110 protein-coding genes and 1 riboswitch (2 of these 111 running past the window's edge) are annotated in these 114,013 nt (G+C 71.8%); of the genes, 71 read left to right on the top strand and 39 right to left on the bottom strand.

All coding sequences use genetic code 11. From position 1 onward, the window contains the following. Positions 1-578, bottom strand: partial view of a 4-hydroxybenzoate 3-monooxygenase gene (locus B0I31_RS28705; RefSeq protein WP_245950519.1) — the beginning only. It extends 580 nt beyond the left edge of the window; only the first 578 of its 1,158 coding nucleotides appear in the window; it begins with the start codon at positions 576-578; the stop codon falls past the left edge of the window. Between the two features lie 278 nt (positions 579-856). On the opposite strand from B0I31_RS28705, the gene B0I31_RS28700 reads away from it, so the two are divergent. From B0I31_RS28700 to B0I31_RS28680, 5 genes are all read left to right on the top strand, one after another. Then, positions 857-1,834 (top strand): ABC transporter substrate-binding protein, encoded by a 978-nt coding sequence (locus B0I31_RS28700; protein WP_245950508.1) that lies wholly within the window; start codon positions 857-859, stop codon positions 1,832-1,834. A gap of 359 nt (positions 1,835-2,193) precedes the next feature. Further along, positions 2,194-5,289, top strand: a complete 3,096-nt coding sequence (locus B0I31_RS28695) for a sensor histidine kinase (protein WP_245950507.1) — start codon at positions 2,194-2,196, stop codon at positions 5,287-5,289. Continuing rightward, positions 5,286-5,708 carry a roadblock/LC7 domain-containing protein gene (locus tag B0I31_RS28690; RefSeq protein WP_073890506.1) on the top strand — a complete coding sequence of 141 codons (423 nt, stop codon included), beginning with the start codon at positions 5,286-5,288 and terminating at the stop codon, positions 5,706-5,708. The genes B0I31_RS28695 and B0I31_RS28690 overlap by 4 nt, the downstream gene beginning before the upstream one ends. Positions 5,709-5,755: 47 nt before the next feature. After that, positions 5,756-6,352 (top strand): GTP-binding protein, encoded by a 597-nt coding sequence (locus B0I31_RS28685; protein WP_073890503.1) that lies wholly within the window; start codon positions 5,756-5,758, stop codon positions 6,350-6,352. A 75-nt stretch (positions 6,353-6,427) separates the two neighbouring features. Continuing rightward, positions 6,428-7,180 carry a class I SAM-dependent methyltransferase gene (locus B0I31_RS28680; RefSeq protein ID WP_219910836.1) on the top strand — a complete coding sequence of 251 codons (753 nt, stop codon included), beginning with the start codon at positions 6,428-6,430 and terminating at the stop codon, positions 7,178-7,180. Here the strand turns inward: B0I31_RS28680 and B0I31_RS28675 are convergent. The 4 genes from B0I31_RS28675 to B0I31_RS28660 all read right to left on the bottom strand — a co-directional run bounded on the left by B0I31_RS28675 (position 7,134) and on the right by B0I31_RS28660 (position 11,202). After that, entirely contained in the window at positions 7,134-8,672 is a 1,539-nt protein-coding gene (locus B0I31_RS28675) for a diguanylate cyclase domain-containing protein (protein WP_106618491.1), read from the bottom strand. The genes B0I31_RS28680 and B0I31_RS28675 overlap by 47 nt on opposite strands. Before the next feature lie 86 nt (positions 8,673-8,758). Then, the gene (locus B0I31_RS28670) at positions 8,759-9,223 is read right to left on the bottom strand and encodes a hypothetical protein (RefSeq protein ID WP_245950506.1); all 465 of its coding nucleotides are present in this window, start codon (positions 9,221-9,223) and stop codon (positions 8,759-8,761) included. After that, positions 9,189-9,821 (bottom strand): RNA polymerase sigma factor, encoded by a 633-nt coding sequence (locus B0I31_RS28665; protein ID WP_106618489.1) that lies wholly within the window; start codon positions 9,819-9,821, stop codon positions 9,189-9,191. Before B0I31_RS28665 ends, B0I31_RS28670 begins: the two co-directional genes overlap by 35 nt. 178 nt (positions 9,822-9,999) lie before the next feature. Beyond that, complete coding sequence (locus tag B0I31_RS28660; protein WP_106618488.1) at positions 10,000-11,202, bottom strand: S8 family peptidase; 1,203 nt, start codon at positions 11,200-11,202, stop codon at positions 10,000-10,002. A gap of 85 nt (positions 11,203-11,287) precedes the next feature. Between B0I31_RS28660 and B0I31_RS28655 the strand changes: the two genes are divergently transcribed. The 3 genes from B0I31_RS28655 (at position 11,288) to B0I31_RS28645 (ending at position 14,808) form a co-directional block, all read left to right on the top strand. Further along, a complete protein-coding gene (locus tag B0I31_RS28655; RefSeq protein ID WP_181320482.1) occupies positions 11,288-13,903 on the top strand; it encodes a CHAT domain-containing protein in 2,616 nt (871 codons plus the stop codon). A 67-nt stretch (positions 13,904-13,970) separates the two neighbouring features. Beyond that, a complete protein-coding gene (locus B0I31_RS28650) occupies positions 13,971-14,399 on the top strand; it encodes a nucleoside deaminase (protein ID WP_106618540.1) in 429 nt (142 codons plus the stop codon). A 58-nt stretch (positions 14,400-14,457) separates the two neighbouring features. Continuing rightward, positions 14,458-14,808 (top strand): hypothetical protein, encoded by a 351-nt coding sequence (locus B0I31_RS28645; RefSeq protein WP_106618486.1) that lies wholly within the window; start codon positions 14,458-14,460, stop codon positions 14,806-14,808. A gap of 6 nt (positions 14,809-14,814) precedes the next feature. Here B0I31_RS28645 and B0I31_RS28640 read toward each other — a convergent pair whose 3' ends face one another. Together B0I31_RS28640 and B0I31_RS28635 are read right to left on the bottom strand one after the other, a co-directional pair. Further along, positions 14,815-15,174 (bottom strand): STAS domain-containing protein, encoded by a 360-nt coding sequence (locus B0I31_RS28640; RefSeq protein WP_181320480.1) that lies wholly within the window; start codon positions 15,172-15,174, stop codon positions 14,815-14,817. 58 nt (positions 15,175-15,232) lie between these two features. After that, positions 15,233-16,321 carry a carboxylate-amine ligase gene (locus B0I31_RS28635; RefSeq protein WP_106618484.1) on the bottom strand — a complete coding sequence of 363 codons (1,089 nt, stop codon included), beginning with the start codon at positions 16,319-16,321 and terminating at the stop codon, positions 15,233-15,235. Between the two features lie 139 nt (positions 16,322-16,460). Here B0I31_RS28635 and B0I31_RS28630 point away from each other — a divergent pair, with 139 nt between their 5' ends. Next, positions 16,461-17,423 carry a DNA topoisomerase IB gene (locus B0I31_RS28630; RefSeq protein WP_106618483.1) on the top strand — a complete coding sequence of 321 codons (963 nt, stop codon included), beginning with the start codon at positions 16,461-16,463 and terminating at the stop codon, positions 17,421-17,423. Positions 17,424-18,048: 625 nt separating this feature from the next. Here the strand turns inward: B0I31_RS28630 and B0I31_RS28625 are convergent. The 4 genes from B0I31_RS28625 to B0I31_RS28610 all read right to left on the bottom strand — a co-directional run bounded on the left by B0I31_RS28625 (position 18,049) and on the right by B0I31_RS28610 (position 20,668). Beyond that, complete coding sequence (locus B0I31_RS28625; protein ID WP_106618482.1) at positions 18,049-18,972, bottom strand: baeRF2 domain-containing protein; 924 nt, start codon at positions 18,970-18,972, stop codon at positions 18,049-18,051. Positions 18,973-19,127: 155 nt separating this feature from the next. Beyond that, complete coding sequence (locus B0I31_RS28620; RefSeq protein WP_146173976.1) at positions 19,128-19,496, bottom strand: hypothetical protein; 369 nt, start codon at positions 19,494-19,496, stop codon at positions 19,128-19,130. A gap of 54 nt (positions 19,497-19,550) precedes the next feature. Continuing rightward, positions 19,551-20,297: a SigB/SigF/SigG family RNA polymerase sigma factor gene (locus tag B0I31_RS28615; RefSeq protein ID WP_106618480.1), complete on the bottom strand. Its 747-nt coding sequence runs from the start codon at positions 20,295-20,297 to the stop codon at positions 19,551-19,553. Next, positions 20,294-20,668 carry an ATP-binding protein gene (locus B0I31_RS28610; RefSeq protein ID WP_106618479.1) on the bottom strand — a complete coding sequence of 125 codons (375 nt, stop codon included), beginning with the start codon at positions 20,666-20,668 and terminating at the stop codon, positions 20,294-20,296. Before B0I31_RS28610 ends, B0I31_RS28615 begins: the two co-directional genes overlap by 4 nt. A 211-nt stretch (positions 20,669-20,879) precedes the next feature. On the opposite strand from B0I31_RS28610, the gene B0I31_RS28605 reads away from it, so the two are divergent. The 7 genes from B0I31_RS28605 to B0I31_RS28575 all read left to right on the top strand — a co-directional run bounded on the left by B0I31_RS28605 (position 20,880) and on the right by B0I31_RS28575 (position 28,446). Next, positions 20,880-21,665, top strand: coding sequence for an ABC transporter ATP-binding protein (locus B0I31_RS28605; RefSeq protein WP_106618478.1), 786 nt, complete (start codon positions 20,880-20,882; stop codon positions 21,663-21,665). After that, positions 21,662-22,465 (top strand): ABC transporter ATP-binding protein, encoded by an 804-nt coding sequence (locus B0I31_RS28600; protein WP_181320478.1) that lies wholly within the window; start codon positions 21,662-21,664, stop codon positions 22,463-22,465. The genes B0I31_RS28605 and B0I31_RS28600 overlap by 4 nt, the downstream gene beginning before the upstream one ends. Beyond that, positions 22,462-24,315 carry an AMP-dependent synthetase/ligase gene (locus B0I31_RS28595; RefSeq protein ID WP_106618476.1) on the top strand — a complete coding sequence of 618 codons (1,854 nt, stop codon included), beginning with the start codon at positions 22,462-22,464 and terminating at the stop codon, positions 24,313-24,315. Before B0I31_RS28600 ends, B0I31_RS28595 begins: the two co-directional genes overlap by 4 nt. Further along, positions 24,312-25,199 (top strand): branched-chain amino acid ABC transporter permease, encoded by an 888-nt coding sequence (locus B0I31_RS28590; protein WP_106618475.1) that lies wholly within the window; start codon positions 24,312-24,314, stop codon positions 25,197-25,199. The genes B0I31_RS28595 and B0I31_RS28590 overlap by 4 nt, the downstream gene beginning before the upstream one ends. Next, entirely contained in the window at positions 25,196-26,296 is a 1,101-nt protein-coding gene (locus B0I31_RS28585; protein WP_106618474.1) for a branched-chain amino acid ABC transporter permease, read from the top strand. The genes B0I31_RS28590 and B0I31_RS28585 overlap by 4 nt, the downstream gene beginning before the upstream one ends. Positions 26,297-26,309: 13 nt before the next feature. Beyond that, on the top strand, positions 26,310-27,602 hold the full coding sequence (locus tag B0I31_RS28580; RefSeq protein WP_181320476.1) for an ABC transporter substrate-binding protein: 1,293 nt from the start codon (positions 26,310-26,312) through the stop codon (positions 27,600-27,602). Between the two features lie 91 nt (positions 27,603-27,693). Beyond that, entirely contained in the window at positions 27,694-28,446 is a 753-nt protein-coding gene (locus B0I31_RS28575) for a caspase family protein (protein ID WP_146173975.1), read from the top strand. Positions 28,447-28,454: 8 nt separating this feature from the next. Here the strand turns inward: B0I31_RS28575 and B0I31_RS28570 are convergent, their stop codons facing one another. The 3 genes from B0I31_RS28570 to B0I31_RS28560 all read right to left on the bottom strand — a co-directional run bounded on the left by B0I31_RS28570 (position 28,455) and on the right by B0I31_RS28560 (position 30,381). After that, entirely contained in the window at positions 28,455-29,108 is a 654-nt protein-coding gene (locus tag B0I31_RS28570) for an NPCBM/NEW2 domain-containing protein (protein ID WP_181320474.1), read from the bottom strand. Between the two features lie 208 nt (positions 29,109-29,316). Next, positions 29,317-29,550 (bottom strand): DUF397 domain-containing protein, encoded by a 234-nt coding sequence (locus B0I31_RS42710; RefSeq protein WP_106618470.1) that lies wholly within the window; start codon positions 29,548-29,550, stop codon positions 29,317-29,319. A 3-nt stretch (positions 29,551-29,553) separates the two neighbouring features. After that, on the bottom strand, positions 29,554-30,381 hold the full coding sequence (locus B0I31_RS28560; RefSeq protein ID WP_106618469.1) for a helix-turn-helix domain-containing protein: 828 nt from the start codon (positions 30,379-30,381) through the stop codon (positions 29,554-29,556). 159 nt (positions 30,382-30,540) lie between these two features. Here B0I31_RS28560 and B0I31_RS28555 point away from each other — a divergent pair, with 159 nt between their 5' ends. The 19 genes from B0I31_RS28555 (at position 30,541) to B0I31_RS28465 (ending at position 51,517) form a co-directional block, all read left to right on the top strand. Continuing rightward, the gene (locus B0I31_RS28555; protein WP_146173974.1) at positions 30,541-31,026 is read left to right on the top strand and encodes a hypothetical protein; all 486 of its coding nucleotides are present in this window, start codon (positions 30,541-30,543) and stop codon (positions 31,024-31,026) included. 96 nt (positions 31,027-31,122) lie between these two features. Beyond that, positions 31,123-31,731, top strand: a complete 609-nt coding sequence (locus B0I31_RS28550) for a Pvc16 family protein (RefSeq protein WP_106618467.1) — start codon at positions 31,123-31,125, stop codon at positions 31,729-31,731. Beyond that, positions 31,728-33,728, top strand: a complete 2,001-nt coding sequence (locus B0I31_RS28545) for an ATP-binding protein (RefSeq protein WP_106618466.1) — start codon at positions 31,728-31,730, stop codon at positions 33,726-33,728. The genes B0I31_RS28550 and B0I31_RS28545 overlap by 4 nt, the downstream gene beginning before the upstream one ends. A gap of 98 nt (positions 33,729-33,826) precedes the next feature. After that, positions 33,827-34,516 carry an eCIS core domain-containing protein gene (locus B0I31_RS28540; protein ID WP_106618465.1) on the top strand — a complete coding sequence of 230 codons (690 nt, stop codon included), beginning with the start codon at positions 33,827-33,829 and terminating at the stop codon, positions 34,514-34,516. Between the two features lie 192 nt (positions 34,517-34,708). After that, entirely contained in the window at positions 34,709-36,238 is a 1,530-nt protein-coding gene (locus B0I31_RS28535) for a phage tail sheath family protein (protein WP_106618464.1), read from the top strand. Between the two features lie 27 nt (positions 36,239-36,265). Beyond that, the gene (locus B0I31_RS28530) at positions 36,266-36,709 is read left to right on the top strand and encodes a phage tail protein (protein WP_106618463.1); all 444 of its coding nucleotides are present in this window, start codon (positions 36,266-36,268) and stop codon (positions 36,707-36,709) included. Between the two features lie 4 nt (positions 36,710-36,713). After that, a complete protein-coding gene (locus B0I31_RS28525) occupies positions 36,714-37,148 on the top strand; it encodes a hypothetical protein (protein WP_106618462.1) in 435 nt (144 codons plus the stop codon). Beyond that, positions 37,145-37,303, top strand: a complete 159-nt coding sequence (locus B0I31_RS28520; protein ID WP_106618461.1) for a DUF6760 family protein — start codon at positions 37,145-37,147, stop codon at positions 37,301-37,303. The genes B0I31_RS28525 and B0I31_RS28520 overlap by 4 nt, the downstream gene beginning before the upstream one ends. A 1,576-nt stretch (positions 37,304-38,879) precedes the next feature. Next, positions 38,880-39,632: a hypothetical protein gene (locus B0I31_RS40830; protein WP_181320471.1), complete on the top strand. Its 753-nt coding sequence runs from the start codon at positions 38,880-38,882 to the stop codon at positions 39,630-39,632. Positions 39,633-39,637: 5 nt separating this feature from the next. Then, positions 39,638-40,069, top strand: coding sequence for a phage tail protein (locus B0I31_RS28510; protein ID WP_106618460.1), 432 nt, complete (start codon positions 39,638-39,640; stop codon positions 40,067-40,069). 4 nt (positions 40,070-40,073) lie between these two features. Continuing rightward, on the top strand, positions 40,074-40,835 hold the full coding sequence (locus B0I31_RS28505; protein ID WP_106618459.1) for a CIS tube protein: 762 nt from the start codon (positions 40,074-40,076) through the stop codon (positions 40,833-40,835). Beyond that, entirely contained in the window at positions 40,825-42,639 is a 1,815-nt protein-coding gene (locus B0I31_RS28500; RefSeq protein ID WP_106618458.1) for a VgrG-related protein, read from the top strand. Before B0I31_RS28505 ends, B0I31_RS28500 begins: the two co-directional genes overlap by 11 nt. Positions 42,640-42,653: 14 nt before the next feature. Continuing rightward, positions 42,654-42,935, top strand: coding sequence for a PAAR domain-containing protein (locus tag B0I31_RS28495; protein ID WP_073890403.1), 282 nt, complete (start codon positions 42,654-42,656; stop codon positions 42,933-42,935). Between the two features lies 1 nt (position 42,936). Further along, entirely contained in the window at positions 42,937-43,350 is a 414-nt protein-coding gene (locus tag B0I31_RS28490) for a GPW/gp25 family protein (protein WP_073890400.1), read from the top strand. After that, entirely contained in the window at positions 43,347-45,290 is a 1,944-nt protein-coding gene (locus tag B0I31_RS28485) for a putative baseplate assembly protein (RefSeq protein ID WP_106618457.1), read from the top strand. The genes B0I31_RS28490 and B0I31_RS28485 overlap by 4 nt, the downstream gene beginning before the upstream one ends. Then, positions 45,287-45,802: a phage tail protein gene (locus tag B0I31_RS28480; RefSeq protein WP_106618456.1), complete on the top strand. Its 516-nt coding sequence runs from the start codon at positions 45,287-45,289 to the stop codon at positions 45,800-45,802. Before B0I31_RS28485 ends, B0I31_RS28480 begins: the two co-directional genes overlap by 4 nt. After that, positions 45,799-46,950, top strand: coding sequence for an NADase-type glycan-binding domain-containing protein (locus B0I31_RS28475; RefSeq protein WP_146173972.1), 1,152 nt, complete (start codon positions 45,799-45,801; stop codon positions 46,948-46,950). The genes B0I31_RS28480 and B0I31_RS28475 overlap by 4 nt, the downstream gene beginning before the upstream one ends. A gap of 3 nt (positions 46,951-46,953) precedes the next feature. Further along, a complete protein-coding gene (locus B0I31_RS28470) occupies positions 46,954-50,118 on the top strand; it encodes a DUF11 domain-containing protein (protein WP_106618454.1) in 3,165 nt (1,054 codons plus the stop codon). 94 nt (positions 50,119-50,212) lie between these two features. After that, positions 50,213-51,517 (top strand): hypothetical protein, encoded by a 1,305-nt coding sequence (locus tag B0I31_RS28465; RefSeq protein ID WP_106618453.1) that lies wholly within the window; start codon positions 50,213-50,215, stop codon positions 51,515-51,517. Positions 51,518-51,521: 4 nt separating this feature from the next. Here B0I31_RS28465 and B0I31_RS28460 read toward each other — a convergent pair whose 3' ends face one another. The 3 genes from B0I31_RS28460 to B0I31_RS28450 all read right to left on the bottom strand — a co-directional run bounded on the left by B0I31_RS28460 (position 51,522) and on the right by B0I31_RS28450 (position 53,669). Then, complete coding sequence (locus B0I31_RS28460; protein WP_106618452.1) at positions 51,522-52,148, bottom strand: helix-turn-helix transcriptional regulator; 627 nt, start codon at positions 52,146-52,148, stop codon at positions 51,522-51,524. Between the two features lie 84 nt (positions 52,149-52,232). Continuing rightward, complete coding sequence (locus B0I31_RS28455; RefSeq protein ID WP_106618451.1) at positions 52,233-52,907, bottom strand: response regulator; 675 nt, start codon at positions 52,905-52,907, stop codon at positions 52,233-52,235. A gap of 6 nt (positions 52,908-52,913) precedes the next feature. Further along, on the bottom strand, positions 52,914-53,669 hold the full coding sequence (locus tag B0I31_RS28450) for a sensor histidine kinase (protein ID WP_106618450.1): 756 nt from the start codon (positions 53,667-53,669) through the stop codon (positions 52,914-52,916). Positions 53,670-53,881: 212 nt separating this feature from the next. On the opposite strand from B0I31_RS28450, the gene B0I31_RS28445 reads away from it, so the two are divergent. Further along, positions 53,882-54,886 (top strand): radical SAM protein, encoded by a 1,005-nt coding sequence (locus tag B0I31_RS28445; protein ID WP_106618449.1) that lies wholly within the window; start codon positions 53,882-53,884, stop codon positions 54,884-54,886. Positions 54,887-54,925: 39 nt separating this feature from the next. Here the strand turns inward: B0I31_RS28445 and B0I31_RS28440 are convergent, their stop codons facing one another. Then, positions 54,926-55,909 carry a PHP domain-containing protein gene (locus B0I31_RS28440; protein WP_106618448.1) on the bottom strand — a complete coding sequence of 328 codons (984 nt, stop codon included), beginning with the start codon at positions 55,907-55,909 and terminating at the stop codon, positions 54,926-54,928. A gap of 171 nt (positions 55,910-56,080) precedes the next feature. Here B0I31_RS28440 and B0I31_RS28435 point away from each other — a divergent pair, with 171 nt between their 5' ends. Continuing rightward, a complete protein-coding gene (locus tag B0I31_RS28435; RefSeq protein ID WP_181320470.1) occupies positions 56,081-56,713 on the top strand; it encodes a TetR/AcrR family transcriptional regulator in 633 nt (210 codons plus the stop codon). A 10-nt stretch (positions 56,714-56,723) separates the two neighbouring features. Here B0I31_RS28435 and B0I31_RS28430 read toward each other — a convergent pair whose 3' ends face one another. Beyond that, positions 56,724-57,917 carry a serine hydrolase domain-containing protein gene (locus tag B0I31_RS28430; RefSeq protein WP_106618446.1) on the bottom strand — a complete coding sequence of 398 codons (1,194 nt, stop codon included), beginning with the start codon at positions 57,915-57,917 and terminating at the stop codon, positions 56,724-56,726. A 155-nt stretch (positions 57,918-58,072) separates the two neighbouring features. Here B0I31_RS28430 and B0I31_RS28425 point away from each other — a divergent pair, with 155 nt between their 5' ends. The 6 genes from B0I31_RS28425 to B0I31_RS28400 all read left to right on the top strand — a co-directional run bounded on the left by B0I31_RS28425 (position 58,073) and on the right by B0I31_RS28400 (position 67,273). Beyond that, positions 58,073-58,807, top strand: a complete 735-nt coding sequence (locus tag B0I31_RS28425; RefSeq protein ID WP_181320468.1) for a helix-turn-helix domain-containing protein — start codon at positions 58,073-58,075, stop codon at positions 58,805-58,807. Between the two features lie 25 nt (positions 58,808-58,832). Continuing rightward, positions 58,833-59,870, top strand: a complete 1,038-nt coding sequence (locus B0I31_RS28420) for a hypothetical protein (protein ID WP_106618444.1) — start codon at positions 58,833-58,835, stop codon at positions 59,868-59,870. A 70-nt stretch (positions 59,871-59,940) separates the two neighbouring features. Then, positions 59,941-62,706, top strand: coding sequence for an ATP-binding protein (locus B0I31_RS42705; RefSeq protein WP_181320466.1), 2,766 nt, complete (start codon positions 59,941-59,943; stop codon positions 62,704-62,706). 87 nt (positions 62,707-62,793) lie between these two features. After that, positions 62,794-64,914, top strand: coding sequence for a molybdopterin oxidoreductase family protein (locus B0I31_RS28410; protein ID WP_106618442.1), 2,121 nt, complete (start codon positions 62,794-62,796; stop codon positions 64,912-64,914). A gap of 11 nt (positions 64,915-64,925) precedes the next feature. Continuing rightward, positions 64,926-66,671: an AMP-dependent synthetase/ligase gene (locus B0I31_RS28405; RefSeq protein ID WP_106618441.1), complete on the top strand. Its 1,746-nt coding sequence runs from the start codon at positions 64,926-64,928 to the stop codon at positions 66,669-66,671. A gap of 104 nt (positions 66,672-66,775) precedes the next feature. After that, positions 66,776-67,273, top strand: a complete 498-nt coding sequence (locus B0I31_RS28400; protein WP_106618440.1) for an SMI1/KNR4 family protein — start codon at positions 66,776-66,778, stop codon at positions 67,271-67,273. Between the two features lie 87 nt (positions 67,274-67,360). Here B0I31_RS28400 and B0I31_RS28395 read toward each other — a convergent pair whose 3' ends face one another. Next, entirely contained in the window at positions 67,361-68,257 is an 897-nt protein-coding gene (locus B0I31_RS28395; RefSeq protein WP_106618439.1) for an RNA polymerase sigma-70 factor, read from the bottom strand. A 124-nt stretch (positions 68,258-68,381) separates the two neighbouring features. On the opposite strand from B0I31_RS28395, the gene B0I31_RS28390 reads away from it, so the two are divergent. The 6 genes from B0I31_RS28390 (at position 68,382) to B0I31_RS28365 (ending at position 73,132) form a co-directional block, all read left to right on the top strand. Then, positions 68,382-68,768, top strand: coding sequence for a DoxX family protein (locus B0I31_RS28390; protein WP_106618438.1), 387 nt, complete (start codon positions 68,382-68,384; stop codon positions 68,766-68,768). 210 nt (positions 68,769-68,978) lie between these two features. Next, positions 68,979-70,106 (top strand): PQQ-dependent sugar dehydrogenase, encoded by a 1,128-nt coding sequence (locus B0I31_RS28385; protein WP_245950505.1) that lies wholly within the window; start codon positions 68,979-68,981, stop codon positions 70,104-70,106. A gap of 262 nt (positions 70,107-70,368) precedes the next feature. Next, positions 70,369-70,836: a hypothetical protein gene (locus B0I31_RS28380; protein WP_106618436.1), complete on the top strand. Its 468-nt coding sequence runs from the start codon at positions 70,369-70,371 to the stop codon at positions 70,834-70,836. A gap of 31 nt (positions 70,837-70,867) precedes the next feature. After that, positions 70,868-71,776 carry a DUF1996 domain-containing protein gene (locus B0I31_RS28375; protein ID WP_219910835.1) on the top strand — a complete coding sequence of 303 codons (909 nt, stop codon included), beginning with the start codon at positions 70,868-70,870 and terminating at the stop codon, positions 71,774-71,776. A gap of 79 nt (positions 71,777-71,855) precedes the next feature. Further along, the gene (locus B0I31_RS28370) at positions 71,856-72,434 is read left to right on the top strand and encodes a sigma-70 family RNA polymerase sigma factor (RefSeq protein ID WP_106618435.1); all 579 of its coding nucleotides are present in this window, start codon (positions 71,856-71,858) and stop codon (positions 72,432-72,434) included. Continuing rightward, a complete protein-coding gene (locus B0I31_RS28365; RefSeq protein ID WP_106618434.1) occupies positions 72,431-73,132 on the top strand; it encodes an anti-sigma factor family protein in 702 nt (233 codons plus the stop codon). Before B0I31_RS28370 ends, B0I31_RS28365 begins: the two co-directional genes overlap by 4 nt. A gap of 130 nt (positions 73,133-73,262) precedes the next feature. Here B0I31_RS28365 and B0I31_RS28360 read toward each other — a convergent pair whose 3' ends face one another. Continuing rightward, the gene (locus B0I31_RS28360) at positions 73,263-74,219 is read right to left on the bottom strand and encodes a zinc-binding dehydrogenase (protein ID WP_106618433.1); all 957 of its coding nucleotides are present in this window, start codon (positions 74,217-74,219) and stop codon (positions 73,263-73,265) included. Between the two features lie 618 nt (positions 74,220-74,837). Here B0I31_RS28360 and B0I31_RS28355 point away from each other — a divergent pair. Beyond that, entirely contained in the window at positions 74,838-75,611 is a 774-nt protein-coding gene (locus B0I31_RS28355) for a DUF4383 domain-containing protein (RefSeq protein WP_106618538.1), read from the top strand. Positions 75,612-75,725: 114 nt separating this feature from the next. Here the strand turns inward: B0I31_RS28355 and B0I31_RS28350 are convergent, their stop codons facing one another. Continuing rightward, positions 75,726-76,670: an aldo/keto reductase gene (locus B0I31_RS28350; RefSeq protein ID WP_106618432.1), complete on the bottom strand. Its 945-nt coding sequence runs from the start codon at positions 76,668-76,670 to the stop codon at positions 75,726-75,728. Between the two features lie 60 nt (positions 76,671-76,730). Here B0I31_RS28350 and B0I31_RS28345 point away from each other — a divergent pair, with 60 nt between their 5' ends. Then, entirely contained in the window at positions 76,731-77,387 is a 657-nt protein-coding gene (locus B0I31_RS28345) for a M50 family metallopeptidase (protein WP_106618431.1), read from the top strand. A 337-nt stretch (positions 77,388-77,724) separates the two neighbouring features. On the opposite strand, the gene rph is transcribed toward B0I31_RS28345, so the two are convergent. Further along, complete coding sequence (rph, locus tag B0I31_RS28340) at positions 77,725-80,181, bottom strand: rifamycin-inactivating phosphotransferase (protein ID WP_106618430.1); 2,457 nt, start codon at positions 80,179-80,181, stop codon at positions 77,725-77,727. Between the two features lie 159 nt (positions 80,182-80,340). Between rph and B0I31_RS28335 the strand changes: the two genes are divergently transcribed. From B0I31_RS28335 to B0I31_RS28325, 3 genes are all read left to right on the top strand, one after another. Further along, positions 80,341-82,125 carry a thiamine pyrophosphate-requiring protein gene (locus B0I31_RS28335; protein WP_106618429.1) on the top strand — a complete coding sequence of 595 codons (1,785 nt, stop codon included), beginning with the start codon at positions 80,341-80,343 and terminating at the stop codon, positions 82,123-82,125. A 9-nt stretch (positions 82,126-82,134) separates the two neighbouring features. Beyond that, positions 82,135-83,118, top strand: coding sequence for a TIGR03557 family F420-dependent LLM class oxidoreductase (locus B0I31_RS28330; protein ID WP_106618428.1), 984 nt, complete (start codon positions 82,135-82,137; stop codon positions 83,116-83,118). A 120-nt stretch (positions 83,119-83,238) separates the two neighbouring features. Then, entirely contained in the window at positions 83,239-83,529 is a 291-nt protein-coding gene (locus tag B0I31_RS28325) for a WhiB family transcriptional regulator (RefSeq protein ID WP_106618427.1), read from the top strand. 187 nt (positions 83,530-83,716) lie between these two features. Here B0I31_RS28325 and B0I31_RS28320 read toward each other — a convergent pair whose 3' ends face one another. Together B0I31_RS28320 and B0I31_RS28315 are read right to left on the bottom strand one after the other, a co-directional pair. Continuing rightward, positions 83,717-84,508, bottom strand: coding sequence for a SigB/SigF/SigG family RNA polymerase sigma factor (locus tag B0I31_RS28320; protein WP_106618426.1), 792 nt, complete (start codon positions 84,506-84,508; stop codon positions 83,717-83,719). Further along, a complete protein-coding gene (locus B0I31_RS28315; RefSeq protein ID WP_245950504.1) occupies positions 84,505-84,936 on the bottom strand; it encodes an ATP-binding protein in 432 nt (143 codons plus the stop codon). Before B0I31_RS28315 ends, B0I31_RS28320 begins: the two co-directional genes overlap by 4 nt. Positions 84,937-85,061: 125 nt before the next feature. Here B0I31_RS28315 and B0I31_RS28310 point away from each other — a divergent pair, with 125 nt between their 5' ends. After that, positions 85,062-85,817, top strand: a complete 756-nt coding sequence (locus B0I31_RS28310) for an ATP-binding protein (RefSeq protein ID WP_106618424.1) — start codon at positions 85,062-85,064, stop codon at positions 85,815-85,817. A gap of 23 nt (positions 85,818-85,840) precedes the next feature. Here the strand turns inward: B0I31_RS28310 and B0I31_RS28305 are convergent, their stop codons facing one another. After that, complete coding sequence (locus B0I31_RS28305) at positions 85,841-86,260, bottom strand: STAS domain-containing protein (RefSeq protein WP_106618423.1); 420 nt, start codon at positions 86,258-86,260, stop codon at positions 85,841-85,843. 445 nt (positions 86,261-86,705) lie between these two features. On the opposite strand from B0I31_RS28305, the gene B0I31_RS28300 reads away from it, so the two are divergent. The 8 genes from B0I31_RS28300 to gcvP all read left to right on the top strand — a co-directional run bounded on the left by B0I31_RS28300 (position 86,706) and on the right by gcvP (position 94,796). Further along, entirely contained in the window at positions 86,706-86,948 is a 243-nt protein-coding gene (locus B0I31_RS28300; protein ID WP_073890279.1) for a hypothetical protein, read from the top strand. Between the two features lie 82 nt (positions 86,949-87,030). After that, complete coding sequence (gene clsA, locus B0I31_RS28295) at positions 87,031-87,618, top strand: cardiolipin synthase ClsA (protein ID WP_106618422.1); 588 nt, start codon at positions 87,031-87,033, stop codon at positions 87,616-87,618. Between the two features lie 61 nt (positions 87,619-87,679). Then, positions 87,680-88,063 (top strand): glycine cleavage system protein GcvH, encoded by a 384-nt coding sequence (gcvH, locus tag B0I31_RS28290; RefSeq protein ID WP_106618537.1) that lies wholly within the window; start codon positions 87,680-87,682, stop codon positions 88,061-88,063. A gap of 113 nt (positions 88,064-88,176) precedes the next feature. Beyond that, a complete protein-coding gene (gene garA, locus B0I31_RS28285; protein WP_033427969.1) occupies positions 88,177-88,638 on the top strand; it encodes a glycogen accumulation regulator GarA in 462 nt (153 codons plus the stop codon). Between the two features lie 14 nt (positions 88,639-88,652). Continuing rightward, positions 88,653-89,327 carry a transcriptional regulator FtsR gene (gene ftsR / locus B0I31_RS28280; protein WP_106618421.1) on the top strand — a complete coding sequence of 225 codons (675 nt, stop codon included), beginning with the start codon at positions 88,653-88,655 and terminating at the stop codon, positions 89,325-89,327. A gap of 144 nt (positions 89,328-89,471) precedes the next feature. Next, positions 89,472-89,945, top strand: a complete 474-nt coding sequence (locus B0I31_RS28275; RefSeq protein ID WP_053720858.1) for a bifunctional nuclease family protein — start codon at positions 89,472-89,474, stop codon at positions 89,943-89,945. 1,052 nt (positions 89,946-90,997) lie between these two features. After that, positions 90,998-91,564 (top strand): MerR family transcriptional regulator, encoded by a 567-nt coding sequence (locus B0I31_RS28270; protein WP_106618420.1) that lies wholly within the window; start codon positions 90,998-91,000, stop codon positions 91,562-91,564. 96 nt (positions 91,565-91,660) lie between these two features. Further along, positions 91,661-91,751, top strand: a riboswitch (glycine riboswitch). A gap of 156 nt (positions 91,752-91,907) precedes the next feature. Next, positions 91,908-94,796 carry an aminomethyl-transferring glycine dehydrogenase gene (gene gcvP, locus B0I31_RS28265; RefSeq protein ID WP_106618419.1) on the top strand — a complete coding sequence of 963 codons (2,889 nt, stop codon included), beginning with the start codon at positions 91,908-91,910 and terminating at the stop codon, positions 94,794-94,796. Positions 94,797-94,850: 54 nt separating this feature from the next. Here gcvP and B0I31_RS28260 read toward each other — a convergent pair whose 3' ends face one another. Beyond that, positions 94,851-95,252 (bottom strand): DUF3224 domain-containing protein, encoded by a 402-nt coding sequence (locus B0I31_RS28260; RefSeq protein ID WP_219910834.1) that lies wholly within the window; start codon positions 95,250-95,252, stop codon positions 94,851-94,853. Positions 95,253-95,301: 49 nt separating this feature from the next. Here B0I31_RS28260 and B0I31_RS28255 point away from each other — a divergent pair, with 49 nt between their 5' ends. Further along, complete coding sequence (locus B0I31_RS28255) at positions 95,302-96,261, top strand: helix-turn-helix transcriptional regulator (protein WP_106618418.1); 960 nt, start codon at positions 95,302-95,304, stop codon at positions 96,259-96,261. Positions 96,262-96,308: 47 nt separating this feature from the next. Here the strand turns inward: B0I31_RS28255 and B0I31_RS28250 are convergent, their stop codons facing one another. From B0I31_RS28250 to B0I31_RS28235, 4 genes are all read right to left on the bottom strand, one after another. Continuing rightward, positions 96,309-96,839, bottom strand: a complete 531-nt coding sequence (locus tag B0I31_RS28250; protein ID WP_106618417.1) for a hypothetical protein — start codon at positions 96,837-96,839, stop codon at positions 96,309-96,311. A 229-nt stretch (positions 96,840-97,068) separates the two neighbouring features. Continuing rightward, positions 97,069-98,850, bottom strand: a complete 1,782-nt coding sequence (locus tag B0I31_RS28245; protein ID WP_106618416.1) for a substrate-binding domain-containing protein — start codon at positions 98,848-98,850, stop codon at positions 97,069-97,071. Positions 98,851-98,947: 97 nt separating this feature from the next. After that, positions 98,948-99,832, bottom strand: a complete 885-nt coding sequence (locus B0I31_RS28240; protein ID WP_106618415.1) for a 3-methyladenine DNA glycosylase — start codon at positions 99,830-99,832, stop codon at positions 98,948-98,950. Positions 99,833-99,836: 4 nt separating this feature from the next. Further along, entirely contained in the window at positions 99,837-100,193 is a 357-nt protein-coding gene (locus B0I31_RS28235; protein WP_245950502.1) for an ArsR/SmtB family transcription factor, read from the bottom strand. Positions 100,194-100,244: 51 nt separating this feature from the next. Here B0I31_RS28235 and B0I31_RS28230 point away from each other — a divergent pair, with 51 nt between their 5' ends. After that, entirely contained in the window at positions 100,245-101,450 is a 1,206-nt protein-coding gene (locus tag B0I31_RS28230) for an MFS transporter (RefSeq protein ID WP_106618535.1), read from the top strand. 27 nt (positions 101,451-101,477) lie between these two features. Here B0I31_RS28230 and B0I31_RS28225 read toward each other — a convergent pair whose 3' ends face one another. From B0I31_RS28225 to B0I31_RS28215, 3 genes are all read right to left on the bottom strand, one after another. Beyond that, on the bottom strand, positions 101,478-101,765 hold the full coding sequence (locus tag B0I31_RS28225; RefSeq protein ID WP_106618414.1) for a hypothetical protein: 288 nt from the start codon (positions 101,763-101,765) through the stop codon (positions 101,478-101,480). A 62-nt stretch (positions 101,766-101,827) separates the two neighbouring features. Beyond that, positions 101,828-102,757: a CU044_5270 family protein gene (locus tag B0I31_RS28220; RefSeq protein ID WP_106618413.1), complete on the bottom strand. Its 930-nt coding sequence runs from the start codon at positions 102,755-102,757 to the stop codon at positions 101,828-101,830. After that, complete coding sequence (locus tag B0I31_RS28215; protein WP_106618412.1) at positions 102,750-103,328, bottom strand: RNA polymerase sigma factor; 579 nt, start codon at positions 103,326-103,328, stop codon at positions 102,750-102,752. The genes B0I31_RS28220 and B0I31_RS28215 overlap by 8 nt, the downstream gene beginning before the upstream one ends. A gap of 181 nt (positions 103,329-103,509) precedes the next feature. Here B0I31_RS28215 and B0I31_RS28210 point away from each other — a divergent pair, with 181 nt between their 5' ends. Next, complete coding sequence (locus tag B0I31_RS28210; protein WP_245950500.1) at positions 103,510-104,160, top strand: LmbU family transcriptional regulator; 651 nt, start codon at positions 103,510-103,512, stop codon at positions 104,158-104,160. Positions 104,161-104,208: 48 nt separating this feature from the next. On the opposite strand, the gene B0I31_RS28205 is transcribed toward B0I31_RS28210, so the two are convergent. The 3 genes from B0I31_RS28205 to B0I31_RS28195 form a co-directional block, all read right to left on the bottom strand. After that, positions 104,209-105,243 (bottom strand): hemolysin family protein, encoded by a 1,035-nt coding sequence (locus B0I31_RS28205; RefSeq protein ID WP_106618411.1) that lies wholly within the window; start codon positions 105,241-105,243, stop codon positions 104,209-104,211. After that, positions 105,240-106,565 (bottom strand): hemolysin family protein, encoded by a 1,326-nt coding sequence (locus tag B0I31_RS28200; protein WP_106618410.1) that lies wholly within the window; start codon positions 106,563-106,565, stop codon positions 105,240-105,242. Before B0I31_RS28200 ends, B0I31_RS28205 begins: the two co-directional genes overlap by 4 nt. Before the next feature lie 152 nt (positions 106,566-106,717). Then, positions 106,718-107,758 (bottom strand): LacI family DNA-binding transcriptional regulator, encoded by a 1,041-nt coding sequence (locus B0I31_RS28195; RefSeq protein ID WP_106618409.1) that lies wholly within the window; start codon positions 107,756-107,758, stop codon positions 106,718-106,720. Between the two features lie 118 nt (positions 107,759-107,876). Here B0I31_RS28195 and B0I31_RS28190 point away from each other — a divergent pair, with 118 nt between their 5' ends. From B0I31_RS28190 to B0I31_RS28180, 3 genes are read left to right on the top strand one after another with little or no spacing between them, the layout of a single operon-like run. Continuing rightward, positions 107,877-109,016 (top strand): Gfo/Idh/MocA family protein, encoded by a 1,140-nt coding sequence (locus B0I31_RS28190; protein WP_106618408.1) that lies wholly within the window; start codon positions 107,877-107,879, stop codon positions 109,014-109,016. Then, complete coding sequence (locus B0I31_RS28185) at positions 109,013-110,131, top strand: dihydrodipicolinate synthase family protein (protein WP_106618407.1); 1,119 nt, start codon at positions 109,013-109,015, stop codon at positions 110,129-110,131. The genes B0I31_RS28190 and B0I31_RS28185 overlap by 4 nt, the downstream gene beginning before the upstream one ends. Then, positions 110,128-110,961 (top strand): sugar phosphate isomerase/epimerase family protein, encoded by an 834-nt coding sequence (locus tag B0I31_RS28180; RefSeq protein ID WP_245950498.1) that lies wholly within the window; start codon positions 110,128-110,130, stop codon positions 110,959-110,961. Before B0I31_RS28185 ends, B0I31_RS28180 begins: the two co-directional genes overlap by 4 nt. Here B0I31_RS28180 and B0I31_RS28175 read toward each other — a convergent pair. Then, positions 110,958-112,259, bottom strand: coding sequence for a Dyp-type peroxidase (locus tag B0I31_RS28175; RefSeq protein WP_106618405.1), 1,302 nt, complete (start codon positions 112,257-112,259; stop codon positions 110,958-110,960). The two genes, B0I31_RS28180 and B0I31_RS28175, sit on opposite strands and share 4 nt — an antisense overlap. Before the next feature lie 124 nt (positions 112,260-112,383). Between B0I31_RS28175 and B0I31_RS28170 the strand changes: the two genes are divergently transcribed. Next, positions 112,384-113,229 carry a PP2C family protein-serine/threonine phosphatase gene (locus tag B0I31_RS28170; protein WP_106618404.1) on the top strand — a complete coding sequence of 282 codons (846 nt, stop codon included), beginning with the start codon at positions 112,384-112,386 and terminating at the stop codon, positions 113,227-113,229. A gap of 33 nt (positions 113,230-113,262) precedes the next feature. On the opposite strand, the gene B0I31_RS28165 is transcribed toward B0I31_RS28170, so the two are convergent. Beyond that, positions 113,263-113,529 (bottom strand): hypothetical protein, encoded by a 267-nt coding sequence (locus B0I31_RS28165; protein ID WP_106618403.1) that lies wholly within the window; start codon positions 113,527-113,529, stop codon positions 113,263-113,265. Between the two features lie 155 nt (positions 113,530-113,684). On the opposite strand from B0I31_RS28165, the gene B0I31_RS28160 reads away from it, so the two are divergent. Further along, positions 113,685-114,013: the 5' portion of a helix-turn-helix domain-containing protein gene (locus B0I31_RS28160; protein ID WP_219910833.1), read on the top strand. Its footprint extends 547 nt past the window's final position; only the first 329 of its 876 coding nucleotides appear in the window; its start codon is at positions 113,685-113,687; its stop codon lies beyond the right edge, outside the window.

Genomic DNA, 114,013 nt, shown 5'->3' with positions numbered 1-114,013 from the left:
GACGGCGGCGCCTCGGCCAGGACGCTCAGCCACTCGATGCCGTGCTGGTGGCTGAACTCCTGCACCGCGCCCGGCGGGATGCTGCGCCGCGTCACGCCGTGGAACCCGTCCGCGCCCGCGATGAACGAGCAGTCGAGCCGCTCCCGCGTGCCGTCGGCGTTCGTCCAGGTCAGGGCCGGTTCCGGCGACTCGATGTCGTGCAGTTCGACGTCCGCGACGGACCACCGCACGTCACCGCCGCGCTCGTCGACGTAGTGCCGCACGAGGTCCTGGACGACCTCCTGCTGCGGGTAGATGTAGTGCGTCTGGCCGTCGTACAGGGTGGCGTAGTCCACCTCGTACGCCTCGCCGTTCACCCGGAATTCGCACGCGCCATGCCTGTCCGCCTCTCGGAGCAACCGGTCCGCGAGCCCGTGCTCTGTCAACATTTGCACCGCGCGGTGCTCCAGCACCCCGGCGCGCGGCCGGGTCTCGATGTACTCGCGAGTGCCTTTTTCCAGCACCACGCAGGGGATTCCGGCCTCGCGGAGCAGGTTCCCCAAGGTCAATCCCGCGGGGCCCGCTCCGACGATGCCCACCGGGCGCCGGTTGCTCTGTACGGCCCATTCCGCGTCAAGATCGCTCACCGCATACCCCAACCTCTGGACAGCCTGTGCAAAGATGCTCACCGAAGGTAGTGGATCAGCCTTCGAGTGTCGGTCGACTGGGGTCTTGCCGAACCACTCGGGTCACTTTGAGTGGTTCTGCAGTGCCTCTGTCGCCCGTGCATCCTGCCCCCGCAAAGTCGTCACTCCAACAGGAGATGCCCCCCATGACTCGAAGAGTCGGCCTCTCGGCTCGAAGGATCTTCGGCGTAGTGTCCGCGGTCGCGATGCTCGCCGTGGTCTCCGGCTGCGGTCTCCTCGGTGGTTCCGAGGAGAAGCCCACCGAAGCAGCCGCTCCGGGCAAGGTCGAAAAGGCCAAGATCAAGCTTGGCCTGCTGCCCATCCTCGACGTCGCGTCGGTCCACGTCGCGATCAAGAAGGAGTACTTCAAGCAGGAGGGCCTCGAGGTCGAGGTCCAGTACCTCCAGGGTGGCGCGGCGGCCATCCCCGGCCTGATCAACGGCGAGCTCGACATCGCGTTCGGCAACTACGTGTCGTTCTTCACCGCCGAGTCGAAGGAGGCCGCGAAGGCCGCTGACGGCTTGAAGCTGGTCAGCGACGGGTACCAGGCCAAGGCCGAGATGTTCCTGATCCTGGCCAAGGCGAACTCCCCGATCAAGTCGCCCAAGGACCTCGAGGGCAAGACGATCGCGATCAACACGTTCAAGAACATCGCCGAGCTGACCGCGAAGGCCACGCTGGAAGCCAACGACGTCGACCCGTCCAAGGTCACGTTCAAGGAGTTCCCGTTCCCCGACATGGAGGCGGCGGTCGAGAACGGCCTGGTCGACGCGGCGTTCATGGTCGAGCCGTTCATCAGCCGGGCGCAGCGCAACAGCGGCCAGATCACCGTCATGGACGCGGCCTCCGGTCCGACCGCGGACATCCCGATCGCGGGCTACGCCTCCAGCGGCAAGTTCGTGAAGGACAACCCCAACACCGTCGCCGCGTTCCAGCGCGCGATGGCGAAGGGCCAGCGCGACGCGGCGGACCGCCCCACGGTCGAGCCGCTGCTGGTCGAGTACGCGAAGGTCGACAAGGAAACCGCCAGCCTCGTGCACTTCGGCGAGTTCCCGACCACGTTGGACGCCACCCGCCTGCAGCGCGTGGCCGGTCTGATGCGAACCTACGGCTTGCTGGAGAAGGACTTCGACGTCAAGCCGATGTTGGCCACCCAGTCGGGTAGCTGAGCTCCGGCGGGGGAGCTCGTCGCCGGGCTCCCCCGCCGGGTGTTTCCCGTTCGGGTCGAGGGCGTGAAAAAGTCATGAACGCCGGTTAGCGATCGTTTAGCACGTCCACGTGTGGTGCGCGCGACAATGGTTGATTTGCAAAGTACCGGCTACCTCGTCCGAACGGCGGTATGACTCGGCGGATTTTTCCACCAAGATCCACCGGGTTTGTAGGGATGTGTCGTTTCTCCGGGCTGGGGAGTGTGCTGACGGTGCGCGGTCACGACGACCACGCCTCCGGGAGAGATCCGGAGCGGATTCAACTCGACACGGGTGCCGCGGGAAGCGGTCCACCCGACTCGGGTCCCAGCACAGGCGCCGTGCCCGCCGACCGGGGAGTTTCCCGGTGGCGACTGCGGAACTGGCGCCTGCGCAGCAAGCTGGCCGTGGTGCTCCTGGTGCCCGCGCTGAGCACGCTCACCCTCGCCGGGCTGAGGTTGAACACCCAGCTGGACGACGTGGAGCTGTTCGGGCAGGTCCAACGGGAGCTCCAGCTGTCCGCGCAGGTGGCGGCGGTCTCCGACGCCCTGCAACTGGAGCGCGACGCCGCGGTCTGGTTCGTCGCGGGCGGACGCGTGGAGAACGCCGGCGAGTTCCAGACCCGCGCCAGCAAGGTCGACGCCGAGGTCGGCAGGCTGCGTGACGTCGCGGCCTCCACGACCGGTGTCGACGACGCGGTGCGCGAGTCGTTCCAGAAGTCGCTGCAGTCGCTCGACGGGCTCAACGCGCTGCGGAACACGGTGACCACCACGAAGTACCCGGACATCTCGGTGCACAGCGCCTACGGCCAGGTGCTGGCCGCGCTGGCGCAGGTGCACCGCGCGACCGCGAGCAGCCTGAGCAACGAGACGATCACCCCGCTGGCGGGTGCCAACCTCGCGCTGTACTCCGCGAAGGAGCAGCTGACGCAGCAGAACTCGATCCTGCTGTCCACGGCCAAGCGCGGCGAGTTCGCGCCCGGCCAGGCCAACGCGCTGCGCGCGGCGCAGTCCAGGCTGGACGCCGCGCTCACCGACTTCGCCGTCACCGCGAGCCAGGAGAACCGCCAGCTGCTGTCGGACACCGTGTCCGGCACGGCGGTGGACGCCCGCAACAGCCTGGTGCAGCTGGCGCTGGTGCAGCAGGCCGACGCAGGCAAGGTGTCCATTTCGGACGGTGACGTGCTGGCGGTCGGCGAGCAGACCGCGGTGCTGCTGCGGGAGGTCTCGCAGGACATCGAGCGGCAGTCCGACCGGGCGGCGATCGAGCTGACCGAGGCGGCCCGCGCGTCCGCGTGGCGTGACGCGGCGCTGGTCGCCGTGGCGCTGGTGATCGCGTTCGCCCTCATGGCCTTCGTCGCCCGCTCGATGCTGACGCCGCTGCGCGTGCTGCGCCGCACCGCGTTGGACGTGGCCCGCAACCGCCTGCCGGACGCGATCAAGCGGATCCGGACGCACCGCGACCCGGCGCGTGCCGCGGAAGAGGCGCTGGTGCCGGTGCCGATCAACACGACCGAAGAGGTCGGCCAGGTGGCCCGCGCGTTCGACGCCGTGCAGCGCGAGGCCGTGCGCCTGGCGGTCGAGCAGGTGGCGCTGCGCGCGAACGTCAACGACATGTTCATCAACCTGTCCCGGCGCTCGCAGGCGCTGGTCGAGCGGCAGATCACCGTCATCGACCGGCTGGAGCAGGACGAGCAGGACCCCGACCAGCTGGCCAGCCTGTTCGAGCTGGACCACCTGGCCACCCAGATGCGCCGCAACAGCGAGAACCTGCTGGTGCTCTCCGGCACCACGGTCAACCGCCGCGTCACCCGGCCGGTGCCGATCTCCGAGGTGCTCGGCGCCGCGGTGTCCGAGGTCGAGAAGTACGCCCGGATCCAGATCGCGCCCGCGCCGGAGCTGCGCGTGCAGGGCCGCGTGGTCAACGACCTCGCGCACCTCATCGCCGAGCTGCTGGACAACGCGACCGCGTTCTCCAAGCCCACCACCAAGGTGACCGTGCGGGCGATCGAGACCCGGCGCGGCGAGGTGTCCATCCGCATCCACGACCGCGGTGTCGGCATGCAGGAGCAGGACGTCGTCGAGGCCAACACCAAGCTCGCCGACCCGCCCGAGGTCGACGTGTCGGTGGCCCGCGAGATGGGCCTGTACGTGGTCGGCCAGCTCGCCAAGCGGCACAACATCCGGGTCACGTTGAGCAACAACGACGACATAGAGGGTGGCGTCACGGCCCAGGTCGTGCTCCCGGTCGACCTGCTGCACCGCGGCCCCGAGCCGTTGCAGCCCCGGCCGGTGCCCGCCGCGCTGCCCCAGCGGCAGGCCGTGCCGCAGCTGGAGGACAGCGGTGTCGGCGTGCTGGCCGGCGTGCCCAAGTGGACGCCGGAGATCGCGCCCGGCGGCTACGCGCCGCTGGAGATGCCCGCCTCGACCGGACCGCAGGTCGTGCACACGCACGAGGCGGAGCCGGGCGGGTACTTCCAGGTGGAGCAGACCCCGGTGGACGACCTGTTCACCGCCACCGTGACCGAGACCGTGCCGCCGCCCGGCGACGAGGTGCCGGACTACTCCTACCCGCCGTCGATGGGTGAGTCCTACCCGTCGTCGATGGGCGAGCAGGCGCCGGCCGCGGTCGAGGTAGAGGAGGACGACGCCTCCACGCAGCGGCTGCCGATCTACGAGGACGTGCTGTCGCGCTGGTTCCAGGGCGGCGAGGCGGAGGCCGAGGGCGCGGTGCGCGGCGAGGTCGCCGACCAGCGGCCCGCGGTCGCGCCGCCGGAGACCGCGTCCGAGCGGACGATGTTCGCCGACCGCGCCGAGCTCATGGGCACGGACGGCACGAGTGGCCACGACGGCACCGCGTCGGAGCAGACGGCGTACACCGACCGGTCCGACCTGATCACCACGCCGCCCGCGCCGGTGGCCAAGCCGACGCCGCCGAAGCCGCGCGGCGCCACCCCGGCCGGTCTGCCCAAGCGCGAGCCGGCGCCGTCGGCGATCCCGTCGTCCGGCGCCACGTCGACGCCCGGCTGGGGCGCGGCGGCGGACGACAGCTGGACGGCGGCGACCAGCGCGCTCAAGGCTCCCGTGGACGACACGACCACCGCGGGCCTGCCCAAGCGCGTGCCCAAGGCGCGCCTGATGCCGGGTTCGCTGTCCGCGCCCGCGTCGCGGGCGTCCGCACCGGCGGCCCAGCCGTCCGGCAACGGCGCCACGTCGGCGGGGGTGGTGACCGCGGCGCCGCCGCGCCGGTCGGCCGACCGGTTGCGCCAGCGCTTCGCCACCTACCAGCGGGGTGTTCAGCTCGGCCGCCAGGCGGGCGACGACGCCGGCCTGCCGTGGGAAGGTCCGACGTTCGGCAACGGGGAAGGCACCGCCAACGGAGGCGGTAACCAGACGGCCGCCTCCAGGGGCGGCAATCAGACCAAGGAGCAGAAGTGACCACCGCAACCGAGGAACTCGACAACTTCAGTTGGCTGGTCGATGACTTCGTCGCCCGGGTCGCGGGCGTCGCGCACGCGATCGTGGTCTCCGCGGACGGCCTGTTGCTCGCGTCCTCGGAGCGGTTGCCGATCGACCGCGCCGAGCAGCTCGCGGCCGTCGCGTCGGGCCTGGTCAGCCTGAACCTCGGCGCGGCGCGCTGCTTCGAGGCGGGTGACGTCAAGCAGACCGTGGTCGAGATGGAGCGGGGCTACCTGTTCCTGATGTCCATCAGCGACGGCTCGTGCCTGGCCGTGCTCGCGGCGCCCAACTGCGACATCGGCCTCATCGGCTACGCGATGACGCGGCTGGTCGAGCGGGTCGGCGTGCAGCTCACCCCGGAGATCCGCTCGCAGCTGCACGTCGCCATGCGCGGCTGAGGTCCCACCACCCGGCGAGGTCCTACTACTAGGGAAAGCAGAGCAACATGAGCGGTGGCGCTCCCGGACGGCCGGGGTCACCCGCGGCGAGCCTGACCGTCACGTCGACGAAGATCGTGGTGGCCGGCGGGTTCGGTGTCGGCAAGACGACCTTCGTCGGGTCGGTGTCGGAAATCGTGCCGCTGACCACCGAGGCGGTCATGACCGAGGCCAGCGTCGGCGTGGACGACCTGTCGGCCACGCCGAACAAGATGACCACCACGGTCGCCATGGACTTCGGCCGGGTGTCGCTGGACAGCGACCTGATCCTGTACCTGTTCGGCACACCCGGTCAGCACCGGTTCTGGTTCATGTGGGACGACCTGGTGCGCGGCGCGATCGGCGCGGTCGTGCTGGTCGACACCCGCCGGCTGTCGGACGCGTTCGCCTCGATCGACTTCTTCGAGGACCGCGAGCTGCCGTACGTGGTGGGCGTGAACTGCTTCGACGGCCTGCTGCACCACCGCATCGAGGACATCCGGGAGGCGCTGACGATCGACGAGTCGGTGCCGATCGTGCCCTGCGACGCGCGCAACCGGCAGTCGACCAAGCAGACGCTGATCACGCTGGTGCAGCACGCGATGCGACTGCCGACGTTCGCCTGATCCACCGGCACCTCGACGGGCCGCGACCGGAAATCCGGTCGCGGCCCGTCGCCGTGCCAGGGCACACTCGGCCGGGTGGCTGACTCTTTCCAGGACGCGGACCTGGCCGCCTACTACGACCTGATCAACGGCTTCGGCGAGGACGATCACTTCTACCTGGCGCTGGTGATGGCCGCGGACGCGGTGCTCGACGTCGGCTGCGGCACGGGCACGCTGCTCAAGGCCGCCCGCGCCGGCGGGCACGCCGGTCGGCTGGTCGGGCTCGACCCGGCCGAGGGCATGTTGCTCCAAGCCCGGCGCGCCGCGGACGTCGACTGGGTGCGCGGCGACCTCGACAAGGTCTCGTTCGACGGCGAGTTCGACCTGGTCGTGATGACCGGTCACGTGTTCCAGGTCTTCCTGACCGACGACGAGGTGCGCGCGCAGTTCACCGCCGTTCGCCGGGCGCTCAAGCCGGACGGCCGGTTCGCGTTCGAGACCCGCAACCCCGGCGCGCGGGCGTGGGAGCGGTGGACGCCCGAGAACGGCACCGACATCGTCGGCGACGACGGCGAACGGGTGCGCGTCGAGCACCGGGTGGAGAGCGTGGTCGACGGCGTGGTGTGGATGACGGAGACGTTCAGCAGCCCGGGGTGGCCGGAACCCCGCGTCGACCGGGGCGCCCTGCGGTTCATGGAGGCGGACGCGATCGACGGGCTGCTGCGCGAAACCGGGTTCGAGGTGGCCGAGCGCTACGGCTTCTGGGACCGCGCACCGCTGACCGGGACCAGCCGCGAGATCATCACGATCGCACGACCAGGTCCGCCTCCGGCAGCCGACCGTCGCTGACGACCAGCGCCCCGGACGACCGCACCAGCGGCAGCACGGCGGTCAACGCCTTGTGCGCCAGCGCTTCCCGCGGCGGCACGCAGGGCTCGACGCCGTGCAGGCCGTGACGCTCCACAGCGGACAGTTCCGGCAGGGCGAACGTGACGTCGTGCAGCAACCGGCGGACACCCATGTCCCCCAACGCGGTCAGGTTGTCCTCCACCGCGTCGAGGTCCTCGCCCAGGGCGCGCGCGGACAGGCTCAACCACAGCCGCTCCGGCGGCAGGCCCGAGGAGCGCAACGCCTCGGCGACCGGCGCGGTCAGGTCCGGGTCGCGCGACTGGCCCGCCGACAGCTGCACCAGCACCGGCAGCCGCTCGGCCGCGGCGAAGCCGCACGCCTCCTCCAGCACCCACTCGGCCAGCGGGCCGCCGAGCCCGAGCTCGTCGGCGAACCGCAGGCACTCACCGTGCGACACCGGGCCGTACTCCGCCTCGTGCCACCGCAGCCGTGCCGCCACCGCGACCTGGTCGCCGTCCCGGTCGACCGGCACGTAGTCCAGCGCGATCTCGCCGTTCTGCAAAGCACCCGGCATGGTCGCGAGCAGCGACAGCCGGGTGCGGTCGCGCGCGTCCTGCCCCTCGTCGTAGATGCCCCACTGGCCCTTGCCGCCGCTCTCCGCGCGGCGCAGCGTGCTGTGCGCCTGGCGCAGCAACGCCATCGCGTCCGACCCGCGGGCCGACGTGCGCACGAAACCCATGCCCGCGGACACGCCGACGCCGTGCCCGCCCAGCCGCACCGGCGCGACCAGCGCGGCCTCGATCGCCTCGGCCAGCGCGGAGATCCCCGGCGTGGAGGGCGAGTCCTCGATCAGCACGACGAACTCGTCGCCGCCCAGGCGCGCGACGGTGGCGTTCTCGCCGGCGACCACCTCGGTCAGCCGCCGGGCCACGACCTTCAGCAGCTCGTCGCCGGCCTCGTAGCCCAGGCCGTCGTTGACGATGGCGACGCTGTCCACGTCCAGGTAGCACAGCGTGATCGAGCCCGGCCGGCTCAGCACCTGCTCCAGCTTCGGCAGGAAGCTCTGCCGGTTGGGCAGGCCGGTCAGCACGTCGTGCAGCGACTGGTGGCGCAGGTAGTCCTGGAGCACCCGCTGCTCTGTGGTGTCCTCGACCACGGCGACGTGCCAGTGCGGCCTGCCTTCGGCGTCGCGCACCGCCGAGAGCGCCACGGTCGTCCACCGCTGGTCGCCCTCGGCGTCGGTGAACTGGCGCTGCACCTTGACCTCGTCGCCCGCGAGCGGCGTGCCGCTGAACAGGGTCGCCAGGTCGGCCGGGGACAGCATCGCCTCCAGTGCCGGGTTGGCGCCGACCAGCGCCCCGTGCGCGTCGAAGATCGCGATTCCCGCCGTGGAGCCGACGAAGACCTGCCGGAACAGCTCCGGCAGCGCCCACGCCTCGACCGCCGTGGGAGCGCTTCCCCCGGCGTGGGTGACTCGGGCGGGCTCGGTCATGTGTGGGTGCGCGGCGGTGGGTGAAGATCAGGTCAGTGCATCTTCCGGACCACCGGCCACCGTCGTCAAGGTTTCACCCGAACGGATTACACGCACACCCACTCGGTCAGCACCGTCGTGCCGCCGACGTCGCAGCGGAAGCGGACCGGGCCGGACGGCGGCGGGCCGAGCAGGAACAGGCCGAGCTCGTCCAGCTCCGCCTCCTCCACCGGCCCCGTCGCGGTGACCAGCGCGACCCGGCCCGGCCCCGCCGGCAGCACCTGGCCCGCGACACCCGCCTCGGTCACCTCGACCTGCACGGAGACGCCCTCGGCGTCGAACACGAGCTGCCGCGCGGTCTGCGTGGCACGCGCCCGCACCGCCAGCTCCTCGTCCAGGACGGAGTCGTAGCTGGTCAGCGCCAGCAGCTCGGCGTCGACCGTGCGCCACGTGAACGCCGCGCGCGCGGCTTCGAGCAGGTGCTCGGGCACGTCGCGCTCCTCGGCGAGCGCCGCGCCCAGCTCACGCAGCAGCACCTCATCGCTTTCCCACCCCGGATCGCCCTTCAACACCGACCACACCTCCTCCGCCCACCGGCCGCGGCTCGACCAGCTTCAGCACCGCGGGAGTCTTGCGCAACTTCTCCAGGCACCGGATCCGGGTGGGCCCGATGCTGCCCACCGGCATCGCCAGCTCCTCGCCGACCGCCGCGTAGCTCGGCGGCGGGTCGGCCATCAGCTTGGCCAGCAGCACCCGGCACTGCTCGGACAGCGAGCGGAAGCCCTCGCGCAGCGCCTGCCGCCGCTGGGCGGCCTCCAGCTCCTCGTCCAGGTCCGCGACCGCGTCGTCCGGGCTCGCCGGCTCGTCCTCGGACCGCGGGTCGAACGGCAGGGTGCGCTGCTGCATCCGCAGCATCCGCAGGCACTCGTTGCGGGTGGTCGTGGCGATCCACCCCGGCAGCGCGTCCGCCTCGCGGAGCCTGCCGAGCTGCTCGACCAGCCGCAACCACACCGTCTGGTGCACGTCCGCCGCATCCGCGTGGCGCAACCGGTGCCGGTGGACCACCGCCAGCACCAAGGGCGTGAACCGCGCGACGATCTCGTTCCACGCGCGCTGGTCGCCCTCCGCCGCCGCGCTCACGAGCTCGGCGATCGGGGATGCAGGGGTCACGTCCCCTCCTCTGGTCCAGGGGATGCCGCGCCTCCGCCCCGGTCTGCCCCGGCGCGGACCCCGGCCGGGTCAAGGATGTCGGATTTTTCGCTGCCACACACTACGGAGGCACTACCCGCCCCACAGATACATGCGAATCCACGCCGACGCGACTTCGCCGCGACGCGGACGAACACACCTACTCGACGAAGACGCCGTAGCCGGGGAAGAACTCGGGCTTGCCGTTGAGCAGCTGGTCGCGCGCGTCGACCGCCGACAGCCCGCGCTCGGTCATCGTCGCGGCGATCCGCCCGGCCACGTGCGGCGCGGCGAACGACGTGCCCAGCCAGTAGGCGAACCGGTCGTAGACGTCCACCGGCAGGCCCGGCAGCTCCCACCGGCCCTTCAGGAACGTGCTGGTCCGGTTGCCGACCGCGCACGCGTCCACCCAGTGCCCGTGGTTGGCGTAGCAGGCCGGGGCACGGCTGCCGTCGCGCTCCTCGGCGACCGCGGACACGGCGACCACGCCGTACAGCGCGGCGGGCCAGCTCGGGCGGGTGGTGCCCTGGTTGCCCGCGGACGCGACCACCACGACGTCGTCGGGCAGGGCGGCGAGCGCGCGGCGCAGCGGTTCGGAGGCGGTGTCGTCCTGGGTGAAGCAGCCCATCGAGATGTTGATGATCCGCACCTTCTCGTCGAACGACGACAGCGCGCGGACGAAGTCCTCCTCGGTGCCGAGCCCGTTCGGGTCCAGCGCCTTCTCCGGGTCGAACCGCACACCCGGCGCGGCCTGCCGGACCACGCCCGCGACGAACGTGCCGTGCCCGCCTTCGAGGGCGAACAGGTCGGACTCCCGGTAGGCGGCGTCCACCTCGTCGGTCTTCGGGGTGAACGCGGTACCCAGCCACAGCGGGTGGTCGGTCCCGGCGGTCCGGGAGATGCCCGTGTCCACGATGCCGACGACGACGTCCTTGCCCAGGTGGGTGGTGCTCTGGTCCGGGTCAGCCAGCGGCGAGCCGACGCGCGGCGGCTGGCCCGGGTTGCCGTGCATGTTGCCGCCGTGGCCGACCAGCACGTGGTGCGGCTGCACGAACGGCACCCGCTCGCCCGGCCACTGCGCCGGGTCGCGCAGCAGGCGCACGACCTCCGGGATGTCGTCGGCGTTGCGCGACAACATCAACCTGCTCATCCCGGCGAAGTCCCGGCCCCGGTCGTTGCCGATGTTGTTCTGGGCGAGCTTGCGGCTGACCCGCGCGACGTCCTCGGGGATGGTCAGCAGCTCACCGGCGACGAAGACGAACTCCCGTCCGCGCTCGGGGTGGAGGCGGTAGCTCTTGTGGGCGCTGATCACCCGGCTGAAGGCTTCCTGGTACAGCTCGGAGCGATTCGACGGTTCGGACACCGAGGCCTCACAGCAGCGTCGACGGGTGCTGGGCGTGAGCAAGCTACCACAGCGATCAGCGCCCGACCTGGTAATAAGGTGAGTTGTGGCAGGGGTTTCCGCCGCCGCAGCGCTGGAAGCCCGGCAACGGGATCCGCGCGCGGCCATCGAGATGGGCCGGTCCGCGCTGCGGGCGGCGCGGGCGTCGGGCGACGACGAAGAGGCGTCCGCCGCCGAACGCGCGATCGGTCTCGCGTGGCGCGAGTTGCACGACTTCGACGCGGCGCTGCGCCACCTGCGGCGCTCGGTGCGGCTCGCCGAACGGGCCGGTTCGGCGCGGGCGGCGGCACTGGCCCGGATGAGCATGGCGTTCGTGCTGTCCAACACCGGGCGGCACGCGCAGGCGTTGCGGGCGATCAACGAAGCCCTGCCGCACCTGCGCGGCGTGGACGCGGGCAGCGGCCGGATGCAGCGGGGCCTGGTGCTGCACTACCTGTGCCGGTACGACGAGGCGTTGCGCGAGTACAACGGCGCGATCGAGGTGGTGCGCCGGTTCGGCGAGCGGCTGGTGGAGGCGCGGGCGCTGAACAACCGCGGCCTGCTGCGCGCCTACACCGGCGGCCTGCGCGCGGCGGACGAGGACTTCGACCGCGCCGCCGTGCTCTACCGGGACCTGGACCAGGCGCTGGCCGTGGCGGACGTGCGGTGGAACGCGGGCATCTCCGCGTCACGCGCGGGTGACGTGCCGCGGGCGTTGACCATGTTCGCCGAGGCCGAGCGCGAGTACCGGCGGCTGGCGGTGCCGCGGCCCGCGCTGCTGATCAACCGGCTGGAACTGCTGGTGTCCGTGCCGCTGCTGGAGGAGGCGCGGGCGGCGGCCGACCGGGCGCTGGAGGAACTGGGCGGCGACCTCGTGCTGGCCCGTTCGGAGGCGTTGTTCTACCGGGCGCGGATCGCGTTGCTGGAAGGCGACCTGGACCTGGCCGTGCGGATGGCGGCGGCGGCGCGCAAGGGTTTCCGCCGGGAGAAGCGCGACGTGTGGGCGGAGGGCGCGCGGCACGTGGAGCTGCGCGCCGCGTACCTGAGCGGGCAGCGCACCAGGGCGCTGGTGACCGCGTTGACCGGGGTGGCGTCCCGGCTCGACGCGCTGGGGTGGCGGATGGCCGGCCTGGAGGCGCGGGTCGACGCCGCGCTGGTGGCCCGCGACCTCGGCGACCGGTCGCGCGCGGTGGCGGAGCTGACCACGGCGGGCGCCGCCCGGCGCGGCGGACCGGCGGCGCACCGGGTGCAGGGCTGGTACGCCGAGGCGTTGCGGCGCGACCTGCTCGGCAACGCCCGCGGCGCGCAGATCGCGTTGCGGCGCGGGCTGGCGCTGCTGGACGAGTACCGGGTGTCGCTCGGCGCCACGGAACTGCGGGCGTTGAGCGGTGCGCAGGGAGCGGCACTGGCGTCGGAAGGCCTGCGCACGGCGGTCGCCGGCGGCCGGGCCGGACGGGTGCTGAGCTGGGCGGAGGCGTGGCGGGCGGGCGCGCTGCGGATGACACCGGCCCGGCCGCCGGAGGACTCCGGGCTGGCCGACGCGTTGGCCGAGCTGCGGGCGGTCACGGCGGACCTGGAGGTGGCGCCCACCGCCGGACGGCCCACGGCGGTGTTGCGGCAGCGGCAGGTGCGCGGCGAGCAGCGGGTGCGCGAGCTGACCCGTCAGGCCGGTGGCGGTGGCGCGGTGTTCAAGCCGCCCGCGGTCGGCGAGCTGGCCCGGGCGCTGGGCACGTCGGCGTTGGTGGAGTACGTCGACCACGAGGGCGAGTTGCTGGCCGTGGTGGTGGCGGGCGGACGGGCGTCGCTGCACCGGCTCGGCCCGCTGGACGGCGCGCTGCGCGAGCTGCGGCTGCTGCGGTTCGCCCTGCACCGGCTGGTGACGTTGCCCGAGCACGTCGACCGCACGGCGGTGCGCGCGGGCGCCGAGCACGCGGCCCGGCTGCTGCAGAACCGGCTGCTCGGCCCGCTGCGGCGGCGGCTCGACGACCGGCCGCTCGTGCTGGCGCCGACCGGCCGGCTGGGTGGCCTGCCGTGGTCGGCGCTGCCCGCGTGCCGCGGCCGTGCGGTGACGGTGGTGCCCTCGGCCACGGTGTGGCTGCGTGCGGCCACCTCCACCCTGGTGTCACACGATCGGGCGGTTCTGGCGGCGGGTCCGCGGCTGCCCGCCGCACCGACCGAGATCACGGCCATCTCGTCGCTCGGCTCGGTGCCCGCCTCGGTGCTGGTGGGCGGTGCGGCGACGGTGGACGCGGTGGCGTCCGCGATGGACGGCGCACCGCTGGCGCACGTGGCCGCCCACGGCTCGTTCCGCGCGGACAACCCGCTGTTCTCCGCGCTCGAACTGGCGGACGGGCCGCTGACCGTCTACGACCTGGAACGGCTGCGCACACCACCCGCCCTGGTGGTGCTGTCGGCGTGCGACTCGGGGCTGTCGGCGGTGCGGCCCGGCGACGAGGTCATGGGGTTCACCGCGGCGCTGCTCGGGCTCGGCACGCGCACGCTCGTCGCGCCGGTCATCCCCGTGCCGGCCGAGGTGACCACACCGCTGATGGTCGACCTGCACCGGCGGTTGGGGCAGGGCCAGGCGCCCGCGGTGGCGCTGGCCGGCGCGCAGGAAGCACACCGGGGTGACGGTGATGCCGCGTTCGCCGCCAGCGCGGGCTTCCTCTGCTTCGGCGCCTGAGTTTCCGGCTTCGACCTTCTCCTCGACACCGCGTCGTGGAAGGGTTGGCGCCGTGGACCCGAAGGACATGCTGGCGGTGGCGGTGGCCGAAGCACGTGCCGGGCTCGCCGAGGGCGGCATCCCCATCGGCGCGGCGCTGTTCACGGCCGGCGGCACCCTGCTCGGCAGCGGCCACAACCGGCGGGTGCAGGACGACGACGCCTCCGTCCACGCCGAGACCGCCGCGTTCCGCGCGGCGGGCCGCCGCAGGACCTACCGCGACACCGTCATGGTCACCACGCTGTCACCGTGCTGGTACTGCAGCGGTCTCGTTCGCCAGTTCGGGATACCCCACGTGGTGATCGGCGAGGCCCGGACGTTCCACGGCGGTCACGACTGGCTCGCCGAACACGGTGTCGAAATCACCCTGCTGGATGACGACGACTGCGTCCGGCTGATGACGGACTTCATCGCCGCCAAGCCGGAACTGTGGTTCGAGGACATCGGCCAGGATTAACGCGCCGCGCCGCGCACCGACACAATCCCGACACGGGCCGACGCCACCATCAGCGGGCATGGAACCGTGGCACGTCGACGAAACGCTCGACTCGCTGGTGCTCGCCGAAGGCGCGGTGGCGGTGGAAATCCCCGCCAGCTGGGGCGCCGAGGTCAGCACCCAGCTCCGCTCGGCCGGACCGCTCGGACCGATCCTCGCCATCCCCGGACCCCGCCTGCGGTGGCTGTTCCTGGCCAGACCCGACCCCGGACCCGAACCGCGGCACGTGCCGCCGCCCGACGTCCGCTACTGGCACGGGCCGCGCCGCATCCCGGCGACCGCGTCGCGGTGGGTGGTGCCCCCGGCGGGCGCACTGCCCCCGGTGGGGGCGGTGCGCTGCGCCATCAGGACGGTTCGCAGGTTCCTGTAGACCTGCTCAGAACCGGCTCAACGCCTCGTCGACCGAACCGACGACGGTGAACACCGAACTCAGGCCCGTCGCCTCGATCGGCCTCTGCGTCGCCCGGCTCGTCGCCACCAGCACCAGCGGGATGCCGAGCGTGCTCGCCCGCTGATTGCCGACGACCAGCGACTCCAACCCGGCCGAGCCGAGGAAGCGCACCCCACCGAGGTCCACCACCACACCCCGCACGTTCTCGACCAGGTGCTCGGTGAGCGGCCTGGTCAACTCGTCCGCGCTGCTCGTGTCCAACTCGCCCGACACGTGCAGCACCACCACGCCGTCCGCGGGTCTGTCGACCCGAACGGAAGCGAGCGTCGCCGCGGGTTCTGGCACGCCGGTACTCCTCTCACTCAGCGACGCCGGCGCGGCGTCGAAATCTTCACGGTAGACCTCAACCGGCTTCGCTGACCGTTTCGGCCAGGACCAAGTCCACCAGGCCGCGGGCGTCGGGCGAACCACCGAGCGCCCGCCGTTGGCGCGCGGCGCCGCTGCCGTGCGCGCCGAGCCACGTCAAGTGATCCTCCACAGTGGACAAGGCGGAGGCGTCGGCGAGCGCCGGCTCGCACCACGACACCAGTTCGGCGAGCCGATCGCGGGCCGGCACCAGGTTGCCCGTGCGCGGATCGACGGCCAGGCCGTCCACGCCGTCGCGCGCGGCACGCCAGTAGGCGGCGCGCAGCATCATGTCGTCCACTCGTTCGGGGTCGCCCGATTCGGCGGCCGTGCGGGCGAAGGCCCGGATGATCTCGGCGATGACGACCGCCTCGTGCGCCGTCATCGGGATGTCCGAGACCCGCACCTCGACCGTGGGGTGCTGGACGGACGGCCGCACGTCCCAGTAGACCATCCCGCTGTCGAGCAGCACCTCGGTCGATTCGAGCGCGCCCACCAGCCGGTCGTACTCGTCGGCGGAGCCCAGGTGCGGCGGCGGCCCGCTGATCGGCCACCGCGACCACACGATCGTGCGCCAACTGGCGTACCCCGTGTCCTCGGCGTGCTCGATGGGCGAGTTCGCGCTCAACCCGAGCAGCGTCGGCAACCACGGCCGCAGGGCGTTCGACACCCGGATGGCGACGTCGCGGTCCGGCACGCCGACGTGGACGTGCATCCCGCACACGCCCTGTCCGCCGATGATCTTGCGGTGCGAGTGCTCCATCATCCGGTAGCGGCGGTCGTCCGTGCCCGGCGGCGGTCCCAGCGTGCCGATCGGCGGAATCGCCGAGGCCAGCAGCCGGCCGCCCGCCGCGTGCGCGGCCTTCGCCAGGTGGAGCCGCCCGGCCAGGACGTGCTCGGCCAGCTCCTCGGCGGTCGCGCACACCGGCGTGGCCACCTCGATCTGGAACGGGGTGAGCTCTCGCTGCACGTCATGGCCTGCGCCCGAGTGCTGGGCGACCGACTCGGCGAGGGGCACGGGTCGGCGCGATTCGGGGTCGACGAGGAGGAACTCCTGCTCCACGCCCACGGTCCACGGCTCGGTCATGCCGGTCCCATACCCACTCGGCCGCTACTTCAACCACGGTGTTGCAATTCTTCGCCGAACGGCGTTCCGCTCTGGCGCACGTGCTCGTCGGTGTGCACCCGTGGTGTTTCACCCGCGGACCGCCGGGAACCTGCCCGCTGTGAGATTGCGCCGCAGTGACCCGTCCGCGCCCGGCTGGCACCGCCGCGCCCGGGGCCGCGGTTTCAGCTACACCGACGCCGGCGGCGAGCCGCTCGACGCCGAGTCCGTGACGCGGATCAAGTCCCTGGTCATCCCGCCCGCGTGGCGCGACGTGTGGGTGTGCCCCCACCCGAACGGTCACATCCAGGCGGTCGGCACCGACGCCGCCGGGCGCCGCCAGTACCTGTACCACGAGCGGTGGCGGCAGGACCGGGACGAGGAGAAGCACGACCGGGTGCTGACCCTGGCGCCGCTGCTGCCGGGGTTCCGGGCGGAGCTGGGGCGGGAGCTGCGGGGGCGGGGCCGGTCGCGCGAGCGCGTGCTGGCGGTGGCGTTGGCGGTGCTGGAGCGCGGCGTGTTCCGGGTCGGTGGTGAGACGTACGCGGCGGATAACGGGACGCACGGCGTGGCCACGTTGCTGTGCTCGCACGTGACCGTGCGGGGGTCCACTGTGGACTTCCGCTACCCGGCGAAGGGCGGCATCGAGTTCACCACCGCGGTGGAGGACGAGGTGCTGGCGCGGGCCGTTCGGGGCCTGCTCCGAGGCCGTGCCGGTGAGGAGCGCCTGCTGGTCGACGCGCGGGGGTGCGCGGTGGGGTCGGATGACGTGAACGAGCGGTTCAAGGAGATGGTCGGGTCGGAGTTCTCGGTGAAGGACTTGCGGACTTGGCACGCGACCGTGTTGGCGGCTGCGGCGTTCGCCCGGGAAGGCCGGCCGGAGTCCAAGCGCGGGCAGAAGCGGGTGGAGGTCGAGGTGATGCGGGAGGTCGCGGAACACCTGGGCAACACCCCGGCGGTGGCCAGGAAGTCCTACGTCGACCCACGCATCGTCCACCTGTTCCACGAGGGTGTGATGATCAAGCCGAAATCGGCCGACCGTGAGACAGTGGAACGCGCCGTCCTGCGAATGCTACGGAAGTGAACCAGTTTCACTTCCTCCATTTCCCCAGCTCGGCCACTGGCCCCGGTCACACTTTCGAGTGATCAACGGCCAAAAATGTACGGAAACACTGTTCCCGATCCTCGGTTAAAACCATGAGGAGCCCTCGCCAACCACACCCCCACCCACACACCACCCACCCATTCCACGCCCCCCACCGCCACCCAGCCCTCACGACCACCAACCCGGCCCCCACGCCCACTCACCCGCCGCGGCCCACCGAAGTCACCGGACCGCCCGGCCGCGAACCACCGAACCACCTGACCCCACCGAACCACCTGACCCCGCCTGGCCGCCGGATCGCCTGGCCGCCGGATCGCCTGGCCGCTGGACCGCCTGGCCGCTGGACCGCCGGACCGGGCTGGCCATCGGGCGGCTTGGCTAGCGGGCCGCTTGGCCACCGGACCGCCGGACGCCTTGGCCACCGGATCGCTGGCTCCACCAGGCCGCCGGCTGCCCACCGCCTGGCCGCGTCCACGGCCTGGCCCTGTGGCCATCGGGCTGCCGGCGCCGGGTCGCCGACCCTTCGGCCCGTGGCTGCCATCGTGATCGGTGGGTGATCAGGGGAGGTGCCGGGGAGCACCGGGCAGGCAGACAGGGGCGGGAGTCACTCGCGGAGGAGGGCGCCGACGTCTTCGTGTAGGCGGACTGCGCCGCCGACGAGGGCGATTTCGGCGCCGCACTCGACGGCGCGCAAGGGCAGCAGTTCGTCGGCGCGTTTGCCGTCGAGTTCGCGGGAGCCCACGAGGGTGTCGGTGAGCAGCAGGGTCTCGACCCGTCCATCGGCCAGGGCTCGGCTGACCGCGTCGAGGCCGTGTGCGGCGCGGCCGGTCAGGCGGGTGGATTCGTCGCGGAAGCGTTCGACGACTGCGCGGCGGGCGTCCTGGTTCGCCCGGCCGGCCAGGTGCAGCACCGCCCGGTCCGGAGGTCCCTCGACCTCGACCACGAGGTGGTGGTAGCGGGTGGGGAGGGCGACTCGCAGGGAGCGTCGGCCGGCCAGCGGGCCGGCGAGCACGAGCAGCGGCGCGCCCAGGCGGTCCACCAGGGTGGTCGCTTCCTGGGCGACGTCGGCCAGTTCGTCGGCGTCCAGGCGGCGGCCCGGGCGTCGGGCGCCCACGGTGGCCACGGCCACCGGGCGGCCGGTCGGGTCGACGCCGCGCAGGTCCGCGCCGTGCTCACCGACCTGCACGACCACGTGCGGCAGGAGGGGTTCGGACAGGTCGACCAGCGGCAGGACGTAGGGGAGCGGGCCGGTGCGGGCCGTGTAGCCGGTCGGTGGGACGGGGACGTACTGGTCGACCAGGACGCGTCCGCCGCCGACGACCAGGCCGCGGCCGGCGAGGCCGCGAGGCGTCACGCCCGACATGATCGCGTTGTGCGCCAGCGCCACGAGGTACGGGTCGGCGGACATGGCTTGGAGTTGGTCGCGCATCGCCCGCCACCGCAGGTCCACGTGATCGCCGACGTCGAGGAACACGGAAACGAATGGCCCTTCGACGTTGACCAGGTTCTGCAGACTTGCCGTGTGCATCGGTCCTCCCCGTTCGGGTCACTCGGGTGATACCCGAAAGGGGGGTGGTGCAACCCCACGGCAACCATCGCGCAGCGGGGAGAAGGGAAAGCGGATTCCGTGAAAGTGGCCAGGAGTCCGCCGAAAGTGTGTAACCCGTTCAGACGAAGTGAATGTCAGCTGGAGCCGGCGGCACGGCGGGCGCGTTGTTCGCACCACGCGCAGCTCTCGGCGACGGCCACGGACGCGAAGCCGATCAGCAGGTGCACGGCATTGCCGACCGCACCGGCGTCCATCGCCCCACCCGACTCGCTGACGCCGAACGCGAACACGACCAGGAACACCACGCCCATCAGCGAGCCGACCAGCCGGGCCACCCGCGTCCGCACCGCCGCCGCCCCGATGACGACACCGGTCACCAGGTGCAGCACCCCCAACCGCGGCTCGCCGCGCACGAGGTCCAGCACGCCCCACGCGACCAGCAGCACGCCCAGGATGAGGGCCGCCCGCTGCGGCCACGCCAGCTTCGCCTGAGCTGTCACCACGGCGACCACCCCTTCCGTCCCGCCCGCTCCCGGTGGACCCCGGTCACCCGGTCGCTACTCATCATCGAGCAGCGACCGCAACCGGGCCAGCGATCGGCTCAGCAGCCGCGACACGTGCATCTGCGACACGCCGACCGAGTCCGCGATCTGGCTCTGCGTCATGCCGCGGAAGAAGCGCAGCACGACGATCCGCCTCTCCCTCTTGGGCAGCCCGCGCAGCATGGGGTCCAACGCGTGGTGCAGCTCGACGACCTCCAACGCCGGATCGTCGCTGATCAGGCGGTCGGCGTGGTTGAGCTCCTCGCTGATCGACTGCTCGTCCAGCGACAGCAGGTGGTACGCCGACATCGCGTGCAGCCCCTCGTACACCTCGTCCACCTCGATGCCGAGGTGCCGGGCGACCTCGCTGGGCGTCGGCGTGCGCCCGGACACCCGGGACAGCTCCACCCGGGCGGTGTCGATGGCGACGCACAGCTCTTTCAACCGCCGCGGCACGCGCACCGCCCACCCCTGGTCGCGCAGGTACCGCCGCACCTCGCCGGTGATGGTGGGCACGGCGAACGCCAGGAAGTCGATGCCGCGGGTCACGTCGAACCGGTCCACGGCGTTGATCAGCCCGACCGCCGCCACCTGCCGCAGGTCCTCCACGGACTCGCCGCGCTCGGCGAACCGGTCGGCGATGTGCCTGGCCATGGGCAGGTGCTCGGTGACCAAGCGGTCACGCAGCCGCTGGTAGTGCTCGCCGTCCCGCTCGGCCTCCGCCAGCTCGTAAAACAGCGGCTGGTAGTCCACCGCGTTCATGCCCGACACCTCAGCTCCACCTGCAACCGGCCCTCCCCGTCAACCCAGGTGGCCACCGCATCGGTCACGGAACTGACAACCCGCCAGTACAACGAGTCATGATCGGGGACGGTGACGGCCGATGACCGGACCTCGGCCCGGAACCGCACGGAATCACCTTCCCGGGCGAACCGGCACAGCAGGACGGCCGAGGGGTCGAGGGTCCGGGCGATCAGTGCGCCGCACGCCTCGTCCACGGCGATGACCAGGTCGATCGCCAGGTCGAGGGCCAGTGCGGGAGCCCGTCGCGCGATCGCCCCGGCGACTGCGCGAACGGTCGAGAGGTGGGCCGGCCTGGCCGCCACCCTGAGCTCCACCTCCGAGTGGTCCATGCGCGGTGAACGCTCCTCACAACCCTCGTTCCAGTAGCCGGGGGCATACCCACGGTCCTGGGTCGCTACACCAGTCCACACAGGACTGAGCAACAGAATCGTGAAAGCCGAACATGCGGTGGGCTGGTTCATCACGGTTTGCGAACAGCGGTAGGTAACCCTGTGATCGGAGTCATACTGATCGCCTCCCCGACATCCCCGGAGGCGCCTGGTGCTGGAGGCGAACAACCTTGAGGTGGTCTACGACGACGTGATGCTGGTCCTGCGCGGCGTGAGCCTGAGGGTTCCCGAGGGGCGGATCGTCGCCCTTCTCGGCGCGAACGGGGCCGGCAAGACGACGTTGCTGCGAGCGCTGTCCGGCTTGCTCGACGTCCACGACGGCAAGATCACCCGCGGTCGGATCACCCTCGACGGCGAACCGATCCACCGCGCGTCACCGACGCGCATCGCGACGCTGGGCGTGAAGCAGGCGCTGGAGGGCAGGCGCATCCTGGCCGAGTTGACGGTCGAGGAGAACCTGCGCATCGGCGGGCACTCCAGGCCGCGCGGCATCAAGCAGAACCTGGACCGGATGTACGAGTTGTTCCCCCGGCTCCGGGAACGGCGGCGGCAGAGCGCCGGCTACCTGTCCGGCGGCGAGCAGCAGATGCTGTCCATCGGCCGGGCGCTGATGTCCGAGCCGCGCTACCTGCTGCTGGACGAGCCGAGCCTCGGCTTGGCGCCGCTCATGGTCCAGCAGATCCGCGACCTCATCGTCAAGATCAACGCGGCGGGCACGACCGTGCTGCTGGTCGAGCAGAACGCGACCATGGCGCTGTCCATCGCCGACCACGGCTACGTGCTGGAGACGGGCAAGGTCGTGATGGACAAGCCCGCCGCGGCGCTGCTGGCCGACGAGGACGTGCGGGAGTTCTACCTGGGCCTGCGCGGTGAGGCCACCGCGCAGTCGTTCCGCGACGTGAAGCACTACAAGCGGCGGAAGCGGTGGTTGTCGTGAGCCAGGAAGCGCAGGGCAACGTGCTGGAAGTGCGGGACGTGACGCTGGCGTTCGACGGCGTCACGGCCGTGGACGGCGTGTCGTTCCACGTCGCCGCGGGCGAGCTGTTCGCGATCATCGGCCCCAACGGCGCGGGCAAGACGTCGATCTTCAACGTGCTGTCGGGCGTGTACCGGCCGCAGCAGGGCTCGGTGAAGTTCCAGGGCGAGGAGGTGCTGGGCAGGCGCCCGCACAAGATCGCCGCCATGGGCATCGCGCGGACGTTCCAGAACATCGAGCTGTTCGCGCACCTCACCGTGGTGGAGAACCTGATGCTGGGCCGCCACAACCACATGCGGTACGGGGCGCTGGCCGCGTTCGCGTGGGTCGGCCGGGCGCGGCGCGAGGAGCTGGCCAACCGGGAGGCCGTCGAGGAGGTCATCGACTTCCTCGAACTGGAGCAGTGGCGTCGCCTGCCGGTGGGCCTGCTGCCGTACGGCGTGCAGAAGCGGGTGGAGCTCGGGCGCGCGCTGGCCATGGAGCCGAAGGTGCTGCTGCTGGACGAGCCGGTCGCGGGCATGAACGTCGAGGAGACCGAGGACATGGCGCGGTTCGTGCTCGACGTCCGCGACGAGCTGGGCATCGCGATGGTCATGGTCGAGCACGACATGGGCCTGGTGATGGACCTGGCGGACCGGGTGATGGTGCTGGACTTCGGCAAGCCGATCCGCACCGGCACGCCCGCCGAGGTGCAGCAGGACCCGGACGTCGTGCGGGCCTACCTCGGCGAGGCGCACCAGAGCGTGGGAGGTGCGGCATGACCACGGCGACCACCACCGGTCTCACCACTGTGGTGACCCGCGTGCGCGACCGGGCGGCCCGGACGCCGGACGCGGTCGCGCTGCGGGCCAAGGACTTCGGCATCTGGCGCGAGGTCACCTGGTCGCAGTACTGGGCGCAGGCCGAGCTGGTCGGGCACGCGTTGCTGGCACTGGGCGTCGACCCCGGCGACCGGGTCGCGATCCACTCGGAGAACCGCCGCGAGTGGCTCTACGCCGACATCGGCGCGGTGGCCGTGCGCGCGATCACCGTGGGCCTGTACCCGACCAACCCGGCCAGCGAGGTCGCCTACCTGCTGTCGCACTCCGGGGCGCGGGTGCTCATCGCCGAGGACCAGGAGCAGGTCGACAAGGCGCTGGCCGTGCTGGACGCCCTGCCCGAGCTGGAACGCATCGTCTACCTCGAACCGCGCGGCATCCGGCACCGCTACGACAACCCGAAGCTGCTGTCGTGGGACGACTTCCTGGCGCTGGGCGCGGAACACCGGGACCAGCACCCGGACGCCGTCGCGCGGCGGATGCGCGAGGTCGAGCCGGACGACGTGATGACGTTGATCTACACCTCGGGCACGACCGGGCCGCCCAAGGGCGCGATGCTGACCGTGCGCAACGTCGAGTTCGCCGTCCAGTCGCTGGTCGAAGGCGGCGGGTTCACCGACCCGCCGCCGTCGCCCGCGGACATCACGCTGTCCTACCTGCCGCTGTGCCACGTCGCCGAGCGCATCTTCACCACGTGGTTCAGCGCGTCGGCCGGGGTGCAGGTGCACTTCGCCGAGTCCATCGAGACCGTGCAGGCCAACCTGCGCGAGGTGCAGCCGACGATCCTGTTCGGCGTGCCGCGCATCTGGGAGAAGGTGTTGGCGGCCATCACGATCAGCTCGTCCAGCGCCACCTGGCTCAAGCGGGCGACCACCCGGTTCTGGCTGCGGGTGGCGGACGGGCTCGGCGAGCAGCTGGTGCGCAACGGCGGCAGGCACACGTTCGCCACGCGGCTCAAGTACGGCGTGGGCTGGCTGTTCTGCTTCCGCGCGCTCAAGGCGCGGATCGGGATGCGGCACGTCCGGTACGCGTCGTCGGGCGCCGCGCCGATCTCGCCGCAGGTGCTGCGGTTCTTCATGGGCATCGGCGTGCCGATGCACGAGGTGTACGGGATGACCGAGAACAGCGCCGTCGCCACCGGCAACCGGCCCGGCCGGGTGAAGGTCGGCACGGTCGGCGAGCCGCACCCCGGCGTGGAGCTGCGCATCGCCGACGACGGCGAGATCCAGACCAGGCACGCGGGCGTGTTCGCGGGCTACTGGCGCGACGACGACGCCACCCGGCGGGCGATGACCCCGGACGGCTGGCTGCGCACCGGTGACGTCGGCGAGTGGGTCGACGGCACGCACGTGCGGATCACCGACCGGATGAAGGACATCATCATCACCGCGGGCGGCAAGAACGTGGCGCCGTCCGAGGTCGAGAACGCGCTGAAGACCTCGCCGTACATCAAGGAAGCGATCGTGCTCGGTGACCAGCGCCCGTACCTCGTGGCGCTGATCGGCATCGAGTACGACACCGTGGGCCACTGGGCCAGGCAGCGCAGGATCACCTACACCACCTACCGCGACCTCGCGGAGAAGGACGAGGTGCGCGAGTTGGTGCAGGGCATCGTGACGAAGGTCAACGAGCAGTTCGCCAGCGTGGAGCAGGTCAAGAAGTTCCGCATGCTGCCCAAGGAACTCGACCACGAGGACGGCGAGCTGACCGCGACGCAGAAGGTGAAGCGGTCGGCGCTGGCCAAGGTGTTCGGCGAGCTCGTGGACGACATGTACCTCGGGGGGCGCGGATGACCGAGTTCCTGCAATCGCTGATCCGCGGCCTGGGCTCCGGGTCGATCTACGCGCTGCTGGCGCTGGGTTTCGTCATCATCTACAAGTCCACCCGGGTGATCAGCTTCGCCCAGCCGGCGTTCATGCTGGCGGGCGCGGTGCTGGTCAGCTACCTGGCCGCGGACATCGGGTTCTTCGCCGCCGTGCCGGTCGCGGCGGTGCTGATCGCGGTGCTGGCGCTGGGCGTGGAGCGGACCGTGCTGCGGCCGATGATCGGCAAGCCGGTGTTCGTGGTCGCGATCATCACCATCGGCGTGGACGTGGTGGTGCGCGTGGTGACCAACGCGTTCATCGGGCTGGACGTGCGGCAGGTCGGCGACCCGTGGGGCTTGTCCACGGTGACGCTGCTCGGCGTCGAGGTGCAGCAGCGGTACCTGGTCATGTTCGGCACGACGGTGGCCGTGGTCGCGGTGCTGTTCGCGTTCTTCCGGTTCTCCCGGGTGGGGCTGGCGATGCGCGCGGTGGCCTACGACCAGGAGGTGGCGTTGGCCCAGGGCATCTCGGTCGGGTCGGTGTTCGCGCTGTCGTGGGCGATCGCGGGCGGGCTGGCGGCGTTGGCCGGGGTGTTCGTGGCCACCGGCGCGGGCGTGGACCAGCAGCTGTGGGTGATCGCGCTGAAGGCGTTGCCGGCGATCATCCTCGGTGGCCTGGACTCGTTGGGCGGCGCGGTGGTCGGCGGGCTGGCGGTCGGGGTCGTGGAGTCGCTGGTCGGCACCTACCAGGGTGACGTGGCGCCGTGGCTCGGGCCGAACTTCGCGCTGGTCGCGCCGTATGTGCTGATGCTGGTCGTGCTACTCGTGCGGCCCTATGGGCTGTTCGGCAGCAAGGAGGTCGAACGCCTGTGAAGGGTCGTCCGGAGCTTTACACGTCCTATGCGCAGGACATGGCGTTCCTCAACACGCGCCCCAAGCGGACGTGGACGGGGGCGTTGGTGGTGGTGGCGCTGCTCGTGCCGTTCGCCATCACCGACGACCTGCTCATGCTGCTGGCCACGGGGTTCGTGGCGGCCATCGGCGCGATCGGGCTCAACATCGTGACCGGGTACGCGGGGCAGGTGTCGTTGGGGCACGCGTTCTTCCTCGCCATCGGCGCCTACACGGGCGCGGCGCTGTCCGGTGACCCGGACGGGCGGGTGCTCGGGTTCGGCGTGACGTCGCTGCCGGTGTGGCTGCTGGCGTCCGGGCTGGTGGCGGGGCTGGCAGGGCTGGTCGTGGCGCCGATCGCGGCCCGGCTGCGCGGGCTGTACCTGGCGATCGTGACGCTCGGGTTGGTGTTCCTCGGCGAGCACGTCTTCCGCGAGTGGACGTCGTTGACCGGTGGTCCCGGTGTGGGGCGGCCGGCGGCGGTGCCCGAGCTGTTCGGCGTGCGGCTGGACCGGCCCTCGGAGTTCTTCAGCGGGCCGCAGCAGCTGTACCTGCTGATGTTCGTGCTGCTGGTGATCTTCGCGGTGCTGGCGCGCAACCTGGTGCGGTCGCGGATCGGGCGGGCGTTCGCCGCGGTGCGGGACCGGGACTTGGCGGCGGCCGTGATCGGCGTGGACCTCACCCGGTACAAGGCGCTGGCGTTCGCCGTGTCGTCGTTCTACGCCGGTGTGGCGGGCTCGTTGTTGTTCGTGGTCAACGGGTTCTTCGACCCCGGGTCGTTCGGCCTGCTGCTGTCGGTGCAGTACATCGCCATGGTGCTCATCGGCGGTGCGGGCACCATCTCCGGCGCGATCATGGGCGCGCTGTTCATCACGCTGCTGCCGCGCATCACCCGGGAACTCCCGACGGTGCTGCCGTTCATCAGCGCAGACGCGACCGGTGCGGTCACGGTGTTCCAGGTCGAGGCGGTCCTCTACGGGCTGCTGATCGTGGTGTTCCTGATCGTGGAGCCACGTGGCCTGTTCGGTATCTGGGTGCGCGTCCGCAACTACTGGCGCACCTGGCCTTTCTCGTACTGAAAGGGTGGATGGGATGGCAAGTCACAGAGCGGTGCTCGCGGTGCTCTCCGTGGTGGCGCTGGTATCCGTCGCCTGTCGCGGTGGCGACGGCGCGGCCCCGCAGGAGGGCAAGGGCGGTATCAAGGTCGACTTCGGCGTGACCAGCGAGCCGTGCCCGGACACCGGTCACAGTGACCGGGGCTGCATCTACCTCGGGTCGATCTCCGACCTGACCGAAGGGCCGTTCAAGACGCTCGCGGTGCCGATCACGGAATCGCAGAAGGCGTTCTGGAAGCGCGTCAACGACCAGGGCGGCATCGGCGGCTACGACGTCGACGTCACCACCCACGTCAAGGACAACAAGTACAACCCGCAGATCCACAACCAGGTCTACCAGGAGATGAAGGGCAAGGTCCTGGCCCTGGCCCAGACCCTGGGCTCGCCGACGACCGCGGCGATCCTGCCCGACCTGGAGAGCACGCAGATGGTCAGCGTGCCCGCGTCGTGGACGTCGCTGTGGGGCGTGGAGGAGGTCGTGCTGGAGTCCGGCGCGAACTACTGCGTCGAGTCGATGAACTCGGTCGACTACGCGGTGGACGAGCTCGGCGCGAAGAGCGTGATGGCCGTGCACCTGCCCGGTGACTACGGCGACGACGCGGCAGCCGGTGCGAAGATCGCGGCGGAGAAGCGCGGCGTGACGTTCACCAACGCGGTCACCCAGACGGGTCAGGACAACCAGGGCGGCGTGATCGACGCGGTGCTGGCGAACAAGCCGGACGTGGTCATCCTGACCACCGGGCCGACCGACGCGGCGGTGATCATCGGCCAGACGGCGGCGCGCGGGTTCAAGGGCAAGTTCATCGGCACCTCGCCGACGTGGAACCAGGGCCTGATGCAGAGCCCGGCGGCGCCCGCGATCAAGGCCCTGTACCTGCAGTCGGCGCCGTGGAAGTCGTGGGCGACCGATTCGCCGGGGCACAAGGCGTTGCGTGACGCCCTGCCGACCGTGACGCCGAACGACGGTTACACGGCCGGGTGGGTGTGGTCGTACCCGTTGAAGGCGGCGCTGGCGAAGGCGGCCGAGAACAAGGACCTGACCAGGGCCGGTGTGCTGGCGGCGGTGCGGCAGTTGGACAAGGTCGACTACGAGGGCATGCTGCCCGAGGGCGCGGGTAACTTCGCGGGCAACTCCAACGACGCCGCGTTCCGGCAGACGCTGATCTACAAGCCGGACGAGCAGGCGGCGACCGGGGTGGGCCTGGTGGAGGACTTCTTCACCGGACCGACCGCGAAGGACTTCAAGTTCGAGAAGCCCTGCTACACCTGATCCACGCGGCCGGCCCGGCGCCCCACCGCCGGGCCGGCCGCCGCGTGCCGTCCAGCGGGTGGTGAGCGCGGGAATGGTGTTCGATGCTCCCGTGTCCACACCGACCGCCGGGTTACCGGATCCCGCCACGTCGCGGGCAGTGCTGATCACCGCCCAGTACCGGCTCCAACGGGGTCGGCCCAAGGTCGCGGCGGGCGCCCGTGACCTGGCTCGGCTCCTGCGCGACGAGCGGCTGTGGGGACTTCCCGCGGAGAACTGCACGGTGCTGGAGGACCCCGGCACCGCCGGCGAGGTCGTCCGGGCGATCAGGTCGGCCGCGGGTGCCGTGGGGACCGAGGGCCGCCTGCTCGTCTACTTCGCCGGTCACGGTTACCAAGATGACCACGGTGGGCTCTACCTGGGGGTGCGGGACACCGACCCCGGGAACTTCCGCTCATCGGCTCTGCGCTTCGACTCGATCGGGCTACCGATGTCCGAAGACGACGTCGTGATGCTGGACTGCTCCTACGCGGGCAACGCGGGCTGGTCCGCGGTCTCCGGTCGCGGGGTGATCCTCGGCGCGACCGACGCGGACCGTCGCGTGGCCACCTTCTCGGACGGCTCACACCACACGGCCTTCACCGACGCCTTGATCGACGTGCTGCGCCTCGGCGTCGTCAACGGCGCCGACTACCTCGACGCCCCGACGATCCACGAGGCGATCCGGGCGAAGCTGGTGAACCGCCCGGTGCCCCAGCCGGTCTGCCACGTGATGGGCGACGGCGGCCTGCGTCCGGTCGTGCGCAACGCGAACTCCTGCTCCGGTACGACGGCGCCAAGGTCGCCGATCTCGCCGCCGAGCTGACGTAGACCTCAGGACGTGGTCAGGGCGGGGTCGGTCCAGACGCCGACGCGTTCCGGGCCGGGGCAGCCGCTGGGCTCCTCCGGCGGGGGTTCGACGCCGATGGTCAGCAGGCGTGCGCCGGCGACGGGGACGTCGACCGGTTGGGGTGTGGTGCCCGTGTTCGGGACCTCGGCGACGCGTTGGTCGTCCACCAGGACGTAGAAGTCGAGTTCTTTGGTCGCCAATGAATTGTCCGCGATCGCGACCTGGGCGGTGAACCGGGCGTATTTGCCGTCCAGCGCGAAGGTGAGCCGGGCGGACGAGCACCAGGCGCCGGTGGCGGAAACGGATTTCGTGTACTGGACCTTCCGCACCTTTGCGGACGCGGCGGTCCAGGGGCTCTCGACGTACATGTCGTCGATCGAACTGCTGTCGACCGGCGGGAGATCGGCCAGGTAGGTGACGCCCGGTCTCAGCGGTGCGGTGCTCTCCGGGGGTGCCGTGGCGGGTTGGACCTGCGGTGATGTTGGGGGACGGTCGGCGAGGGGCGTGGCCGGTTCGGCGTCGAGCGAGCTGCCGATGATCATTCCCACGACCAGTACGGCCACCCCGGCGGCGGACAGCCACGCCACTGATAAGTATTTCCGGCGAACGCGTGCGTCGTTCAAGTCCTGGTCATCCATGTCGGCGACCCCTTCAGGTCCAAGACGTGAGCCGAACTCGGGATAATGTCGGGTAATGTCTCGACTGGCGCAGCACGTTAGCAGCATTTGCCCGGATGGAGGCGAAAAGCGTCAATCCGAGTAGTTGTGCGAGTTGTCCGCACGATTGCGGCGGCGGGTGGCACCCCGACCACGTCCGTTGGCCGGGGTGCTCTGAGGTCGACCGCGCTCAGGCGTCGAACTTCCCGGCCTTGATCGCAGCCAGCAGGGCGGTGAGGTCGACGCGCAGGACCGGCCCGGTCGGGTTCTTGCTGTCACGCACCACGCCAACGCCGATGTGTGCGACTTCAACGCAGTTGGACTGCGACTCCGAACGGGACGACTTGCGCCATGCGACTTCGACGCAGTTGGACTGCGACTGCGACCGGGACGACTTACGCCACGTCGGCGCTGGTTGCTGCATGGTTCACACGTCCATTTCGTCTCGCAGGGTGATGATGCGGCGCATGGACATTGTCGCACTGAGCGCGACTTCGCTGAGCCGTGCGGCCCGACGCAGGTAGGGCGTGGTGAACGGCTCTTCGTCAAGGAACGCACCGGATCGCGCCATCTCGATGTGGACGACGACGCGCGGCACTTCTAGGATCATGAACGCGCCGACCCGGCCAAGGCGTGGCATCGCCGCGATCGGTACGACGCGGATGGTCACGTTCGGTCGTTCCGCAGCCTTGGCCAGCGCCGTCAGTTGGTTGCGGTGGATGTCGTCGTTGCCGATCAACGCGGGCTCGCCGATCAGGGCGGTGTAGTGGACGTCGTTCCGGTTCAGTCGCTCTTGGCGGCGAAGTCGTCCGGCCAGTCGCGCTTCCACCTCGCTGGGTGTGAGGCCGTCGTCGAGCATGAACGAACCGGCGTACTCGGGGGTCTGCAACAGGCCGGGCACCAGCAGCGGTGACCAGTCGGTGATCTTCCTGGCGCTGTCCTCGTAGTCGGCCAGGGTCACCGACTCCTGGGTCATTCCCGGCGCGTTCAACTCCCACCAGCCGGGGTCGTTGAGCGAGCGCGCCATGGTCAGCAACTTGTCGCGTTGGCCGCCGGTCACGCCGTAGAGCGCGAGGAGGCCGGCGACCTCGTCGGGCGAGATGTTGCGCTGGCCGGTCTCCAGGCGGGACAGCACCTGCTTCGACAGCCCGATCGCCGCCGAGGCCTGTTCCAGCGTGATCTTGGCGAGCTTGCGCAGGATGCGCAGCTCGGCACCAAGGCCCTTGGCCTTCGGGCCAGGCGACTTCCTCGGCATGGGAACTCCGTTCGGGTGACTCAGGTTGCCGGACTTCCCGGGAACATGGGAACTTTCCCGGGAACGCAACCAGCTTCACATCGAAGTTTTCCACACGCTGTAATCAATCGATCACCAGGGTCCACGGGCCGTGATCGGTGATCAAGAAAGGGCGGGAGCATGACCTTGGGATCGAGCGGCGACCGGATGAGCCTCACCGTGAGCGTCGGCGAAGGGGAAGGGCTGTACCTGCGTGGCGCGATGGACGGCCAGGCGATCCTGACGATCGGCGACGGGATCGAGATCGTCCTCGGTCGCTCGCACGTGGCGGCCCTGCGCGACCAGGCGGGTGCGACGCTGCGCGACGTAAGGCTCGTGCTGGCCGCCGAGGAGCGCCTGGACGATGTGCACGACGCCGCCGCTCAGGCGCGCACGGCCGCCAGTCACGCGTTGGCGCAGGCCGAGGCGGCGGCCCGGGTCGGCGCCGACGAAGCGGCCGAGCGGGCCCGCGCGGCGGCACGGGCGGCGATCGAGGTGGCGGACATCGCCGACGCGGCGGTGCTGGCGGCGGTCGAGGCGATGGTGACCGTGGAGGACGCCACGGACAAGGTGACGGCCGCGGCGGTCGTCGCGGCGCAGGTCGGGTCCGTGTCGGAGCCGGTCTGAGAGTGCCGGCGCTGCCCGGAGGGGCAACGCGCGCTGCCCCAAGGTTCGTCGGGTGGCCGCTGTCCGCGGGCACGGCGACGGGGTGAGAGTGGGTGCGTGATCCACGAGGTTGACGAGGCGCTGAGGCGGTTGGTCCGGGACGACGCGTTGCGCGGCACGGAGGTCGAGGTCGCGTTCGACGCGCCCACGAAGGACTGGGCCGCGCGGCGGAACGCGCCCACCGTCGACGTCTACCTCTACGACATCCGCGAAGACCTCCGCCGCCGCCAGCGGGGCCTGCTGAACTCCTACGAGAACGGCCAGGTCACCGCCCGCCGCCTGCCGCCGCGGCACATCAAGCTGTCCTACCTGGTCACGGCGTGGACCCAACGGTCGGAGGACGAGCACCGGCTGCTGTCCGAGCTGCTGGTGGGCTTCCTGCGGCACGAGTCCGTGCCGGTCGGGCTGCTCACCGGGTCGCTGGCCGAGCTGGGGCTGCCGGTGCCGATGACGGTCGCCCTGCCGCCGCCGGAGGACCGGGCGTTCGCGGACGTCTGGACCGCGCTGGGTGGTGAGCTGAAACCGTCGCTGGATGTGGTGGTGTCCGCGCCGATCGACTCCGGCCGGGTGTTCGCGGCCGGGCCGCCGGTGGAGGAGGGCATGAGGCTGGCCATGGGCGGCGACTCGGTCGGCCACCGCGTGGCGATGAGCCGCAGGCGACCATGAACACCGGCAGCCTGCCCCACCTGTTCACCCGGCTCGCCGCGCTGGAGCGGCGCATCCGGACGGCGGTGGCGGCCCGGCGCGGCGCCGACCACAACCCGGACGACCCGTTCCGCGGTCTGTACCTGTCCGACGAGGCGATCGACGCCCTGCTGGCCACCCGGCGCGAGCCGTTCGTGCCGTTCCAGGCTTCGGTGGCGTCCGGCAGGCTGGGCGGCCTCGCCGAGACCGCCGGGCTGACCGGGCTGGACGTCGAGCTGCTGCTGGTCGCGCTCGCGCCGGACGTCGACAGCCGGTTCGAGCAGTTCTACGGCTACCTGAACGACGACGTGACACGCCGCCGCGCGACCGCGGGCCTGGCGCTGCGGCTGTGCGGGCTGCCCGAGGCGTCGGCGGCGGGCCGGGCCCGGCTCGACCCGGCGTCACCGCTGCGGTCGGCGGGCCTGCTCGTGGTGGACGACCGGGAGCGGCCGTTCCTGTCCCGTTCCCTGCGCGTGCCCGACCGGGTGGTGAGCCACCTGCTGGGCGACGACCTGCTGGACGCCGCGCTGGCGGGCGTCGCCCGGGTCGTGGACGACGTCGCGGCGGCCGACGTCGGCAGGCTGGGCCGTGCACTGCGTGCCCGGGTGAAGCTGCTCTACCTGCGGGAACGGCCGGGTGGTGGTGCGGCGGAGATGGCCGCCGCGGCGTTGCGCGACGCCGGTTTCGCCGTCCTCGAAGTCGACGCGGCCCGCCTGCGCGCCGAACCCGACCAGCAGGCGTTGACGGCCGCCGTGCGGCGCGAGGCCGTGCTGCGGCACGCCGGGGTGGTGCTAGGCCCGGTCGAGGAGGAGCCGCCGCTGGCCGCGTTGACGCATCCCACGATCCCGCTGGTGGTGTTCGGCCCGAACGTGTGGGACCCGCGCTGGAGCACCGACCCGCCGTTGCCGCACGACGCCTCGCCGCTGCCCGTCGCCGACCGCGCCGAGCTGTGGCGGGCCGGTCTGGACGGCAGCCTCGCGCCGGAGGTCGACCCGGCCGCCGCCACCGCGCACTTCGTCCTCGGGCCGGGCCAGATCGCCCGCGCGGCCCGTGCCGCCTCGGTGTCCGCGCTGGTCGACGGCGGTGTCGTCACCACCGAGCACCTGCGTGCGGGCGCGCGCAGCCAGAACGCGGCCGGCCTGCACCGCCTGGCCCGCCGCATCGAGCCCGCCGTCGACTGGCACGACCTGGTGCTGCCCGCGGGCGTGGTGGGCCTGCTGCACGAGCTGGCCTCGCGGGCACGCCACCGCGACCGGGTCATCGACGAGTGGCGGATGCGGCCGGGCGGCGGCCGGGGACGGGGCGTCACCGGGCTGTTCGCGGGCGACTCCGGCACCGGCAAGACGATGTCCGCCGAGGTCATCGCCGCGTCGCTGGGCCTGGACCTGTACACGGTGAACCTGGCGACCGTGGTGGACAAGTACATCGGCGAGACCGAGAAGAACCTGGAGCGGATCTTCACCGAAGCGGCGGGCGTGAACGGCGTGCTGCTGTTCGACGAGGCCGATGCGATCTTCGGCAAGCGGTCCGAGGTCCGTGACGCGCACGACCGCTACGCCAACATCGAGAGCGCGTACCTGTTGCAGCGCATGGAGACCTTCGACGGCATCGCGGTGCTGGCCACGAACCTGCGCGCGAACCTGGACGAGGCGTTCACCCGCAGGCTGGACGTGGTGGTGGACTTCCCGGTGCCCGACGAGCCGTTGCGCCGCCTGCTGTGGGACCGCTGCCTCGGCGTGACGGCGCCGCGCGTCGAGGTGGACCTCGACTTCCTCGCCTCGGCGTTCGAGCTGGCCGGCGGGCACATCCGGTCGGCCGCGGTGACCGCCGCGTACCTGGCGGCCGAGGCGGGCGGCCCGGTGGGGATGGCGGAGGTGGTCGGCGCGGTGGCGCGCGAGTACCGCAAGCTCGGCCGGTTGGTCGGCGAGCGGGAGTTCGGGCGGTACCTGGAGCTGGCGATGACGAGCACGACCCGGTGAACTGCCCTTTCGGGCAGTGAGAGCCGCCCCGCCGGTCCTGGTTCGGCGGTGCGGCCAGGTTGCACGATGGACCTGTACTGGCGTTCGAGGGAGCGACCATGCGCGAGCACGACCACGAGGCTGACAGCGGGCTGCGGCCCAAAGGCGACCGCGTCGAGCACGCCGACCACGACCTGCTGGGACGTGCCGCCGCCGCCGGGCGGCCGGACGTCCTCGGCGCCGCCGGGCTGCTCGACCTGCAACGGGCGGTCGGCAACGCGGGCGCGAGCACGGTGGTGGAGGAGGCCGGGGAGTCGCCGGTGCACGGCGTGGTGGGTTCCGGCGGATCGCCGCTGGACGTCGACGTGCGCGCCGACATGGAGTCCCGCTTCGGGCAGGACTTCGGCGACGTGCGCGTGCACACCGACGGCGCGGCGCACGAGTCGGCGAAGTCGGTCAACGCGCAGGCGTACACGGTCGGCTCGGACATCGTGTTCCAGCAGGACAAGTACGACCCGTCGTCCGACTCGGGCAAGCACATGCTGGCGCACGAGCTGACGCACGTCGTGCAGCAGCGCAACGGTCCCGTGGACGGCACCGACGCGGGCGGCGGGGTGAAGGTCAGCGACCCGTCCGACCGGTTCGAGCGCGAGGCGAGCGGCACCGCCGACCGGATCATGGCCGAGCCCGCTCCCGCCGCCGCTCCCGCCGTTCAACGGGAGGAAGAGAAGGTCGAGGACGAGGAGACGGCGCAGACCTACGTCGCGCCGTCCGTGCAGCGGGAAGAGGACGACGAGGAAGCGGTCTGACCCGACCGAAGCTCGCCCCGCCGCGCCTCCCGCGCGGCGGGGTTTTCTCTTGTGCGTCAACGGCCGGCTGCACCTTTGGGCAGCCAACGGCGCACACCGGCACAGCCCCCGCGGTCGTTTCGCCCGTCGCCGAAGCGCAGCAGCATCGACGGCACAGCGGCAGAACCGTCCGCACGACTTGGGAGGCAACGGATGCCCACCTATCTCTCCCCGGGGGTGTACGTCGAGGAGGTGGAGGCTGGTGCGCGGCCCATCGAGGGCGTGGGCACCGCCGTCGCCGCCTTCGTCGGCTTCGCGGCCCGAGGCCCGTTCAACACGCCGACGCTGGTGTCCAACTGGGCCCAGTTCACGCAGGTCTTCGGCGACTTCGTGCCGGACTGCTACCTGGCCCAGTCGGTGTACGGGTACTTCCTCAACGGCGGCTCGAACTGCTACGTCGTGCGGATCGGCGGCGAGCGCGCCAAGGGCAACGGCCAACTGCCCGCCGGTGGCGCCCAGGCGGCACTCGGCGGCTACAAGATCACCGCGCGGGAGCTCGGCGCGCCCGAGATCACCGTCGAGGTCGCCGACGTGCCGGGTGACAACCAGCCGGACGACCGGTTCACGTTGCTGGTCAAGCAGAACGGCAAGGTGGTCGAGACGCACACCGTGTCCACCAAGCGCACCAAGGAGCACATCGTCGCGGTCGTGCAGGAGAAGTCGAGCCTGATCACGGTCGAGGAGACGGCGGGCGCGGGCGTGGCCAAGGTGGAGAAGGGCAGCGTCACGCTCAAGGAGGTCGTCGCGGCCGACCCGTCGCCCGTGCCGCGCAAGATCGCGGCCGACGACTACGTCGGCGACGTCTCCGACCGCACCGGGTTCGGCGGCCTGGAGGCGATCGACGAGATCACCATGGTCGCGGTGCCCGACCTGATGAGCAGCTACCAGCGCGGCGCGATCACGTTGGAGTCGGTGAAGGCCGTGCAGCTCGCGATGATCGCCCACTGCGAGCTCATGGGCGACCGGATCGCCGTGCTCGACACACCGCCCTCGCTCAACCCGCAGCAGGTCAAGGACTGGCGGCTGAACGGCGCGGGCTACGACTCGAAGTACGCGGCGCTGTACTACCCGTGGATCAAGGTGTTCGACCCGGCGAGCAACGACCACGCGTTCATCCCGCCGAGCGGCCACATGTCCGGGGTGTGGGCCCGCACGGACGCGACGCGCGGCGTGCACAAGGCGCCCGCGAACGAGGTCGTGCGCGGCGCGGTGGCGTTGGAGACGCAGCTGACCAAGGCCGAGCAGGAGCTGCTGAACCCGATCGGGGTCAACTGCGTGCGGTCGTTCCCCGGTCGTGGCATTCGGGTGTGGGGCGCGCGCACGCTGTCGTCCGACCCGGCGTGGCGGTACCTGAACGTGCGACGGCTGTTCAACTACCTGGAGGAGTCGATCCTCGACGGCACGCAGTGGGTCGTGTTCGAGCCGAACGACGACGCGCTGTGGGCCCGGATCCGCCGCACCATCAGCGCTTTCCTGGTCACGGAGTGGCGCAAGGGCGCGTTGTTCGGGCTCACCCCGGACGAGGCGTTCTACGTCAAGTGCGACCGCGAGACCAACCCGGCCGAGAGCATCGACCTCGGCCAGGTGATCTGCGAGGTCGGCATCGCACCGGTCAAGCCCGCGGAGTTCGTGGTGTTCCGGCTGGCGCAGATCTCCGGCGGCACCAGCCTCGTCAACGAGTAGTCGAGTCCTAGTTTAAGGCGGTCGGTCATGGCTCTTCCCGAACTCGACACCTCGGTCGGCCACTCGTTCGGCCTGGAGGTCGACGGCGTCGCGATCAAGCAGATCTCCGAGGTCTCCGGGCTGAAGATGGAGCAGGACGTCATCGAGCTGAAGACGAACACGGCGGACGGCAAGTACGTCATCAAGAAGCTGCCCGGCAAGCCGAAGGCGGGCGAGGTCACCCTGACCCGCGGGCTCACCGACGACCAGAGCTTCGAGAAGTGGGTCAAGGACGCGCACTTCGGCCGGATGGGCAACGCGCGCAAGGGCGGGGCGATCATCGTCTACGACTACGAGGGCCAGCCGATCAAGCGGTACAAGCTGACCAACGCGTGGCCGAAGTCGCTGGAGATCGGCACGTTGAAGGCGGGCGACACCAGCGTGCTCACGGAGAAGCTCGTCGTCACCTACGAGATGATGGAAGTCGAGTGACGCCATGCGCAGGATGATGGCGGCGGTACCCGTTTCGTCCGATGTGCCGGCTCCGGCCGTGGCCGAGCCGATGCGCACCGAGTTCGCCTTCGAGCTGCCGCGAGGGTACGTCGACGACAGCGGTGCGGTGCACCGTTCCGGCGTGATGCGCCTGGCGACCGCGCGGGACGAGCTGGTGCCGCTGCGGGACGACCGGGTGCGGGAGAACTCGGCGTACCTGACCGTGGTGCTGCTGGCGCGGGTGATCGTGCGGATCGGCTCGGTGACCGACGTGCACGCCGGTGTGGTGGAGAACCTGTTCGCGTCGGACCTGGCGTTCCTGCAGGACACGTACCGGCGGATCAACAGCGAGGGGCACACCCGCGCGGCGGTGGCCTGTCCCGAGTGCGGGCACGGGTTCAGCGTGGACGTCGCGGGTGGGCGCCTGGGGGAATCGTGACGTACGCGGCCGACCGGCTGCACGAAGAGGTCGCGTACGTGGCGTACCACTTCCACTGGTCGTGGGACTCGATCCTCGACCTGGAGCACCCGGACCGGCTGCGGTACGTGGCCGAGATCGCCCGGATCAACACACGGATCAGCCAGGGACGGTGAGGGTGCGATGTGGCCGTGGCGACGTGAGGCGGCACGCTCCACCCCGCCGCTGCCCGTGCGGCGGGGTGAGTGGCGGAGGTTGCCGCCGATCCAGCGGGTGGTGGCCGGGCACCCGTTGGTGAACCCGGTGGAGCGGTTCTCGGCGTCGTTGACGTCGTGGCGTTCACCGGCCTACCTGGCGCCGTTGGCCCACGGGGTCGGTGAGGCGGAGCCGTCCGGCGTGATCGAGGGCGTCGCGCAACGAGTCGCGGAGATGCCACTGGCCACGCCGCCCGCACCCAAGCCCCGGAGCCTGTGGTCCCGGCTCCGCGACGCCATCCAGCCCGAGCCCACACCGGCAACGGAAGCTTCGGCGACGACAACACCGAACCCCGAGCCCGAGAGCCCGACCGCCGCCGAGAGCCCGACCGCAGCCGAGAGCCCGACCGCAGCCGAGAGCCCGACCGCAGCCGAGAGCCAGCCGGTAGTTGAGCGCCGGACCGCAACCGAGAACCGGGCAGTCCAACGCACGGCAAGCCTCGACTCGGCACCGAGCCTCCCCGCTCGCGGCCCGGCGGCCGGGAGCTCGCCGCTGAGGAAGCCGGCGGTAGGACACTCGGCGGTCGGGAGGTCGGCGGTCGAGCACCCGGCCTTGGGAAGGTCGGCGGTCGGTCACTCGGCTGTGGCAGGGTCGGCGGTCGAGCACTCGGAGGTTGAGCGCTCGGTGATCGAGGATTCGCCGGTCGGGAGCATGGCGGTCGGGAGCCCGGTCATCGCGAGCCCGGCCACCGACGCTCCGGCGATCGAGAGCCCGGCCATGGAGCGACCAGCCCTCGAACGCCCGGCTGTCGAAAGGCCGACCACCGAGGGCTCGGTGATCCAGCGATTGGCGACCGAGAACCAGGCCACCGAGGGTTTGGCGGTCGGAGGTCCGGCGGGCGAGGGTTTGGCGGGCGAGGGTTCGGCAGTCGGGAATGCGCCAGTCGAAAGCCCTGGCCCCGAAGTCTCGATCGCCCCCAGCCCGGATGCTCCGGCGGCCCTACCGGTCCGGAGCCCGGCCATGCAGCCTCCGGTGATCCAGCGCCCGACCCTCCAACGAGCGCCGGTCCAGGGCTCGGCGATTCAAGTCCCGGCGGTCCAGCGCGTGCCAGATCGAGGCCTGGCAGTTCAGAGTCCGGCAACGCGGAGCGCGCCGACCCCGAGCGCGCCAACGCAGAGTCCGCCGACCCAAAGTCCGGTAACCCAAAGTCCGGTAACAACCCAAAGTCCGGTAACAACCCAGAGCCCGGTAACCCAGAGCCCGGTAACCCAGAGCCCGGTAACCCAGAGCCCGGTAACCCAGAGCCCGGTAACCCAGAATCCGGCATCGCAGACCCCGCCGACGCAGAGCCCGCCGACCCAGAGCGCGCCAACCCAGAGCCGGTCAATGCAGAGTCTGGCACTGCAGAGCCTGGTAACCCATGGCCCGGTAACCCATGGCCTGTCCCATGGCCAGGTCAGCCAGGGTCCGGTGAGCCAGGGTCCGGTCGCCCGGAGCCCAGTGACCCAGGACCCGGTATCCCAGGACCCGGTGACCCATGGTTTTACCGCGCGCAGCGTGGCGACCGAGCCCTCGGTCGCCGGAAACGCAGTCACCCGGAGTTCGGTGGTCGAGGGTTCGGTGGCTGAGAATCCGGTGGCTGAGAATCCGGTGGTCGGTGGCTGGAGAGCCGAGGCCTCGGCGGGTGGGCGTCCGATACTTCAGCGCGCGACGATCCAGCCTCAGGCCACGGCCACCCCGGTCCATGTTGCCGGGACGCCGGTTGTCGAAGTGCGGGTCGCCCGCGATCCGGTCTCGGAGGCCCCGGTCGCTCAGCGTTCGGTGGTCCAGGATTCGGTAGCCCGGGGTTCCCGCTTGGTGGCCGGAAGTCCGGTCCAGCCGGTCCAGCCGGTCCAGCCGGTCCAGCCGGTGCAGCGGCGCGGGGTCGGGGTCGGGTTGGGGATGCCGATCACGCCTGCCCAGGTGGCCGGGCCGGTGGTGCGGGAACGTGTCGGGTGGGCCGGGTCGGAGTCGGGGCGGACCGTGGTGGGTGACGGGTTCGTTCCGGTGGCCGAGACCGCGTTGGTGCAGCGGGAAGTCGAGGTGCAGGCGACGTCGGTGGCGCCCGCGCCCGCGGAGGCGGTGACCCCGACTCCGGCCCCGGCACCGGCACCGGCCCAGGATGCTGCGTCCGCTCCGGTGCCCGGGGTGGTTGCTCCGGACGTTGAGGAACTGCTCAAGAAGCTTTACGACCCGCTCGTCCGGCGGCTCAAGGCCGAGCTGTGGCTCGACCGGGAACGGCGCGGGGCATTGACCGATCGGTGGAGGTGAGCGGTATGGCCGAGGTGGATGAGGCGGTTTCCGTGTGCTTCGTCGTGCGCATCGACGACGAAAGCCTCGGCTCCTTCAACAGCTGCGACGGGCTCGGCGTCGAGTTCACCGTCGAGCAGCGCGAAGAAGGCGGCAACAACGGCATGGTCTGGCAGCTGCCCACCCGGATCAAGTACTCCAACGTCAAACTGTCCCGTCCCGTCACCAAGGACAGCGCCAAGATCATCAAGTGGATCGCGGGCATGGCGGCGGGCGTCACGCGCAAGACCGCGATCATCGAAGCGCGCACGCTGGCGGGCACGGTGATCGCCAGCTGGGCGCTGTCCGGCGTGATCCCGGTCCGGTGGAGCGGCCCGCAGCTGTCCGCCGACTCGCCCAAGGTCGCGACCGAGACCCTCGAACTCGCCCACCACGGCTTCCTCGACACGGCGAAGTGACCCCATGGCCTCCCCGATCACCTTCACCTCGGCCGGGACCAGCGCGAAGTCCACCAGCTACGCCGCGCCGACGAACCTCCAGAAAGCCCTCCTCAGCGTCCACCGCCCACCGAATGCGGGCGGCGCGGCCAAGCCCGGTGACCTGATGCACGAGATCACCTTCCAGTTCAACCCCAAGGAACTGTCGCTGACCAAGAACGCCAAGTGGGAACGCAGCCGCCAACCCAACGTGGCCAAGAGCGGCACGCCGGAGTTCAAGGGCTCCGACCCGGTCAAGCTCGCCCTGGAGATCTTCCTCGACGCCACCGAGCACATGGACGACAGCGTCGTGAAGAAGGTCGAGCAGCTGTTCGCCTGCTGCGTGCCCACCGAGGACAGCCGCCAGCACGGCAAGGGCTCGCCGCCGTGGGTGATCTTCAAGTGGGGTGGGATGACGGGCTTCCCGGCGTTCGTGGCGAGCGTCGCCGCCAAGTACACCCTGTTCACGCCCGCCGGCGTCCCGGTCCGCGCCACGTGCACGGTCAACCTGGAGGAGATCGCGGGCGAGCAGGGCGGCCAGAACCCGACCTCCGGCGCCCTCGCCGCCCGCGACTCCCACGTCCTGGTCGCGGGCGACACGCTGCAGTCGGTCGCCTACAAGGCCTACGGCAACGCCGAGCTGTGGCGGGAGATCGCCGAGGCCAACGACATCGACGACCCGATGCGGCTGCGGCCCGGCGCACGCCTGCTGGTGCCCGCGTTGGAGGAGATCCGCGATGGCCACTGAGACCTTCGCCAACTCCCTCGTGGTCGAGGTGGCGGGCGGCCCGCTGCCCGCCGACGTGAAGTCCCTGCTCACACATGCTTTCGTGGACGACAGCCGCAACCTGCCGGACGTGTTCGTGCTGCGGTTCCGCGACCCCGGCCACGTCGTGCTCGGCAAGGGCAAGTTCACCATCGGGGCGAAGATCGCGCTCAAGGTCCAGACGTCCGACCCGGGCGGCCCGCAGCCGCTGATGAGCGGCGAGGTCACCGCGGTCGGCGTGGAGCTGGACGAGGGCGGCACGTTCACCGAGGTCCGCGGCTACGACCTGGGGCACCGGCTGTTCCGCGGTCGGCGGGTCGCCGCGTATCCGAACATGACCGTCGCCGACGTGGTGCGCAAGGTCGCGCAGCGGGCGGAGATCCCGGTCGGGCAGATCGACGACGTCAAGGGCTTCGGCCGCCCGCACACCCAGCTCAGCCAGGACGGGGTGAGCGACTGGGAGTTCCTGTCCCGCCTCGCCGCGCTGGTCGGCGCGCAGATCGCGGTGGTGGAGGGGAAGCTGGAGTTCGGCCTGCCGGAGGAGCCGAAGTCGGCGCCCGCGGTCAACGCCAAGGCCAAGGCGAACCCGCTGGTGCTGGAGGTGCACCGCAACCTGCTGTCGCTGCGCGCCGCCATCACGGCCGCCGAGCAGGTGCCCGAGGTACGGGTGCGCGGCTGGGACGACGAGAACAAGCAAGCCGTCGTGGCCACCAAGCCGGCGAACGCCCTGGGCACGGAGGTGTCCGGCGTCGACCCGGTCGCGCTGGCAGGCAGGTTCGGCAGCCCGCCGTTCCTGGTGGGCGGCCCGCACCGCACCCAGGCCGAGGCGGACGCGGTCGCCGCCGCACTGGCCGCCCAGTTGGGCGGCGCGTGCGCGGAACTGGCCGGGGTGGCGCGCGGCAACCCCAAGCTGCGGGCGGGCACGGCGGTGGCGCTGACCAACGTCGGCGAGCCGTTCGCGGGCAAGTACACGCTCACCAGCACGCGGCACCTGTTCAGCGAGCAGTCCGGCTACACCACCGAGTTCACCGTCTCCGGACGCCAGGAACGCTCCCTCTACGGCCTGGCCAACGGCGGCACCGGCGGCACGCCGAACCGGGGCCTGGTGCCCGCGATCGTCAGCGACGTGCGCGACCCGGCGAAAGCGGGTCGGGTCAAGGTCACCTACCCGTGGCTCGCACCGGACTTCGCCAGCGGCTGGGCGCGGACCGTGCACACCGGCGCGGGCAACGGCTACGGCGGCCTCGTGCTGCCCGAGGTCGGCGACGAGGTGCTGGTGGGCTTCGAGCACGGCGACTTCGACGCGCCGTACGTGCTCGGCGGCCTCTACAACGGCAAGGACCAACCGCCCACGCTCACCAAGGAACCCGTGGACGGCAACAGCGGCGAGGTCGCGGCCCGCGGGTTCGTCTCCCGCAAGCACCACAAGGTCGAGTTCGTGGAGGACGAGGGCATCACGATAGCCAGCGGCGACGGGAAGTTCGTGGTCAGGCTCGACCAGCGCAACCAGGTCGTCGAGGTGACCAGCGGCAAGGCCGTGACGATCAAGGCGCAGAACGGCGTGACCATCGACGCGGGCACCGGACCGCTGGAGCTGAAGGGCCAGAAGATCACCGCCACCGCGCGCACCGACGTGGCCATCGAGGCGGGCGCGCAGCTCAAGGCGTCCGGCACGGCCGGGGTCAAGGTCGAGGGCGCCACGGTGGCCGTGACCGGCCAGGGCCAGGCCGAGCTGACCGCGAGCGGCCCGGTGACCGTGCGCGGCGCGGTCGTCCGGATCAACTGAGGGGGATGAAGGACATGCCACCAGCGGCGAGGGTCGGCGACCCGACCGGGCACCCCGGCGTGCTGGCACCGCCGGGTGTGCCGACCGTGCTCATCGGCGGGATGCCCGCCGCCACCGTCGGCAACCTCCACACCTGCACGTTCCCCGGCCTGCCACCGCACCCGCCGACACCCGTGCTGCCACCCGGCTGCCCGACCGTGCTGATCGGCGGCAGGCCCGCGGCCCGGATGGGCGACCTGGCGGGCTGCGGCGCGCCGATCGTCGTCGGCTGCCCGACCGTCCTCATAGGAGGGTGACGTGGACTTCATCGGCCGCGGCCTGGCGTTCCCCGTGCACACCGACGCCACCGGCTCCGTCGCGCTGGTCGGCGGCGAGCGCGAGATCGTGGAGAGCATCCGGTTGATCCTGGCCACCGCGCCGGGCGAACGCCCGATGCGGCCGGAGTTCGGCTGCGCCATCCACGACCTGGTGTTCGCGCCCGCCGACGCGGCGACCGCCGGTCGGATCGCCTACGAGGTGCGGCTGGCGCTGGAGCGCTGGGAACCCCGCATCACGCTCACCGACGTGTCCGTGGGCTTCGACGAGGTCGACCAGGGCACCCTGCTCATCGACCTGCGGTACGCGCTGCGCGGCACGAACGACCCGCGCAACCTGGTGTTCCCCTTCTACGTCATCCCGCCGCACGAGGCCGACGAGGAGGGCGCGCGATGACGTCCCTGCCCACGCCCAACCTGGACGACCGGCGGTTCCAGGACCTGGTGGACGAGGCCAAGCGCCGCGTGCAGCAGAACTGTCCGGAGTGGACGGACCACAACGTGTCCGACCCCGGCGTGACGCTGATCGAGGCGTTCGCGCACATGGTGGACGAGCTGCTGTACCGGCTCAACCGCGTGCCCGACCTGCACTACCTGCGGTTCCTCGACCTGATCGGGGTGAAGCTGTTCCCGCCCACGGCGGCGACCGGTGACGTCACGTTCTGGCTGTCCGCGCCGCGTGACGTGCCGGTGGTGGTGCCCGCGGGCGCGCAGGTGGCCACCGAGCGCAGCGAGGTCGAGGACCCGGTCGTGTTCACCGTGGACCGGGAGCTGACGATCGTGCCGTGCTCGTTGGCGCACCTCGTGACCGCGGTGCAGGACACGTCGATCCCGCCCGCCGACCGCACCGACGAACTGCGCGACGGCAAGGCGCCCGACGTTTTCGCCACGCCGCCCGCGCCCGGTGACTCCGTCCTGTTCGGACTGTCGGACGCCGTACCCGGGTGCGCGGTGCTGCTGCGGGTCGAGGCGCACGCCGAAGGCCGCGGCGTCGACCCGCGCGACCCGCCGTGGGCGTGGGAGGCGTGGAACGGCACCGGGTGGAGCCCGTGCGAGGTGGACCGCGACACGACCGGCGGCTTCAACCAGCCCGGTGACGTGGTGCTGCACGTGCCGCGCACGCACGCCGTGTCCGTCATCGCCCGGCAACGCGCCGGGTGGCTGCGGTGCCGTGCCGTCGCACCCGCGCCCGACCGGCCGTTCTACCAGCGTCCGCCGAAGCTGGTGTCCGTCACCGCCGCCACCATCGGCGGCACGACCGGCGCCACGCACGCGGACGTCGTGCGCGGCGAGACGGTCGGCGTGTCCGAAGGCGTGCCGGGGCAGCGGTTCCCGCTCGCCCGCACGCCGGTCGTGGTGGACGACGGCGCCTTGGTGGTGGAGGTCGCCACGCCGGACGGGTGGGAGCGCTGGACCGAGGTGCGGTCGTTCGCCGAGTCCGGGCCCGACGACCGGCACGTGGTGCTGGACCGCGTCGGCGGCGAGGTGATCTTCGGCCCGGCGGTGCGGCAACCCGGCGGTGGCGTGCGGCGCTACGGTGCGATCCCGCTGAAATCGGCCGCGATCCGGGTGCCCGAGTACCGGACCGGCGGTGGTCTGCGCGGCAACGTGGCACGCGGCTTGTTGCAGGTGCAGCGCGACCCGGTGCCGTTCGTGACGGCGGTGACGAACCGGCAGCCCGCGTCCGGTGGCGTGGCGGGGGAGTCGGTGCGTGACGCGGCGGTGCGCGGGCCGTTGCTGCTGCGCACCCGCGACCGTGCCGTGACGGCCGAGGACTACGAGGTGCTGACACGGGAGGCGGCGCCGGAGATCGCCCGCGTGCGGTGCGTGCCCGCGGGTCCAGGATCGGCCGCGGTGCGGGTGCTGGTCGTGCCTTCGGTCGGCGCGCACGAGGAGTCGGACTTCGCCGCGTTGCAGCCCGGCGCGGACGTGCGGGAGCGGATCGAGCGGTTCCTGGAGGAACGCCGGTGCGTCGGCGCGCGGGTGTCCGTGGAACCGCCCTACTACCAGGGCGTCACGGTGGTGGCGCAGCTCAAGGCGAAGGCGGGCACACCCGAGGACGTGCTGCGGACGCGGTCGGTGCAGGCGCTGTACGACTACTTCAACCCGGTCAGCGGCGGGCCGGACGGCGACGGCTGGCCGTTCGGGCGGCCCGTGCAGTCCGGTGAGGTGTTCGCCGTGCTCCAGCGGCTGCCGGGGGTCGAGCTGGTCGAGGAGATCAAGCTGTTCGGGGCGAACCCGGTGACCGGCGAGCGCGGCAACGCGGTGGCCAGGCTCGACCTGCCGCCCAACGGGCTCGCGTTCTCCTACGGCCACCAGGTGCGGGTGGCGCGATGACGACACCGCACCCGCTGGCCGACCGACTGCCCGCCGTGTACGTGGAGGACGGGTTCACGGCGCGGTTCCTGGCCGCGTTGGACGAGGTGCTGGCACCGGTGTTCACCACGTTGGACGGGTTCGCGGGCTACCTCGACCCGCGCCTGGCGCCGGAGGACTTCCTGGAGTGGCTGGCGCACTGGGTGGCGCTGGACGTCGGCGAGGGCTGGCCGGTGGCGCAACGGCGGGCGCTGGTGGCGCGGGCGGTCGAGCTGCACCGGTGGCGCGGCACGCGGCGCGGGCTGGCCGAGCACGTGGCGCTGCTGACCGGGGGAGACGTCGAGGTGCGCGACAGCGGCGGCTGCACGTCGACCGACCGGCCCGGGCTCGCGGTGGCGGAGGACCCGCCGAGCGTGCACGTCCGGGTGCGGGTGGCCCGGCCGGGCGAGGTGGACCGGACCCGGCTGGCGGCCGCGATCGCCGGCGCGGTGCCCGCGCACGTCGCGGTGGACTTGGAGGTGGTGGGGGAATGATCGTGTGCGCGCAGTGCGGTGAGAGCAACGCGCCGGGCTCGGAGTTCTGCGGTGCCTGCGGGACGTACTTGGAGTGGGAGCCGAAACCCGCGCCGGTGCCCGAGCAGGCCGCGGCACAGGCCGGACGGGGGCCGGCCGGACTTGGACAGGCCGGGCCGGGACAAGCCGGGCCGCACGACCAGCCGGGGCCGTGGGCGCCGCCGCCCCGCAACGGGGCGCAACCCCTCCCGACCCAGCCCTTCGCGCCGCAACCCGCGCCGTCCCCATCGACCCCGCAACAGCAGACCCCGCAGCAAACGGGCCCGCAGCAGCCAGGTGCGATGCAGCCGGGTGCGATGCAGCCCACCGACCGGAAGCCGCCCACCGGCACGCACCGGCCCCGCCTCACCGAGCGCCGGACTCCCCAGCCCGGCGACCTGATCTGCGGCCAGTGCGGCGAGGCCAACCCGCCCACCCGCAAGTTCTGCGCCCGCTGCGGCTCGGCCCTGGTGGAAGCCGCGGTCGTGCCGGAGAAGTGGTGGCGCAAGCTGCTGCCCAAGCGCAAGCCACCGGAGGCGGGCAGCCGACCCACCCGCCGCGTCGGCACCGTGCGCCGCCGGGTCGGCCAGGTGCTCCGCTGGTCGTTCGTCGTGGCGCTGCTGGGCGCGGTCGGTGCCTACGGGCTCGTGCCGTCGTTCCGCGGCCTGGTCAACACCCAGGCCACCTCGATCGCCAAGGACGTCAAGGGACTGTTCGGCACCGACCTCACCCCCGTGCGCCCCACCGGCATCGCCGCCACCGCCGAATCGCCCGACCACCCGCCCGGTCTCGCCTTCGACAACGCGACCAACACGTTCTGGCTCGCGCCGGTCGAACCGCGACCGCCCGCGCTGGTGCTCGACTTCGGCCGCGAGGTCGACCTGCGCGAGGCCATCGTCCGGGTCGGCGACCCGGCCGACCTGCAAGCCGCCCACCGACCCAAGAAGCTGCACCTCGTCTACCCGACCGGCCGCACGTTCGACGTCGACCTCGCCGACACCCCGGACCCGCAGACCGTCCGGGTCGAAGGCGTCGCGACCAGCGTCGAGGTGCACGTGACCGAGTGGCACCGGTCGTTGCGCGGCAACGAGGTCGCGCTCGCCGAGATCGAATTCTTCGCGGTGAGGTGAACGGTGAGGCACCTGGCGCTCGTGGTGGTCCTGCTGGCCGGGCTGGTCGTCGCCGAACGGCCGGTGACGGCCACCGCCCAGCCGGAGGTCCTGGCGCCGTACCGGATCGCGGTCAGCCGCGGCGATCCCGGGGACATCTGGAGCACCGACGCCCGAGGCGGCGATCCCCGGCAGATCACCGACACCCCGGACACGTCCGAGACCGATCCCGCCTACTCGCCGGACGGCACGTCGATCGCCTTCACCCGGTCCATCGGTGAGGGCTCCGGGGTGGTCGTGGCCGACGCCGAGGGCGGCGACGAGCGGGTGCTCCACCACGGCAGGCACCCGTCCTGGTCGCCGGACGGCTCGATGATCGCGCTGCTGGCAGACGGCGGCGTGGTCACCGTGGTCAGGGTCGCGGACGGGGTCGAGCTGACCACGATCCCCAGGCCGCACCACGTCCTCGGCTACGACGACAAGCCCGCGTGGTCACCGACCGGCGACGTCATCGCGTTCGGCCGCCACACGACGGCCCTCAACCCGCCGCACGTCCAGCCGCACGTCGTGGGCGCGTCCACGTCCCGCACCGGCACGTTCACCACCACCGCGACCGTGCGCACCCCGTCCGTGCCGGCCCGTCCGGAGATCATGTTCCTGTTGGACACCACGTCGTCCATGACGACCACGGTGGACACCGTCCGGGCCAACATCGGCACGGTGATGGAGCGGATCTCCACCGCCGAGCCGGACGCCCTCTTCGGCATCGCCACCTACCAGGACGCCAGCGACGGCGATGGCCGCTACCGCCTCGTGCGCAACTTGACCACACCGGACGTGCTCCAGCCCGTGCTCGCCGAACCCGCGAACTTCCCCATCGAGTTCGGCGGCGACCTGCCCGAGGACTGGTTCAACGCGCTGCACCACCTCGCCCGCGACGAGGGCGCGGACGGCGGCTACCTGACGTTCAGCGAGGGCGACGACGTCACCCGGATCATCGTGCTGGCCGGTGACGCGGCCAGCCACAACAGCCCCGACACCTGCGACACCGTGCTGTACCCGGCGTGTCCGGGCGCCACGCCGTACTGGACCGAGGACGAGATCACCGAGGACCTGACCGAGCGGGACATCCACCTCGTCGGCGTGCCCGTGGTGATCGTGCAGGACCCGCCGTACACGGAGAAGCTGGACAACCGGCTCCAGGCCACGCGCCTCACCACCATCACCGACGGGGTGCTGGTCGGCGGGTACGAGCCCGGCCAGATCGTGGCCGGGATCGAGCAGGGCATCACCACGCTGCCGGTGACCGTGACGCCGGAGGCGTCCTGCCCGCTCGGGGTCACCGTCCGGTTCGACCCGCCCCGGGCCCGCGTCGCGGGTGGCACGGACGTCACCTTCACCGAGACCGTGACGCTGGGCGAAGCGCCGACCGCGCGGGCCGCCGCGGACCTGGAGTGCCGGGTCTGGTTCAGGTTCGACGACAAGCTGCCCGCCGAGCCGTACGAGCAGTTCATCGACATCACCCTGGCCGCTCCCGCACCGCCGACCGTGGTGGTGAACGCGAACGCCGTGCCCAGCCCCGGCCGGACACCCGTGCCGGCCACCTTCACGGCCACCGCCACCGACGCCGCCGGCGCACCGCTCACCCCGATTTGCGACGCGACGTCCGGCGCGCTGTTCCCGGTCGGCCTGACCACCGTCACGTGCACCGCCACCGACAGCGGCGGCCGGACCGGGCGGGCGAGCAGCGCGGTCACGGTCTACGTGCCGGAGCGCGGCGAGACCGACGACATCTGGCTCGCCCGGCTCGACGGCGCGGACCTCGTGCAGCAGGTCGACCTGTCGCCGTCGTTCGCGACGCCGTGCGCCCGGCGGGACACCGCCCCCGCGTGGTCGCCGGACGGCAACCGGCTCGTCTACGAGCACGGCGACGTGCTGTGCGTGGCCGACGCCACGGGCGCGAACGCCACCCCGATCACCTCGGGCGGCGAGCCGCCGGAAGACCCCGCGTGGTCGCCGGACGGGTCGTCGATCGCGTTCTCGATGAGCGACGCCGACGAGTACCACCGGGTGTGGACCGTGCCACCCGGCGGCGGCACGCCCGTCGACGTGGTCTCGTTCCGCCAGGAGGACGCCGACCTGCCCGCGTTCCGACCGCTGCCCGACCTCGTGCTGACCGGTTCCGCCGCGCCCGCCGCGGTGCCCTTCGGCGGTGCCACGTCCGTGCGGCTGCGGGTGACCAACGGCGGCCTGGCCCCGGCCCGGGGCGCCGACCTGGCGTTGACCGTGCCCGCCGGGCTCCGGGTCGAGGAGATCACCACCACCGCCGGCACGTGCACCACGACGGGGTGCGCGCTGGGTCGGCTCGCACCGAACGAGACCGCCGAGGTCCTGGTGACCGTCACGGGGACCGCGGCGGGGCACCAGGCCGTCCGGGCCACCCTGCCGCCGGACGTCAACCCCGGCGACAACGCCGCCGACGTGGCGGTGACCGTGGCCGACGAGATCAGGCCGCCGGACAACCCCGGCTCGCTGTCGCTGGCCGTGGCGCTGGTGCCGCAGGAGGGTTACGTCGGCGGCGACGACCTCGTGCTGTCCTACCGGGTGCGCAACGGCGCGTCCGTGCCGATGACCGACGTCCGCGTGGTCACCTCCCTGCCGCCGCAACTGCTCCCGGTCGACGCCGTCACGGGCTGCGCGGCAGACGGTGCGACGTGCGCGATCGGCACGCTCGCACCCGGCCAGGAGGCCGAAGTGCGGGTCGCGCTGCCCGCGAAGGCCGCCCTGGACAGCACGGCGGGCGGCTCGGTGCTCGGCGTCGGACCCGACAACAACGCCGCCGACAACACCGCCGCCGTCCGGGTGCTGGTGCGGCAGCCGGAGATCGCGGTCGACCCCGGCACCGGGCCGACCGGGTTCGTGCCCCGCGCCACCGGCCGGTCGTTCCCGCCCGGCGCGACGGTGCGGATGGGCTGGACGCTCGGCCTCTCGCCGACACCCGGTGACGTCGTCGTGCGGCCGGACGGCACGTTCGAGGCGTACGTCCTGGTGTTCCACAACGACCGCATCGGCGTGCGGCAGCTCGAAGCCTCACCGGTCGTCGGGCCCCCGTTCGGCGCGGTGCGCTCCGGTGACTTCCTCGTCGTGCCCAGAACCCTGCAACCACCCGACTTCGCGTCCCGCGGGTGACACCGGCGGCTGCCCGATGGGGCAGCACCGGACGCACCCCGCCCCACCCCTGCGCCACTGCCCCGACCGAACCGACCAGCGGAGGATTCACGCCATGGGCGCAACCGCGACGCTGTCCGCCACCGGCCTGGCCGTGGCACCCGGCGAAGACGTCACCTGCACGGTCGTCGTGCGCAACACCGGAGACCTGGTGGACGAGTTCACCGTGGACGTGGTCGGCGACGCGGCCGGGTGGGCGACCGCCGAACCGGCCTCGGTCAACCTCGTGCCCCAGGCGTCCGCCTCGGTGGTCGTGCGGTTCGCGCCGCCGCGCGCCGCCGAGGTGGCCGCGGGCCCCGTGCCGTTCGGCGTGCGCGTCACCTCGCGCGAGGACCCGTACGGTTCGGTGGTCGAGGAGGGCGTGGTCGAGGTCGGCGCGTTCACCGACCTGTCCGCCGAGCTCGTGCCGGCCAAGGTGGAGGCGGGCGCGCGCGGCCGGTTCGAGGTGGCCGTCGACAACGTCGGCAACCACCCGGTCGCGGTGCGGCTCAGCCCGACCGACCCGGACGGCGAGCTGGAGTTCAAGCTCGACCGCACCGACCTGGTGCTCACGCCCGGCACGGCGGCGTTCGTGAAGCTGGTCGCCAAGCCTCGCGACACGTTCCTGCGCGGACCGTCGCAGCCGCGGCCGTTCCGGGTGGAGGTGGTGCCCAGCTCCGGGCCGCCGCTGGCCGCCGCGGGGACGCTCGTGCAGCGGCAGCTGCTGCCGAAGTGGCTGCTGCCCGCGTTGATCGCGCTGCTGGCGCTGGCGGTGGTGCTGGCGGCGCTGTGGTTCACCGTGCTGCGACCGGCCGTGAAGTCCGCCGCGCGGGAAGCCGCCGCGCAGCAGGTCCAGGAGGTCAAGACCGCCGTCGACGAGGCGCAGGCCGGCGCGGGGCAGGCGCAGGAGCAGGCGAAGGAAGCCGAGGTGAAGTCCGAGGAGGCGATGAAGGCCGCCGGGCTGGACCCGGAGGCGCCTCCCGGCTCGCCGCCCACCGCGAAGCCGGGCGACCCGGCGGCCGAGCCCGGTGAGCCGACCGACTTCCGGGTGGCCGCCGACGCCGCGATCGTGGCCAACCCGGACGTCTTCACCGACTTCGCGTTCACCCCGCCGGCCGACAAGACGTTGCTGATCACCGACATCGTGCTGCAGAACCCGCGTGGCGACACCGGCACGGTGCGGGTGCTGCGTGACGCGAACGGCACCCGCGGCGTGCTGCTGGAGGTGGGCCTGGCCAACTTCCGCGACCTGGACCGCCACTACGTGCAACCGCTGCGGTTCAAGCCGGGTGAGCGGGTCATCGTGCAGGTCAGCTGCCAGAACCCGGCCGCCAAGGGCAACTGCAAGCCCTCGGTGTCGTTCGCCGGCCGGGCTGTGTAACCGCTCAGATCAGGCCTTCGCGCAAGGCGAAGGCCACGGCGTGCGCGCGGTTGCGCAGCTGGAACCGGTTGGTGATGTCGTGCAGGATCGACTTGACCGTGCGCTGCGAGTAGCACAGCTTCTCGGCGATCTCGCGGGTCTCGAAGCCGTCCGCGATCAGCCGCAGCACCTCGGTCTCCCGGTCGGACATGCCCGCCATGGTCCAGCCGTTGGGGTTGAGCACGTTGCGCTGCAACCGCGACACCCGGTCCAGCAGCCTGCCGAGCAGGTCGGGCGGGAGCGCGCCCTGGCCCGCGGCGGTGGCTTTCACCAGGCGCACCAACGTGTCCGGCGTGGCGTCGGAGCGGCGGATCACCGCGGACACACCGCTGCTGACCACGTTGAGCAGCTCCGGGTCGGCGATGTCGCCCGCCACCAGCACGATGCCCGCGCCGCCCGGCGCCTGGAGCCTGCGCAGCAACTGCTGCGCCTCGCCGTCCAGGCGGTCGAGCACGACCAGCGCGACGGGAGCCGGCTCGTCCGGCTCGACCAGCCGTATCTCGGGCCGCGACCGCAACGCCGCCGTCACCCCGGCCCTGGTGATGGAGTCCGTCGCGTGCAGGACGACCGCGATCTGGTGGTGTGCGTTCATCTCTGGTGCTCCCGCCCTCGTTGCCCCGATGCACCGGTCACGCCGCGTGCCACCGCAATCGTGGCTTCCCGGCGCGTCCCGGCACTACGGGCGCGCCGTCCCGACCTGTCCCGGGTCCTCGCCCAGACCGGCCTCCTTCGCCCGGGACACGGCCTGCTCGCGGTCGGCCACGTGCAGCTTGCGCAGGATGTTCGACACGTGGTTGCGCACCGTCTTCGGGCTGAGCACCAGCGACCGGGCGATCGCCGTGTTGCCCCGGCCGTCGGCCATCAGCCGCAGCACGTCCCGCTCCCGCGCGGTCAGCTCCGGGAACGCCTCCACCCGTTCCCGCGGCACGGCGGCGAAGTACGCCAGCAGCCGCACCGCGATCGCCGGGCTGAAGATCGCCTCGCCCTCGCCGACCGACCGCACCGCGCGCACGATCTGCGGCGGCCGGGACGCCTTGAGCAGGTAGCCCAACGCACCCGCGCGCATCGCCGCGAACACCGACTCGTCATCGTCGAACATGGTCAGCACCAACACCCGCACGCCGGGATCGCGCGCCACGATCCGCCGCGTCGCCTCCACCCCGCCCAGGTCCGGCATGTTCAGGTCCATCACCACCACGTCCGGCTGGAGCGCGGCGGCCATGGACACCGCCGCCGTGCCGCCGGACGCCTCGCCGACCACCTCCGTGTCGGGTGCGGCGGTCAACGCGGCGGCCAGGCCGTACCGGAAGAGCGGGTGGTCGTCCACGACCAGCACCCGCAGCGCCGGCATCCCGGCTCACACCCCGCCGGCGAGCGGCAGGTCCGCCGCTACCCTCGTGCCTCCGGCGGCGGCGTGCTCCACCCGCCACGTACCACCGACCTCGCGTGCCCGATCGCGCATCGAACCGAGCCCGATCCCGGCGCCGACCCCGACCCCGACCCCGGCACCCTGCCCCGGGACCACGTCCCCACCGACCCCGACCCCGACCCCGACCTCGACGCCGTCACCGCCGCTGACCGCCCCGCCCACACCGTCGCCCGTGACGACCGCGTTCCCCACACCGATCCCGTCGTCCACGACCTCGACGTGCAGGCAGCCGTCGAACCGCAGCCGCACCGCGCAGTGCCGCGCCCCCGCGTGCCGCACGACGTTGGTCAACGCCTCACAGATGATCCGGTACGCCGCCACCTGCACCCCCACCGGCAGGTCCGGCACGTCCGCGCACTGCACGTCCACCCGCACCGGGTGCCGGTCGGTCAACGTGGCCACGTGCGCCCGCACCGCGCCGGCCAGGCCGAGTCGCGACAGCACCGCGGGACACGCGCCCGACGCCAACCGGCGGACGTCGGTGACGGCGGTGTGCACCTCTTCCTCCAGCCGGGCCAGCAGCGGGCCGGCCGCGGCCGGGTCGTGCACCGCCAGGTGCCTGGCCGCGCGCAGCCCGAGTGCGATCGCCGCCAGCGCCGGCCCCAGACCGTCGTGCAGGTCCCGCAGCAGCCGGCGCCTGGCCTCGTCGGCGGCGTCGTCCGGAACGATGAACTCGCGGCGCATGTCACCTCCCCCGCTCCGGTGAGCGCGCGGGCCGCCTCGCCGTGACGCCGGCCGCCTCGCCTGTATGGAGAGTCGTCAAGCCGTCACGTGCCGTTTCAGTTACCGGCGAGGTTCCCACGTTGGAGGGAATGGTCACGAAGAGTGCGGTTCCGACGTATCACAGCGCCTCCAGCTTGCTCCATACGGATATCGAGTCACCTCGGGAGGGTGGAATGGGCCAGACGAGTGGCCGGGCTGTTCTGCAAGTCCACCCGACCAGGCTGTGCAACCTGCGCTGCCTGCACTGCTACTCCAGTTCGGGTCCGGACGTCGCCGAGTCCATCCCCATCTCCGTGCTGTCGGCCGTGGTCGCGGACGCGGCCGGGCTCGGCTACGACGTGCTGAACGTTTCCGGTGGTGAGCCGTTCCTCTACCCCGAATTGCCCGCACTGCTGCGTGCCGCCCGCGCGGCGGGAATGCGAACGACCGTCACAACCAATGCGGTGGCGTTGACCCAGCGCCGCATCGGCCTGGTGCGCGGGCTGGTCGACCTGGTGGCCGTGTCGCTGGACGGCGACCGCGCCACGCACGACCGGATCCGCGACCAGGAAGGGTGCTTCGAGAAGGCGTTGGCGGGGATCCGCAGGCTCACCGAGGTCGGCATCCCGGTCGGCGTGGTCACCACGTTGACCCAGGGGAACGCCACCCAACTGGGTGAAATCGCGGTGGCCGCGGCCCAGTCCGGTGCCCTGCTGCTCCAAGTGCACCCGCTGGAGCCGGAAGGCGCCGCGAACAGGCTGATGGCGGGCGAACGCCCGGACGCGGTCGAACTGGCCTACGCGGCGGTGGAGCTGGGCCGCATCTCGGAGGAACACGGCATGGCCGTGCAGCTCGACGCCGTGCCGCGTACCATGCTGGCCCGCAAGCCGGAGGCGTTCATGGCCGCGCCGGTGGACGACGAGCAGCCGCTGGGCCGCTGGCTCACGCCGCTGGTGATCGAGGCGAACGGCGCGGCGGTCCCGGTGTCCTACGGCTTCGACCGCCGTTACGGCCTGGGCAACGTCCAGAACCGCCCGCTGGCCGAACTGGCGCGCTACTGGGACGCCGCACCGTTCCTGGCCCTGTGCCGCGCCACCTGGCAACGCCTGGTCGACGGGCGCACCGGCCCACTGGTCCCGTGGTACGGGCACCTGGTCCGCGCGTCGAGGACCCAACGCCCCGCCCCCGCCGGCCGCTGAACGTCCACCGCAAGAGCCGCCGCACGATCACCGCATCGGTCACCGCGCCAGGAGTTCGTCCGCCTCCAGGGTGTTGATCACCCGATCGGGGGTGACGCCGCACTCCTCGGCCCGCTCGCAGCCGAACGACAGCCAGTCCAGCTGCCCCGGCGCGTGGGCGTCGCTGTCGATCGAGAACACGCACCCAAGCTCCACGGCCAGCCGCAGCAGGCGGCCCGGCGGGTCGCGGCGCTCCGGCCGGGAGTTGATCTCCACCGCGGTGCCGCCCTCGACGCACGCCGTGAACACCGCCTCCGCGTCGAACGTCGACTCCGGCCGCCCCTTGCCCACCACCAGCCGTCCCGTGCAGTGGCCGAGCACGTCGACGTGCGGGTTCGACACGGCGGCGACCATGCGCCGGGTCATCTCCGGTGCCGGCATCCGCAGCTTGGAGTGCACGCTGGCGACCACGACGTCCAGCCGCTCCAACAACTCGGGCCGCTGGTCGAGCGAGCCGTCGTCCAGGATGTCCACCTCGATGCCGGTCAGGATCCGGAACGGCGCCAGCTCGGCGTTCAGCTCGGCGACCACGTCGAGCTGCCTGAGCAACCGGTCGGCGGACAGCCCGTTGGCGACGGTGAGCCTCGGCGAGTGGTCGGTCAGCACCACCCACGAGTGGCCGAGGTCGCGTGCCGTCTCCGCCATCTCCCGGATCGGGCTGCCTCCGTCGGACCAGTCGGAGTGCGTGTGGCAGTCGCCCTTCAGCAACGCCCGCAACGCCTGCCCGCCCACCACCGGCTCGCGGAACCGGCTCAGGTAGGTCGGTTCACGCCCGGCGACGGCGTCCACGATCACCCCGGCGGTGGCCTTGCCGATGCCGGGCAGGTCGGTCAGCGTGCCCGCCTCGACCCGCCGCGCCACCTCGCCGTCCGGCAGCGCCGCCACCACCTCGGCGGCCTTGCGGAACGCCCGGACCCGGTAGGTGGGTTCACCGGCGCGCTCCAGCTGGAACGCCACCTGTCGCAATGCCCAGAGGGGATCCACGCCTCACTGTCTACCTCGTCGGGCGCGGTGGTGCGCGGCAAGGTCCGCGGCGAGTCCTGCGGGCGAGTCCCGCGGCGGGTTCTGCGGCGGTTCTGCGGCGAGTTCTCGACTTGGCCGCGTTTCGCCCGGAAGGCTTGCGGCTGCCGGTGCGCGGAACCGAGGATGTCCGCCATGTCCCCACGTGCCGGCACGGTCGGGTCACGGCGCAGGCCCAGCAAGGGAGACCTCACCTCGCAGGCGATCCTCGACACCGCCGAACGGCTGCTGCAGACGCGTTCGCTGGACGACATCGCGGTCGACGAGCTGGCCTCGGGAGCGGGCATCTCGCGGTCGACGTTCTACTTCCACTTCGCCTCGCGCGAAGCCGTGCTGCACGCCTTGGCGGGCGGCATCCTCGACGCCCTCTACGAGTCGGCGTCGTCGTGGCTGCGGCGCGGCAGCGAACCGCCCGAGGACTCGATCCGGCGGGCGCTGGGCGCGAGCCTCGCCCTGTGGCGCAAGCACGGCCCGGTGCTGCGCGCGGCGGTCCGGGCCCGCGACACCGACCCGTTGATGCGCGAGTTCTGGACCGGTGTCGCCCACCGGTTCGTCGAGGCGACCGCGTCGCAGATCGAGATCGAACGCCGGGCGGGCGTCGCGCCGCCGGGCCCGGACGCCAAGTCGCTGGCCGCGGTGCTGGTGTCGATGAACGAGCAGTCCTTCCTGGCCCGCTCGCGATCCCGCCGCTCGGCCGCGCGGGACCGCGAGCTGGTCGACACGTTGACGTGCGTCTGGCTGCGCTCGGTCTACGGCATCTCGCCCTAGCCGAGGGCACTTACCGGAACCAGGTGCCGTCCGGCGCCTGGCGGTGGCCGAGCGCCCGGTACACGGCGTCCACAAGGGACTGCCCGCGCGCGTTGACGCCCAGGCCCGGCCCCATCTTCGTCATCGCGTACCCGAACGACATCCGCGCACCCGGATCGGCGAACCCGAGCGAGCCGCCCATCCCCGAGTGCCCGAACGCGTCGTCCGACATCGCCACGCCGCGCTCGACGGCGGGCAGGTGCAGGTTCGCCGCCGACTTCATGAACCCGAGCGAGAACCGGGTCGGCGCGAGCAGCATCCGGTCGAACCCGGCCGAGACCACCCCCGACATGACCGGCAGCTGAGCCTCGTCCACCAGCCGCACCCCGTTGTACTCGCCGCCCAGCGCCAGCGGCCGGTACATCTGGGCCAGGCCGCGCGCGTTGCTCATCCCGCCCACCGCGCCGTACTGCGCGGCGTGCGCCTCACGCGTGTCCGACGCCGTGACGTAACCGCCGGAGTTGCCGACCAGCAGGGACTGCATCGAGCCGGGCTCGGTCATCGCCGTCACGTACAGGCTCGGCAGCGCCTCGCCGCGGTCGGCCGGGATGGTCCGCGCGACCAGCGGTTCGAGGTCCTCGGGGAGGGTGAGCCAGAAGTCCAGGCCCAGCGGACCCGAGACCTCCTTCTCGAAGAACTCGGCCAACGGCAGCCCGGACACCCGCCGCACCACCTCGCCGACCAGGTGGCCGAACGTCAACGCGTGGTAGCCGTGCCGGGTGCCGGGCGCCCAGAACGGCTCCTGCCGTGCCAGCAGGTCCGTCATCAGCGCCCAGTCGAGCATCCCGCCCGGCGGCACCGGCTCGCGCACCGCCGTCAACCCCGCCTGGTGCGCCAGCAGGTGCCGCACCAGCGTGCCCGCCTTGCCGTGCGGCTCGAACTCCGGCCAGTACTCGACCACCGGCGCGTCCAGGTCCAGCTCACCCCGTGACGCCAGCACGTGCGCGCACAACGCGGTCGCGCCCTTCGTGCACGACCACACGTGCGTGATCGTGTCCTCGGTCCACACCCGCCCACCCGCGTCACCACCCCACAGGTCGACCACGGTCACGCCGTCGACCGTCACGTGCACGCCCGCCCCGACCTCGCCGCGCTCGGCGAAGTTGCGCTCGAACTCCGCGCGGACCTCGGCGAACTCGTCGGCGCAACTGCCCTCGACCGTCATCGACCCTCCAGGTGCGTTCGTCTGCCGCCATGCCACCACCGTGAGCCAGACCACGTGAGTAGGGATTCCTCAGTCGGTAGGGGCTTGGACTCGGATGCCCGCCCGGTCGGCGCCCTGGCTGACACTTCTATAGCGAGGCCGCTACCCTTGTGTACGTGGCCGGCTTGAGCGTGGGCGAAGCAGCACAACGCCTGGGTGTGAACCCGGCGCGCGTCCGCGTGCTGCTGAAAGAGGGCGGTCTCACCGGTCAACGCATCGGGTCGCAGTGGGTCGTCGATGCCGATTCGGTCAGGCGTCGGCTCGACGTGGTGGCCGCGGCCCGAGGTCGTTCCCTGTCGCGCAGGGCCGCGTGGGGCGCGGCGGCGTTGTTGGACGGACAGGCGACACCCTGGCTGGCGAGCAGTGAACGCTCGCGATTGCGCGCGCGTCTGGGTCGACACGCCACCGAAGGCGTCGACGTGTACAGGTGGTGGATGAGGCAGCGGGCAACGTCCGTGCGCTATCGGATCGCGAGGGCCGACATCGCCGAGTTGATCGCGGACCGGGCCGTGGTGGGCAGTGGTATCAGCGCGGCAACACCCTACGACCTCGGGCTGTCGTTCGCGGAAGAGGCCGAAATCTACGTCGGCGGGTCGGAGGCCGCCAGGCTCGTCGAGGAGTACTTCCTCGTCGAGTCCGAGCGCGGAAACCTGGTCCTGCACGTCGAAGACAGCGGTGAGGACTGGCACCGGCGCACTACCCGGGTGGTCGACGGAGTACCGGTCGTGCCCCGACTGGTAGTCGCCGTCGACCTCTTGGACAGCCCAGACACGAGGACAAGCAGCGCGGGGGCGCACTTGCTGCGGCAGCTGCTCGACGCGATGACGAACGGGCGGGACGCTCGTGGTTGATGAACGTCTGCCCGGCAATCGAGAGGTGCTGGACGCACTCGCGGTCGTCAGCGGCGAACCCGGTGATCGCGTGGCCGCAGCGTTCCGGGCAGCGGAGGTCGAAGCCGCCTCCACCGCCGCAGCCGCGGAGCACGTGGTGGAAGCGCTCGCAGCCGTCGTGCGGCACGTTCGTCTGGCGCCGATCGAGTTCGAGTCCAAGGAACCTGTCATCGCACCGCTCAAGCGGCTCGCGCAGTCGCCGCCGCCGCTTGGCGAGGCCGATATCGCGGTGTGGCGCCGGCTCTTGAGGGAACTGCCCGTGCGAATCGTGGAAGTGGTGCGGGAGCCGGTCGAACTGCCGGCTATGACACCGCCCCAAGAGGCGGCGTGGTCGACCATCCTCGACCTCGAGGAAGGGCTGGACTGCCACTGGTCGCTCATCGGTGGTCAGATGGTGGCATTGATCAGCGCGGAGCACGGGCAAGCCATTCCGCGGGCAACCACCGATGGCGACATCGTGCTGGGTGTCTGGCTCGATCGCGGCGCACTGCGACAAGCGAGCGCTCTACTGGCGGTGCACGGGTTCACCGAGGACGACACGGCTGATGGATACGGCTACCGGTACCGGCGTGGTACCGCCAGCATCGACTTGTTGGTGCCGGAGGAAATCGGGCGTCAGCACCGGGTCCCGACCACTGCGACGGGACGTCGTGGGGTGGAGATGCCCGGCGGGAACCAGGCTTTGATCAGGAGCGAGAGGCTACCCGTTCGGCTGGGCGATCGCGTCGGTCTGGTCCGGCGCCCCAACCTCCTCGGCGCTCTCGTCGCCAAACCTGCGGCCTCCGTCGCCGACTCCAGGGATCCCGACCGCCATCGCGAGGACATCGCGATCCTCGGACAGATCGCGCTGAACGCGGGCGCGTTCCGCACCATGAGGCGAATGAGCCGGGACAAGGACCGCAAACGGTTGCGACGCGTTCTTTCCGAGATGCCGCACTCGCACCCGGCCTGGCGGCAGATCACCGAGCCGCGGGAGGTTCGCGAGGCGTTGGTCCGGCTGGCGACACCGCGACCTGCCGCGTAGAGGTCGCACCGGGGCCGTGGCCGGGATCCGGATCGGTAGGGTGAGAGGTCCTGGGATGGGAGGTCGCCAGTTGTCGTCTGTCGTCGGCCGGGCCTTCTTCGGCCGGGAGGCCGAGTTGGCGGCCGTGGTCGGCGTGGTCGAGCGGGTGCCCGCCGCCGGGTTGGTGGTCGTGGTCGTGTCGGGTGAGCCGGGGATCGGCAAGTCGAGCCTGCTGGCCGAGACGTGCCGCCGGCTGCGTGACCGGGGGTGCGCGGTGGCCGCCGCCGAGTCGGACGACGTGAGCAGGCGGATCCCGTACGCGGCCGTGGCGACGGCGTTGCGGTCGGTGGCCGGGTCGGGTGACGTGCGGGCCGCGGTGGAGGCGCTGGACCTCACCACGGCTCCGGACGCGACCTGGTTCGGCCGGTCCTGCGAGCTGGTGGCGCGGGTGTTGACGGGGCTGGCCGCCGAACGGCCCGCGGCGCTCGTGCTGGACGACCTCGACCAGGTGGACGACGATTCGCTGGCCATGCTCGCCGTGGTGCTGCGCCGCGTCACGGCCGCGCCGCTGGTGCTGATCGCCGCCGCCCGCACGCACCACCGCAACCCCGGCGTGGAGGAGCTGCTGGACCGGCTCGAACGGCACGCCGACGTGGTGCGCGTGCGGCTGGAGCCGTTGAGCGGCGGTGACGTGGCGCGGATCGTGGAGACCGTGCTGGGCACGCCGGTGGACGACGGCTTGGCGCACGAGGTGCACGTGCGGGCGGACGGCAACCCGTTCTTCGCGGTGGAGATCGCCCGGTCGTTGCGCGAGCTGGACCTGGTCGCGGTGGACGGCGACCGGGCCCGGCTCACCGTGTCGCCGTCGGCGATCCGGCTGACCCGGCGGGAGGCGGTGCTGCGGCGGGTCGCGCCGCTGGACCGCGACACCCGGGCGGTCGCCCGTGCGGTGTCGATCTTCCGGCGGGTGCGGCTGGACCAGATCGGGCTGCTCGCCCGGGTGGCGTCACTGCCCGAGGAAGCCGTGGTGGACGCGTTCGACGGGCTGCTGCGGGCGCACATCGTGGTGCGGGACGAGGACCGGGGCTACCGGTTCTCGCACGCGCTGGTCGGCGAGGCGCTGTACCAGGAGATCGGTCCGGCGCAACGCCGTCACCTGCACAGTTTGATCAGCGCGCGGTTGCTGGACGACCGGGCGCGCGGGCTGGCCGTTGACGAGATGGAGCTGGCCTGGCACCTGGCCGAGTCCGCGCCACCGGGTGACCTGCGCGCGGTCCGGGTGATGGCGCAGGCCGCCGCGGCGAACCGCACGACCGCGCCGGAGACGGCGGCGGCGCTGTGCGCGCGGGCGCTGGAGCTGCTGCCGGTGGCCGCGCCGGAACGGGCCGGGCTGCTGGCGTCGCAGTGCCGGGCGCTGGCGCACGCGTCCCGGCCGGGTGCGGCGATCGGACCTGGTCTGGCCGCTCTGGAGGAGTTGCCGCCGGGGCCGGAACGGTCGCGGTGCGCCGTGGTGGTGTTGAGCAGCATGTTCCTGGTCGGCCGGTTCGCGGAGGCGTTGCGGCTGGCGGACGCGGAGCTGGGTGCGGGAGCGGAAGCGCCGGCCGCGCTGCACGCGCAGCGCGCGCTGCTGCTCGTGTTCACCGGGCGTCACGCGGAGGCGTTGGCGGAGGTGGGCCGGATCGAGGCCATGCCGGTCACCTCGGCCGCCGAGGGCGTGGTGGTGTTCGACCGGCTGGCCGTGATCACGTCGATGCTGTTCCGGCACGACCGGACGGTCGACTACGCCAACCGGGCGCTGGCCTCGGCGGACGGCCAGGCGGTGCTGGAGCTGCAGGCGCTGGCCGTGGGAGCGTCCACCGGGGCGTTGGCCGGTCTGGTGCACGACGCGTCGTGGCGGCTGCGGCGGGCCGAGGAGCTGCGGGAACGGGCGGGCGGGCACGCGTTCCGCGGCGAGCTGGAGATGGCCCGGGTGGCGCTGGACTGGTTCGGCGGCGAGTGGGACACGTGCCTGGAGCGGGTGGGACGCGCCGCGGCCGAGCTGGAGTCGCGCCAGGAGCTGATGATGTTGGACGGCCTGCGCGCGATCGAGCTGGAGGTCCGCACCTGGCGGGGTGAGCTGGACGTCGCCGCCCGGCTGGCGGCGTTGGAGGTACCCGGGAGCCCGAACATGTCGCGGCTGCACGCGTTGGCGATGGCCGGGTACCTGGCGGCGCGGGGTGACGTGGAGGGCGCGCGGCGGGTGTTGGTGGAGGCGGTCGACGACGACGGGATGACCGCCTACAGCTGCGTGTTGCTGGGTCGCCTGATCGAGTTGGATTTCTCGCACGGTCGGGTGGCGGAGGCGCGGCGGACCGCACAGCGGCTGCGGGTCGTGGCGGCCGAGCGGGTGGCGCCGTGGACCCGGACCACCGTGCGGCGGGTGATCGGCCTGGTCGAGCAGGACGCGGCCGTGCTGCGCGAGGCGGTGGACGAGGCCCGGGTGGGTGGGCTGGTGTTCGAGCAGGCACGGGCGCAGCTGGCGTTGGGGCTGGTCGACCGGGGTGCCGTGGCCGATCTGCTGGACGCGTACGCGGTGTTCCAGCGGGTGGGCGCGCACGGGTTGCGCCGGCAGGCCGGTGGCCGGCTGCGCGAGCTGGGCGCCAAGGTGCCGCGGGCCAGGGGACGGGCGGCCGGGGTGCTCACGGCGGCGGAGGAGAACGTCGCGCGGCTGGTGCAGCAGGGGATGCGCAACCGGGACATCGCCGCCGCGCTGCACTACAGCCCGCGCACGATCGAGGTGTACCTGTCCCGGATCTACGCCAAGCTGAGGGTGTCGTCCCGGCTGGAGCTGGCGCGGGTGCTGGACGGTCGCGCTTAGTTGTTGTGGAGTCCGCACTAACCCGCCGGTAACCCCGGCGTGTTGTGTCGGTGACGTCGACGTTGTGGCCGGACCGCCGGGAGACGTATGCGCACCGCTTTGACGACGTGTCCGCTGTGTGAGGCGACCTGTGGCCTGGAGCTGACGATCGAGGGCGATCGGATCACGGGCGTGCGGGGCGATCGGCAGGACGCGTTCAGCGGCGGGTTCCTGTGCCCCAAGGGTGCCTCGCTGGGTGCCCTGGACAGCGACCCGGACCGGCTGCGCGAGCCGGTGGCCCGGCGGGGCGGATCGTTCGAGGCGGTGTCGTGGGCGGAGGCGTTCGCGCTGGTCGACGAGCGGTTGAGCGCGATCATCGGCGCGCACGGCCGCGACGCGGTGGCGCTGTACCTGGGCAACCCGACGGTGCACTCGCTGGCCGGCGGCCTGTACGCGGGCCCGTTGCGCAAGGCGGCGGGGTCGCGCAACTTCTTCACCGCCGCCACGGTCGACCAGATGCCCCGGCACGTGGCGTCCGGCCTGCTCTACGGCGGCATCTTCACGATCCCCGTGCCGGACATCGACCGGACGGACTTCCTGCTGCTGCTCGGCGCGGACCCGTTCACGTCCAACGGCAGCCTGTGGACCGTGCCGGACGCGCCGGGGCGGCTGAAGGCGTTGCGCAAGCGCGGCGGCGCGTTCGTGGTGGTCGACCCGCGCCGCAGCCGGACGGCGGCAGCGGCGGACCGGCACCTGGCGATCGTGCCCGGCACGGACGTGTTCCTGCTGCTGGCCATGGTGAACGAGCTGTTCGCGGCGTCGCTGGTCGACCTGAAGGCGCTCGCGGGCCACGTGAACGGCCTGGCCGGGGTGCGGGAGCTGAGCCTGCCGTTCACGCCGGAGGCGGTGGCGGCGCGGTGCGGTATCGAGGCCGGTGAGATCCGGGCGTTGGCGCACCAGCTCGCGGCGGCGCCCAGGGCGGCCGTGTACGGGCGGCTCGGCACCACGACGGTCGAGTTCGGGACGGTGGCCAGCTGGCTGGTCGACGTGCTGAACGTGCTGACCGGGAACCTGGACCGGCCGGGTGGCGCGATGTTCCCGATGCCCGCGCACACCCGGCGCGGCACGGGGTCGGGCAAGGGGTTCACCACCGGGCGGTGGCACAGCCGGGTGCGCGGCCTGCCCGAGGTGGCGGGGGAGTTCCCCGTGGTCACGTTGGCCGACGAGATCGAGACGGCCGGTCCGGGGCAGGTGCGGGCGCTGGTGACGGTCGCGGGCAACCCGGCGCTGTCGGTGCCGAACTCCGCCCGGCTGGACGCCGCTCTGTCCACTGTGGACTTCATGGTCTCGGTCGACCCCTACCTGAACGAGACGACCCGGCACGCGGACGTCATCCTGCCGCCACCGCCGCCGAGCAGGCGCGCGCACTACGACCTGGCGTTCCTGTCGTTCACGGTGCGCAACGTGGCGAAGTACTCGCGGGCGGCGGTGCCGTTGCGGCCGGGCGAGGTGGACGAGGGCGAGATCCTGCTGCGGTTGACCGGGATCTTCGCCGGGCTGGGACCCGATGCCGACCTCGACGCGCTGGTGGGGCTGTCGGGCGAGTCGGAGTACAGCCGCGAGGAGCGGTTGCTGGACGCGAAGCTGCGGTCCGGGCCGTACGGGCTGTCCCTGGCCGACCTGCTCGACCGGCCGCACGGGCTCGACCTCGGGCCGTTGACGAGCCGGGTGCCGGAGGTCCTGCGCACGCCGTCCGGCCGGATCGAGCTGTGCCCCGAACCGATCGCGGCCGACGTGCCGCGCGTGCTGGCCGCGTTGCGGGAGCCCGTCGACGGCATGGTGCTGATCGGTCGGCGGCACCTGCGGTCCAACAACTCCTGGCTGCACAACGTGCCCGCGCTGGTGAAGGGCAAGCAGCTGTGCACGCTGCTGGTCAACCCGGGCGACGCCGAGCGGTTGGGGCTGGCGGACGGCGGCACGGCGCGCGTGACGTCACGGGTCGGCGAGGTCGAGGCCACCGTGGAGGTCAGCGCCGACATGGCCGCCGGTGTGGTCAGCCTGCCGCACGGCTGGGGCCACGACCGGCCCGGCACGCGCCTGACCACCGCACGCGCCCACCCCGGCGTCAACGTCAACCTGCTCACCGACGACCTGGCCGTGGACCCGCTGTCCGGCACCGCCGTGCTGAACGGCGTCCACGTGCGCGTCACACCGTCCGCAGCCCAGTGAGGAGCACCGCCATGCCCGTGACCACGGCGCGCGTCATCGCCGACCTGCCCTTCGTGGCCGCCCAGGCGCACGACGACCGGGTGGCGTGGCGCCACCGACAGGACGGGCAGTGGCACGACCTGACGTTCACCGAGGTCGCCGAGTGGGTCATGGAACTGGCGTCCGGGCTGGTGCACCGGGGCCTGGCGCCGGGCGAGCGGGTGTGCGTGCTGTCGGACACGCGGGCCGAGTGGTCGGCGGTGGAGCTGGCGGTGCTCGCGGCGGGCGGTGTCGTGGTGCCGATCTACCCGTCCAGCGCGGCGGAGGAGTGCGCGTGGATCATCGGCGACTCGGGCGCGGTGCTCGTGGTCGCGGAGACCGACGCGCAACGGGACAAGGTCGAGTCGATCCGTTCGCGGGTGCCCGCGTTGCGGGACGTGGTCGTGATCGAGGGCGGCGGGCTGGACGAGCTGCGGTCGCTGGGGCGCACGTCGCCGGTGCCGGGCGAGCTGGACGACCGCCGTGCCGCGATCGACCCGGACGACCCGACCGTGATCATCTACACCTCGGGCACCACCGGACCGCCCAAGGGCTGCGTGCTGACCAACCGGAACTGGCTGACCATGTGCCGGCTCAGCGAGGAGCTGTCGTACGTGCTGCCGGACGACGTGGCGTACCTGTTCCTGCCGCTGGCGCACGTGTTCGCGCAGATCGTGCACCTGGGTGCGCTCTACACCGGGCACACGGTCGCGTTCTACGGCGGTGACTCGTCCAAGGTGGTGGCGGAGCTGGCCGAGGTGCGGCCGACGTTCCTGCCGTCCGTGCCCCGGATCTTCGAGAAGATCTACACCGCCGCGACCGCGGGCGTGCCGGAGGAGCAGTTGCGGCAGGCCGTGCGGGTGGGTCTGGCGGTGCGGCGGCTGCGTGCGGCCGGTCAGCCGGTGCCGCCAGACCTGGCGGCGGCGTTCGAGCAGGTGGAGCCGGTGTTCGCGCGCGTGCGGGCGATCTTCGGCGGTCGGCTGCGGCAGGCGTTGTCCGGCGCGGCGCCCATCTCGGTGGAGGTGCTGGAGTTCTTCACCGCCGCCGGCGTGCCCGTGCTGGAGGGGTACGGGATGAGCGAGTCGACCGGTGTCGGCACGGTGAACACGTTGGCGCGGCACAAGCTCGGCTCGGTCGGCACGTTCGGGATGGCGGGGTTGCAGCTCAAGATCGCCGACGACGGCGAGATCCTGATGCAGGGACCGCACGTGTTCGCGGGCTACTGGAACAACCCCGCCGCCACCGCCGAGGTGCTGACCGACGGCTGGCTGCACACGGGCGACCTGGGCGAGATCGACGACGACGGCTTCGTCACCATCACGGGACGCAAGAAGGACATCATCATCACCGCCGGCGGCAAGAACATCGCACCCGCCAACGTCGAGAACCAACTCCGCCAGTCGCGGTGGATCTCGCACGCGGTCGTCTACGGCGACCTCAAGCCGTACCTGGTCGTGCTGATCACGCTGGACCACGACGAGATCGTGCCGTGGGCGAAGGACCGGGGCCTGCCAACGGACCTGCCCACCCTGTCCCGCACGCCCGAGGTGCGCGCGTTGATCCAGGACGTCGTGGACGAGGCCAACTCCCACTTCGCCCACGTCTCGCAGATCAAGCGCTTCACCATCCTGGACCGCGACCTGAGCCAGGACGACGGCGAACTGACCCCGACGCTGAAGGTGAAGCGCAAGGTCGTCCACTCCACCCACGCCGACCGGTACGCCCAGCTCTACACCTGAGCCGGTTAGCCTGTGCCGGTGATCGAACACGACGACCCGGCGGGGCGGCGCGGCACGGCCTGGCGGGACGCGGCGCGCCGGTACCGACGCGAAGCCCGCCTCCTGTGAGCGCTGCGGTCGACGCGTGGCTCGCCGAGGTCCTGCCGCTGGTGCGGGTGTTCCAGGAGACGTTCGAGGAGAACTACGGCTACGAGCCCGGGGACAACCCCATCGAGCGGCGGGTAGCCCTTGGTCTCGACGACCACGACCTCCCGCCCGCCTTGCGCGCGTTCTACGAGCGGGTGGTCGAGGTGTCGCTGGTCGACTTGCCCAACGGGTACCGCATCCACCCCGTCGAGCTGGTGGTCGACACCGAGGTGAACGGTTTGCCGACGCACGTCCCGGAACTCTCGGCCGAGCGGTTCGTGGTGTTCGGCAGCAGCGGGGGAGGCGATCTCTTCGTGATGCCCCAAGCCGGCGGGCCGGTGTACGAGCTGTCACCGGGGCCCGTGCAGGACAACGTCTACACCTCGATGGGCATCCCGCCGCGTGTGCTCGCCGAGGACTTCGAGGGGTTTCTGAGCTTGATCGTGGCCGAGCTGAGGCGCGCGACAGCCGACTGATCCGGTGACGGTCGTGGCGGCACCGTCGTCATGGTCGTGAAGTCGCGGGCCGACTTCGCGGTGCGTCCGGGCCTGCTGCTGCCCTGGTCACCGGCTCAGGGCGGTCTCCCGGGCCACGTGCGACAGCTTCTCCGGGTTGCGCACGAAGTAGAGCCCGGTGACGACGCCGTCCTCGACCCGCGCCGCCACGACGCCGTCGAGTTCGCCGTCGACCCGCAGGATCACCGCCGGGCCGCCGTTGACCTGAGCCGGCTCGGTCGTCGTCCGCGTGCCGAGCGCGTCCCAGCGGGCGGCCAGCAAGCGGGCCACCTTGTCGGCGCCGACGACGGGCTTGCGCGCGGCCGGCTTGAGCCCGCCCGCGTCGCTGAGGATGACCACGTCCGGCGCGAGGACGTCGAGCAGGCCTTGCAGGTCGCCGGTCTCGACCGCCCGCTGGAAGGCCGCCAGCGCGGCCCTGGCCTCGGCCGGGTCGGTGGTGCCGCGCGGCCGGCGCTCGGCGACGTGGGCCCTGGCCCGGTGCGCGATCTGGCGCACCGCGGCCGGGGTCTTGTCGACGGCTTCGGCGATCTCGTCGTACCCGACCTCGAACACATCGCGCAGCACGAACACCGCCCGCTCGGTCGGCGCGAGCGTCTCCAGCACCAGCAGCACCGCCATCGAGACGCTGTCGGCCAACTCGACGTCCTCCGCCACGTCGGGCGTGGTCAGCAGCGGCTCGGGCAGCCAGGGGCCGACGTAGGACTCCTTGCGCCTGCCGAGCGCGCGCAGCCGGCTGAGCGCCTGACGGGTGACGATCTTGACCAGGTACGCCCGCTGGTCGCGCACCGCGTCGAGGTCCACGCCCGTCCACCGCAACCAGGTCTCCTGGACGACGTCCTCGGCGTCGGCGGCCGAGCCGAGCATCTGGTAGGCGACGGTGAAGAGCAGGTTGCGGTGGGCGACGAACGCCTCGGTCGCGGGACGCGTCCCCGCCGTGCCGCCCATCGGTCGCTCCTGTCTCTCCGCCACCGGCCCGACACCTGTAACGCGCGTCACGCGACCGGCCTGTCACAGGGCCCGGAACACCGGCGTCTCCTGGTCGACAAGCCGCTCGATCAGGAGGAACACCATGAACCTCGCTCTGTGGATCGTCACCGGAGTGCTCGCCGCCGCCTACTTCTTCGGCGGTGGCGGCAAGCTCGTCCTGTCCAAGCAGAAGATAGCCGCCACCGGTCACAGCGCGGCGTGGACCGAGGACTGGAGCGCGGGCGGCATCAAGGCCATCGGCGTGCTGGAGATGCTGGGGGCGTTGGGTCTGGTCCTGCCCGCCGTGCTCGACATCGCGCCGGTCCTGGTGCCGATCGCCGCCATCGGCCTGATGATCATCATGATCGGCGCGGCGATCGTCCGCTTCCGGCGGCAGGAGTTCAAGCTGATGGTGGTGGACTTCGTCTACCTCGCGCTGCTGGCCTTCGTGCTGTGGGGTCGCCTCGTCGCCGAGCCGTTCACCGGCTGAGCACCGGTCCCTCCACTGGACCCTTCCGGGGAAAGCCCTTACCGTTGGGTAGCAGGACGACGACCACACGCGACCGGCCCGGGGGTCGACCAATGCGCAAGTTCGGCGAACTCAGACCCTGACCGCCCGCCCGTCCTCTTTCCGCCGCCACTGCCGCCGCACCCATCCCCTGCGATCGCGGGGGAAGCGTCAACGACTGTGGAGGCTTCTGTGGCACCCCGTACCCGACGGTTGTCGACCTCGTCCGGCGCGCTCGTCACCGCGCTGGTGGCGGCATCCGCCCTGTCCACCGCGCCCGCGGGCGCGGAAACCCGACCGTCCCAAGAAAATCCGGTGTCCGCCGCGGCCGTGGTCGGGCCCGCGACGCAGCTGGCCACTGACACCGACGTCCCGTGGGGCCTGGACTTCCTGCCGGACGGCTCCGGCGTCTACACCCGGCGCGACGCCCACGACGTGCTGAGGCTCACCGCGTCCGGGGTGAAGACCTCGCTCGGCACGGTGCCGGGCGTGTCGAGCAGCGGAGGGGAAGGCGGTCTGCTCGGCCTGGAGGTGTCGCCGTCCTTCACCACCGACAACTACCTGTACCTCTACCACACGACCGCGACCGACAACCGGATCGTGCGCATCAAGGTGCAGAACAACGCCCTGGTCGCGAGTTCGCTCCAAGTAGTGCTGTCCGGCATCCCGCGCAACCGCTACCACAACGGCGGCCGGTTGCGCTTCGGGCCGGACGGCAAGCTGTACGCGGGCACCGGTGACGCCCAGGTCGGCGCCAACGCGCAGAACCTGGCCAGCCTGGGCGGCAAGGTGCTGCGGCTCAACCCGGACGGCACGCCGCCGACCGACAACCCGTTCCACGGCAACGGAGGCAACGCCCGGTACGTGTGGACCTACGGCCACCGCAACGTGCAGGGCCTGGCGTTCGACGGCCAGGGCAGGCTGTGGCAGGCCGAGCTGGGCAACACGGTGATGGACGAGCTCAACCTCGCGGAGCGGGGCGGCAACTACGGCTGGCCCGCGTGCGAGGGCACCTCGGGCAGCTGCTCCGGCTACCTCGCGCCCAAGCGGACGTGGAGCACCGCCGGCGCGTCACCCAGCGGCATCGCCGTCGTCGGCACCGACCTGTTCGTCGCCGCGCTGCGCGGCACCAGGCTCTACCAGCTCCAGATCAGCGGCACGTCGGTCGGTTCGCAGACGGTGCACTTCCAGGGCACCCACGGCCGGCTGCGCACGGTCGAACCCGCGCCGGGCGGCGGCCTGTGGCTGACCACCAGCGACGACCGGGACAACATCCCGAACAACTCCACCAGCCGGGTGCTCAGGGTGCCCCTGAGCTGACCGCGGCCGAACCGAGCGCGCGAGGCGGTCCCGTTGCCGGGGCCGCCTCGCGCCGTGTCCGGACCGTTGCGGAACCGGGTGAACCGAACGTCCCACCGGTCCGTGTGACGGGTGCCAGTCGTCAGTCGCCAGCCGAGGAAGGCCCCGCCGATGCACGCCGCCCGCCGCGAGCCCGGTCCGCGTTTCAGCCACCACAACCCCCGCGACCGCCACAACCCGTCGCCGCTCGGAGCACGTCCGAGCACGAGCTGAACGAGAAGAGATGCACGATCCGATCCTCGAACGCGCGCTGAGCCAGGTCCGCACCGAGAGGGTGCGCCACCGCAGGCGCCGCGGTGGAGTCGTCACGGTGGTGGGCGCCGCGCTCGCCGCCGCGGCGCTGGCCGGTGGCGCCCACCTCGGCCGGCACAGCGTGCCAGGGGAACGGGTGCTGGTCGCCGGCACGGCTGACGGCGTGCGGCTGACCGCCACGATCACGCCCGCCGACGGCTGGGTGCGGCTGCACGCGGTGGTGGACGGCGTCGAGGCGGGGGAGCGGTGCCACCTCGTCGTCACCGACGTGCGCGGACGGCGTCACGTGGCGGGCGGCTGGGTCGCCGCACGCCCGTCCGGCCCGGGACCGGGTGACACGGCGTTGGCCGGTGCCGCCCTGGTCGACCCCGACGAACTCGCGAGCGTCGACGTCGTCACGGTCGACGGTCGCGTCCTGGTCACCGGCTCCGCCGGCTGAGCGACGGGCTCCGCCGAATAAGCTGTCCGCCGTGAGGTGGTCGCCACTGCTGCTGGTGCTCGTGCTGGCCGCCGGCTGCGCGGACAGCCGCACCGTGGCCATCGACGACGTGCCGGTGGCGGTCGAGTCGGTCACCACCACCCCGGACGCGTCGACCGGCACGTTCCGCGTCGACTGCGGCCGCAACGAGACCCGTCACCTCAACGCCGACAACATGGTCATCGCACCCGGCCGGCCGTTCGGCGCGCACCACACCCACGAGTACGTCGGCAACGTGAGCACCCACGCGGGCTCCACCGACGAGTCGCTGGCCGCCGCCGCGACCACGTGCGGGCCTGACGACCGGTCCACCTACTACTGGCCGGTGCTGCGGCTGACCGACCGCACCGGGCACGACCGGCACGAACCGGGCGGCGGCGTGCACGGCAACACCGGCGAGGTGCTGCCGCCGTCGAGCGTGGAGATCACGTTCAGCGGCAGCCCGGTCAGCGAGGTCGTGCCGATGCCGAGGTTCCTGCGCATGATCACCGGCGACCCGGCGGCGATCGACACCGGTCGCGGGCGGGCGAGGTGGAGCTGCACCGGGTTCGAGGACCGGCACACCGACCGCTACCCGCGGTGCGCGCCCGGCGGGAAGGTGCTGCGCACGTTCGACTTCCCGAGCTGCTGGGACGGCCGCAACACCGACAGCCCGAGCCACCGGGCGCACGCCGAGTTCCCCGGCTCGAACGGGGTGTGCCGGCCGGGCACGTTCCCGGTGCCGAAGCTGCGCGTGCGGGTCGCCTACGACGTGCCCGCCGACCGGCCCTACGCCATCGACAGCTTCCCCGAGCAGCGGCGCGACCCGCGCACCGACCACGCCATGTTCGTCAACGTCATGCCCGAGGCGCTGATGGACCGCGTCACGACCTGCCTCAACACCGGCCGGACCTGCTCCTAGGAGATTCGTCGCGCCCGCGCTGAACCGAACCCCGCCGGCATCCGTGTTCGTGGCGGGAGTTGACGAGAGGAGTGGGTGGATGGCGGCTCTGTGGTCCCGGAAACGGGAGGCCGCGGCCGACGAGGCACTGATCCGATCCCTCTACGAGGAGCACGGTCGGGCGCTGCTCGCGTACGCGACGCGGTTGACCGGTGATCGGGCGTCGGCCGAGGACGTCGTCCAGGAAACCCTCGTGCGCGCTTGGCGGCACCCGGACGCCCTGGTGAACGGCAAGGGCTCGGTCCGCGGCTGGCTGCTCACGGTGGCGCGCAACATCGTCACGGACCGGTACCGGGCGAAGGCGGCCCGGCCGCAGGAGGTGGCCGAGACGCCGACGACACCGCCGGTGCAGCGCGACCACGCCGATTCCGTGGTGGACTCGGTGGTCGTGCTCGAAGCCCTGGACCAGCTGTCCTCCGACCACCGCGACGTGCTGCTGGAGATCTACTTCCGCGGTCGGAGCGTGACCGAGGCGGCCGAGGCGTTGGGGGTGCCGCCGGGCACGGTGAAATCGAGATCCCACTACGCGCTGCGGGCGTTGCGGGAGACGTTCGCAGGGCGGGTCGGGCACGGGGGCCGAGGCGGGCAACAGGTCGCGCTGAAGGGGGTGGCCGGATGACCACGAACCACGATCCACAGCTGCTCGGCGCATACGTGCTGGGCGTGCTCGACCAGGGGGAGGTGCGTGCCGTGGAGGACCACGTGGCGTCCTGCTCCCGGTGCCGCGCCGAGTTGGCCGAGCTGCGGGCGATGGAGGAGGCCATGGGTGACGTGCCGCCCGAGGCGTTGCTCGACGGCCCGCCCGAAGGCGGTGACCTGCTGCTGCAGCGGACCTTGCGGCAGGTGCGGTCGGAGCGCGGCGGTCGGCTGCGCCGTCGTCGGGTCGGCCTGGGACTGGTCGCGGCGGCCGCGGCGGCGATCGTGCTCGGCGGCGGTTACGCGGTCGGTCGGGGCACCGCGCCCGACGTGACGGCGGTCGGGCCCGCGACGACCCAGCCGGTGCCACCCGCCGGGACCAAGCTCGGGACGGCCACCGACCCGGAGACCGGCGCGCGGATGACCGTGCAGGTCAGGCCCGCCGCCGGGTGGGTGCGGGTGAACGCGTCCGTCGCGGGCATCGCGCAGAACGAGAAGTGCAGGCTTTTCGTCGTCGCCAAGGACGGCAGCAGGCAGGAGGCGGGTAGCTGGCTCGTCTCGGCGGCCGGTGAGGAGGACGGCACCAACCTCGACGGCTCGGCGCTCATCGCGCCCGAGGACGTCGCGGCGATCGAGGTGCGCAACTTCGACGACGAGCGGATCGTCACGGTGCCGGTGTAGCGGTGTGCCGGTGTAGCGGTGTGCCGGTGTTGCGGTGTGCCGGTGTGCCGGTGTTGCGGTGTGTCGGGGTAGTGGGCTTCGCGGGTGAGTCCCCCGTGCGTGGTGGTCGCGCACGGGGGCTCAACCGGGGTCAGGGCTTGAGCACGACCTTGCCCACGGTGGCGCGGCCCTCCAGCCCGGTGTGCGCCTTGGCGGCCTCGCTGAGCGGGAACGTCGTGGTCAGCGGCGTCAGGCGACCCTCGGCGAGCGCGCTCAGGGACAGCTCCTCCAGCCCGCGCAGGTTGGTGCCCTTCATCATCCGCGGTCCGACGACCACCGACGCGGTGATGCCGAGGCGGTACAGGTCGGCGGTCTCGATGCGGGTCGGCTCGCCCGCCGACCAGCCGAACAGCAGGATCCGGCCGCCGACGCCGAGCAGCTCCAGCGCCTTGCGGCCCGCCTCGCCGCCGACGCCGTCGAGCACCGCGGTGACCTCGCCGATGCCCTGGTCCCAGTCCGGCCGCGTGTAGTCGGCCACCACGTCCGCGCCCAGCTGCCGGACGAGGTCCAGCTTGGCGGTGCTCGCCACGCCGACCACCCTGGCCCCGACCGCCTTCGCCTGCTGCACGAACAACGCGCCCAGCCCGCCCGCGGCCGACGTCACCAGCACCACGTCGTCCGCGGTGAGCTCGGCGATGCGCAGCACGCCCACGGCGGTGCGCCCGGTGCCGATCATGGCCACGGCGGCGTCGTCGGACACGTGGTCGGGCAGTTCGTGCAGCGACGCGGCGTTCGCCACGGCCAGCTCCGCGTACCCGCCGCTGGCCTGGCCCAGGTGCGCTACGACCCGCTTGCCCAGCCAGTGCGGCTCGACACCGTCACCCAGCGCGGTGACGACCCCCGCGACCTCCCGCCCCGGCGTCATGGGCAGCTCCGGCAGCGGGAACGGCCCACCGTGCTCACCACGCCGGATCGACGTGTCGAGCAGGTGCACCCCGGCCGCCGACACCGCGATCCGCACCTGGCCGGCCCCCGGCTCCGGGTCCGGCGCCTGCTCGTAGCGCAGGTTGTCGGCCGGACCGAACTCGTGCTGAACGATGGCGTGCATCTCGTGATCCCCTCCGCAGGTGGTGTGGCCGCCACGCTAGGAGTTCGAGTTAACTGGAGGTCAAGCGATCTCGGCCTGGGCGGCGGCGTCCTCCGGGCGCGCCGGGAAGGCTGGTCCGACCAATTAGCGAATGCCGTAATTGCTTTGACGGCGAGCCGCCTGTCGGAGATAGTCCTACCGACACTGCAGTGGTGTTCGACGACCACAAAGGGGACCTTCGTGAACAGCAGGGAGACCGAGTGGAACGGCTCCGCGACGCGCACGTCCGGTGACCGCGACCAGCGCTCCTGACCTGCCCGTACGGCAATAGGTTGATACGCTGAGTAATTATTGGGAATTCGTATCGGCCTATTGGCTGTGATGATCGGCGCGCATTCGGCGCGGTAGGGCGGCCCGGCCTTCATGGGGTGGGTCGGGGCGGATAAACCCCGGCACGACGGGGTGGGTGACTCCTGTCGGGAAACGGGGGGACGGGATCGTGCGCCCGTCCCCTGCCCCCATTCGGCCCAGGCCCGGCTTTGGTGGTGCCGGGCCTGTTTGCGGTTCGGACCGGAGGGGTAGTCGGTGGGCGTCCGGAGCCCGGTCAGACGGGCTCGTGGTCCTCAGTTGGAGGGCGAGATGACCCACCACTCGACCGTCGGTCGCGTCAAGGTCGCGGGCCTGCAACCCGCCCAGGTGCTGGCAGGCCTGGTCGGCCTGGTCTTCCTCGCGTTGGGTGTGCTGGGCTTCGTGCGCACGGGGTTCGGCGACTTCGCGGGCGACCAGCACGCGATGCTGCTCGGGTTCACGCTGAACCCGCTGCACAACGTGGTCCACCTGGCGTTCGGTGTGCTCGGCCTGCTCATGGCGAGCACGTCCGGCCTGGCCCGGCTGTACGGCTGGATCCTGTTCCTCGCCTACGGTGCGGTGCTGTTGTGGGGCCTGGCCCTGGCCGGTGTGTTCTCCACCAACCCGGTCGCAGGCCTGGGCAACCCGCTGGCGCTCAACGTCAACGACAACTGGCTGCACCTCGGCCTGGCCGCGGTCGGCCTGCTGATCGCGGTGCTGCCCGCGCGGCGCAAGATCGTGACGGAACCCCCTGTCGACGAGCGGACCGGGGAGCAGCCGGTCACGCCGGCGGCTCCGGTGGCCGGTGCTCCGGTCGCGGACCGGTACGACGAGGGCCGTTACGACCAGGACCGTCACCAGCGGGAGCCGAGCATTCGCGACCCCAAGGCCGATCCGGTGACGCAGGAGATGCCGACGCAGCGCGTCGACGACTCGCGGCACGGTGCGCGCGGTGCGCACCCCGACGAGCGGATCGAGTCCATGGATCCGACCGTGAACCCGCGGCCGGTCCAGCCGGTCGACCCGGCCATCGCGGAGCAGCACAAGTCGCGGTTCAGCCGGTGATGCTCACCGGGACGCACCGACGAGAACAGATGTACTGACGGAAACCTTTCGGAGAGCGGTGCACGGTCCCAGTCGGGGCCGTGCACCGCCGTGTGTTCGAGGGGTCGACCTCGGTCAGGCCGCCGAATCCAGGCGGTCCACCTGGTCGTCGTCCAGCTTCAGCTCCAGCGCGCCCAGGGTCTCGTCCAGCTGCGCCACGGAGGTGGCGCCCACCAGCGGGATGATGTCCTGGCGCAGCAACCAGGCCAGCACGACCTGGTTGACCGTCGCGCCGAGTTCGTCGGACACCTCGTGCAGCACCTTCAGCCGCCGTGTGGTGCCGGGGTGGTCGTACGCCTCGCCCAGCGGCTTGTCCCGGTACCGGCCGGCGAGCAGTGCCGAGTACGCCACCAGCGTGACGTCACCCTCGGCCGCCGCGTAGTCGAGCAGCTCGTCGGTCATGTGCACGTGACCGCCCTCGGGCAGCTTCACGCCCGGCCGTGGCCGGAGGTAGCTGTACCGCTGCTGCACGGCGGTGTAGAGCGGCCAGCCGTTGGCCCGGGACACCGCCCGCGCCCGCTCGAACCGCCACGTGGCGTGGTTGCTGGCGCCGATCTCCCGCACCTGGCCCGCCTCCACGAGGGACGCGAACCCGCCGAGCGTGTCCTCCAGCGTGACGCTGCGGTCCTCGATGTGGCTGTAGTACAGGTCGATGTGCTCGATCCCCAGCCGCTTCAGGCTCGCGGCGGCGGCGCTGCGGACCGTGTCGCCGGCGAGCCCTTCGGCGTTCTCCAGGCCGGTGCCCGGGGTCAGCGGACGGGCACCCATCTTGGTGGCCACCACCATCTCGTCGCGGTTGCCCCGCGCGGCCAGCCAGCGGCCGACCGCCTGCTCGCTCTCGTCGCCCGTGCCACCGTCCCAGAACACGTAGTTGTTCGCGGTGTCCAGGAACGTGCCGCCGGCCTCGGCGAAGCGGTCCATGATCGCGAAGGCGGTCCGGTCGTCCACGGATTTGCCGAACGGCAGCGTGCCCAGTGCCAGGGCGCTGACCTCGAGTGAACCGATGCGCTGTCGTCTCATGGTGGACAGCCTGGATGCTGGAGCGCACTCCAGGTCAAGCCCCTGGCATGCTGGGCGGCGATGTCGACTCTGACGAAATGGGCTCCCGCCGTGCTGGCGCTGGTCCTGGTGGCCAGTCCCGGCGTGTGGCGGTACAGCAGGCACGTCATCACCATCGCGCACGAGGCCGGGCACGCCCTCGTCGCGCTGCTCACCGGCAGGCGGCTGGAGGGCATCAAGCTGAACTCGGACACGTCCGGGGTCACGGTGTCGCGCGGACGGCCCACCGGGTTGGCCGTGGTGCTCATGTACTTCGCCGGGTACGTGACGCCGTCGCTGCTCGGGCTGGGCGCGGCGGCATTGGTCCTGGCCGACCAGGTCCGGCCGTTGCTGTGGGCGACGGTGGTGTTGCTGGTCGGGATGCTGGTCATGATCCGCAACGTGTTCGGCGTGGTGTCGGTGGTGTTGACGGGTGCGGTGATGTTCACGGTGTCCTGGTACGCGACGGCCGAGTGGCAGGCGGCGTTCGCGTTGTTCGTGACGTGGTTCTTGTTGTTGGGTGGCGTGCGGCCGGTCGGTGAGTTGCAGCGGCGGCGGATGCGGGGGTTGGCGCGGCAGTCGGACGCCGATCAGTTGGCCCGGATCACGCGGGTGCCGGGGTTGGTGTGGGTGTTGTTGTTCGGTGGGGTGACGGTGGGGACGTTGGTGGTGGGTGGGAGGTTGTTGCTGCCGTTGTGAGGCGGCAAGACTTCGAGTGGTTGGGGTCGGCGCAGTGGTCGGTTCGGCGCAGTGGTCGGGTGCGGCGCAGTGGTTGGGTGCGGCGCAGCCTGAAGCACCCGAACCCCATGTAAAATCGGGCCTTTTGCGGTTGGGCGTCGGGTCCGTTGGGGTGTCACTCGGTTGAGGGAAGTATGCAACCTTTGACAACCCAAATCGCATTTCTCACGTTAGCCGGAGAAAACGGCCGGCCCGGCGGCGGGGAGGCGTGGGCAGGTGGTGGCGGGCGGTGGCGTGGGCGGTAGGTGTGGGGTTGTGGGCGGTGGGGGTGGGTTGGGGTTTGGGTTGTCGGGGTTTGTCAGGTGAGGAGTTGGAGGTAGCCGTCGGTGCCGTTGAGGCGGATTCGTTGGCCGTCCTGGATCAGTTGGGTGGCGCGTTCGACGCCGACGATGGCGGGGAGGCCGTATTCGCGGGCGATGACGGCGCCGTGGGTCATCTGGCCGCCGACTTCGGTGACCAGGCCCGCGATGGCGACGAACAGGGGTGACCAGCTGGGGTCGGTGTGGGCGGTGACGAGGATGTCGCCCGGGGCGAGGTCGGCGTCGGCCAGGTCGAGGATGACGCGGGCTCGGCCTTCGACGGTGCCCACGGAGACCGGGAGGCCGACGAGGGCGTCGGTGGGGAGGTTGGCCCGTCGGTAGGTTCCGTTGATTGCCTCGCCGTCCGAGGTGAGTACTCGGGGTGGGGTCAGTGACTGGTATGTCTTGAAGGCGTCTTTGCGGTGGTGGATGAGGTCGTGGTCGATTCGGTTGGTGCGGACGAGGTCTTGGAGTTCGGGCAGGGTCAGGAAGAAGAGGTCTTCCCGGTCGGTGAGGACGCCGGCTCGTTCGAGGCGGTCGGCTTCGGTGAGCAGGGCCTGCTTGTAGGTGAAGTAGCGGCTGATCAGGAAGTACTTCGGGTACTCGCGGTAGCCGGTGAAGGTGCGGACGCGGGCGATTTGCTGCTCGGTCTCGTCGGCTTTCCGGTCGCCGTCTGGGAGGGTGCGCAGGCGGGCCAGGACTTCGTCTTGTTTTCTGCGGGCTTCGAGCAGTCCTTGGTCGAAGCGGTGTTTGGCGGAGCCCGGGGCGAAGGTCTTGATGTTGGTGAGGATCATCGGCAGGAGGGTGGTGGGGCGTTCGCTCCACCGTGGCCTGGTGATGTCGATTTCGCCGACGCAGCGCATGCCGTACTTGTCGAGGTAGGCCACGATGGCGTCGCGGGCCTGTTGGCCGCCCGGGAGTTCGGGCAGGCGGGCCAGGAAGTCGTCGTCCTCGACGCCGTGCAGGAAGGCGACGACCTCCGGGTGGGGGCGGATGGCGTCGGCGACGTCGAGGAGTTCCAGTCCCATCTCCGACGTGACGTTGTGGGGCACGGACTGGGTGAGCGTGTCGGCCGCGTTCTTCTCGCCCAGCCACTCCAGCAAGTGTTCGTTGAGCCACCACGCGCTCTGCATCCCGGCCATGATCGCCTGGTGGCTCTGCGCGTCGAACAGGAACCGCTGGAGTTCGGCCAGGTCCGCGACGATGAAGTCGAGCAGCTCCGGCCCGGCCTTTGACCGGATCTCGCGCTTGACGGCGGCGTTGGAGGCCTCGCCGCGGGCGATCAGCTCGGTGACGATGGCCGGGTCGGTCTCGATGGTGGTCGGTTCGGCGCCGGGGATCGGCCTGATCGGCTCGTCGTCGGAAGGTGGCGGGAGGAAACCGTCGCGTTCGACCACGGTCCGCAGCGCGTCCCCGATCAGCGGGTCGGACTTGGCCAGGACGTCGATGAGGTCGGTGCGGCTCCGGGGTGACGCCAGCATCCGGGTGACGTCGACGAACAGCCTGCCGCCCGCCTCCGCCCGGGGCATCGGAGCCGTCAGGCTCCACAAGGAGAGCCCGAGGGGCCTCATGGCGTCGGTCATCATCTGCTGGTGGCCTACGGAGACGTAGACGTGGTTCTCCCGGTCGTCGGCCTCGGGGATGGGGAACAGCGTCGTGATCGGCCGGCTCTGGACGAGGTGGAAGTCGTCGTCGACCAGGCACCACTCGATGTCCTGGGGGCGGCCGAAGTGGGCTTCGACCCGGCGCCCGAGTCGCACGAGGCGGACCGCTTGGGCGTCGGTCAGAGCCGGTTCGTCGGTGGCGGTGGTCTTGGCGATGACCTCGTCGTCGCGGACCTTGAAGGAGTCCGGGGTCACCAGGCCCGAGACCAGGGCTTCGCCGAGGCCGAAGGTGGCCTCGACGGTGGCGACCTTCCGGTTGGACGTGACGGGGTCGGCGGTGAACAGGACCCCGGCGGCTTGGGGGAAGACCATCCGCTGCACGACGACGGCCATGTGCACCTGGTCGTGGTCGAAGCCGTGGTGCTCCCGGTAGGCGATGGCCCGTTCGGTGAACAGCGAGGCCCAGCACCGGCTGATGTGGCGGAGGACCTCCTCCGGGCCCACGACGTTCAGGTAGCTGTCCTGCTGGCCCGCGAACGAGGCGCCCGGCAGGTCCTCCGCCGTCGCGCTCGACCGGACGGCGCAGGCGGCCCCCGCGCCGAGCCGGGAGAGGGCGTCGGTGATCTCCTCCGCGATGTCGTCGGGGATGGGGATCTGCTCGATGGTCCGGCGGATCCCGGTCGACTTCTCGTCACCGACGACGCGGCGGAAGGCGTCCGTCGTCACGCAGAACCCGGGAGGCACGCGCACGCCTTCGAGCCGCGAGAGCTCGCCCAGGTTGGCACCCTTGCCGCCGACGACAGCGACCTCCGTTCGGTCGACCTCGTGGAGATCGAGCACGTAGCGGCTCATCGTTCACCCTTCTCGTTCGCCCGTTGTGGGCTGCGGCCGGAGATTCTGCGGCACGGGCGGGGTCTTGCCGCAAGACCCCCGGTGCGCTATATGTTGAAGTGGGAGAAGTGTCTTGGGTGTCCGGTCGGGTATCCCGTTCCTTTCGAGAGAGGGACGACCATGACCGACACTGTCGCCGACTTCGTGCTGCGCCGGTTGCGTGACTGGGGCGTGGAGCACGTCTTCGCCTATCCGGGTGACGGCATCAACGGGCTGGTGGCCGCTTTCGGGCGCAGTGACGACCGACCTCGGTTCATCCAGTCGCGGCACGAGGAGATGTCCGCCCTGGAGGCCGTGGGGTACGCGAAGTTCGGCGGGCGGCTCGGGGTGTGCCTGGCGACGTCCGGGCCCGGGGCGATCCACCTGCTCAACGGGCTGTACGACGCCAAGCTCGACCACGTGCCGGTGGTGGCGATCGTGGGGCAGACGGCGCGCACCGCGATCGGGGGCAGCTACCAGCAGGAAGTGGACCTGCACGCGTTGTTCAAGGACGTGGCGTCCGAGTACCTGGTGGACGTGGTCGTGCCCGAGCAGCTGCCCAACGCGCTGGACCGGGCGATCCGCACGGCCGAGGCGCAGCGGGCGCCCACGGCGTTGATCATCCCGGCGGACGTGCAGGAGCTGGACTACTCGCCGCCCGAACACGCGTTCAAGCACGTGCCGTCGAGCGCACCCAGCCGGGGGCGGGCCACGGCCGTGCCGTCGCAGGACGACGTGGAGCGCGCGGTGGAGGTGCTCAACGCAGGCGAACGCGTCGCGGTGCTGGTGGGGCAGGGTGCGCGCGGTGCGGCCGACGAGGTGCGCCAGGTGGCCGACGTGCTGGGCGCGGGCGTGGCGAAGGCGTTGCTGGGCAAGGACGTCCTGCCCGACGACGAGCCGTGGGTGACCGGGGCGATCGGGTTGTTGGGCACCCGGCCCAGCTACGAGCTGATGCGGGACTGCGACACGTTGCTGATCGTCGGTTCGAGCTTCCCGTACTCGCAGTTCCTGCCGGAGTTCGGTGCGGCGCGGGCGGTCCAGGTCGATGTGGACGGTCGGTTCATCGGGATGCGCTACCCGACCGAGGTCAACCTCGTGGGTGACGCCGGTGCGACGCTGCGGGCGATGGTGCCGTTGTTGCGGCGCAAGGAAGACCGGTCGTGGCGGGAGACGGTCGAGAGCAACGTGGTGCAGTGGTGGGAGACGCTGCGTCGGCAGTCCTTTGTGGACGCTGAACCGGTGAACCCGATGCGGATCATGTGGGAGCTGTCGCCGCGGTTGCCCGAGGACGCCATCGTGACCGCGGACTCCGGCTCGGCGGCCAACTGGTACGCGCGGTTGGTGAAGTTGCGCGGGCGGATGCGCGGGTCGCTGTCGGGGACGTTGGCGACGATGGGCGCGGGCGTGCCCTACGCGATCGGGGCGAAGTTCGTCCACCCGGAACGGCCCGTGGTGGCGCTGGTCGGCGACGGCGCCATGCAGATGAACGGGCTGGCGGAGCTGATCACCATCGCCCGCTACTGGGAGGAGTGGGCGGACCCGCGCTGCGTGGTGTGCGTGTTGCACAACAACGACCTCAACCAGGTGACGTGGGAACTGCGGGCGATGGGCGGCGCCCCGAAGTTCGAGGAGTCGCAGGTGCTGCCGGACGTCGGCTACGCGGCGTTCGCGCGGTCGGTCGGGCTGGACGGCATCGACGTGGACGACCCCGACGACCTGGGCGCGGCGTGGGACCGGGCGCTGTCCGCGTCACGGCCCGTCGTGCTGGACGTGCGGTGCGACCCGAACACGCCGCCGATCCCGCCGCACACGACGTTCGAGCAGACCAAGGCCACCGCCGAGGCGATGCTGAAGGGCGACCCGGACGCGTGGGCCGTGGTCAGGCAGGGCGTGCGCACCAAGGTTCAGGAGTTCCTGCGCGGGTAACCGACGTCCATGGTCAGCATCGGGTACTTCCTCTCCAGCGAGGAGCACGGACCGCGTGAGCTGGTGCGGCAGGCGCGGTGGGCGGAACAGGCCGGGTTCGAGCGCCTGTGGATCTCCGATCACTACCACCCGTGGAACCGCGAGCAGGGCAACAGCCCGTTCGTGTGGTCCGTCATCGGGGCGCTGTCGGAGGTCACGTCGTTGCCCATCACGACCGCTGTCACCTGTCCGACCGTACGGATTCACCCGGCCGTGGTGGCGCAGGCCGCCGCGACGGCCGCCGTGCAGTGCCGGGGCGGGTTCACCCTCGGCGTGGGCACCGGCGAGGCGTTGAACGAGCACATCTTCGGCGACCCGTGGCCGTCCGCGCCGGAACGGCTGGAGATGCTGGAAGAGGCCGTCGAGGTGATGCGGGCGCTGTGGACCGGCGAGGAGGTCAGCCACCGCGGCGAGCACTACACCGTCGAGAACGCCCGCCTCTACACGGTCCCGCCGTCACCCGTTCCGGTATACGTGTCGGCCTTCGGACCGAAGGCGGCGGAGGTCGCCGGTCGGATCGGCGACGGCCTGTGCTCCACGATGCCGGACGCGTCGCTCCTCGACCGGTTCCGCTCCGCCGGCGGTGCCGGCAAGCCGACCCAGGCCGGGTTCAAGGTGTGCCACGCGCCGTCCGCCGAAGCGGGCGTGCGGACCGCGCACCGGCTGTGGGCCAACGAGCAGCTGCCCGGCGAACTGGCCCAGGTGCTGCCGACGCCCCGGCACTTCGAGCAGGCGTCGACGCTGGTCACCGAGGAGATGGTGGCCTCGGCGCTGCCCACGGGCCCCGATCCGCAGCCGTACGTTGACCGGGTCCGCGAATACGTCGACGCGGGCTACGACGAGGTGTACGTGAGCCAGGTCGGGCCCGAACAAGAGCAGTTCTTCACGTTCTGGGCCGAGTCGGTGGCGCCCGCGCTGGGCGGCGCCCTCACCTCCTCCGGGGTCTCGCACTGACCCGTCCGCCGAATCCACCCGGCCAGTAATCCATCCGATGAGGCGCAGCACGTTTGCACCCTGGGGACCAGCGGGTAAGCCGTGATCAAGCACCTGTGACACCGCAAGGGGGTTCACCCGATGACCAGCACCGCGCGCTTGCCCAAGCCCGTGACCGACGTCTGGGACTGGCAGAAGGAAGGGCTGTGCCGAGGCCGTGACAGCGCGGTCTTCTTCCACCCGGACAACGAGCGCGGCTCCGCCCGAGCCGCCCGAGAGGACAAGGCGAAGCAGCTCTGCGCCCGCTGCCCGGTGGTCGACCCGTGCCGGGAGCACGCGCTGGCGGTCCAGGAGCCCTACGGGGTCTGGGGCGGCATGGGCGAGGACGAGCGTCGCCGCATCATCGCCGGCCGCCGCCGCACCGCCGCCTGACCGGTCGCCCTACCCGTGCCGCCCCCAAAGGGTTGCCACCGGTACCACGAACGCACGAAGGCCGCCGATACCCGGCCGGTCCCGAGAACGCACGAACGCGCCGACGCCGCCGACACCGCGCCGGCCCCACGAACGCAGCGAGGCCGCCTGACACCGTGGTCAGGCGGCCTCAGTGCCATCAGCCGTCCTACTCGGTCAAGCCCTCGCGCAACTGACGCAGCGTCTTGGCCAGCAGCCGCGACACGTGCATCTGCGAGATGCCGACCTTCTGCGCGATCTGGGTCTGCGTCATGTTCCCGAAGAACCGCATCACCACGATCTTGCGCTCCCGCTCCGGCAGCTTCTCCAGCAGCGGGTGCAGCGCCTCCCGCTGCTCGATCGCCTCCAGCTCCGGATCCTCCCCGCCGAGCGTGCTGCCCAGCGAGATGGAGCTGTCGTCGGCCACCAGGAGGTCGTCCAGCGACGCGCTGTGGTAGGCGTTGCCCGCCGCCAGCCCCTCGTGGATCTCCTCGCGGCTCAACCCGAGGTGCTGCGCCAGCTCACTGGGCGTGGGCGCCCGGCCCAGATCCTGCGACAGCCGCGCCGAACCCGCGTTGATCGCCAGGTGCAGCTCCTTGAGCCGCCGCGGCATGCGCACCGACCAGCTCGAGTCCCGGAAGTACTTGCGGACCTCGCCCATGATCGTCGGCACCGCGAACGACAGGAAGTCGCTACCGCGCTCCGGGTCGAACCGGTCCACCGCGTTGATCAGCCCGACCGTGGCCACCTGCACCAGGTCGTCGTGCGGCTCGCCGCGGTGCCCGAACCGCCGGGCGATGTGCTTGGCCACGGGCAGGTGCTCGGTCACCAGCTCGTCGCGCAGCCGCTCCCGCTGCGGGTCGTCCTTCGCGGTCGCGGCGAGCTGGACGAACAGCGGCGCCAGGTGGTCGTAGTCACCCTGGGTGCCAGACCGTGTCGTGCCCCCGTTCGGCGCTGTCACGCATCCACCGTCCCCAACGACCGCTTGACCAGGTCGATGTGCACCTCGTACGCGTCCGCCTGCGGCGCGACCCACGTCGTGACCGAGTCGACCAGCGCGCTCAGCACCCGCCAGCCGAAGCTGTCCCGGTCCGGCGGCGCCGACCGCTGCGACCCCACCTTGGTGAACACCTGCACCGAACCGTCCACCACCACGAACTGGGCGCTGAGCACGGCGCCCGGCGTGGCCAGCGAGATGAGGGTCGAGCACGCCTCGTCCACCGCCAGCTTCAAGTCCTCGATGGAGTCAAGGTCGAAGTCCTGCCGCATGGCGATGTCCGCCGCCACGGCTCGGACGATCGACAGCTGCGTGGGGTCGGCCGCCATCCGCAACTCGACCCCGGCCAGGGCGTTATCCGACTCACCGCTTCGCGGCTCAGTGTGCGACACGCTCACCTCGTCGTCCGTTCTGTCTCGTTGTGCTGCTGAAGCTATCGGTACCCGAATTGATCGTCGCTCACACGTGTAACCGACGCTCGGGCTGGGAAGACTGACTGGTGCGACGGGGAGGCCCATTGACCGATCAACTCGCGGACCACCACTGGGGAGCGGAGTTCCCGGCCCAGCCCGGGCAACTCTCGGCGGTCCGTGCTCGACTCGACGCCTGGCTGGCCGCCGAAGGACTGTCCGAGGACGACCGGTACGACCTGCTGGTCGCCGTCAACGAGGCAGCCAGCAACGCCATCGAGCACGCGTACGGCCCCGGTGAGCACGGACTGGTGCACATCGACGCCCACGCCCGGCCGGACGGCAGCGTGCGCGTCGTCGTCGCCGACCGCGGCGGCTGGCGCGTGCCGCCACCCACCCTGACCGCCCGCGGTCGTGGGCTGCTGCTGATGCGGGAGAACGTCGACGAGGTGCTGGTCGACCGGGGCGCGGGCGGTACCACCGTCACGCTGGTCCTGGCGCCCCGGCACGGGTCTCGCGACTCCTACCCCGCCGCGCCGCAGCCACCCGACCCCGTGGACGTCACCGCACGTGACGGCTGGGTCGAGGTGGTCGTGCGCGGCGACGTACCGGCGCAGGCCGCGCCCGCCGTCCGCCGGCGCATCCTCACCGCCGCGCGCGGCGGGACCGTGCCGGTGGTGGTGGACCTGCGCGCCCTCGGCGAGCGCAACGACGGCCTGATCCGCAGCCTGCGCGCGGTCGCGGAGGCCGCCGCCGCGGCGGGCACCCGGGTCGTCGTGCGGGCACCCGAACAGGGGCACGCCCGCCGCGCACTGGTCGCGGCGGGCGTGGACCAAGTCGTCGACCTGGTGCCGCACGTCTAGCCCCGGCTCCGCGGCAGGCCCGGTCAGCGGGACTCGTCGGCCTCCAGCGCCTGGTCGACCGACTCGAACACGCTGAACACCTCATCCAGGCCGGTCGCGACCAGCGGGCGGGTCACCGCGCGTTCCACCGCCACGACGCGGAACGCCGCACCGCGCCGCTTGGCGTGCTGCGACGCCTCCACCAGCACCGCCAGCCCGGCGGAGCCGAGGAAGCTCACCCCGGACAGGTCCAGCACCAGGGTGCGGCCGTCGTCGAGGTGGCGCAGCGCGCTCGCGCGCAGCTGTGGGGCGGTCAGCATGTCGACCTCACCGCTCACCGCCAGCACGGTGACACCGTCGCCCGCGGTGCGGACGTCGAGCCTGAGCTGCCCGGCCCGCGGGCTGTCGGCCGCGGCGGACTCGGCTCCGCTCGTCGCCACGACGTTCGGATCCTGAACCGTCACGAGGCACTCCTCTTCAGCTTTGAACCGCTGGGTGGGAAGCCCGGACGCACGATGAGGTGCGCGCAGCACTGAACAGCAGCGTGGCGGAAACGGTTCCCCGCTAGCCGGACTTCCCGGCGCGGCTGTTGGCTCAACCGCTGCGCCACCCACCGTACGTAGCCCGTGGCGACACCACAAGCGCGGGGGTGGCTACCCGATAGGCGCCAGTGTAATGCGCTGTTCGGTGTGCGGCGGACCACGAACGGTGAACGGTTTGGTACCGCGGGGGCCGGTTACACCTCAAGGGAAGCGTTCCCGCCCGTCACGCGCAACTCGGCGACGCAACCGGCCGCCGACCGCGACAGGGCACGGACGAGGAGGTGGTCTCGACCACAGTCGCGCAGAATCGGGTGACGGGGATAACGCCACGAGAGCCGTGAGCGACAACCCTGGTGGAGGGATTCACATGAGCACCAGAACGGAAACCGAGTCCGAGCCCGCGAAGCCCAGGGCGGCGCGTGCCGGCACCACAGGCGCGGCGGCGCTGCCCACAGCCCCCTGCAGCGTGGTCTGGAGCAAGGGCCACGCCTACGTGCTCGAAGGTTTCCGGGCCCGCTGGGTCGGCGTCGACGACCGGGGTCGTCCGCACGCGCTCAGCGGCGCCGAACTGCAACGCCGCGGCTGGAGCCGCACCCGTTCCGACAACTGAGCCCGCCGGGTCGGGCTCCGCGGACCCCGAAGTCCGCGAGTCGACCACCGGGGCACGCCGGGCGGCCAACTACAGTGCGGACGTGTCGCACGATCCCGCCGACCGGCTGCTGACCATCCCGAACGCGCTGAGCGTGTTGCGGCTGCTCGGCGTGCCCCTGTTCCTGTACCTGCTGCTCGGCCCGCACGCCGACGGCTGGGCGCTGGTCGTGCTGGTCGCGGCGGGCCTGTCCGACTGGCTCGACGGCAAGATCGCCCGGTGGCTCGACCAGGCGAGCAGGCTCGGCGCCCTGCTCGACCCCGCCGCCGACCGCCTCTACATCCTCGCCACGCTGGTCGCGTTCGTCGTGCGCGGCATCGTGCCGTGGTGGGTGGCCGCGGTGCTGGTCGGCCGGGAACTCGCCGTCGGCGTCTGCCTGCCCGTGCTCCGGGCCCGCGGCTACGGCCCGTTCGAGGTCAACTACTTGGGCAAGGCCGCCACGTTCAACCTGCTCTACGCGTTCCCCATGCTCCTGCTCGCCCAGGGCACCTCCACGGCCGCCCAGGTGGCCCGGCCGGTGGCCTACGCGTTCATGGTCTGGGGCGGCGCCCTGTACCTGTGGTCGGGGGTGCTGTACGTGTACCAGTTCACCCTCGCGATGCGGCGACGGCCGGGTGTCGCGCCGGCCTGAACGCCGACGTGGGAAGATCCGGCGGAGCGTTGATCCACCGTCATTGAAGGAGCACACCGCGGTGATTCCCGAGGAGCTCAAGTACACCGAGGAACATGAGTGGGTGCTGCGCACGGGTGAGGACACCGTGCGCGTGGGCATCACCGACTACGCCCAGGAGCAGCTCGGCGACGTCGTGTTCGTCCAGCTCCCGGAACTCGGCGAGCAGGTCGGCGCCGGTCAGACGCTGGGCGAGGTGGAGTCGACCAAGAGCGTGTCCGACATCTACGCGCCGCTCGCCGGCGAGGTCGTCGCCCGCAACGACTCGCTCGACCAGCAGCCCGACCTGGTGAACTCCGACCCCTACGGCGAGGGTTGGATGGTGGAATTGCGGCTGGAGGACCCGACCGCGGTCGACGACCTCCTCGACGCCGCCGCGTACCAGGAGCTGGTGGCGGGGGAGTGACGTCGATCTTCCGGCGGCTCTTCGGTCGGTGGGGGAGCCGCTCCTCAGACAAGGGTTCGGGCACGATAGGTTCTAGCGGTCTCGACGGTTCCAGCAGCAGGAGGAGAGCTCAGGTGAGCACGAACGACGGGCCAGGCGTTCCGCCAGAGCAGTCCCCGGAGCGGACCTCCGTTTTCCGGGCGGACTTCCTCGCCGAGGTCGAGGGCGCCGAGGCGCCCGCCCAGGAGCCTGCCGTCGCGGGCGTCGACGCGCTGCCCGCCGGGTCGGCGCTGCTCGTGGTCAAGCGCGGCCCCAACGCGGGGTCGAGGTTCCTGCTGGACCGCGACACGACCAGCGCGGGGCGGCACCCCGACAGCGACATCTTCCTCGACGACGTGACGGTCTCCCGTCGCCACGCCGAGTTCCGCCGTGAAGGCGGCGAGTTCGTGGTCATCGACGTGGGCAGCCTCAACGGCACCTACGTCAACCGCGAGCCCGTCGACCAGGCGGTGCTGGCCAACGGCGACGAGGTGCAGATCGGCAAGTTCCGCCTGGTGTTCCTGACCGGTCCGGGCGCCGGGGGCCAGGGGGCCTGAGCGATGGGGCTCCGGTGACGGCGGCCGGGCGGCCACGCGGGGTGTTGAGCATCGGGGCGGTGCTGGCGCAACTGCGGCCCGACTTCCCCGACGTCACCATCTCCAAGATCCGATTCCTGGAGTCGGAGGGCTTGGTCCGCCCGGCGCGCACGGCATCGGGGTACCGGCAGTTCACGGCCGCGGACGTGGACCGCCTGCGGTACGTGCTGTCCGCCCAGCGGGACCGGTACCTGCCGCTGAAGGTCATCAAGGAGCAGTTGGACGCGGCCGACCAGAACGCGGCGAAGGCGTTGCGCGCGGTCGACCCGTCCCCGGCGGTCGGGCACCGGGTCACCCGCGAGGACCTGCTGGCGCGGGCCGGCATCGAAGCCGGGGTGCTGGCCGACCTGGAGCAGCTCGGCCTGATCAGGACCGGTGCGGGCGGGTTCTACGACCACGAGGCGGTGCAGATCGCCTCCACCGTGCGGGCGATGGCCGAGCACGGCCTGGAAGCACGCCACCTGCGGCCGTTCCGCGTCGCGGCGGACCGCGAGGTCGGGCTGGTCGAGCAGGCCGTCGGCGCGGCCCACCGGCAACGCGACCGCGAGGACGTGGTGCGCGAGTTGGCGGCGCTTTCCGTAACGCTGCACACACTCCTGGTGAAGGTGGGGCTGCGTGACGTCGCCGGTCGACCGGTTTCGCCGAGGTGAACGCGTGTCCGCATCGTGATCCGATGGCGGTGGGCGGTTGCGCACAGGGCCCGCTTGGCGGGTAGCGTCGAAACTGTACGTGGGGGATCCTCGTTAGGTAGCGGGGACGCCAGAATTTCAGCGCGCTGAGGGAGGCGAGACCCGATGAGCGAAATGCGCGTCGTCGGCGTGCGGGTGGAACTGCCCGCCAACCAGCCGATCCTGCTGCTGCGCGAAACCGAGGGCGAACGGTACCTGCCGATCTGGATCGGATCGGTCGAGGCCACGGCGATCGCGTTGGAGCAGCAAGGTGTCCGTCCTGCCCGGCCGTTGACGCACGACCTGCTCAAGGACGTCATCGGAGCCCTCGGCCGGCAGCTGGAGCAGGTGCGGATCACCGACCTGCAGGAGGGCACGTACTTCGCGGAACTCGTGTTCGACGGCGACATCCGCGTGTCCGCGCGGCCCAGTGATTCGGTGGCGCTGGCGCTGAGGATCGGCGTACCGATCCACGCGGAGGAGTCGGTGCTCGCCGAGGCCGGCCTCATCATCCCGGACGAGCAGGAGGACGAGGTCGAGAAGTTCCGCGAGTTCCTCGACTCCGTCTCGCCCGAGGACTTCCGCGGCGCCGACACGTAGGCCGACCCACGCCGGACACGGCTTCGGGCTGGGTTCGTCTCGTCTCGTCCCGGTTCGGTGTTCGCACCGGTGGGCGCTTGAAAAGATCAAAAGCGTCCTCGCCGGACGGGCAGATCAGCAGGATGACCCCAACTACGCCGTCGACTCCCCGACCCAGCGTGGTCCCGGGCTTCGTGTCATCCCACCGACCTCCCTCCGGGCTACCACACGCGTCAAGGAGGCGCCACGACCGATGCGTGAGGCATCGGTCGTGGCGCCTCCTTGACACGTGCGGTAGGGCTACGCCAGGTCGGCGGGATGACACGAACCCCTACTTCTACAAAGAGCCGAAGTGCATCGCAGCCGCACACGCCCCGGCGCCGCCCGACCCCGCGCCCGCCGGCGACCCCCGCGCCGTGCCACGGGCACGTCCTTCTTCCCAAAAGGAGGGCTTCGTGTCATCCCGCCGACCTGGCTTTGCCCTACCGCACGTGTCAAGGGTGGCGCGTCCACCTCTGCCTACTACTTCACTGGGACCGCGCGCCGCCCTTGACACGTGTGGTAGCCCGGAGGGAGGTCGGTGGGATGACACGGAGTCCGGACCCACAACGCAACAGGACATCTGGGCGTAGTTGGGGTCATCCTGCTGATCTGCCCGTCCGGCGAGGACGCTTTTGATCTTTGAACCTCGCCCGCCCCGCAGGCTCCACCCGCCACCCACCACCTGCGAAGGGCCGAAACCTGGCGAGGAGCCGTGAACGGCCCTCCGCAAGCGTGCGCGGTGCGTTGTGGATCAACCCCGCGTGCCGCCCTCAGGTGTCACACCTCTGGGTTACACAACGTCAACACCCCACTGCTAAACGATCACTAAACGTCACCCGAATGGCTCACGACGGGCGTCTCTCTCAACCTCAACCTCACGTTGAGGTCAGACACGCCCCGCGCGTCGCGTTGACCTGCCACCTAGCCGGTCTTACCGTCGAACTCAGGTGAATTGCCACGGTGTGATTCGGACACCGCGGCGGCTTCACGTTGGTCGCCGGTCGTCGTGACCGGACCGAGGGGAGGCAGGCGTGGTCGAGGAAGCGCCCATCCGGGCCGGATCCGGCGAACAGGGTGAGCTGTTCCCGGACTCCTCGCTGCCGGACGAACTGGTCGGGTACCGCGGCCCCGCCGCGTGCCAGATCGCGGGCATCACCTACCGCCAGCTGGACTACTGGGCGCGCACGGGGTTGGTCAACCCGACGATAAGGAGCGCCCACGGTTCCGGTAGCCAACGGCTCTACTCGTTCAAGGACATCCTGGTCCTCAAGGTCGTCAAGCGACTGCTGGACACCGGTGTCTCGCTGCAGAACATCCGGGTCGCGGTGGACCACCTGCGCCGCCGCGGCGTGCAGGACCTGGCCCGGATCACGCTGTTCAGCGACGGCACCACCGTCTACGAGTGCACGTCGCCGGAGGAGGTCGTGGACCTGCTCCAAGGCGGCCAAGGGGTGTTCGGCATCGCGGTCTCCGGTGCGATGCGGGAGATCAGCGGCACGATCCACGACTTCCCCGCCGAACGCGCGGACGGGGCCGAGATCGTGGACGCGGTCGACGACGAGCTGTCCCGTCGCCGCCGCACCAGGGCCATCGGCTGACCCGGGCGGTAGCAGGCCGGCGCGCGCACTGAGATCCACGTCGCGCCGGCGGTACCGCGCACCCCGGTGGCAGGTACGATTTCGCGCGTAGTCGCTTTATCCCGTGCGGGAGAGTCCGAGCCAGTCTCGGCGCCGAAGGAGCAAATCCTCCCCGGAACCTCTCAGGCGCAAGGACCGTGCGGGTGAGACGCCTCTGGAAAGCGGGTCGGGCACGACCGCTCGACCCCGCCGACGGTGCAAGCCCGGGTCACCGGGTGAAGCTCTCAGGCGCCCGACGTCGGGCAGAAGACAGAGGGGGAGGGCAACGGCAGAAGTCTGTCCGGAGCCCTGGAGGCCAGCACCGATGACGCAGGACCGCATCCCCCTCGCCGCACTCGAGCACGGCACCCCGTTCGCCGACCGGCACGTGGGCCCGCGGCCCGCGGAGCTGGCCCGCATCCTCGACGTGATCGGTGTCGGCTCGCTGGAGGAACTGGCGCAGCACGCCGTCCCGGAGTCGATCCGCGAGCGCGACCTGGTGCTGGACCTGCCCGCGCCGGCCACCGAGACCGAGGCGCTGGCCGAGCTGCGCGCCCTCGCCGCCCGCAACCGCCCGATGACGCAGATGATCGGCCTCGGCTACTACGGCACGACCACCCCGCCGGTGATCCGCCGCAACGTGCTGGAGAGCCCCGCCTGGTACACCGCGTACACGCCCTACCAGCCGGAGATCTCCCAGGGCCGGCTCGAAGCCCTGCTCAACTTCCAGACCATGGTCGCCGACCTGACCGGTCTGCCGCTGGCCAACGCCTCGATGCTGGACGAGTCCACCGCCGCCGCCGAGGCGATGACCCTGGTGCGCCGCGCGGGCCGGTCGAAGTCGAACAAGTTCGTGGTGGACGCCGACACGCTGCCGCAGACGTTGGCCGTCATCGAGACGCGCGCCGAGCCGCTGGGCATCGAGATCGTCACCGCCGACCTGTCGCAGGGCATCGAGGGGCTCGGCCTGGGTGGCGACTTCTTCGGCGTGCTGCTGTCCTACCCGGGCGCGTCCGGCGTGGTGCGCGACCACGCGTCGGTGGTCGAGGAGATCCACAAGGCGGGTGCGCAGGCCGTGGTCGCCGCCGACCTGCTGGCGTTGACGCTGCTGCGCCCGCCCGGCGAGATCGGTGCGGACGTCGTCATCGGCACCACGCAGCGGTTCGGCGTGCCGATCGGGTTCGGCGGCCCGCACGCCGGCTACATGGCCGTGCGCCAGGGCCTGGAACGGCAGCTGCCCGGCCGGCTGGTCGGCGTGTCCGTGGACGCGGACGGCTCGCTCGCCTACCGCCTCGCCCTGCAGACGCGTGAGCAGCACATCCGCCGGGAGAAGGCGACCAGCAACATCTGCACCGCGCAGGTCCTGCTCGCGGTGATCGCCTCCATGTACGCGGTGTACCACGGGCCGGAGGGCCTGAAGGCGATCGCGACCCGCGCCCACCGGATGGCGACCGTGCTGGCCGCCGGCTTGCTGGAGGGCGGCGTCGAGATCGTGCACGGCGAGTTCTTCGACACCGTGCGCGCCCGTGTCGAGGGCCGTGCCGCCGCCGTCGTGTCCGCCGCGCGCGAACTGGGCGTGAACCTGTGGCAGGTGGACGACGACGTGGTGTCCATCGCGTGCGACGAGACCACCACGCGCGACCACCTGCACCTGGTGTGGCAGGCGTTCGGCGTGACCGTCGCCGACGTGGACGGCCTGGACGCCGACACCGCCGACGGCATCTGCGCCGACCTGCGCCGCACCAGCGACTACCTGACCCACCCGGTGTTCCACTCGCACCGCTCCGAGACCGCGCTGCTGCGCTACCTGCGGTCGTTGTCGGACAAGGACGTGGCGCTGGACCGCAGCATGATCCCGCTGGGTTCGTGCACGATGAAGCTCAACGCCACCGCCGAGATGGAGCCGGTCACGTGGCCGGAGTTCGCCGACCTGCACCCGTTCGCGCCCGCGTCGGACGCCGAGGGGCTGCTGAGCATCGTCGGTGACCTGGAGCGGTGGCTCGCGGAGGTCACCGGGTACGACGCGGTGTCGTTGCAGCCCAACGCGGGCAGCCAGGGCGAGTTCGCGGGCCTGCTGGCGATCCGCGCCTACCACCGCGCCAACGGTGACGACCACCGAGACGTGTGCCTGATCCCGTCCAGCGCGCACGGCACCAACGCCGCGTCCGCCGTGATGGCCGGGATGCGGGTCGTGGTGGTCAAGTGCGACGACCACGGCAACGTGGACATCGAGCACCTGCGCTCGACGATCGACGCGCACCGCGACGACCTGGCCGCCATCATGATCACGTACCCGTCGACGCACGGCGTGTACGAGGACACCGTGCGCGAGGTGTGCGGGCTGGTGCACGACGCCGGCGGCCAGGTGTACGTGGACGGCGCGAACCTCAACGCGCTGATCGGGCTGGCCCAGTACGGCAAGTTCGGGTCGGACGTGTCGCACCTGAACCTGCACAAGACGTTCTGCATCCCGCACGGCGGCGGTGGCCCGGGTGTCGGGCCGATCGGCGTGCGCTCCCACCTCGCGCCGTTCCTGCCGAACCACCCGTTGCAGCCGGCGGCCGGTCCGGCGACCGGTGTCGGTCCGATCAGCGCCGCGCCGTGGGGTTCGGCGTCGATCCTGCCGATCTCGTGGGCCTACGTGCGGATGATGGGCGCGGACGGCCTCCGCCGCGCCACCCTCACCGCCGTCGCGGCGGCGAACTACGTGGCACGGCGGTTGGACGAGCACTTCCCGGTGCTCTACACCGGTGAGGGCGGTTTCGTGGCCCACGAGTGCATCCTCGACCTGCGGCCGATCACCAAGGCGACCGGCGTGACGGTGGACGACGTGGCGAAGCGGTTGGCCGACTACGGGCTGCACGCGCCGACCATGTCGTTCCCGGTGGCGGGCACGCTCATGGTGGAGCCGACCGAGAGCGAGGACCTGGGCGAGATCGACCGGTTCATCGACGCGATGATCGCGATCAAGCACGAGATCGACCGCGTCGGCTCGGGCGAGTGGCCGGTGGACGACAACCCGCTGCGCAACGCGCCGCACACGGCGGCCTCCATCGCGACCGAGTGGGACCACCCGTACAGCCGCGAGGTGGCGGTGTTCCCGGCGGGCACCTCGGCGCCGAAGATCTGGCCCCCGGTGCGCCGCATCGACGGCGCCAAGGGCGACCGCAACCTGGTCTGCTCCTGCCCGCCGGTCTCTGCCTATGGCGGCTGATCCAGGCGACGGACACGGCGGGCCACCCGACTGATCGGGTGGCCCGCCCGCGTGTCAGCTCAGGTCGTAGTCCAGCTCGAACCGGCCCGGTTCGCCCCGGGCCCACGTGATGCGGCCCGTGCCGGTGAGGCCCGCGAGGTCGCCGGTGGCCGAGACGACGGTGAACGTCCCGTCCGCCACGCCGTCGCGGAAGCCGCCCGTGTGGTGCAGGACGAAGCTGCCGTTGCGGCCGTTCAGGGTGCCGGTGACGACCTCGTACCCCGTCGACACGCACGAGTCGTCGTCCGGGTACGACATGACGAAACGCTGGTCGCCCACCGCCTCCAGGTCACCGGTGTACGCGACGGTCATGCCACCGGTCGTCTGCTTCGGGCCGGTGACCTCGTCATAGCGCTTGCCGTCCCACGTGTGCTCGTCCCAGCTCTTCATACCGGCGTCGGCCTGTGCGGTCGTCATGCCGCGAAGCTTGCCGGGCATACCTGACAAGTGCTGTCAGGATGGCGGAATGCGCGCGAGCCGGCTGCTGTCCCTGCTCCTCCTGCTCCAGTCACGCGGCCGGATGACGGCGCAGGAGCTGGCGGACGAGCTGGAGGTCTCGGTCCGCACCGTCTACCGCGACGTCGAGGCGCTCGGCGCCTCCGGTGTCCCGGTCTACGCCGACCGCGGACCGGCGGGCGGGTACCGGCTGGTCGACGGGTACCGCACCCGGCTCACCGGGCTGACCACCGAGGAGGCCGACTCGTTGTTCCTGGCGGGCATGCCGGGGCCGGCGGCGGAGCTCGGGCTGGGCGCCGTGGTGGCCGCGGCGCAGCTCAAGGTCCTCGCCGCGCTGCCGCCGGAGCTGCGGTCGCGGGCGGCGCGGATCCGGGAGAGGTTCCACCTGGACGCGCCCGGCTGGTTCCGCGGCAACGAGGGCACACCGCACGTGGCCGCCATCGCGGAGGCGGTGTGGCAGCAGCGGCGGCTGCGCATCCGGTACGTGCGGTGGGCGCAGGTCGAGGTGGAGCGGACGGTGGAGCCGCTCGGGCTCGTGCTCAAGGCGGGCACCTGGTACCTCGTGGCCCGGGCCGACGACCTGCGCACCTACCGCGTCTCCCGGGTGCTGGAGCTGACCGCGCTGGACGAGTCGTTCGACCGGCCCGAGGGGTTCGACCTGGCCGAGTACTGGGCGGGCTGGTCGGCGCGGTTCGAGGAGCGGATGTACCCGATGCGCGTGACCGTCCGGATGACGCCGAACGGGCTGCGCAGCGCCCAGGTCCTGCTCGGCCTGGCCGCCGCACGCGAGCTCAAGGACGTCGAACCCCAAGGTGTGTGGACGACGGTCCGCGTACCGGTGGAGTCCCTGGACCACGCGGTGGTCGACCTGCTCCGCCTCGGTCCCGAGGTGGAGGTGCTGGAGCCGCCGGAGCTGCGTGACCGGGTCATCGCCCGGATCGCGGCGATGGCGGCCGTGTACGAGGGTTGAACGCGGAGGGAGGCGCGCCCCGGCAACGGGACGCGCCTGCCCGGTCGTCAGTCGATCGTGGTGGCCCCGCTGTAGTTGCAGATGGACGGTGCCATCACCTGCGCCGCGCTGCCCCAGCCGGCGCACTGGTAGGAGGAGTGGCCGTACCAGTTGTGGCCGAACTCGTGGGCGGCCAGGAGGGCGTCGTCGTTCACGCCGCCCATGTAGAGCGCGATCCGCTGGCCCGCGCCCCAGTTGCAGCCCACCACGCGACTGCCGCCGCCGCAGTCGGTGATGTAGCCGTTGCGGCACTCGACCGGGGTGCCGCTGGAGCTCTCGGTCAGGCCTGCCCACGCCCGCGCGCCGGTGCGGATCGCCGACGCGTACGGCGAGCAGGAGCTGAGGATCCGGTAGGTCCGGGCGTTCGGCACGGGCCACGCCGCCACCGAGGGCGGGGTGGTCAGCACGTCGGCGGGCGCGGTGGCCACGTCGAGGACGGTGGTCGCGTGGGCTTCGCCGAGGGAGCCCTGGGAGTTCGGTGCGACGAGGACGGCGAGCACGAGCGCCAGCAGGGCAGGCGCCAGGAATAACTTCCGCAAGGTGTTCGTCCTTTCGTGTGCAGGGAGATCGACGTTGTGCAGGGACGTCGAAGCACTCGAAAGTACGGAACCATTGGTCGCCTATCAACGGGCTGGAACCGCTATCGGGCAGAATATTTCGGCTGTGAATTCAACAAGTCGAACGGCGCAGCGACTTCCTTCGTCCGGCGCATTTCGACCGGGGCGTCACCACGGGCCGCAGCCGTCGTGGGCGGGCACGCGACCGGCCCTAGTCGGCGGACAGCAGCTGGCCGAGGGCGGCGTCGACACCCCGGCCGTCCTCGACCACCGACAGCGTGCCGCCGGTGGAACGGGCCAGTTCGGACAGCGGCGCGCGTTCCGGGTCGGGGCCGATCGCGATGACGCTGATCGCGATGTCCTTGCCCTCCCGCTTGACCGACGCCAGCCGCGACGTCAGCTCCTCGAACGTCAGCCCGCCGTCGTTCACGCCATCGGTGAGCACCACGATCCGGTTGCGCTTGCCGTCCTGGTAGTCGGCCGACATCCGCTCGTACAGCGCGAGCACGCTGGTGTAGAGCTGGGTCGCGCTGCGCGGTTCCAGCTTCCCCACGCCGTCCAGCAGCGCCTGCCGCTGACCGGCGACCGGGCCGGTGGCCACGAGCTGCCGGTAGGGCTTGTCGCCGTCGAGCTGGTGGGAGAACTCCCACAGCCCGAGCGACCCCGACACCGACCGGTTGACCTGCCCGGACAGCGCCTGCTTCACCCAGTCCATCCGGCTGCGGCCCTCACCGCCGGGTTCCTCCATCGACTTCGACGTGTCCACCAGCACGGTGACGACCTGGCCGTCACCCGCGGTCGCCCACGCGGCCGAGATCTGCTGGGTCGTGTTCGCGTCGGCGGGCGCGAGCGTGTCCGTGACGGCGGCCCACCGGATACCGGGCGACGGCTTGGGCCGCTCGGTCGTGGCCTCCACCCGCAGGCCCGCGCCGGCCAGGATCTTCTGCTGGTCGGCCTCGCGCAGGAACTCGCGGAACGCCTGCGCCGCGCGCACCTGCGCCTCACCGACCCAGTCACCGGCCAGCGGCACGAACGGGAAGTCCGCGATCGGCGTCGGCCCGCCCGCCGCCACCCCGTACAGCGGCTGCGACGGCGGCGTGCCGCTGTCCTTGCCGGTGTTGTGCCGGTACAGGTCCACCTCGAACACCGGCACCGCGCTGAACCCGGCCGCGTTGACCGCGGTGTCGTCGGCGAGCAGCTTCATCGCCTCCCACGTGGTCGCGGGCGTCTGCGCGGGCTTGGACGACGACAACCGGCTCATCGTGTCCTTCACCGGTTCCAGCGCCAGCATCTCGACGGTGACCGGCCCCTTGCCCTCGGGGCTCGCGCCCGCCAGCGCCGACTGCACGGCCATCGCGCTGGCCGCGTTCGTCGCCGGGTCGGGCATGGCGACGGTGAACCGGCCCCACTCGGGGTGCCCGAACCGGCCCCAGCCGTCCGCCGCGCCCGCGAGGTCCGGCAGGTCGGTCCAGCGGAACCCGGCACCGGACTGCACCGCCTGCGCGGGTTCCTGGTGCAGGGCGAGCAGCACGGGGCTGGCCGCGATCGACTCGGGGACGCCGCCGAGCAGGGCGGCGTTCTGCGCGCCGAGCCGGTCGGCCCACAGCATCGAGTCGGTCACCCACGCGTGCGGGCGCTCGCCGATCTCGGCGGTGTCCCAGCCCTGGGTCAGCCCACCGAGGACGACCTCGGAGTCGATCGACTGCACCTCGATCTGGATGCAGTGGTCGTAGACGACGGGCCGCTGCCTGCTCCACGCCTCGGCGACCTGCTTGACGGCCTCGGCGACGCTGGGCGTCGAGGCGATCCGGAGCAGCGCCTCGCCCTCGTTGCAGTCGCCCGCCTGCGCCGCGGCACGGCGTTCCACGAGGCCGCCGACCCAGCTCCAGCCGAGCCACCCGAGCACGAGGAGGACCACCAAGCCGACGATGGCCACGGGCCACGTCGCGATGCCGCGCCGCACCTTCGTCCGCAGCGCGCGGTGTCGAGACATCGTCTTCCTCTCAGCGTCCGACCGGATACGGCTGGCGAATCCCGACCGGCGTCACGCTAACAGGTGACGTCTGCGAATCGGGTGAAGTCACTCCAGGTCATCGAGCGGCGACGGGGGACGCCGTCAGCACCTCGGTCAGCTCGATCAGCCGGGCTCTCAGCGGCCTGGCGGCCTCGGCGAACGCGCTCTGCTGCCGGGCGTACTCGGCCCGGCCCTCGGCGGTCTCGATCCGCACCGGCTCGTAGCCGAGGTCCGCCAGGTCGTACGGGCTGGCCCGCATGTCCAGCTCACGGATCCGCGCGGCCAGCTCGAAGCAGTCCGCGACCAGCTCAGACGGTGTCGCCGGGTCCAGCTTGTAGGCCCACTTGAACAAGTCCATGTTCGCGTGCAGGCAGCCGGGTTGTTCGAGGTCGGCCTGGGTCTCGCGGGTCGGCTGCACCGCGTTGAGCGGCCGTGCGTCCGGGGTGAAGAAGCGGAACGCGTCGAAGTGACCGCACTGCACCCGCTGCGACTCCACCACCCGGTCGGTGCCCTCGCTGCCCAGCCGCAACGGCCACGCGTTGTGCCGCACCTGCTCCGGCCGCTGCCGGTAGACCATCGCCCACTCGTGCAGCCCGAAGCAGCCGAGCCGGGGCGCCCGGCCCGCGGTCGCGGTGAGCAACCGCCCGGCGAACCCGATCGTGTTGGCCCGGTCCCGCGCGAACGCCTCGACGTCCAGCGTCACGCCGTCCGCGGTGCGCCGGTAGACCGGCCACTTGAGGTAGGCGAGCGCCGCGTCGCCTTCGAGGACGACGCCCGGGCCGGGGTGCCAGCGCTCCAGCCGTGACGGGCGGTGCGAGTAGTAGGAGAACAGGAAGTCCAGCACCGGGTGCTTGCGGCCGGTGGCCTTGCGCTCGTGGTGCGGCCCGGTCCAGCGCCGCACCCGGTCCGCGTGCGCGTCCCGGCGCGCGGTCCACTCGGCTTCGGACAGAACGACCCCCACGTCATCAGGGTACTTCGCCCCGGACCAGCGCCAACCCGAGCCCGGTGCGCAACGACACCACCTCGCGCCCCTCACGGCGGCTGACCGCGAGACCCGCTGCCCGCAGCACACCCAGGTGCTGGGACACCGCGCCCACCGTGACGCCGAGCCGGGTGGCCAGTTCGGTGACCGTGCTGGGGCGTTCCAGCTCGCACAGCAGGCGGGCGCGGGTCTGGCCGACCAGGCGGGCCAGCGCGTCGTTGGTGGGGGCGTCCGACCGTTCCCAGAGGGAGCCGAAACCGTGCGCGGGGTAGCAGAGGGCGCAGGCCGGCGATCGTCTCCCAGAGCGGCGAGACGGCGAAGCGGAGAGCCATGAGTTCACTCCACGCTAAAACGTCCGTCGCCGCCAGTCCTTGTTGGCAGGGTGTGGACCATGTCCAGGGGGTGGGTGCGGCTGCAGGCCGTCGCGGTGTCGGGTTCGGTGGCCGAAGGGCTGATGTTGTCGGTGTTGCCGTGGATCGCGGCGACGATCACCTCGGACCCGCGGCAGCTGTCGCTGGTCAACGTGGTGGGCCAGGCGCCGTGGCTGGTGTTCTCGCTGTTCGCGGGCGTGCTGATCGACCGGGTGCGGCGGACCGCCGTGCTGGCGTCGGCGTACGCGGTGCAGGCGAGCGCGGCCTTGGCGCTCGCGGTGGCGGGCGTGACGGACTCGTTGAGCCTGCCGTTGCTGGTGGTCGTGGCGTTCGTGGTGACGTCGGCTCAGGTACTCGGTGACGGCGCGAGCGGCGCGCTGGTGCCGGAGGTGGTGGAGCCGGGCGGGTTGGCGAGGGCGAACACGCGGCTGATGGTGATCGACCGGGGCGTGGTGCAGTTCGCCGTGCCACCGGCGGCGGGGTTCCTGGTGGCGTTCGGCCTCGGGACGCCCGCGTGGGTGGCCGTGGTGGCGGCTTTGGTGGCGTTGGTGCTGGTGAGAGGGCTGCGCTCGGCTCCGGCGACACCGTCGACCAAGCACCCGTTGCGGGACATCGCGGAAGGGCTGAGGTTCCTGGTCCGCACGCGGCTGTTGCTGTCGATCACGGTGGCGGTGGCGCTCGGGTCGTTCGCGGCGAGCGCGACGATGGCGATGTTCGTGCTGTACGCGAAGGAACTGCTGGGGCTGGGCTCGGTCGGGTACGGCGTGATGCTGGCGGTGACGGCGGCCGGGTGGGTGGCGTCGTCGTTCGTGGTGGGCTGGGTCGTGGACCGGCTGGGTTACGCGTGGTCGATGCGGCTCGCCCAGGTGGGCATGGTGGTGACGGTGGGCCTGTTCGCGGTGCTGCCGCCGTGGGCGTGGGCGGTCGGGTTGTTGATGTTCGGCCAGTCGGCGATCGTGCTGGTGTGGAACGTCTGCTCCCAATCCAGCCGCCAACGCTTCACCCCTCCCGCGCTGTTGGGGAGGGTGCTGACCAGCCACCGGGCGCTGGCTTGGGGACTGACGCCGTTGGGTGCGCTGGCCGGCGGTTTCGTGGCGGCCGGGTTCGGCCTGCGCGCGGTGTGGGTGATGGGAGCCCTGGTCCAGGTGGGCGCCCTGATCACGGCCTGGCTGGGCCTGTCACCTCAAGCGTTCCGCGAGGCCGAGGTGGTTGCCGCGAACCGGTGACCCAGGAGAGTCGGAGCGCTCCGGGAGTCAGAGCGGTGGGATCAGGCCTGGGAACTTGCGGGCGCCTACGCAGTGCGGGCACTCGCGGCCGTTGTCGACGGTTCGGGGGGCGCCGCCGATCACCGCGGACATCGGGTTGGCGATGAAACCCGCGCCACCGCACAGGTGGCAGATGGTGCGGGGTTCGGAGGTCACGCCGAACAGGTCGTCCTCGTCCTCGACGTCATCGTCGTCGAACCCGTCCTCGTCGAACCCGTCCTCGTCCTCTTCCGGGTCGAAGTCGTCCTCGCCGTCGTCATCCTCACGCGGATCCACGTGACCAACCGTAGTCGGGTGGGACCGGCCGCGCGCCGGCGGACCGGTCCCACCCACGACCCTCAGGGCCGTTGGCCCGGCTGGTCCACCACGGCCTGCGCCTCGATCGCGTGGAAGGTCGTGCCGAGCAGTTCGTAGGTGGTCGGGTCGAACACGATCACCACCGGCTCGGCGTCCGCCTCCGACCCGGCCGGAGGGGGCCAGGTGATGCCCAGCCCCGGCCTGCCCGCCGCGTCACGGGCGTCCGGCACCACCGACAGCCCCGGCACGCGCGCGGCAGCCTCGTACAGCGCCGCCCTGGCCGCGGACGGGACCATCGACTCGTTGATCAGCCTCAGCACGTCCTTGCCCCGCGAGTTGACGTTCCCGGGCTCGCTGCCACTGGCGTTGGCGTCGAGGTAGGCGAGCATCCCGTCGACGTCGGTCGGCAGGTCCGACCGGTAGGCGGGGTGCGGCTCGCAGTCGTCGGTGAGGCCGGGCACCACCCGGTCGCCCTTGATCACCACGGCCTTCCCGTCCTTGCACCCGGCCAGCGGGATCCGCAGGCCGTGGTCGTACAGGACGCCGTCGCGGGTGCCGTCGACCGACAGCCAGATCTCCCGCGGCGCGCCGCCGTTGGAGTCGACGCTGCTGCGGGTGTAGACGAACTGGTCCGGGCGCGGGTTCACGGCCGGTTCGGCGCGGGCCGCCTCGGCGGCGAAGTTCAGCAGCCGCACGGCATCGGTGACGGGTGCCACGGCCGACGTCGGCGGCGACTGGGCCTGGCCACCCGGCACTGTCGGTGCGGGCGGTGATGTCGGCAAGAGCGTGACGGCCGCCGCCACGGCAGCTGCCAAGCCGATCGCCGACGCGCCGACCAGCGCGAACCGCCGACGCGGTCGCCGGCGTCGGGCGAGGCCGGCCAGGACGTTCGCCCGCACGGGCGCCAGCGACGCCTCGTCGGGCAAGGGCGTCTCGTCACCCAGTGCGCGCAGCAACCGCAGCTCATCCATTGTTCAGCAACTCCTCGACCTCGGTGGGGTTCTGCCCGCCCAACGCGTCCCTGACCTTGCGCCGGGCCCGGTGCAGCCGGGACCGGACCGTGCCGACGGGGATCGCCAGCGCCGCCGCGACCTCCTCGTAGCTCAGCTGTTCCCACGCCACGAGCAGCAGCACGTCCCGGTCCTCGGCGGACAGCCCGTCCAGCGCGCCGGTCAGCAGCGACCGCACGGCCCGCGCCGTCACCTCGGTGGCGACGCGGTCGGCGTGGTCGGCGTGGTCCTGCTCGGCGTTCTCCGCCGCGCACTCCCGGTAACGGCGCGCTTCCTGCCTGCGGTGCCGCCCGACGAGGTTGGTGGCGATGCCGTACAGCCACGGCCGGGCGTCCGGCCTGGCCCGGTCGTAGCGCTGCCGCTTGTCGAACGCGGTGAGGAACGTCTCGGCGACGAGGTCGTCCGCGACCTGGTCGCCGAGCCTGCGCGCGAGGTACCGCCGGATGTGCGGCGCGTGCCGGTCGAAGAGCGCCGCGAAGGCGTCCGGCTCGTGCCGCGACCGTTCGATGATCTCGGCGTCGGTGCGTGTCATGGTGGCCTTTCCGGCTGGTTCCCGGTGAAGGGCGGTCACCTGTTATCCGCCGCCGGGCCGGATCGGGTTCTCGGTCGCCGGGCCGGACCGGTTCCCGGTGTGAGCGGAAGTTGACCGGTGTGTGAGGACCCCTGGGGTAGCAAGGACACCCAAAGCGGATCAGGGGGAGCAAGTGGACAAGGTGAACGCAGTGCCGCGCCGTCGTCCCGGTGGCGCGGTGGAAGGCCGGATCCTCACCACGCCGGTGGGGCTGGCGTTCCCGCGGGACGTCACGTTCGAGACCTGGGAGCAGGCCGGGCAGCGGATCTCGCGCATCGCCAGCTCGTCGGCGTGGTACCTGGGTGACTGGCTCGTCTTCGGCCAGGACAAGTACACCGAGCGCTACCGCCGGGCGGTCGAAGCTGTGGGGCTCGACTACCAGACGTTGCGCAACTACGCCTGGATCGCGCGCAAGTTCGAGGCGTCGCGGCGCCGTCCGGGACTGCCGTTCCAGCACCACGCCGAGGTCGCGGCTCTACCGCCCGCCGAGCAGGACCAGTGGCTCGACCGCGCCGAGCGGGAGGGCTGGTCGCGCACGGCGCTGCGGCGGGCGCTGCGGGAGAGCCGCGACCCCGGCTCGAAGTCGTTGCGCGCGGTGATGCCGAGGGTCACCGCGGCCGGTGAGGCGGTGGACCGGTGGCGGCGCGCGGCGATGGCCGCCAACGCCGACTTCGAGGCGTGGATCGTGGCCGCGCTCGACCGCGCCGCCGACCGGGACCTGGAGCTGGTCAGCGTGCCGCCGCCGGTCGAGCGGGAGCTGGTGAGCCTGCCCGCGGTGCGGCCCGCGTCCTGAGGTGACGAGGTGGTGCGGGTGTCGTCGGCACGGCACCCGCACCACCGCTCACAGCTCGCGCCGCACGTGGGTGCCGTCACGGACGGTGCCCACGTACTCCTCGACCAGGTCCTCCAACGCCACCAGCCCTCGTACGACGCCCTCCGCCGACACGGCTTGCGCCAGGTGGCTCTGCGAGCGCCGCAGCGCCGCCACCGCGTCGTCCAGGCTCGCGTCCACCGGCACCCGCGGCAGGCCGCGCACCCGGCTCGGCGGCACCCGCGTGGACGGGTCGGCGTCCGCCAGGTCCAGCACGTCCTTCACGTGCAGGTAGCCGATCAGCCGGTCGTCCTCGCGCACCGGGAACCGGGAGAAGCCGGTGGCCGACACGGCGGCCTCCACCTGCTCCATGGTGGGCCGCGACGGCACGGACGTGATCCGGTCCAACGGCACCAGCACGTCGGCCACGGTCCGCTCCGCCGACGACAGCGTCTGCGTCAGCCGCCGGTGCTCGGAGTCCTCCAGCAGGCCCTCCTGCCGCGACTGCCCGATCAGCAGGGCCAGCTCGTCGCGGGTGTAGGCCGACTCCAGCTCGTCGCGGGGCGTCACGCCGACGAGCTTCAACACCGCCGTCGACACCACGGTGAACCCGCGCAGCAGCGGCGCCACCAGCCGGCAGAACCACAGGTGTGCGGGCACCAGCAGCAGCGCGGTGCGCTCGGGGCCCGCGATGGCCAGGTTCTTCGGCACCATCTCGCCCAGCACGGTGTGCAGCGCCACGACGATGATCAACGCGATCGCGAACGCCACGCCGTGCCGCACCGCGTCCGGGATGCCGACGCCGTGGAACGGCGCCTCCAGCATCGCCGCCACCGCGGGCTCGCCCAACGCGCCCAGCCCCAGCGAGCACAGCGTGATGCCGAGCTGCGCACCCGCGATCAGCAGCGGCAGCTCACGGCCCGCCTTGAGCACCGTGCGCGCCCCGGCGCTGCCCTGCTCGGCCAACGCCTCCAGCCGGTCGCGCCGGGCGGTGATGATGGCGAACTCGGCGCCGACGAAGAACGCGTTGCCCGCCAGGAGCAGCAGGATCACCAGCACGATCATCGCGCCACCCCCGAGGTGTCGACCCGGGCCACCCGCAGCTCCGCCACCCGGTGCCGGTCCATCTGCACCACCGTGATCCGCCAGTCGTCCACCCGGATCTCGTCACCGGCGTCGGGGATGCGGCCCAGCCGGGCCAGCACCAGCCCCGCCACGGTCTCGTAGTCGCCCTCGGGCATCCGGAACCCCGTCGCCTCCGCGATCTCGTCGTCGCGCAGAAGCCCCGACACCAGCCACGCCTCGCCGCCGAGCCTGCGCACCGGCGAGGTCTCCCGCCGGTCGTGCTCGTCGCGCACGTCGCCGACGATCTCCTCGACCACGTCCTCCAACGTGACCAGGCCCGCCGTGCCGCCGTACTCGTCGACGACCAGCGCCGTCTGCAGACCCGAGGCGCGCAGCCGGTCCAGCAGCGCGTCGCCCTCCAGCGTCGCGGGCACCGTCTGCACCGGCCTGGTCAGCGCCGACACCGGCGTGGTCGCCCGCTGCGACCGCGGCACCCCGAACGCCTGCTTGACGTGCACGATGCCGCGCACCTCGTCCAGGTCGCCGGTGTAGACGGGGAACCGGGAGAACCCGGTCTCGCGCGCCTTCGCCACCAGGTCGAGCACGGTCGCGTCCGAGCGCAGCGACTCGACCCGCACGCGCGGCGTCATCAGCTCCTCCGCGGTGCGGTCGCCGAAGCGCAGCGAGCGGTCCAGCAGGGTCGCGGTGCTCGGGTCGAGGGTGCCCTGCTCGGCGCTGGAGCGGATCAACGCGCCCAGCTCCTGCGGCGAGCGGGCCGACGCCAGCTCCTCGGCGGGCTCGACGCCGAGCCTGCGCACCAGCCAGTTCGCGGTGCCGTTCAGGGCGGTGATCAGCCACTTGAACACGGCCGAGAACCCGGCCTGCACGCCCGCGACGGCACGTGCGGTCTCCAGCGGCTTGGCGATGGCCAGGTTCTTCGGCACCAGCTCGCCGAACACCATCGACAGCGACGTGGCCAGCGCCAGCGCCAGCGTCAACGCGATCGGGCCGGCCGCCGACGCGGGCACGCCGACGCCGGTCAGCGCGGGCGAGATGAGCTCGGCGATGGCGGGCTCGGCGATGTAGCCGGTGATCAGCGTGGTGATCGTGATCGCCAACTGGGAGCCGGAGAGCTGGAACGACAGCGACCGGTGCGCCTTCTCCACGGTCCGCGCCTTGGAGTCACCCACTTGGGCGACGTGCGCCTCGACCGTGCTGCGTTCCAGGGCGGTCAGGGAGAACTCGGCGGCGACCGCGATGAACGTGCCGATGGTGAGCAGCACCACGGCGGCGAGGCCGAGCAGGCTGAGCAGGATGGTCATGGGGCCCACCCGGGGTGGGCGGGGCGGGGCAGGCAGCCGGGTATCGGACCCGGCTCGGTACTGCAGCCCGGGGACTGCGCGTCGCGCACGGCTTGGGATCACTCCTCGTGAGGGGTGGTCGAACGGTGTCCAGAATAGAGCGTAACCGCCGGTCAGCGCAGTCCGATACCGCTGGGATGCGCAGTGGACGCCCGCAGCACCACCTCGCCCGCCACCCGGACCGTGCGCGGCGGGGCGACCACGTCGTCGAGCACCAGCCGTGCCGCCCGCTCGCCCATGTCCTCCAGCGGCAGCCGCACCGTGCTCAGTGCCGGCACCAGGTCGCGGAGGGTGGGGATGTCGTCGAACCCGGCCACCGAGACGTCCTCCGGCACCCTCAGGCCGTGGTCCCGCAGGGCCGCCATCGCACCCATCGCCATCACGTCGTTCACGGCGAACACGCAGGTCGCGCCGGTGCGCGCGGCGATCAGGTCGGCCACCGCGGCGTGCCCGCCGTCCCGGGTGAAGTCGCTGGTGATGACGCATCCGTCGGGCAGCTCCAGCCCTTCGTCGGCCAGGCCCGCCTTGAACCCGGCCAGCCGGTCGCGCGCCACCAGCAGGTCCGGCGGCCCGGCCAGCACGGCGAACCGGCGGTGGCCGAGCGCGGCCAGCCCGCGGGCCAGGGCGCGTGCGCCGGACCGGTTCGCGGGCACTACGGTGTCCGTGCCGAGCTTGGCCTGGGAGACGCACGCCACCCGGCCGCCCTGCGCGGTGAACGCGGTGATCTCCTCGGCCAGGCGCCGTGACGCCGACCGGTCGGTGGTGCGGCTGCCCGCGATCACCAGGGCACGGGCGCGGTGGGCGCGCAGCGTGTTCACCAGCTCCACCTCGCGGCGCGGGTCGCGGCCGGTGGTGCCGAGCACGACGACGAGCCCGGCGCTCTCGGCGATCCTCGTCACACCGGCGGCGATGCTGGAGAAGTAGGGGTCGGCGATGTCGTGCACGACCAGGCCGACCAGCACGCTGGAGTTGCGCGCCAGCGCCTGCGCGGAGGCGTTGGGCAGGTAGCCGAGCCGGCGCGCGGTGCCGAGCACCCGCTCCCGCAGCTCCTCGCTGACCTGCCGGGTGCTGCCGTTGAGCACGCGTGACGCGGTCGCGAGCGACACGCCCGCTTCCTTCGCCACCTCCGCCAGCGTGACCTGCCGCGACGTCAACGCCGCCTCCTTCGCGTCCTGGACGGCCGAGACTAGCCGCCCGGGAGGTTGACGTCCGCGAGGAGCCGACCGTAGCGTGTTGGAAAGCGCTTTCCACGGACTTGAGCGGGGTGTACGCATGGCGGTGCGCACGATCGGCGTCGCGTTGAACGGGGTCACGGGGCGGATGGGGTACCGACAGCACCTCGTCCGGTCGATCCTGGCCCTCCGCGAGCGCGGCGGGGTCAGGATCGGTGACGACGTGCTGGTCCCCGAGCCGCTGCTGGTCGGCCGCAACGCCGCCAAGCTGAAGGAGATCGCGGAGCGGCACGACCTGCCCCGCTGGACCACCGACCTCGACGCCGCGCTGAGCGACCCGGACGTCTCGGTCTACTTCGAGGGCCAGGTCACCTCCGCGCACGCCGCCTCGCTCACCGCGGCGATCGACGCGGGCAAGCACGTCTACAGCGAGAAGCCCGTCGCGGCCACGCCCGAGGAGGTGCTGGAGCTGGCCCGGCACGCCGACGCGGCGGGCGTCAAGCACGGCGTGGTCGCCGACAAGCTCTACCTGCCGGGCATCCGCAAGCTCAAGCGCCTGCTGGACGGCGGCTTCTTCGGCCGGGTGCTGTCGGTGCGCGGCGAGTTCGGCTACTGGGTGTTCGAGGGCGACTGGCAGAGCGCGCAGCGGCCGTCGTGGAACTACCGCGCCGAGGACGGCGGCGGGATCGTCGTGGACATGTTCTGCCACTGGAGCTACCTGCTGGAAGGGCTGCTCGGCCCGGTGGAGGCGGTGACCGCGCGGGCCGTCACGCACATCCCGACCCGGTGGGACGAGAACGGCGAGCCGTACGAGGCGACCGCCGACGACGCGGCCTACGCGATCTTCGAGATGGCGGGCGGCGTGGTGGCGCAGGTGAACTCGTCGTGGGCGACCCGGGTGAACCGCGACGAGCTGGTCGAGTTCCACGTGGACGGCACGCACGGCAGCGCGGTGGCCGGGCTGCGCAACTGCCGGGTCCAGACGCGGGAGATCACGCCGAAGCCGGTGTGGGACCCGGACGTGCCGCAGTCGATCGACTTCCGCTCGCTGTGGCAGGAGGTGCCGGACAACGAGGTGTTCGACAACGGGTTCATGGTGCAGTGGGCGGAGTTCCTCGAGCACGTCGCCGTCGACGCGCCCTACTCGCACGACTTCCACTCCGGGGTGCGCACGATCCGGCTGGCCGCGCTGGGCCTGGAGTCCTCCCGCACCGGCCGCCGGATCGAGGTGCCGGCATGACCTCGGTGCAGCTGCCCGGCCGCGACGGCACGTTCCGCGAGCACACGCTGTCCCCGCCGAAGACGTGGGACCCCGGCGCGTTCGAGTCGCGGGTCGCGTTCGCGGCGGCGCACGTGGTCGCCGACCCGTTCGCGGCCAACGTGCCCGGCGCGCCCGCGGTGCTCGACTGGGACGCCACGCTCGCCTACCGGGTGCGGTTGTGGGAGCACGGTTTCGGCGTCGCCGAGGCCATGGACACCGCGCAGCGCGGCATGGGCCTGGACTGGGACACGGCGCTGGAGCTGATCCGGCGCAGCGCGGAGATCGCGTCCGGGCGGTTGGCGGCGGGCGTCGGCACGGACCACGACACCGAGGACCCGCTGACCGCGTACCGGGAGCAGTTGGCGGCCGTGGTGGACGCGGGCGCGCAGCCGATCCTGATGTGCAGCCGGAAGCTGGCCGCACAGGCGCGCGGGCCCGAGGACTACCAGAAGGTGTACGGGGCGCTGCTGGAGGAGGTCGACCAGCCGGTCGTCCTGCACTGGCTCGGCACGGCGTTCGACCCGGCCCTGGAGGGCTACTGGGGCTCGGCGGACATCCCCACGGCGACCGGGCACTTCCTGGACCTGATCAAGGCCTACCCCGACAAGGTGGACGGGGTGAAGGTGTCGCTGCTGGACGCCTCGCACGAGGTCGGCCTGCGGCGGGCGCTGCCCGAAGGGGTGCGGTGCTACACCGGTGACGACTTCAACTACCCGGAGCTGATCGCGGGCGACGCCGAAGGGCACAGCGACGCGTTGCTGGGCATCTTCGACGCCATCGCGCCGGCCGCGTCCACCGCGCTGCGGGCGTTGGACGCGGGCGACCGGGCGAGGTACGACGAGGTGCTGGAGCCGACCGTCGCGTTGTCCCGGCACATCTTCGGCGCGCCGACCTACCACTACAAGACCGGTGTGGTGTTCCTGGCGTGGCTGGGCGGGTTCCAGGACGCGTTCGGCATGGTCGGCGGGCTGCAGTCGGCCCGCGACGTGGTGCACCTCGGCGAGGCGCTGAGGCTGGCGGACCTGGCCGGGCTGCTGCCCGACCCGGACCTCGCCGCCCGGCGGTGGGGACGACTCCTGGACGTGCTGACGTGAAGCTGTCGCTGAACCAGGCCACGGTGAAGCGGGCGTCCGTGCCCGAAGTGGTCGACGTGTGCGTGCGCAACGGGATCCCGGCGGTGGGGCTGTGGCGCGACCCGGTGGCCGAGTACGGCCTGGAGCGGACCGCGGCGCTGGTGGCGTCCGCCGGGCTGGAGGTCTCGTCGCTGTGCCGCGGCGGGTTCTTCACCGGGGTCGACCAGCGGCTGGACGACAACCGGCGGGCCATCGACGAGACCGCCGCGCTGGGCGGGCAGTGCCTGGTGCTGGTGCCCGGTGGGGTGCCGGACCGCGACCTAGTGGCGGCGCGGTGGCGCGTCGCGTCCGCGCTGGAAGTGCTGGCGCCGTACGCGGCATCGGCCGGGGTGCGGTTGGCGTTGGAGCCGATGCACCCGATGTTCTGCGCCGACCGCGGTGTGGTGTCGACGTTGGGCCAGGCGCTGGAACTGGCCGCGCCGTACCCGGCGGAGGTCGTCGGGGTCGTCGTGGACGCCCTGCACGTGTGGTGGGACCCGGCGCTGGCGGCCGACGTGCGGCGGGCCGGTCCGCGCATCCACTCCTACCAGGTGTGCGACTGGGTCACGCCGCTGCCCGCCGACGTGCTGCTGGGGCGCGGGCTGCCCGGTGACGGGCACATCGACCTGGTCGGGCTGACCTCGCTGGTCGCCGCGACCGGGTACGACGGGTACGTCGAGGTCGAGGTGTTCAACGAGGAGGTGTGGGCGCGGCCGTTCGACTCGGTCGCGGCGGACCTGGTGCGGCGGCACGCGACCGGGTGGGAGCCGGTCGTGGACGGCGGCCACGACCGGCTTCCCGTGACCCCTTAGCGGGGCAGTTCCCGGCCCGCGGCGAGCAGTCGCAGCGTGCTCACCGAGGGCACCAGCGCGTACAGCGCGCCGGTGGTCCGCACGAACCGGCCGCCGACGACCGGGTCGACACCGGTGGGCGCGCCGCGCTCGCCCGGCGTGAAGTCGGGGTTGTTCGCCCAGGTCCGCTGGATGAACTCGAACTGCTCCGCCAACGACGTGCAGTGCGCCACGAACACCAGGCCGCGCTCGCCGTCGTCGGGTGAGCCGAACGGGAGGCCCCGGCGCAGGATCCGGTGCTGCCGGGGCGTCCGGTGCGTGAACGCGCGCGGGTTGGTCTTGCGGATGTGCGCCGGGCACGGTGTCGCCGCACCCACCGGGTCGTCGGCGTAGTCGAAGTCGTTGCGGCCCCGGCTCGCCGCCAGCGGGCGGCCGTCCGGGTGCCTGCCGATCAGCTCCGGGCCGATCCCGCGGGCTTCGACGGCGTCCTGCCAGCCGTCGACGTCCTGGGTGAGGCGGCGGACCACCTGGATCGAGCCATCGGTCAGCCAGGCGGCGGCCGGTGGGCGGGGCGACTCGGTCGGGTGGCCGAACACGAACTCGCCCGCGTTCACCAGCAGTTCCCCGGGCCGTCCCGTGCGGTGACCGGGCCGTTCGGGGTCCTCGTGGTGGAAGCCGCGCACGCCGGGCTGCGAGACGCCGTCCTTGTAGCCGAAGTGCTCGCGCCCGCGCCGCTCGCCCGGGAGCGTGGCGGCGTGCTGCTCGTGGACCGTCGTGACGCCGAGCAGGGTGTCGAGCACGTCCAGGTTGCGCGCGGTCTCGGCCAGCCGGTCCGGGTCGTCGGACGCGACCGTGACCACGGCGTGGACGTGCTGCTCCGCGCGGCCGAACAGCCAGTGCACGGGCGCCGAGTCGCCGGTGTCACCGTTGGCCCGCGCCGCCTGTTCGGCGGTGTGCGGGAAGTGCTCGCGGAGGTCTTCGCGCGTCGCGTCGGGGTTGATGCTCAGCTCGACCAGGCCCTCGGGCGTGAGCGACACGTTCGCCCAGGTGGCCTTGAGACCCGGCGGGTCGCCGCCGAACATCGTGCGGCCGAGGGAGAAGACCTCGTTGAAGTCCTCGACGTCGGCCGTGGTGGCGACGTGCCCGAGCAGGGCGGCGAGCCAGGTGCGGCCCAGTCTGTCGTCGGTGAAGCGGACGAACCGGAACAGCTGGTGGTCCTTGTTGAACGCGGCCAGCACGTTCCCCTGGATCTCGTGCGACCGGCGCAACGGAGGACGCGCCTCCCGCTGTTCGGCACGTGCGTGCAGCAGGTCGGTCATCGTTCACCCCCTGCAGTACCGGAGGGTCACGGTGCGCACTGGATACATCGCAGCGAGTTGGAATCACCCGACCGCGTCACGCGTCCACCTCCACAGGTGACGGCGGCTGCGCGAAGATCCGACCATGACCGACCCGGCCGACCTCGGCGCGCGCATCCAACCGGGAGTGGCGACCTCCCAAGGCCCGAACCGTCCGCTCAACGCCGACGCCCACGCCCGGCACTGGTACCGCGGCACGTTCGCCGCGGCGGTGGTGGACGGGATCGGCTCGACACCGGAGGTCGCCGACTTCGCCCGCACCACCGCGGCCGTCGCCGCGCGCATGGCCGCCCGCCAGACACCCGTGCTCGGCGTCGCCGCAGCCGCGGCACCTTATGCCGACCTGGACGACGACAGCACCGAGCCCGGCGGTGCGATCGTCGTGGCCTCGGTCCGGGCGGGTGAGGACTGGCGCATCGCCTACGCCGGTGACAGCTCGGCCTACGGCCTCAAGGACGACGGAACACTGCGCCGCTTCACGACCCCGCACACCCTCGGCGAAGAACTGCGGCAACAAGGCGTCCCCGACGCCGAGGCCGCCGCCCACGACCACAAGCTGCGCCACCACCTCGGCCGCGTCCCGCTCTACGGCGTCGAGGGCTTCGAGGCGAACGCCCGGCTGCTGGTCCTCGCGTCCGATGGCCTGAAGCTGCCCCACGACGAGTTGCGGGCACTGCTCCTCGAACACGGCGACGACCCGCAACGGTGCGCCGAGGAACTGCACGCCGCGGCACGCGCGCGCGGCAGCCGTGACGACGTCACGGTCCTGGTCATCCCCCACCCCGACCGCCCTGCGACCACTCATGTCACGAACGAGAGGAACGACCATGGCGAACGCGGACCAGAAGAACCCCCACGACCCGCAGAACCCGCCCGCGGACGAGAGCCCGACGCAGGAAATCCCGAAGGTGCCGTCGAAGTAGTCGCCTGACGAGCCGGGTGGCGGACCGCGCCACCCGGCCTCCTAGCGGAGCCACACCAGGTGCGTCCGGCGCGTGCCGGCCGAGCGTGAGCTGAGTTCGAACAGGGCGCGGGCGTTCTCGGGGCTGCGGGAGCTGAGGCGGAAGCCGCCTTCCACACCGCTGACCTCGGCTCGGTCCTCGAACGCGACGCCGTAACCGGCCACGCGCACGCTTTCCCGTTCGCCGTACTCCTCCACGATCGCGAACAGCCGTGGCGCTTCGTCGTGCGCGACTTCTTGCACCAGCTCGGTGAACTCCTGCTCGGTCATGCGTCTTCCTTCGCCCCACTGGTCCAGCCGGTGGTGATTACGCTGCGTCGCCGATACCGTGACTGCCCGCAAGGCTGCCCACATCCGAGGTGGATGGCAAAAAACGCAAAGAGGGGCCTTGCGTTCGCCGCGCAGCATCGAGGAGGACTGTCACCGTGGGCGCGAAGAAGAGCACGCCGACCATCCGACTGCGCAGGTTGGCCGGTCAGCTCAGACGACTTCGCGACGACACCGGCCTGCGCCGGGAGGACGTGGAAGAACGGACCGGCCTGCACGCCACCACCCTCTACCGCATCGAGACGGCACGGTCGCGCCCGCAGTTCCGGACCTTCGACATGCTGCTCAAGCTGTACGGAGTCCCCACGGACGAACAGCTCCGCTTGAAGGCGCTCTACAAGCAGTCGGCGGGAGAAGGCTGGATCCAGCCGTGGCACGAGGATCTGCGCGAGGAGTACACGACCTACATCAGCTTCGAGCGTGAGGC

The sequence above is a fragment of the Saccharothrix carnea genome, from assembly GCF_003014735.1.
GTDB lineage: Bacteria > Actinomycetota > Actinomycetes > Mycobacteriales > Pseudonocardiaceae > Actinosynnema > Actinosynnema carneum.
Note: the sequence above shows the minus strand (reverse complement) of the source record. Positions and strands in the feature narration are given on the sequence as shown.

Bases quoted from the DNA above. Each gene is read 5' to 3' on its own strand.
- B0I31_RS28685 (WP_073890503.1), top strand. From the start codon at position 5,756: ATGAGCGGTGGCGCTCCCGGACGGCCGGGGTCACCCGCGGCGAGCCTG.
- B0I31_RS28675 (WP_106618491.1), bottom strand. From the start codon at position 8,672: ATGACCGAGCCCGCCCGAGTCACCCACGCCGGGGGAAGCGCTCCCACG.
- B0I31_RS28650 (WP_106618540.1), top strand. From the start codon at position 13,971: ATGCTGGCGGTGGCGGTGGCCGAAGCACGTGCCGGGCTCGCCGAGGGC.
- B0I31_RS28645 (WP_106618486.1), top strand. From the start codon at position 14,458: ATGGAACCGTGGCACGTCGACGAAACGCTCGACTCGCTGGTGCTCGCC.
- B0I31_RS28635 (WP_106618484.1), bottom strand. From the start codon at position 16,321: ATGACCGAGCCGTGGACCGTGGGCGTGGAGCAGGAGTTCCTCCTCGTC.
- B0I31_RS28625 (WP_106618482.1), bottom strand. From the start codon at position 18,972: ATGCACACGGCAAGTCTGCAGAACCTGGTCAACGTCGAAGGGCCATTC.
- B0I31_RS28615 (WP_106618480.1), bottom strand. From the start codon at position 20,297: ATGAACGCGGTGGACTACCAGCCGCTGTTTTACGAGCTGGCGGAGGCC.
- B0I31_RS28610 (WP_106618479.1), bottom strand. From the start codon at position 20,668: ATGGACCACTCGGAGGTGGAGCTCAGGGTGGCGGCCAGGCCGGCCCAC.
- B0I31_RS28595 (WP_106618476.1), top strand. From the start codon at position 22,462: ATGACCACGGCGACCACCACCGGTCTCACCACTGTGGTGACCCGCGTG.
- B0I31_RS28590 (WP_106618475.1), top strand. From the start codon at position 24,312: ATGACCGAGTTCCTGCAATCGCTGATCCGCGGCCTGGGCTCCGGGTCG.
- B0I31_RS28580 (WP_181320476.1), top strand. From the start codon at position 26,310: ATGGCAAGTCACAGAGCGGTGCTCGCGGTGCTCTCCGTGGTGGCGCTG.
- B0I31_RS28570 (WP_181320474.1), bottom strand. From the start codon at position 29,108: ATGGATGACCAGGACTTGAACGACGCACGCGTTCGCCGGAAATACTTA.
- B0I31_RS42710 (WP_106618470.1), bottom strand. From the start codon at position 29,550: ATGCAGCAACCAGCGCCGACGTGGCGTAAGTCGTCCCGGTCGCAGTCG.
- B0I31_RS28560 (WP_106618469.1), bottom strand. From the start codon at position 30,381: ATGCCGAGGAAGTCGCCTGGCCCGAAGGCCAAGGGCCTTGGTGCCGAG.
- B0I31_RS28555 (WP_146173974.1), top strand. From the start codon at position 30,541: ATGACCTTGGGATCGAGCGGCGACCGGATGAGCCTCACCGTGAGCGTC.
- B0I31_RS28545 (WP_106618466.1), top strand. From the start codon at position 31,728: ATGAACACCGGCAGCCTGCCCCACCTGTTCACCCGGCTCGCCGCGCTG.
- B0I31_RS28540 (WP_106618465.1), top strand. From the start codon at position 33,827: ATGCGCGAGCACGACCACGAGGCTGACAGCGGGCTGCGGCCCAAAGGC.
- B0I31_RS28535 (WP_106618464.1), top strand. From the start codon at position 34,709: ATGCCCACCTATCTCTCCCCGGGGGTGTACGTCGAGGAGGTGGAGGCT.
- B0I31_RS28530 (WP_106618463.1), top strand. From the start codon at position 36,266: ATGGCTCTTCCCGAACTCGACACCTCGGTCGGCCACTCGTTCGGCCTG.
- B0I31_RS28525 (WP_106618462.1), top strand. From the start codon at position 36,714: ATGCGCAGGATGATGGCGGCGGTACCCGTTTCGTCCGATGTGCCGGCT.
- B0I31_RS28510 (WP_106618460.1), top strand. From the start codon at position 39,638: ATGGCCGAGGTGGATGAGGCGGTTTCCGTGTGCTTCGTCGTGCGCATC.
- B0I31_RS28505 (WP_106618459.1), top strand. From the start codon at position 40,074: ATGGCCTCCCCGATCACCTTCACCTCGGCCGGGACCAGCGCGAAGTCC.
- B0I31_RS28500 (WP_106618458.1), top strand. From the start codon at position 40,825: ATGGCCACTGAGACCTTCGCCAACTCCCTCGTGGTCGAGGTGGCGGGC.
- B0I31_RS28495 (WP_073890403.1), top strand. From the start codon at position 42,654: ATGCCACCAGCGGCGAGGGTCGGCGACCCGACCGGGCACCCCGGCGTG.
- B0I31_RS28485 (WP_106618457.1), top strand. From the start codon at position 43,347: ATGACGTCCCTGCCCACGCCCAACCTGGACGACCGGCGGTTCCAGGAC.
- B0I31_RS28480 (WP_106618456.1), top strand. From the start codon at position 45,287: ATGACGACACCGCACCCGCTGGCCGACCGACTGCCCGCCGTGTACGTG.
- B0I31_RS28475 (WP_146173972.1), top strand. From the start codon at position 45,799: ATGATCGTGTGCGCGCAGTGCGGTGAGAGCAACGCGCCGGGCTCGGAG.
- B0I31_RS28465 (WP_106618453.1), top strand. From the start codon at position 50,213: ATGGGCGCAACCGCGACGCTGTCCGCCACCGGCCTGGCCGTGGCACCC.
- B0I31_RS28460 (WP_106618452.1), bottom strand. From the start codon at position 52,148: ATGAACGCACACCACCAGATCGCGGTCGTCCTGCACGCGACGGACTCC.
- B0I31_RS28455 (WP_106618451.1), bottom strand. From the start codon at position 52,907: ATGCCGGCGCTGCGGGTGCTGGTCGTGGACGACCACCCGCTCTTCCGG.
- B0I31_RS28450 (WP_106618450.1), bottom strand. From the start codon at position 53,669: ATGCGCCGCGAGTTCATCGTTCCGGACGACGCCGCCGACGAGGCCAGG.
- B0I31_RS28445 (WP_106618449.1), top strand. From the start codon at position 53,882: ATGGGCCAGACGAGTGGCCGGGCTGTTCTGCAAGTCCACCCGACCAGG.
- B0I31_RS28435 (WP_181320470.1), top strand. From the start codon at position 56,081: ATGTCCCCACGTGCCGGCACGGTCGGGTCACGGCGCAGGCCCAGCAAG.
- B0I31_RS28430 (WP_106618446.1), bottom strand. From the start codon at position 57,917: ATGACGGTCGAGGGCAGTTGCGCCGACGAGTTCGCCGAGGTCCGCGCG.
- B0I31_RS28410 (WP_106618442.1), top strand. From the start codon at position 62,794: ATGCGCACCGCTTTGACGACGTGTCCGCTGTGTGAGGCGACCTGTGGC.
- B0I31_RS28405 (WP_106618441.1), top strand. From the start codon at position 64,926: ATGCCCGTGACCACGGCGCGCGTCATCGCCGACCTGCCCTTCGTGGCC.
- B0I31_RS28395 (WP_106618439.1), bottom strand. From the start codon at position 68,257: ATGGGCGGCACGGCGGGGACGCGTCCCGCGACCGAGGCGTTCGTCGCC.
- B0I31_RS28390 (WP_106618438.1), top strand. From the start codon at position 68,382: ATGAACCTCGCTCTGTGGATCGTCACCGGAGTGCTCGCCGCCGCCTAC.
- B0I31_RS28380 (WP_106618436.1), top strand. From the start codon at position 70,369: ATGCACGATCCGATCCTCGAACGCGCGCTGAGCCAGGTCCGCACCGAG.
- B0I31_RS28370 (WP_106618435.1), top strand. From the start codon at position 71,856: ATGGCGGCTCTGTGGTCCCGGAAACGGGAGGCCGCGGCCGACGAGGCA.
- B0I31_RS28365 (WP_106618434.1), top strand. From the start codon at position 72,431: ATGACCACGAACCACGATCCACAGCTGCTCGGCGCATACGTGCTGGGC.
- B0I31_RS28360 (WP_106618433.1), bottom strand. From the start codon at position 74,219: ATGCACGCCATCGTTCAGCACGAGTTCGGTCCGGCCGACAACCTGCGC.
- B0I31_RS28355 (WP_106618538.1), top strand. From the start codon at position 74,838: ATGACCCACCACTCGACCGTCGGTCGCGTCAAGGTCGCGGGCCTGCAA.
- B0I31_RS28350 (WP_106618432.1), bottom strand. From the start codon at position 76,670: ATGAGACGACAGCGCATCGGTTCACTCGAGGTCAGCGCCCTGGCACTG.
- B0I31_RS28345 (WP_106618431.1), top strand. From the start codon at position 76,731: ATGTCGACTCTGACGAAATGGGCTCCCGCCGTGCTGGCGCTGGTCCTG.
- rph (WP_106618430.1), bottom strand. From the start codon at position 80,181: ATGAGCCGCTACGTGCTCGATCTCCACGAGGTCGACCGAACGGAGGTC.
- B0I31_RS28335 (WP_106618429.1), top strand. From the start codon at position 80,341: ATGACCGACACTGTCGCCGACTTCGTGCTGCGCCGGTTGCGTGACTGG.
- B0I31_RS28330 (WP_106618428.1), top strand. From the start codon at position 82,135: ATGGTCAGCATCGGGTACTTCCTCTCCAGCGAGGAGCACGGACCGCGT.
- B0I31_RS28325 (WP_106618427.1), top strand. From the start codon at position 83,239: ATGACCAGCACCGCGCGCTTGCCCAAGCCCGTGACCGACGTCTGGGAC.
- B0I31_RS28300 (WP_073890279.1), top strand. From the start codon at position 86,706: ATGAGCACCAGAACGGAAACCGAGTCCGAGCCCGCGAAGCCCAGGGCG.
- B0I31_RS28275 (WP_053720858.1), top strand. From the start codon at position 89,472: ATGAGCGAAATGCGCGTCGTCGGCGTGCGGGTGGAACTGCCCGCCAAC.
- gcvP (WP_106618419.1), top strand. From the start codon at position 91,908: ATGACGCAGGACCGCATCCCCCTCGCCGCACTCGAGCACGGCACCCCG.
- B0I31_RS28260 (WP_219910834.1), bottom strand. From the start codon at position 95,252: ATGACGACCGCACAGGCCGACGCCGGTATGAAGAGCTGGGACGAGCAC.
- B0I31_RS28255 (WP_106618418.1), top strand. From the start codon at position 95,302: ATGCGCGCGAGCCGGCTGCTGTCCCTGCTCCTCCTGCTCCAGTCACGC.
- B0I31_RS28245 (WP_106618416.1), bottom strand. From the start codon at position 98,850: ATGTCTCGACACCGCGCGCTGCGGACGAAGGTGCGGCGCGGCATCGCG.
- B0I31_RS28230 (WP_106618535.1), top strand. From the start codon at position 100,245: ATGTCCAGGGGGTGGGTGCGGCTGCAGGCCGTCGCGGTGTCGGGTTCG.
- B0I31_RS28220 (WP_106618413.1), bottom strand. From the start codon at position 102,757: ATGGATGAGCTGCGGTTGCTGCGCGCACTGGGTGACGAGACGCCCTTG.
- B0I31_RS28215 (WP_106618412.1), bottom strand. From the start codon at position 103,328: ATGACACGCACCGACGCCGAGATCATCGAACGGTCGCGGCACGAGCCG.
- B0I31_RS28205 (WP_106618411.1), bottom strand. From the start codon at position 105,243: ATGATCGTGCTGGTGATCCTGCTGCTCCTGGCGGGCAACGCGTTCTTC.
- B0I31_RS28200 (WP_106618410.1), bottom strand. From the start codon at position 106,565: ATGACCATCCTGCTCAGCCTGCTCGGCCTCGCCGCCGTGGTGCTGCTC.
- B0I31_RS28190 (WP_106618408.1), top strand. From the start codon at position 107,877: ATGGCGGTGCGCACGATCGGCGTCGCGTTGAACGGGGTCACGGGGCGG.
- B0I31_RS28185 (WP_106618407.1), top strand. From the start codon at position 109,013: ATGACCTCGGTGCAGCTGCCCGGCCGCGACGGCACGTTCCGCGAGCAC.
- B0I31_RS28175 (WP_106618405.1), bottom strand. From the start codon at position 112,259: ATGACCGACCTGCTGCACGCACGTGCCGAACAGCGGGAGGCGCGTCCT.
- B0I31_RS28170 (WP_106618404.1), top strand. From the start codon at position 112,384: ATGACCGACCCGGCCGACCTCGGCGCGCGCATCCAACCGGGAGTGGCG.
- B0I31_RS28165 (WP_106618403.1), bottom strand. From the start codon at position 113,529: ATGACCGAGCAGGAGTTCACCGAGCTGGTGCAAGAAGTCGCGCACGAC.